General features: G+C 70.8%; 108 protein-coding genes, 1 tRNA gene and 1 pseudogene (1 of these 110 cut by a window edge). 64 read left to right on the top strand and 46 right to left on the bottom strand.

The genetic code is table 11. The features are described 5' to 3' along the window. Positions 1–292: 292 nt before the first annotated feature. Positions 293–1,390: an HPP family protein gene (locus tag ACSQ14_RS17425; RefSeq protein ID WP_436015049.1), complete on the top strand. Its 1,098-nt coding sequence runs from the start codon at positions 293–295 to the stop codon at positions 1,388–1,390. Between the two features lie 59 nt (positions 1,391–1,449). After that, on the top strand, positions 1,450–1,917 hold the full coding sequence (locus ACSQ14_RS17420) for a nuclear transport factor 2 family protein (RefSeq protein WP_436015047.1): 468 nt from the start codon (positions 1,450–1,452) through the stop codon (positions 1,915–1,917). On the opposite strand, the gene ACSQ14_RS17415 is transcribed toward ACSQ14_RS17420, so the two are convergent. From ACSQ14_RS17415 to ACSQ14_RS17405, 3 genes are all read right to left on the bottom strand, one after another. Further along, positions 1,914–2,186, bottom strand: a complete 273-nt coding sequence (locus ACSQ14_RS17415; RefSeq protein WP_436015045.1) for an Lpp/OprI family alanine-zipper lipoprotein — start codon at positions 2,184–2,186, stop codon at positions 1,914–1,916. The two genes, ACSQ14_RS17420 and ACSQ14_RS17415, sit on opposite strands and share 4 nt — an antisense overlap. 128 nt (positions 2,187–2,314) lie before the next feature. Then, positions 2,315–3,010, bottom strand: coding sequence for a response regulator (locus ACSQ14_RS17410; protein WP_436015043.1), 696 nt, complete (start codon positions 3,008–3,010; stop codon positions 2,315–2,317). Then, a complete protein-coding gene (locus ACSQ14_RS17405; protein ID WP_436015041.1) occupies positions 3,007–4,473 on the bottom strand; it encodes a sensor histidine kinase in 1,467 nt (488 codons plus the stop codon). Before ACSQ14_RS17405 ends, ACSQ14_RS17410 begins: the two co-directional genes overlap by 4 nt. Positions 4,474–4,809: 336 nt before the next feature. On the opposite strand from ACSQ14_RS17405, the gene ACSQ14_RS17400 reads away from it, so the two are divergent. The 6 genes from ACSQ14_RS17400 (at position 4,810) to ACSQ14_RS17375 (ending at position 7,685) form a co-directional block, all read left to right on the top strand. Beyond that, positions 4,810–4,932, top strand: coding sequence for a hypothetical protein (locus ACSQ14_RS17400; protein ID WP_436015039.1), 123 nt, complete (start codon positions 4,810–4,812; stop codon positions 4,930–4,932). Further along, positions 4,929–5,123, top strand: coding sequence for a helix-turn-helix domain-containing protein (locus ACSQ14_RS17395; RefSeq protein ID WP_436015037.1), 195 nt, complete (start codon positions 4,929–4,931; stop codon positions 5,121–5,123). Before ACSQ14_RS17400 ends, ACSQ14_RS17395 begins: the two co-directional genes overlap by 4 nt. A gap of 24 nt (positions 5,124–5,147) precedes the next feature. Next, the gene (locus tag ACSQ14_RS17390) at positions 5,148–6,209 is read left to right on the top strand and encodes a 2OG-Fe(II) oxygenase (RefSeq protein ID WP_436015035.1); all 1,062 of its coding nucleotides are present in this window, start codon (positions 5,148–5,150) and stop codon (positions 6,207–6,209) included. A 141-nt stretch (positions 6,210–6,350) separates the two neighbouring features. After that, entirely contained in the window at positions 6,351–6,611 is a 261-nt protein-coding gene (locus ACSQ14_RS17385; RefSeq protein WP_436015033.1) for a hypothetical protein, read from the top strand. A 126-nt stretch (positions 6,612–6,737) separates the two neighbouring features. Then, a complete protein-coding gene (locus ACSQ14_RS17380; protein ID WP_436015031.1) occupies positions 6,738–7,196 on the top strand; it encodes a UrcA family protein in 459 nt (152 codons plus the stop codon). A 150-nt stretch (positions 7,197–7,346) separates the two neighbouring features. Then, a complete protein-coding gene (locus ACSQ14_RS17375; protein ID WP_436015029.1) occupies positions 7,347–7,685 on the top strand; it encodes a UrcA family protein in 339 nt (112 codons plus the stop codon). Between the two features lie 60 nt (positions 7,686–7,745). Here the strand turns inward: ACSQ14_RS17375 and ACSQ14_RS17370 are convergent, their stop codons facing one another. Together ACSQ14_RS17370 and ACSQ14_RS17365 are read right to left on the bottom strand one after the other, a co-directional pair. Continuing rightward, entirely contained in the window at positions 7,746–8,468 is a 723-nt protein-coding gene (locus ACSQ14_RS17370; protein ID WP_436015027.1) for a BON domain-containing protein, read from the bottom strand. 158 nt (positions 8,469–8,626) lie between these two features. After that, positions 8,627–9,490, bottom strand: coding sequence for a hypothetical protein (locus ACSQ14_RS17365; protein ID WP_436015025.1), 864 nt, complete (start codon positions 9,488–9,490; stop codon positions 8,627–8,629). A 231-nt stretch (positions 9,491–9,721) separates the two neighbouring features. Here ACSQ14_RS17365 and ACSQ14_RS17360 point away from each other — a divergent pair, with 231 nt between their 5' ends. Continuing rightward, entirely contained in the window at positions 9,722–10,276 is a 555-nt protein-coding gene (locus ACSQ14_RS17360; protein ID WP_436015023.1) for an OmpA family protein, read from the top strand. Positions 10,277–10,335: 59 nt separating this feature from the next. Here ACSQ14_RS17360 and ACSQ14_RS17355 read toward each other — a convergent pair whose 3' ends face one another. Beyond that, positions 10,336–11,367 (bottom strand): aldo/keto reductase, encoded by a 1,032-nt coding sequence (locus ACSQ14_RS17355; RefSeq protein ID WP_436015021.1) that lies wholly within the window; start codon positions 11,365–11,367, stop codon positions 10,336–10,338. 38 nt (positions 11,368–11,405) lie between these two features. After that, the gene (locus ACSQ14_RS17350) at positions 11,406–12,575 is read right to left on the bottom strand and encodes an MFS transporter (protein ID WP_436015019.1); all 1,170 of its coding nucleotides are present in this window, start codon (positions 12,573–12,575) and stop codon (positions 11,406–11,408) included. A 96-nt stretch (positions 12,576–12,671) separates the two neighbouring features. Here ACSQ14_RS17350 and ACSQ14_RS17345 point away from each other — a divergent pair, with 96 nt between their 5' ends. The 3 genes from ACSQ14_RS17345 to ACSQ14_RS17335 all read left to right on the top strand — a co-directional run bounded on the left by ACSQ14_RS17345 (position 12,672) and on the right by ACSQ14_RS17335 (position 14,756). Continuing rightward, complete coding sequence (locus ACSQ14_RS17345; RefSeq protein WP_436015017.1) at positions 12,672–13,625, top strand: LysR family transcriptional regulator; 954 nt, start codon at positions 12,672–12,674, stop codon at positions 13,623–13,625. Beyond that, the gene (locus ACSQ14_RS17340) at positions 13,607–13,825 is read left to right on the top strand and encodes a hypothetical protein (RefSeq protein ID WP_436015015.1); all 219 of its coding nucleotides are present in this window, start codon (positions 13,607–13,609) and stop codon (positions 13,823–13,825) included. Before ACSQ14_RS17345 ends, ACSQ14_RS17340 begins: the two co-directional genes overlap by 19 nt. Positions 13,826–14,108: 283 nt before the next feature. Further along, the gene (locus ACSQ14_RS17335) at positions 14,109–14,756 is read left to right on the top strand and encodes a TetR/AcrR family transcriptional regulator (protein WP_436015013.1); all 648 of its coding nucleotides are present in this window, start codon (positions 14,109–14,111) and stop codon (positions 14,754–14,756) included. Between the two features lie 76 nt (positions 14,757–14,832). Here the strand turns inward: ACSQ14_RS17335 and ACSQ14_RS17330 are convergent, their stop codons facing one another. Continuing rightward, a complete protein-coding gene (locus ACSQ14_RS17330; protein WP_436015011.1) occupies positions 14,833–15,141 on the bottom strand; it encodes a CC_3452 family protein in 309 nt (102 codons plus the stop codon). Positions 15,142–15,468: 327 nt separating this feature from the next. Between ACSQ14_RS17330 and ACSQ14_RS17325 the strand changes: the two genes are divergently transcribed. The 3 genes and pseudogenes from ACSQ14_RS17325 to ACSQ14_RS17315 form a co-directional block, all read left to right on the top strand. Next, positions 15,469–15,912: a biopolymer transporter ExbD gene (locus ACSQ14_RS17325; RefSeq protein ID WP_436015009.1), complete on the top strand. Its 444-nt coding sequence runs from the start codon at positions 15,469–15,471 to the stop codon at positions 15,910–15,912. A 160-nt stretch (positions 15,913–16,072) separates the two neighbouring features. After that, complete coding sequence (locus tag ACSQ14_RS17320) at positions 16,073–16,792, top strand: SDR family oxidoreductase (RefSeq protein WP_436015460.1); 720 nt, start codon at positions 16,073–16,075, stop codon at positions 16,790–16,792. Between the two features lie 81 nt (positions 16,793–16,873). Continuing rightward, a pseudogene (locus ACSQ14_RS17315) lies at positions 16,874–16,989 on the top strand (hypothetical protein); the annotation flags it as partial. Here the strand turns inward: ACSQ14_RS17315 and ACSQ14_RS17310 are convergent. The 4 genes from ACSQ14_RS17310 to rfbB all read right to left on the bottom strand — a co-directional run bounded on the left by ACSQ14_RS17310 (position 16,986) and on the right by rfbB (position 20,730). Next, positions 16,986–17,714, bottom strand: a complete 729-nt coding sequence (locus ACSQ14_RS17310; RefSeq protein ID WP_436015007.1) for an SDR family NAD(P)-dependent oxidoreductase — start codon at positions 17,712–17,714, stop codon at positions 16,986–16,988. The pseudogene ACSQ14_RS17315 and the gene ACSQ14_RS17310 sit on opposite strands and share 4 nt — an antisense overlap. A gap of 183 nt (positions 17,715–17,897) precedes the next feature. After that, positions 17,898–18,791 carry a glucose-1-phosphate thymidylyltransferase RfbA gene (gene rfbA, locus ACSQ14_RS17305; RefSeq protein ID WP_436015005.1) on the bottom strand — a complete coding sequence of 298 codons (894 nt, stop codon included), beginning with the start codon at positions 18,789–18,791 and terminating at the stop codon, positions 17,898–17,900. Beyond that, entirely contained in the window at positions 18,788–19,684 is an 897-nt protein-coding gene (rfbD, locus tag ACSQ14_RS17300) for a dTDP-4-dehydrorhamnose reductase (protein WP_436015003.1), read from the bottom strand. The genes rfbA and rfbD overlap by 4 nt, the downstream gene beginning before the upstream one ends. Next, positions 19,681–20,730 carry a dTDP-glucose 4,6-dehydratase gene (gene rfbB / locus ACSQ14_RS17295; RefSeq protein ID WP_436015001.1) on the bottom strand — a complete coding sequence of 350 codons (1,050 nt, stop codon included), beginning with the start codon at positions 20,728–20,730 and terminating at the stop codon, positions 19,681–19,683. Before rfbB ends, rfbD begins: the two co-directional genes overlap by 4 nt. A gap of 281 nt (positions 20,731–21,011) precedes the next feature. Here rfbB and ACSQ14_RS17290 point away from each other — a divergent pair, with 281 nt between their 5' ends. Beyond that, complete coding sequence (locus tag ACSQ14_RS17290; RefSeq protein WP_436014999.1) at positions 21,012–22,511, top strand: MATE family efflux transporter; 1,500 nt, start codon at positions 21,012–21,014, stop codon at positions 22,509–22,511. Positions 22,512–22,520: 9 nt separating this feature from the next. On the opposite strand, the gene ACSQ14_RS17285 is transcribed toward ACSQ14_RS17290, so the two are convergent. Then, on the bottom strand, positions 22,521–23,747 hold the full coding sequence (locus ACSQ14_RS17285; protein WP_436014998.1) for a serine hydrolase domain-containing protein: 1,227 nt from the start codon (positions 23,745–23,747) through the stop codon (positions 22,521–22,523). A gap of 173 nt (positions 23,748–23,920) precedes the next feature. Between ACSQ14_RS17285 and ACSQ14_RS17280 the strand changes: the two genes are divergently transcribed. The 5 genes from ACSQ14_RS17280 (at position 23,921) to ACSQ14_RS17260 (ending at position 29,085) form a co-directional block, all read left to right on the top strand. Next, positions 23,921–24,508: an NADPH-dependent FMN reductase gene (locus ACSQ14_RS17280; protein ID WP_436014996.1), complete on the top strand. Its 588-nt coding sequence runs from the start codon at positions 23,921–23,923 to the stop codon at positions 24,506–24,508. Next, positions 24,505–25,662 (top strand): 3,4-dihydroxy-2-butanone-4-phosphate synthase, encoded by a 1,158-nt coding sequence (gene ribB, locus ACSQ14_RS17275; protein ID WP_436014994.1) that lies wholly within the window; start codon positions 24,505–24,507, stop codon positions 25,660–25,662. Before ACSQ14_RS17280 ends, ribB begins: the two co-directional genes overlap by 4 nt. Before the next feature lie 50 nt (positions 25,663–25,712). Beyond that, the gene (locus tag ACSQ14_RS17270) at positions 25,713–26,441 is read left to right on the top strand and encodes a DUF72 domain-containing protein (RefSeq protein ID WP_436014992.1); all 729 of its coding nucleotides are present in this window, start codon (positions 25,713–25,715) and stop codon (positions 26,439–26,441) included. Positions 26,442–26,608: 167 nt separating this feature from the next. Further along, positions 26,609–28,246, top strand: coding sequence for a M10 family metallopeptidase C-terminal domain-containing protein (locus tag ACSQ14_RS17265; RefSeq protein ID WP_436014990.1), 1,638 nt, complete (start codon positions 26,609–26,611; stop codon positions 28,244–28,246). Positions 28,247–28,392: 146 nt separating this feature from the next. Continuing rightward, positions 28,393–29,085, top strand: a complete 693-nt coding sequence (locus ACSQ14_RS17260) for a DUF1013 domain-containing protein (protein WP_436014988.1) — start codon at positions 28,393–28,395, stop codon at positions 29,083–29,085. Positions 29,086–29,220: 135 nt separating this feature from the next. Here ACSQ14_RS17260 and ACSQ14_RS17255 read toward each other — a convergent pair whose 3' ends face one another. After that, positions 29,221–29,394, bottom strand: a complete 174-nt coding sequence (locus tag ACSQ14_RS17255; RefSeq protein WP_436014986.1) for a YdcH family protein — start codon at positions 29,392–29,394, stop codon at positions 29,221–29,223. Between the two features lie 131 nt (positions 29,395–29,525). Between ACSQ14_RS17255 and ACSQ14_RS17250 the strand changes: the two genes are divergently transcribed. The 3 genes from ACSQ14_RS17250 to ACSQ14_RS17240 are packed head-to-tail and all read left to right on the top strand — an operon-like array spanning position 29,526 to position 30,790. Continuing rightward, entirely contained in the window at positions 29,526–30,125 is a 600-nt protein-coding gene (locus ACSQ14_RS17250; RefSeq protein ID WP_436014984.1) for a UbiX family flavin prenyltransferase, read from the top strand. A 3-nt stretch (positions 30,126–30,128) separates the two neighbouring features. After that, positions 30,129–30,572, top strand: coding sequence for a TIGR02444 family protein (locus ACSQ14_RS17245; protein WP_436014982.1), 444 nt, complete (start codon positions 30,129–30,131; stop codon positions 30,570–30,572). Then, positions 30,572–30,790 (top strand): YdcH family protein, encoded by a 219-nt coding sequence (locus ACSQ14_RS17240; protein ID WP_436014980.1) that lies wholly within the window; start codon positions 30,572–30,574, stop codon positions 30,788–30,790. Before ACSQ14_RS17245 ends, ACSQ14_RS17240 begins: the two co-directional genes overlap by 1 nt. Before the next feature lie 126 nt (positions 30,791–30,916). Here the strand turns inward: ACSQ14_RS17240 and ACSQ14_RS17235 are convergent, their stop codons facing one another. Beyond that, entirely contained in the window at positions 30,917–31,513 is a 597-nt protein-coding gene (locus ACSQ14_RS17235) for a GGDEF domain-containing protein (RefSeq protein WP_436014978.1), read from the bottom strand. A 160-nt stretch (positions 31,514–31,673) separates the two neighbouring features. Here ACSQ14_RS17235 and purE point away from each other — a divergent pair, with 160 nt between their 5' ends. Beyond that, on the top strand, positions 31,674–32,162 hold the full coding sequence (gene purE, locus ACSQ14_RS17230) for a 5-(carboxyamino)imidazole ribonucleotide mutase (protein ID WP_436014976.1): 489 nt from the start codon (positions 31,674–31,676) through the stop codon (positions 32,160–32,162). Then, positions 32,162–33,244: a 5-(carboxyamino)imidazole ribonucleotide synthase gene (locus ACSQ14_RS17225; protein WP_436014974.1), complete on the top strand. Its 1,083-nt coding sequence runs from the start codon at positions 32,162–32,164 to the stop codon at positions 33,242–33,244. The genes purE and ACSQ14_RS17225 overlap by 1 nt, the downstream gene beginning before the upstream one ends. Before the next feature lie 199 nt (positions 33,245–33,443). On the opposite strand, the gene ACSQ14_RS17220 is transcribed toward ACSQ14_RS17225, so the two are convergent. Beyond that, entirely contained in the window at positions 33,444–34,103 is a 660-nt protein-coding gene (locus ACSQ14_RS17220; RefSeq protein ID WP_436014972.1) for a COQ9 family protein, read from the bottom strand. Between the two features lie 200 nt (positions 34,104–34,303). Between ACSQ14_RS17220 and rpsU the strand changes: the two genes are divergently transcribed. Continuing rightward, the gene (gene rpsU, locus ACSQ14_RS17215) at positions 34,304–34,537 is read left to right on the top strand and encodes a 30S ribosomal protein S21 (protein ID WP_068874644.1); all 234 of its coding nucleotides are present in this window, start codon (positions 34,304–34,306) and stop codon (positions 34,535–34,537) included. A 202-nt stretch (positions 34,538–34,739) separates the two neighbouring features. Beyond that, positions 34,740–36,623: an ATP-dependent zinc metalloprotease FtsH gene (ftsH, locus tag ACSQ14_RS17210; RefSeq protein ID WP_436014970.1), complete on the top strand. Its 1,884-nt coding sequence runs from the start codon at positions 34,740–34,742 to the stop codon at positions 36,621–36,623. Positions 36,624–36,691: 68 nt separating this feature from the next. Here ftsH and ACSQ14_RS17205 read toward each other — a convergent pair whose 3' ends face one another. Next, a complete protein-coding gene (locus ACSQ14_RS17205) occupies positions 36,692–36,901 on the bottom strand; it encodes a hypothetical protein (RefSeq protein ID WP_436014968.1) in 210 nt (69 codons plus the stop codon). A 95-nt stretch (positions 36,902–36,996) separates the two neighbouring features. Between ACSQ14_RS17205 and folP the strand changes: the two genes are divergently transcribed. From folP to ACSQ14_RS17190, 3 genes are all read left to right on the top strand, one after another. Then, entirely contained in the window at positions 36,997–37,830 is an 834-nt protein-coding gene (folP, locus tag ACSQ14_RS17200) for a dihydropteroate synthase (protein WP_436014966.1), read from the top strand. Between the two features lie 38 nt (positions 37,831–37,868). Next, positions 37,869–38,675 carry a bifunctional hydroxymethylpyrimidine kinase/phosphomethylpyrimidine kinase gene (thiD, locus tag ACSQ14_RS17195; RefSeq protein WP_436014964.1) on the top strand — a complete coding sequence of 269 codons (807 nt, stop codon included), beginning with the start codon at positions 37,869–37,871 and terminating at the stop codon, positions 38,673–38,675. Positions 38,676–38,871: 196 nt separating this feature from the next. Further along, on the top strand, positions 38,872–39,681 hold the full coding sequence (locus ACSQ14_RS17190) for a PhzF family phenazine biosynthesis protein (RefSeq protein ID WP_436014962.1): 810 nt from the start codon (positions 38,872–38,874) through the stop codon (positions 39,679–39,681). Here ACSQ14_RS17190 and ACSQ14_RS17185 read toward each other — a convergent pair. Next, complete coding sequence (locus tag ACSQ14_RS17185) at positions 39,665–41,563, bottom strand: ATP-binding protein (protein ID WP_436014960.1); 1,899 nt, start codon at positions 41,561–41,563, stop codon at positions 39,665–39,667. The genes ACSQ14_RS17190 and ACSQ14_RS17185 overlap by 17 nt on opposite strands. A gap of 261 nt (positions 41,564–41,824) precedes the next feature. Here ACSQ14_RS17185 and ACSQ14_RS17180 point away from each other — a divergent pair, with 261 nt between their 5' ends. The 3 genes from ACSQ14_RS17180 to ACSQ14_RS17170 all read left to right on the top strand — a co-directional run bounded on the left by ACSQ14_RS17180 (position 41,825) and on the right by ACSQ14_RS17170 (position 45,920). Beyond that, the gene (locus tag ACSQ14_RS17180) at positions 41,825–42,997 is read left to right on the top strand and encodes a phosphoserine transaminase (RefSeq protein ID WP_436015458.1); all 1,173 of its coding nucleotides are present in this window, start codon (positions 41,825–41,827) and stop codon (positions 42,995–42,997) included. 88 nt (positions 42,998–43,085) lie between these two features. Further along, complete coding sequence (gene serA, locus ACSQ14_RS17175) at positions 43,086–44,660, top strand: phosphoglycerate dehydrogenase (protein ID WP_436014958.1); 1,575 nt, start codon at positions 43,086–43,088, stop codon at positions 44,658–44,660. Positions 44,661–44,867: 207 nt separating this feature from the next. Continuing rightward, entirely contained in the window at positions 44,868–45,920 is a 1,053-nt protein-coding gene (locus ACSQ14_RS17170; protein ID WP_436014956.1) for an alpha/beta hydrolase, read from the top strand. Between the two features lie 10 nt (positions 45,921–45,930). Here ACSQ14_RS17170 and ACSQ14_RS17165 read toward each other — a convergent pair whose 3' ends face one another. From ACSQ14_RS17165 to ACSQ14_RS17130, 8 genes are all read right to left on the bottom strand, one after another. Next, the gene (locus tag ACSQ14_RS17165) at positions 45,931–46,314 is read right to left on the bottom strand and encodes a TadE/TadG family type IV pilus assembly protein (protein ID WP_436014954.1); all 384 of its coding nucleotides are present in this window, start codon (positions 46,312–46,314) and stop codon (positions 45,931–45,933) included. Then, positions 46,311–46,838 (bottom strand): TadE/TadG family type IV pilus assembly protein, encoded by a 528-nt coding sequence (locus ACSQ14_RS17160; RefSeq protein WP_436014952.1) that lies wholly within the window; start codon positions 46,836–46,838, stop codon positions 46,311–46,313. Before ACSQ14_RS17160 ends, ACSQ14_RS17165 begins: the two co-directional genes overlap by 4 nt. A 2-nt stretch (positions 46,839–46,840) precedes the next feature. After that, positions 46,841–48,169 (bottom strand): pilus assembly protein TadG-related protein, encoded by a 1,329-nt coding sequence (locus tag ACSQ14_RS17155; protein WP_436014950.1) that lies wholly within the window; start codon positions 48,167–48,169, stop codon positions 46,841–46,843. 188 nt (positions 48,170–48,357) lie between these two features. Further along, complete coding sequence (locus ACSQ14_RS17150) at positions 48,358–48,621, bottom strand: MoaD/ThiS family protein (protein WP_436014948.1); 264 nt, start codon at positions 48,619–48,621, stop codon at positions 48,358–48,360. Further along, positions 48,621–49,745, bottom strand: coding sequence for a WD40/YVTN/BNR-like repeat-containing protein (locus ACSQ14_RS17145; protein WP_436014946.1), 1,125 nt, complete (start codon positions 49,743–49,745; stop codon positions 48,621–48,623). Before ACSQ14_RS17145 ends, ACSQ14_RS17150 begins: the two co-directional genes overlap by 1 nt. A gap of 45 nt (positions 49,746–49,790) precedes the next feature. Next, on the bottom strand, positions 49,791–53,129 hold the full coding sequence (locus tag ACSQ14_RS17140) for an error-prone DNA polymerase (protein ID WP_436014944.1): 3,339 nt from the start codon (positions 53,127–53,129) through the stop codon (positions 49,791–49,793). 148 nt (positions 53,130–53,277) lie between these two features. Then, complete coding sequence (locus tag ACSQ14_RS17135) at positions 53,278–54,648, bottom strand: DNA polymerase Y family protein (RefSeq protein WP_436015456.1); 1,371 nt, start codon at positions 54,646–54,648, stop codon at positions 53,278–53,280. Between the two features lie 256 nt (positions 54,649–54,904). Next, positions 54,905–55,708: an ImuA family protein gene (locus ACSQ14_RS17130; RefSeq protein WP_436014942.1), complete on the bottom strand. Its 804-nt coding sequence runs from the start codon at positions 55,706–55,708 to the stop codon at positions 54,905–54,907. A gap of 258 nt (positions 55,709–55,966) precedes the next feature. Here ACSQ14_RS17130 and ACSQ14_RS17125 point away from each other — a divergent pair, with 258 nt between their 5' ends. Continuing rightward, on the top strand, positions 55,967–56,851 hold the full coding sequence (locus ACSQ14_RS17125) for a Ku protein (protein WP_436014940.1): 885 nt from the start codon (positions 55,967–55,969) through the stop codon (positions 56,849–56,851). A 161-nt stretch (positions 56,852–57,012) separates the two neighbouring features. Here ACSQ14_RS17125 and ACSQ14_RS17120 read toward each other — a convergent pair whose 3' ends face one another. From ACSQ14_RS17120 to otsB, 5 genes are all read right to left on the bottom strand, one after another. Beyond that, the gene (locus ACSQ14_RS17120; RefSeq protein WP_436014938.1) at positions 57,013–57,408 is read right to left on the bottom strand and encodes a group II truncated hemoglobin; all 396 of its coding nucleotides are present in this window, start codon (positions 57,406–57,408) and stop codon (positions 57,013–57,015) included. 108 nt (positions 57,409–57,516) lie between these two features. Beyond that, complete coding sequence (locus ACSQ14_RS17115) at positions 57,517–58,134, bottom strand: murein L,D-transpeptidase catalytic domain family protein (protein WP_436014937.1); 618 nt, start codon at positions 58,132–58,134, stop codon at positions 57,517–57,519. Positions 58,135–58,467: 333 nt separating this feature from the next. Continuing rightward, the gene (gene ligD / locus ACSQ14_RS17110) at positions 58,468–61,128 is read right to left on the bottom strand and encodes a DNA ligase D (RefSeq protein ID WP_436014935.1); all 2,661 of its coding nucleotides are present in this window, start codon (positions 61,126–61,128) and stop codon (positions 58,468–58,470) included. Between the two features lie 7 nt (positions 61,129–61,135). Then, positions 61,136–62,536, bottom strand: a complete 1,401-nt coding sequence (locus ACSQ14_RS17105; protein ID WP_436014933.1) for an alpha,alpha-trehalose-phosphate synthase (UDP-forming) — start codon at positions 62,534–62,536, stop codon at positions 61,136–61,138. Then, positions 62,533–63,282 (bottom strand): trehalose-phosphatase, encoded by a 750-nt coding sequence (otsB, locus tag ACSQ14_RS17100; protein ID WP_436014931.1) that lies wholly within the window; start codon positions 63,280–63,282, stop codon positions 62,533–62,535. Before otsB ends, ACSQ14_RS17105 begins: the two co-directional genes overlap by 4 nt. Positions 63,283–63,494: 212 nt before the next feature. On the opposite strand from otsB, the gene zwf reads away from it, so the two are divergent. Next, on the top strand, positions 63,495–64,958 hold the full coding sequence (zwf, locus tag ACSQ14_RS17095) for a glucose-6-phosphate dehydrogenase (protein ID WP_436014929.1): 1,464 nt from the start codon (positions 63,495–63,497) through the stop codon (positions 64,956–64,958). 21 nt (positions 64,959–64,979) lie between these two features. Here zwf and ACSQ14_RS17090 read toward each other — a convergent pair whose 3' ends face one another. Next, entirely contained in the window at positions 64,980–65,765 is a 786-nt protein-coding gene (locus ACSQ14_RS17090) for a hypothetical protein (protein WP_436014927.1), read from the bottom strand. A 146-nt stretch (positions 65,766–65,911) separates the two neighbouring features. On the opposite strand from ACSQ14_RS17090, the gene ACSQ14_RS17085 reads away from it, so the two are divergent. Then, the gene (locus ACSQ14_RS17085; protein ID WP_436014925.1) at positions 65,912–66,757 is read left to right on the top strand and encodes a cupin domain-containing protein; all 846 of its coding nucleotides are present in this window, start codon (positions 65,912–65,914) and stop codon (positions 66,755–66,757) included. A gap of 119 nt (positions 66,758–66,876) precedes the next feature. Here ACSQ14_RS17085 and ACSQ14_RS17080 read toward each other — a convergent pair whose 3' ends face one another. Further along, complete coding sequence (locus tag ACSQ14_RS17080; protein WP_436014923.1) at positions 66,877–68,046, bottom strand: amidohydrolase family protein; 1,170 nt, start codon at positions 68,044–68,046, stop codon at positions 66,877–66,879. Positions 68,047–68,325: 279 nt separating this feature from the next. Between ACSQ14_RS17080 and ACSQ14_RS17075 the strand changes: the two genes are divergently transcribed. The 5 genes from ACSQ14_RS17075 (at position 68,326) to ACSQ14_RS17055 (ending at position 73,403) form a co-directional block, all read left to right on the top strand. Then, complete coding sequence (locus tag ACSQ14_RS17075) at positions 68,326–69,045, top strand: TetR/AcrR family transcriptional regulator (protein WP_436014921.1); 720 nt, start codon at positions 68,326–68,328, stop codon at positions 69,043–69,045. Between the two features lie 167 nt (positions 69,046–69,212). After that, positions 69,213–70,442: a CaiB/BaiF CoA transferase family protein gene (locus tag ACSQ14_RS17070; RefSeq protein WP_436014919.1), complete on the top strand. Its 1,230-nt coding sequence runs from the start codon at positions 69,213–69,215 to the stop codon at positions 70,440–70,442. 2 nt (positions 70,443–70,444) lie between these two features. Further along, positions 70,445–71,608: a thiolase C-terminal domain-containing protein gene (locus ACSQ14_RS17065; protein WP_436014917.1), complete on the top strand. Its 1,164-nt coding sequence runs from the start codon at positions 70,445–70,447 to the stop codon at positions 71,606–71,608. Further along, the gene (locus tag ACSQ14_RS17060) at positions 71,605–72,048 is read left to right on the top strand and encodes a Zn-ribbon domain-containing OB-fold protein (protein WP_436014915.1); all 444 of its coding nucleotides are present in this window, start codon (positions 71,605–71,607) and stop codon (positions 72,046–72,048) included. The genes ACSQ14_RS17065 and ACSQ14_RS17060 overlap by 4 nt, the downstream gene beginning before the upstream one ends. 65 nt (positions 72,049–72,113) lie before the next feature. Beyond that, the gene (locus ACSQ14_RS17055; protein WP_436014913.1) at positions 72,114–73,403 is read left to right on the top strand and encodes a cystathionine gamma-synthase family protein; all 1,290 of its coding nucleotides are present in this window, start codon (positions 72,114–72,116) and stop codon (positions 73,401–73,403) included. Positions 73,404–73,452: 49 nt separating this feature from the next. Here the strand turns inward: ACSQ14_RS17055 and ACSQ14_RS17050 are convergent, their stop codons facing one another. Together ACSQ14_RS17050 and ACSQ14_RS17045 are read right to left on the bottom strand one after the other, a co-directional pair. Continuing rightward, entirely contained in the window at positions 73,453–75,696 is a 2,244-nt protein-coding gene (locus ACSQ14_RS17050; RefSeq protein ID WP_436014911.1) for a methyl-accepting chemotaxis protein, read from the bottom strand. Between the two features lie 95 nt (positions 75,697–75,791). Beyond that, the gene (locus tag ACSQ14_RS17045; protein WP_436014909.1) at positions 75,792–76,325 is read right to left on the bottom strand and encodes a nuclear transport factor 2 family protein; all 534 of its coding nucleotides are present in this window, start codon (positions 76,323–76,325) and stop codon (positions 75,792–75,794) included. 185 nt (positions 76,326–76,510) lie between these two features. Between ACSQ14_RS17045 and ACSQ14_RS17040 the strand changes: the two genes are divergently transcribed. Both ACSQ14_RS17040 and ACSQ14_RS17035 read left to right on the top strand, forming a co-directional pair. After that, on the top strand, positions 76,511–77,497 hold the full coding sequence (locus tag ACSQ14_RS17040) for a zinc-dependent alcohol dehydrogenase family protein (RefSeq protein ID WP_436014907.1): 987 nt from the start codon (positions 76,511–76,513) through the stop codon (positions 77,495–77,497). 6 nt (positions 77,498–77,503) lie between these two features. Further along, positions 77,504–78,082, top strand: a complete 579-nt coding sequence (locus ACSQ14_RS17035; protein WP_436014905.1) for a TetR/AcrR family transcriptional regulator — start codon at positions 77,504–77,506, stop codon at positions 78,080–78,082. A 186-nt stretch (positions 78,083–78,268) separates the two neighbouring features. Here ACSQ14_RS17035 and ACSQ14_RS17030 read toward each other — a convergent pair whose 3' ends face one another. The 6 genes from ACSQ14_RS17030 to ACSQ14_RS17005 form a co-directional block, all read right to left on the bottom strand. Continuing rightward, entirely contained in the window at positions 78,269–79,552 is a 1,284-nt protein-coding gene (locus ACSQ14_RS17030; RefSeq protein ID WP_436014903.1) for an amidohydrolase family protein, read from the bottom strand. A gap of 169 nt (positions 79,553–79,721) precedes the next feature. Continuing rightward, complete coding sequence (locus ACSQ14_RS17025; RefSeq protein WP_436014901.1) at positions 79,722–80,570, bottom strand: helix-turn-helix transcriptional regulator; 849 nt, start codon at positions 80,568–80,570, stop codon at positions 79,722–79,724. A gap of 219 nt (positions 80,571–80,789) precedes the next feature. Beyond that, a complete protein-coding gene (locus ACSQ14_RS17020) occupies positions 80,790–82,124 on the bottom strand; it encodes a tyrosine-protein phosphatase (protein WP_436014899.1) in 1,335 nt (444 codons plus the stop codon). 136 nt (positions 82,125–82,260) lie between these two features. Further along, entirely contained in the window at positions 82,261–83,280 is a 1,020-nt protein-coding gene (locus ACSQ14_RS17015; RefSeq protein WP_436014897.1) for a DUF7064 domain-containing protein, read from the bottom strand. Between the two features lie 29 nt (positions 83,281–83,309). Continuing rightward, complete coding sequence (locus ACSQ14_RS17010; RefSeq protein WP_436014895.1) at positions 83,310–84,461, bottom strand: sulfotransferase family protein; 1,152 nt, start codon at positions 84,459–84,461, stop codon at positions 83,310–83,312. Positions 84,462–84,630: 169 nt separating this feature from the next. Next, positions 84,631–86,955, bottom strand: a complete 2,325-nt coding sequence (locus ACSQ14_RS17005; RefSeq protein ID WP_436014893.1) for a TonB-dependent receptor — start codon at positions 86,953–86,955, stop codon at positions 84,631–84,633. 527 nt (positions 86,956–87,482) lie between these two features. On the opposite strand from ACSQ14_RS17005, the gene ACSQ14_RS17000 reads away from it, so the two are divergent. The 3 genes from ACSQ14_RS17000 to ACSQ14_RS16990 all read left to right on the top strand — a co-directional run bounded on the left by ACSQ14_RS17000 (position 87,483) and on the right by ACSQ14_RS16990 (position 91,023). Continuing rightward, complete coding sequence (locus ACSQ14_RS17000) at positions 87,483–89,015, top strand: ABC-F family ATP-binding cassette domain-containing protein (RefSeq protein ID WP_436014891.1); 1,533 nt, start codon at positions 87,483–87,485, stop codon at positions 89,013–89,015. Between the two features lie 76 nt (positions 89,016–89,091). Continuing rightward, entirely contained in the window at positions 89,092–89,742 is a 651-nt protein-coding gene (locus ACSQ14_RS16995) for a type II toxin-antitoxin system HicB family antitoxin (protein WP_436014889.1), read from the top strand. A gap of 6 nt (positions 89,743–89,748) precedes the next feature. Next, complete coding sequence (locus ACSQ14_RS16990; RefSeq protein ID WP_436014887.1) at positions 89,749–91,023, top strand: DUF445 domain-containing protein; 1,275 nt, start codon at positions 89,749–89,751, stop codon at positions 91,021–91,023. A 109-nt stretch (positions 91,024–91,132) separates the two neighbouring features. On the opposite strand, the gene ACSQ14_RS16985 is transcribed toward ACSQ14_RS16990, so the two are convergent. The 3 genes from ACSQ14_RS16985 to ACSQ14_RS16975 form a co-directional block, all read right to left on the bottom strand. After that, positions 91,133–92,329, bottom strand: coding sequence for a cation:proton antiporter domain-containing protein (locus tag ACSQ14_RS16985; protein WP_436014885.1), 1,197 nt, complete (start codon positions 92,327–92,329; stop codon positions 91,133–91,135). 130 nt (positions 92,330–92,459) lie between these two features. Next, positions 92,460–92,720, bottom strand: coding sequence for a hypothetical protein (locus ACSQ14_RS16980; RefSeq protein ID WP_436014883.1), 261 nt, complete (start codon positions 92,718–92,720; stop codon positions 92,460–92,462). Positions 92,721–92,891: 171 nt separating this feature from the next. Beyond that, positions 92,892–94,781 carry a glycoside hydrolase family 15 protein gene (locus tag ACSQ14_RS16975; protein ID WP_436014881.1) on the bottom strand — a complete coding sequence of 630 codons (1,890 nt, stop codon included), beginning with the start codon at positions 94,779–94,781 and terminating at the stop codon, positions 92,892–92,894. Positions 94,782–94,940: 159 nt separating this feature from the next. On the opposite strand from ACSQ14_RS16975, the gene pyk reads away from it, so the two are divergent. The 8 genes from pyk to ACSQ14_RS16935 are packed head-to-tail and all read left to right on the top strand — an operon-like array spanning position 94,941 to position 102,484. Beyond that, a complete protein-coding gene (pyk, locus tag ACSQ14_RS16970) occupies positions 94,941–96,353 on the top strand; it encodes a pyruvate kinase (RefSeq protein ID WP_436014879.1) in 1,413 nt (470 codons plus the stop codon). Positions 96,354–96,362: 9 nt separating this feature from the next. Beyond that, on the top strand, positions 96,363–97,652 hold the full coding sequence (locus tag ACSQ14_RS16965; RefSeq protein ID WP_436014877.1) for an SDR family oxidoreductase: 1,290 nt from the start codon (positions 96,363–96,365) through the stop codon (positions 97,650–97,652). After that, entirely contained in the window at positions 97,649–98,119 is a 471-nt protein-coding gene (locus tag ACSQ14_RS16960) for a DUF2269 family protein (RefSeq protein WP_436014875.1), read from the top strand. Before ACSQ14_RS16965 ends, ACSQ14_RS16960 begins: the two co-directional genes overlap by 4 nt. 7 nt (positions 98,120–98,126) lie before the next feature. Further along, a complete protein-coding gene (pgl, locus tag ACSQ14_RS16955) occupies positions 98,127–98,801 on the top strand; it encodes a 6-phosphogluconolactonase (RefSeq protein WP_436014873.1) in 675 nt (224 codons plus the stop codon). Next, the gene (gene edd, locus ACSQ14_RS16950; RefSeq protein WP_436014871.1) at positions 98,802–100,613 is read left to right on the top strand and encodes a phosphogluconate dehydratase; all 1,812 of its coding nucleotides are present in this window, start codon (positions 98,802–98,804) and stop codon (positions 100,611–100,613) included. It abuts the gene before it with no gap. 1 nt (position 100,614) lies between these two features. Then, complete coding sequence (gene glk / locus ACSQ14_RS16945) at positions 100,615–101,580, top strand: glucokinase (RefSeq protein WP_436014869.1); 966 nt, start codon at positions 100,615–100,617, stop codon at positions 101,578–101,580. Next, positions 101,577–102,215: a bifunctional 4-hydroxy-2-oxoglutarate aldolase/2-dehydro-3-deoxy-phosphogluconate aldolase gene (gene eda, locus ACSQ14_RS16940; RefSeq protein WP_436014867.1), complete on the top strand. Its 639-nt coding sequence runs from the start codon at positions 101,577–101,579 to the stop codon at positions 102,213–102,215. Before glk ends, eda begins: the two co-directional genes overlap by 4 nt. 2 nt (positions 102,216–102,217) lie before the next feature. Then, positions 102,218–102,484 (top strand): hypothetical protein, encoded by a 267-nt coding sequence (locus ACSQ14_RS16935; RefSeq protein ID WP_436014865.1) that lies wholly within the window; start codon positions 102,218–102,220, stop codon positions 102,482–102,484. Between the two features lie 218 nt (positions 102,485–102,702). Here ACSQ14_RS16935 and ACSQ14_RS16930 read toward each other — a convergent pair whose 3' ends face one another. After that, the gene (locus tag ACSQ14_RS16930; RefSeq protein ID WP_436014863.1) at positions 102,703–103,476 is read right to left on the bottom strand and encodes an enoyl-CoA hydratase/isomerase family protein; all 774 of its coding nucleotides are present in this window, start codon (positions 103,474–103,476) and stop codon (positions 102,703–102,705) included. 139 nt (positions 103,477–103,615) lie between these two features. On the opposite strand from ACSQ14_RS16930, the gene ACSQ14_RS16925 reads away from it, so the two are divergent. The 9 genes from ACSQ14_RS16925 (at position 103,616) to ACSQ14_RS16885 (ending at position 109,791) form a co-directional block, all read left to right on the top strand. Further along, positions 103,616–104,038 (top strand): PaaI family thioesterase, encoded by a 423-nt coding sequence (locus ACSQ14_RS16925; RefSeq protein ID WP_436014861.1) that lies wholly within the window; start codon positions 103,616–103,618, stop codon positions 104,036–104,038. An 86-nt stretch (positions 104,039–104,124) separates the two neighbouring features. Beyond that, a tRNA-Ser gene (locus tag ACSQ14_RS16920) sits at positions 104,125–104,214 on the top strand. Between the two features lie 300 nt (positions 104,215–104,514). Continuing rightward, entirely contained in the window at positions 104,515–105,222 is a 708-nt protein-coding gene (locus tag ACSQ14_RS16915) for a metallophosphoesterase family protein (RefSeq protein ID WP_436014859.1), read from the top strand. Continuing rightward, complete coding sequence (locus tag ACSQ14_RS16910; protein WP_436014857.1) at positions 105,209–106,378, top strand: ATP-grasp domain-containing protein; 1,170 nt, start codon at positions 105,209–105,211, stop codon at positions 106,376–106,378. Before ACSQ14_RS16915 ends, ACSQ14_RS16910 begins: the two co-directional genes overlap by 14 nt. 124 nt (positions 106,379–106,502) lie before the next feature. Then, a complete protein-coding gene (locus tag ACSQ14_RS16905; RefSeq protein ID WP_436014855.1) occupies positions 106,503–106,784 on the top strand; it encodes a hypothetical protein in 282 nt (93 codons plus the stop codon). 192 nt (positions 106,785–106,976) lie between these two features. Continuing rightward, positions 106,977–107,723 carry an SDR family NAD(P)-dependent oxidoreductase gene (locus ACSQ14_RS16900; RefSeq protein ID WP_436014853.1) on the top strand — a complete coding sequence of 249 codons (747 nt, stop codon included), beginning with the start codon at positions 106,977–106,979 and terminating at the stop codon, positions 107,721–107,723. A 318-nt stretch (positions 107,724–108,041) separates the two neighbouring features. Continuing rightward, entirely contained in the window at positions 108,042–108,344 is a 303-nt protein-coding gene (locus ACSQ14_RS16895) for a hypothetical protein (RefSeq protein ID WP_436014851.1), read from the top strand. Between the two features lie 182 nt (positions 108,345–108,526). After that, the gene (locus tag ACSQ14_RS16890) at positions 108,527–109,339 is read left to right on the top strand and encodes an SDR family NAD(P)-dependent oxidoreductase (RefSeq protein WP_436014849.1); all 813 of its coding nucleotides are present in this window, start codon (positions 108,527–108,529) and stop codon (positions 109,337–109,339) included. Between the two features lie 80 nt (positions 109,340–109,419). Continuing rightward, positions 109,420–109,791, top strand: coding sequence for a VOC family protein (locus ACSQ14_RS16885; RefSeq protein WP_436014848.1), 372 nt, complete (start codon positions 109,420–109,422; stop codon positions 109,789–109,791). 159 nt (positions 109,792–109,950) lie between these two features. On the opposite strand, the gene ACSQ14_RS16880 is transcribed toward ACSQ14_RS16885, so the two are convergent. Next, positions 109,951–110,186: the end of a TetR/AcrR family transcriptional regulator gene (locus tag ACSQ14_RS16880; RefSeq protein WP_436014847.1), read on the bottom strand. 355 nt of this gene lie beyond the right edge of the window; 236 of the gene's 591 nt are visible here — the last part of the coding sequence; the start codon falls outside the window, past its right edge; it ends in the stop codon at positions 109,951–109,953.

Below are 110,186 nucleotides of genomic sequence, written 5' to 3'. Positions count from 1 at the left end.
GCCCGCGTCTGACCGGGCCGCCGTCTTGGCGTTCGCCGGGGCGGCGGGGGCGTGCGGCTTCCGGCGGGCGTCGAACTCATCGTCTACGGCGGCCGGCTCGGCCGCCGCGGCGAAGCGGCGCGCCAGGCCGCCCGTTGACAGCCTCCGCCTTGAGCGCGGCTCTGTGATCGGGCAGAGAGCTCTTCCCTGATCAGGCTGCCCGCCTGATCGGATCCGAACGGCTCTAACCCTGGGATCGAGCGCGGTTGTCCGCAGAACCCACATCTTTTGCGGCCCGCGCTCTGGGCGCCCGATGACCCGCGCCCGTTTCGCGTTTCCCCGTGCGCGCGCGCCGCTGAGCCTGCGCGATGCGACGCGCGCAGCGCTGGGCGTGGCCCTGGGGCTGGCGTTCACTGGCCTGCTCGCCCGGTTGGCGGCGACGGGACAGCTTTCGACGGTCCCCTTGCTGGTCGCGCCGGTCGGCGCATCGGCGGTGCTGGTGTTCGCCATTCCAGCGAGCCCGCTGGCCCAGCCGCGCGCGGTGATCGGCGGCAACCTGTTGTCCGGCCTGGTCGGGGTGACCGCCGGCCTGTTGATTCCGCACGCCCTGCTGGCCGTGGTCGTCGCCGCCGGCGTGGCGACGCTCGTCATGCTGCTCACCCGCACGCTGCACCCGCCGGGCGGGGCGGTCGCCCTGGGCGCGGCGCTGGCCGCGCCGGCCTCGGCGGCGGCCTATGCGACGGCGCTGGTTCCGCTGGCGCTCTGCTCGCTGCTGATCACCGTCGCCGCGGCGATCTATCTGAACCTGACCGGCCGCTCCTATCCGCACCGGGTCGCGGCGAAGACCAGTCCCCACGCCACCGGCGACCGGCCGCCCGGCGAGCGGGTCGGCTTCACCGGGGCGGACCTCGACGCGGCGCTGGCGCAGTACGGCGAACTGCTCGACGTCAGCCGCGAGGACCTCGACGCCCTGTTCCGCCAGGTGGAGCTGCAGGCCCACCGCCGGCTGCATTCGCAGATCCGCTGCGAGGACATCATGTCCCGCGACGTCGTCGCCGTGGACCTCGAGCAGACGGCGCATAGCGCGCTGGCCTTCCTGCAGCGGCACGACCTGCGGACCGCGCCGGTGGTCGACGGCGCGCGCCGGGTGGTGGGCGTGGTGCGTCGCGCCGAGCTGGTGGCCGGCGGCGATCGGCCGGTGTCGCGGGTGCTCGACCCCTTCGTGCACAAGGTCCGGCCGGGCACGCCGATCCAGGCGCTGCTGCCGCTGCTCTCCAGCGGCGCGACCCACGAGGCGATGGTGGTCGACCGCGACCGGGTGCTGGTCGGGGTGATCACCCAGACCGACCTGCTGGCCGTGCTCTATCGCGCCCACGTCGTCGAGGCGGTGGTGGCGCGCCAGGCCGCCTGACCGCACACTCTCTCCCGGACGTGGCGCGAGACCACGTCGGCATTCGGGAGGACGCGGCCATGCACGAGCCGATGACGGACCTGGAGCGGATGATCGCCATCGAGGCGATCAAGCACCTGAAGGCGCGCCGGATCCGCGCCTTGGACACCAAGGATTGGGCGACCTACGAGGCGCTGCACGCGCCGGACTACGAGGCCAACAACGAAGGCGAGCAGCCGTGGAAGGGCTCGAAGGCCAACACCGAGCGCCTGGCCGAGCTGCAGAAGGACAAGGTCTCGGTGCACCACGCCCACACGCCGGAGATCACCCTGCTGTCGCGCACCCGGGCCACCGGCGTCTGGGCGATGGAGGACCGCATCTGGTGGAAACAGGGCGACGAGGACCACTGGCTGCACGGCTGGGGCTTCTACTACGAGACCTACGAGAAGCGTGGTGGCGAATGGCTGTTCACCAGCCGCCAGCTGAAGCGCCAGAAGGTGACCAGTTCGCCCGGCGCCGTGATCGGCGATTTCCGGGCGGAGCCTTAGGGGGGCGGGCGCGAGGCCGCGGCGGCGGCGTTCTGGGCGGCCTGGTTCGCCTGGTCGGCCGTCGCTTGCGCCCGTTGCGCCGCGGCGTTGGCGGAGTCCGCCGAGGCTTGGGCGTTCTGCGCCGCAGACCCGGCGGATTGGGCGGTGGACAGGGCCTGGTCGGCCGTCGCTTGCGCCTGTTTGACGGATTTCGTCGTAGCGCAGCCGCCGAGCGCCAGGGCGACGAGCGCAATAGCGACCAAGGAACTCTTGCCTGCAAGTTCGCGCATCGAACAGCCTCCGCTCATGGGTGCCACGATAACTTGCGAACAGCGAAGCAGTTCACTTTGTATCACCTGACAATAACCTGGGTGAGTCTTTGGGGCAGTCGGGGACCTCCTGGCGTGCCCTGTCCGCCTCAGTCGTCGGCGCGCAGCCGGTAGCCGACGCCGGGCTCGGTCAGCAGCAGCCGCGGCGACGAGGGGTCGGCCTCCAGCTTCTGGCGCACCTGGCCGACCAGCACCCGCACCGACTGGGCGTCGACCTGGGCGTCCGGGCCCCAGACGGCGGTGATCACCTGGCGGTGGGTGACGACGCGGCCGGCGTGGCGGGCGAGCGCGCGGACCAGGTCGTACTCACGCGGCGTCAGGCGGATCTCCTCGTCCTCGATCAGCACCCGGCGGGTGGCGAAGTTGATCTCCAGCTCGCCGACCGCGAACCGTGGCTGGGCGGCGAAGCGCCGCTCGCGCCCGCGCAGGCTGGCGCGGATGCGGGCCAGCAGCTCGCCGACGCCGACCGGCTTGTTGACGAAGTCGTCGGCCCCCAGGTCGAGGGCGGCGATCTTCTCGGCCTCCAGGTCGCGCGCCGAGAGCACGATGATCGGCGTTTCCGACCACTCGCGCACCCGCCGGATCACCTCCTTGCCGTCCATGTCCGGCAGGCCGAGGTCGAGGATCAGCACGTCGCAGGGTTCGCCGGCCATCCGCGTCAGCGCCGCCTCGCCGGTGCCGGCGGTCTCCACGACGTAGCCGGCGGCGGTCAGCGCCGGCGTCAGCGCGCGGACGATCGGCGGCTCGTCGTCGACCAGCAGCAGGCGGCCCTGCGGCTCCATCATGTGGCCAGCGGAAGCGCGAGCGATACGGTCAAGCCGGCCTCCTTTCCCTTGCGGTTGCGGGCCTTGACCCGGCCGCCCATGCCCTCGACGAGGCCGCGGGTGATCGACAGCCCGAGCCCGGCGCCGGAAGCCTTCACCCCCTCGGCGCGGAAGAACTTGTCGAAGATGCGCGCGAGGTTGGCGGGCGCAACCCCGGGGCCATGGTCGCTGACCCGGACGACGACCCAATCGCCCTTCACCTCGCAGGCGAGCTCGACCGCCGCGCCGCGCGGGGTGTGGCGCAGCGCGTTCTCGACGACGTTGGCCAGCGCCTGCTCGAACAGCACCGGGTCGCCGAGCGCCTCGGGCAGGCCGGGCGCCGCGGTGACGGTCAGCGGGTGGGTGCCGGCCAGGGCGTGCCGGCGCACGACCCGCTCCACCACCTCGCCGAGGCTGAACGGCGCCTGCTGCACGGCCAGCGCGCCGGCCTCCAGCTTGGTCATGTTGAGCAGGTTGCCGACGTAGAGATTGAGCCGGTCGGCCGCCTCCTGAATGGTCCCGGCGAGGTCGCGGCGGGTCGGCTCGTCGAAGGTGTCGCCGAACTCGTGCAGGCTGCTGGCGCTGGCGACGATCACCGCCAGCGGGGTGCGCAGGTCGTGCGAGATCGACGAGAGCAGCGCGTCGCGCAGCTGGTCGGTGCGCACCCGCGCCTCGGCCTCGGCGTGGGCGGCGGCGAGCTGCGCGCGGGCGATCGCCGCGGCGCCGACGTCGACCAGGATCTCGAACAGCGGCTGCTGGTCCGGTTGGGCGGCCCAGGCGGACGCCGGGCGCCAGGCGGCGAGGCCGAGCGGCACGCCGTCGGCGACCAGCGGCCGCAACGACCAGCCCTCGACCCGGCGGGTCTCGATCTCGCCGGCGGCGCCGGCCTCGGCCGCGGCGTCGGCCGCGCGCGCCAGCTCCGCCGAGAGGGCCAGGTTCGCCGGCGCGGCGGTCAGCGCGCCGTCGGCGCGCACGAAGGCCGGGCCCTTGGCCGCGGCCGCCAGGTGCGCCGCCAGCCGCTGGCGGATGATCTGCTCGTCGCCGGAGGCCGAGAAGTCGCGGGTGGCGTCGAACAGGGCCGCGGTGGTCTCGGCCCGGGCGCGGGCCTTGGCGGCCTCGTCGCGCACCCGGCCGGTCAGGTTGCCGGTCAGCATCGCCACGCCGAGGAACACCACCAAGGTGAGCAGATCGTCCGCCGAGCCCAGGGTCACGCTGAAGCGCGGATCGACGAGGTAGAAGTTGTAGATGGCGAAGGCCAACAGGGCGGCGAAATAGGCCGGCCCCGAGCCCAGGGTGTAGGCCGCCAGCAGCACCCCGGAGAGGAAGACCAGCGACAGCCGCGTGCTCTCGGTCAGCCGGTAGAGGATCTCCGACAGCCCGGTGCTGACCAGCACGATGCCGAGGGCCGCGGAGTATCGCCAGAGCGGTCGCATCCGAACGGGCAAACGGCGGGCTCCAACTGCAGCTGGCGGACGACGCGCCCCGCGGAGGGAGGCTCCTTGGGGGCGCGCCGCCACGCTCCGACCCGACCCGGGGGAGGCGGGCGTCCCCCAAACGGCCCCAAGCGGCGGGACGCGTCAATTATGGGTTCCTTATGCCGGGCCGCGGTGCGGCGGAAAACTTATAAGCTTCTTATACTTGTCCCGCCCCGCCGGCGGTCGCATCCCTCGCCGCGGAGCCCAGGATCGGACATGGAGAGCCACGCGCACCCTGCGCAACAGGCAAGCCCTCCGTCGCCCCACCGCCCACCGATCCTGGTCTCCACTTTGAGGGGTCGGCCGATGCACATGCCGCTTGTCGTTCTCTATGCGCTCAGCGCCGTCCTGGCGCTCGCCTTCGTCTGGCGCTTCGTCCACTTCTTCCGCGGTCTGAAACGCGACGCGCGCGGGACCGTCGAGCAGTGACGGCGCAGGAATGCCGCCGCCGTCGCGAGGCGCACGGCCTGACGATCGCGCGTCTGGCCGCCCTGGCCGGGGTCTCCGAGCGCACGGCGCTGCGCTTCGAGACCCAGTCGGTGCAGAGCCGCTACGGCACCATGCTCGCGCTCAAGCGGGCGCTGCAGGGGCTCGACGCCGGCGTCGGGCTCGCCGCCTGAGCCGACGGTCCCGATCGCAACGCCATGTCGCTCATTCCCGGCACGCCCGCCCCGCTGTTCACCGCGCCTTCGCCGGTGAACCCGCGCTTCGCCTTCGGCAGTCTCGGCGGCCGCTACCTGCTGTTGCTGTTCCTGCCCGAGCCGTCACCGGAACGGGAGGCGGCGCTGGCCGCCGTCGCCGAGCGCCGGCGGCTGCTGAGCGACGAGCGGCTGCTGGTGTTCGGCGTGCTGCCGGATGCGGCGAGCTTCGCGGCGGCGGAGCAGGCGGAGGACGGGATCCGCTGGTTCCACGATCCCGAGGGACAGATCCGCCGGCTCTACGGCGCGGCCGACGGCGACGGCCGGCTGTCGCCGCAGGTGGTGGCGATCGATCCGTCGATGCGGATCCTCGGCGCCCTGCCGCTGGCCGACACCGCCGCGGTGCTCGAGCGCGTGGCGGCGCTCGGTGCGCCGGAAGCCCACGCCGGCACGACGCTCCATGCGCCGGTGCTGATCGTCCCTCGGGTGCTCGAGCCGAGCTTCTGCCGCCAGCTGATCGCCTGCTACGACGCGGCCGGCGGGTCGCCCTCGGGCGTGATGCAGGAGCGGGACGGCAGGACCGTCGGAGTGTTCAACTTCATGAAGCGGCGGATGGACGCCGCGATCCCCGACGGCCCGCTGCAGCAGCAGCTGCGTGCGCGCCTGGTCCAGCGGCTGCTGCCGGAGATCGAGAAGGCCTTCCAGTTCCGCGCCGGCTACATCGAGCGCTACATCGTCGCCTGCTACGACGCCGAGGGCGGCGGCTTCTTCCTGCCGCATCGCGACAACACCACGCCCGGCACCGCCCACCGGCGGTTCGCGGTGTCGATCAACCTCAACGCCGAGGAGTTCGAGGGCGGCGACCTGCGCTTTCCGGAGTTCGGCCGGCGCACCTACCGGCCGCCGACCGGCGGGGCGGTGGTGTTCTCCTGCTCGCTGCTGCACGAGGCGACGCCGGTCACCCGCGGGCGACGCTACGCCACCCTGCCGTTCCTCTACGACGAGGCCGGCGCGAAGGTCCGCGAGGCCAATCTGCACACCATGCACGAGGTCCAGGTGCTGACCTGAGCGGGGGCCGCGGGCCGGCTGAAGATCATAAGTTCGTGTGGCGCGTCGGAAGGGCGCGGTTGTGAGCCATCATCGGCGCAGCCGTCGCGCGCGAGCGCGTCCCGCCCGCGACCTCGGCGAAGCCAGACCGTGAGGACGACGATGGACGACCGTCACAATCCGCAGCAACTCCACCTGATGGCGCACGATTCCGCAGTGCATGCGGTCCTGCTGATGGACCTGCTGCGGATCGTGCAGAGCATGGACGCGGCGGCGTTCCAGGCCCAGGTCCAGCGGGCCGAGCTCGAACTGCGCGAGGCCGGCAAGGGCTCCAGCCCGCTGCACGGCCGCGTCTCGCACAGCGTGCTGGAGGATCGGCTGGCCTACCTGCGCTCGGTGCAGATCCAGGCGGCGGTCGCCTAGCGCCCGGACGCCGGAGGCCTGGAACTTCATCCGGCCTAGGCGGTTGCCGGCTTTACTGGAGGAACGCTGTCGCATGCTGCGCCGGCGGCGCGGATGGGATCGGCGTCCTGGCTGGAAGGACCCAACATGCTCAAGCCTGCCGCTTCATCCGTTCTCTGGCTCCGCGCCGCGCTGATCGCCGGCGTCACTGTGGCGGCGACGCCGGCGCTGGCGCAGCAGACGGTGGAGGAGCTGACCGTCGTCGGCCGCCACGGCGTCGGCCCGAGCGCCCGCAGCATCTCGGCGGTGGTCAGCTACCGCGACCTCGACCTGACCACCGAGTCCGGCCGCGCCATGCTGAGCCAGCGCGTGCGGCTGACCGCGCAGGACCTCTGCCGGCAACTCGGCGCAGCCAACATGGGCGCGACCGGGACGGCGCCGTCCTGCGAGCAGGACGCCATCAACAGCGTCGGCGAGCAGCGACGGGTGGCGATCGCCGACGCCTCGCCGCGGGCGCTGGCCGAGGCGCCGCCCTCGTTCGCCCCGGCGGCGGAAAGCCAGGGCGTGCCGGCCAGCGCCACCGCGCCGGCGCCCAACGGGAATTGAGCGCGGGGCCGGCGTGTAACAGCGCCGAGAACCGCGACATCTTTCTCTAAGCATCAGCCGCAATTCGTGAGTTGTCGGCCGGGCGGACGCTGTTAGCGTTCGCCCGCTGCTCGGGGCAGCGACAGTCGGCAATCAGAAGGAATTACGGCGATGACGCGCACCATCCTGTGCGCTGCGTTGTCCGCATCTGCTTTCCTGGGTGCGGCGACCGTAGCGCATGCCGAAGACGGCCAGATCCGGGTGAGGATCTCGGACCTCAACCTGGCGAACGCGGACGGGGCGCAGGACGCCCTGGAGCGGATCCACTACCGGGCCGAGGTGTTCTGCGAGGCCAACGGCGGCAAGCTGACGCTGCAACGGAGCGCGGCCGCCGACCGCTGCGTCGCGGAGCTGACCCATCGCTCGGTGGCCCAGCTCGACGCACCGATGGTCACGGCGCTGTACGACGGCTCGTCCTACGCGCCGCAGGTGCTGCTGGCGCAGCGGTAGACGCACCGAACGGGGCGAAGGGCGGCGCGTCCAGGCGCGCCGCCCGCGCTCGCGTCCGGCTCAGGTCACGGCCGGGAACTCCCGTGGCGGATGGACGCGCAGATTGTTCTGCAGGTGCTGCACGCCGCTGACTCGCTCGGCGATGTCCTCCGCCCGGCGCTTGTCCTCGCGCGTGTGCACCAGGCCGGTGAGCGTGACTTCGCAGTTGGTCACCACGACCTCGATGTCCGAGGCGTCGAGCCAGGAGTCGTCGCTCAGCCGGTCGTTGATGTCCTCGCGGATGCGCTCGTCGGACCGAGTGTAGTTCTTCGGCCCGCGGCCGCGGTGCTCGCCCATGCTCATGCTTGAGCGCCAGCCGGAGTCCGCCTCGCCGTCGGTCACCCGCCGCACCGGTTCGTTGACGCCGACCACGCCGCGACCTTCGCGGGCGTAGTCGTCGCCGTAGCGCTGGTCATGGCGTTCGGCGTAGGCGGAGTGGCCCCAGTCCTGCTGGCCGCGGCCCTCGCGGCCGTAGCGCTCGTCGTAGGGCTGAGCCCGCCAAGTTTCGCCGCGGCCGTATTCGCGGTCGTGCTCGCGCCGCGCGGCCTGAAGCTCTTCGCGCAACTCCCTGCGGCGGTCCCGGCCGGCTTCGCCGTAGCTCGGGCCGGGGTGCTCCTCGAAACTGCGTTGCTCGTCGAGACGGGGGTCCCGCCGGCGCTGTCCGCCGAACTCGCGACCCTCGCGGATTTCCCCCCGATCGCGGCCCCGTTCGGCGTCGCGACCACCCTTGTACCAGTCACTCATGTCGCATCCTTCCTGATCCTCGCCGGCGCACGCCTGGGGTGCGCGCCGGCGACGGGCCAAACCCCGACCGCCCGGGATCGTTCCGAACGGCGGCCGCCCGGCGGGTCACATTTGGCGCGGGGCGGGAAGGCTCGCCGCGAGGCGCGCGGCGACGGGGATCAGCGGGCGTGCAGCAGGTCCGACCAGCGCCAGGATCCGGCGCCCAGCACCACCCGCTGCGCGCCCGGTCCGTCGGCGAGCGACAGCACGACCAGGCCGCGCATCGCCTGGGTGCGGCAGGACTTGGGCGCGAACCCGACCTCCACGGCGATGGCCTGGCGCACGCTGGCCAGGCCCTTGCCTTCTTCGTCGCCGTGCTGGAGCCAGTCGCCGTTCCAGACCATCAGCGGCCGGCCGGCGAAGCCGGGGGCGCGCCGCGCGCGGGCCAGCGCCGCGCGCACGCTGTCGTCGTCGCGCAGCGCCTTCTGCAGCCGCCGGACCATGTCGCAGCGGCCGCCGGCGCCTGCGCCGGTGCCGCCGCCGCCGGCGCCGTCGCCCTCCGCGCCGAGGCCGCCGGACCCCGAACCTTCGCTCTCGGCGGTGGTGGCCCTGGCGAGTTCGGCGGCGCTCACCGCCACTTCGGTGACCTGCTTCGGCGGGTCCGGCGGGACCAGGCGCGGCGGCACGTCGGTGGGCGCGAGCTTCGCCACCTTGCGCTGCGGCGGCGGGGGCTTGGTCTTCGCCGGCTTCGGCGGCGCCGGGGTCTTGGGACCGGCGGCGCCGGCCTTCTTCGGCGCGGGGTCGGCCTCGGCGACCGGGGCCAGCGTCGGCGGCGGCGGGGGAGGCGGCGGCGGTTCGACCAGCAGCAGCTGGATCACGGGCGGCTCGGGCGCGAGCGGCGGGCTCGCGGGCGTCGCGAACACCACCACGGCGAGGATCAGGCCATGGATCGCCAGCGTCGTGGCGCCGGCGGCCAGCCGGGCGCGCCGCGTCCGGCGGCGCAGCCGGACCTCTTTCGCTGGTGGTGGCGCTCCCCCGGTCATAAGGCTCCTGAACGTCGGTCGGGGGTGACCCCCAGTGACGCTTGAAGACCACCGGCTGGCGTCAGCATCGTGGCGCGGAGCGCCGCGCTTCGCCCCATTTGCGGCGGCGATTCGGCGAAGCGCCACCTTCCGGACAAAGACGGGTCATCACACCGCCAAACCGGACTCTCCTTTTTCAAGCTGCGCTATCGGCCACGCCGGGGGCGGGTCGATCAGAAATTGGAGAGACTGATGAAGAATGCCGCCATGCTTCGAACCACCGCCATCGGCGCGACCCTGGTCGCGCTCGGCCTCGTCACCAGCGGCTGCGCCAGCCACCGCTTCGTGCGCGAGAACATTGCGGTGGCGGAAGAGCACACCACCCGCGTCGAAGGCACCGCCGGCGAGGCGCTGGAGCGCGCCAAGGCCGCGCACAAGCTGGCCGAAGGCAAGTTCCTCTATGAAGTGGTGCTGTCGGACGACTCGGTGAAGTTCCCGGTCGATCGCCATGCCCTGTCGCCCGAGGCCGAGCAGCGTCTGGCCGAGCTGGTGCAGCGGCTGAAGGGCGAGAACCGCAACGTCTACCTGGAGATCCAGGGCTACACTGACGCCAGCGGCCCCGAGGACTACAACGAGAAGCTCGGCGAAGCCCGCGCCGAGGCCGTCCGCCGCTACCTGAGCCAGCAGGGCGTCGCGCTGAACCGGATGGCGACCATCTCCTACGGCGAAGCCTCGCCGGTGGCGCCGAACGATTCGCAGGAAGGCCGGGCGCAGAACCGCCGGGTTTCCATCGTCATCCTGAGCTAGCGCTCGACGTCCGATGCGACACAGCGGCCAGGCGCTTGGCGCCTGGCCGCGTTGCCAGCCTATGCCTTGCCGGCGAGCTTCGCGAAGCCCTCCTGCGTCCGGTACGGGTAGTAGGGATAGGGCGGCGTCACATCGCTGGCCCGGTCGAGCCGGGCCAGTTGCTCGGCGCTCAGCGACCAGCCCACCGCGCCGAGGTTGTCGCGCAGCTGCGCTTCGTTGCGCGCGCCGATGATCACCGAGGAGACCGTCGGCCGGGTCAGCAGCCAGGCGATCGCCACCTGCGGGATCGTCCGGTCGGTCTCGGCCGCGACCGCCGCCAGGGCGTCCACCACCTCATACAGCCGCGCCTCGTCCACCGGCGGGCCGAACTGGGCGGTGTCGTGCAGCCGGCTCTGGGCCGGCAGCGGCTGGCCGCGGCGGATGCGGCCGGTCAGCCGACCCCAGCCCAGCGGGCTCCAGACCAGCGCCCCGACTCCCTCCTCCTGAGCCAGCGGCGCCAGCTCCCACTCGTAGTCGCGGCCGACCAGCGAGTAATAGACCTGGTGGGCGACGTGGCGCGGCGATCCATGGCGATCGGCGACCGCCAGCGACTTCATCAGCTGCCAGCCGGAGAAGTTCGAGGCGCCGACGTAGCGGACCTTGCCGTCGCGGACGAGCTGGTCGAGCGTCTGGACGACCTCCTCGATCGGGGTGTTCGAGTCGAAGGCGTGCAACTGCAACAGGTCGATGTAGTCGGTCCCCAGCCGCCGCAACGAATTGTCCACCGCGCGGATCAGCCGGTGGCGCGAGGAGCCCCAGTCGCCCGGCCCGTCGCCCAGCGGCAGGCTGGTCTTGGTGGAGATCAGGGCCTGGTCGCGGCGGCCGCGCAGCGCCTGGCCGAGCCGCTCTTCGGCCAGGCCGTTCGAGTAGTTGTCGGCGGTGTCGAACAGGGTGACGCCGGCCTCGAGGCAGATGTCGATCAGCCGGCGCGCCTCGCGCTCGTCGCTGTCGCCCCAGGCGGCGAACAGCGGGCCCTGGCCGCCGAAGGTGCCGGTGCCGAAGCTCAGCGCGGGGACTTTCAGGCCGGAGCGGCCCAGCGAGCGGTATTCCATCGTCGTTTCTCCGTTGAGGTCTTGGATCTGCAGGGATGTCAGGCGGCGCAGACGCGGGCCCGCCGCTCGCCGTGGGCGGCGAGCAGGGCGAGCCCGAGCCCGGCCGCGGTCAGTCCGGCGCCGACCAGCGGCAGGCTGGCCAGTCCGGGGCCGTGGGCGATGGCCTGGCCGCCGGCCCAGGCGCCCAGGGCGTTGCCGAGGTTGAAGGCGGCGATGTTCAGGCTGGAGGCCAACGTCTGGCCGGCCGGGCCGGCGGCCTCCAGCACCCGCAGCTGCAGCGGCGCGACGGTGGCGAAGCCGGCCGCGCCGAGCAGGCCGACGAGGACCACGGCGGGCAGTTGGCTGTGCACCGCGAGCGCCAGGCCGAGCAGCACGACCATCAGCAGGGCCAGGGTGGCCGGCAGCGACAGGGCGAGGTTGCGGTCGGCGAAGCGCCCGCCGGCCAGGTTGCCGATCGAAACGCCGAGGCCGAACACCAGCAGCACCGCCGAGATCGCCTGGACCGAGAAGCCGGTGATCTGCGCCAGGGTCGGCTGGATGTAGGTGAAGACCGCGAAGACGCCGGCGAAGCCGAGCACGGTCATCGCCAGCGCCAGCTGCACCTGCGGCCGCGCCAGCACCGCCAGCTCCTCGCGGATCGGGGCGGCCGCGGTCTCGCCGCCGGCCTCGCGGGGCACGAAGCGCGCCAGCACCAGGATGGCGACCAGGCCGATCGCCGCCACCGCCCAGAACACCGCGCGCCAGCCGAACGCCAGCCCGATCCAGGCGCCGAAGGGGACGCCGACCAGGGTCGCCATCGTCAGGCCGGCGAACATCGTCGCGATGGCCGAGGCGCGCCGCTCCGGCGCGACCAGGCCCGCCGCGACCACCGAGCCGACGCCGAAGAAGGCGCCGTGCGCCAGCGAGGTCAGCACCCGGGCGGCCATCAGCAGGCCGTAGCTGGGCGCCAGCGCGCAGGCGGCGTTGCCCAGGGTGAAGATGACCATCAGCCCGAGCAGCACCTGCTTGCGCGGCAGGGTGCGGGTCGCCAGCGTCAGCAGCGGCGCGCCGGCGAACACCCCCAGCGCATAGCCGGAGATCAACATCCCCGCCGTGGGCGTCGAGACGTGCATGTCGGCGGCGACCTGCAGCAGCAGGCCCATGATGATGAATTCGGTGGTCCCGATACCGAAGGCGCCCGCGGTGAGGGCGAGGACAGCGACAGGCATGACGGCTCCGCTTGTTTGACGGAGCGATAGATGACGTCCGGGGGCGAGTTGATTTAGAGGTCATCTGGTCAACTCACTTGTGAGGTGAATTCCACAATGCCGCGGCTCGTCGTCAATCGATCGGGGGAGATGGAGGTCTTCCGCCGCGTGGTCGAGCTCGGCGGCTTCTCCGCCGCCGCGGGGGAGTTCGGGCTGACGCCGTCCGGCGCCAGCAAGCTGGTGTCGCGGCTGGAAGCGCGGCTCGCGACCCGGCTGATCAACCGCTCGACGCGCAGGCTGCAGCTCACGCCGGAGGGCGAGGCCTACTACGACCGGGCGGTGCGGATCCTCTCGGACATGGCCGAGGCCGAGCGCGAGGCCTCCGCCGGCGCCGCGCCGCGCGGCCACCTGCGGGTCAACAGCAATGTGCCGTTCGGCCGGATGCATGTCGCCCCGCTGCTGTCGCGGTTCATGACCCAGCATCCGGAGGTCACGGTCGACCTGATCCTCTCCGACACCGTCGTCGACCTGATGGAGGAGCGGGCGGACGTGGCGATCCGGGTCGGGCCGCTGCGCGATTCCAGCCTCGTCGCCCGCAAGCTGGGGACCAGCCGGATGGTGGTCGTCGCCGCCCCGGCCTACCTCGCCCGGCACGGAACGCCGGCGGTCCCGGCGGACCTCGCCGATCACCTCGGCCTCGGCTGGACCTTTCGGCGCAGCGTCGGCGCCTGGCCGTTCCAGCACGGCCGACGTGAGGAGACGATCTCACCGCCGCTGGTCGCCCGGGCGAGCGACGGGGAGACCGCCCGGCAACTGGCCGTCGGCGGGGTCGGGCTCGCGCGGCTCGGCCTGTTTCACGTCTATGAGGACATCGAAGCCGGGCGGCTCGTGCCGGTGCTTGAAGACTTCAATCCGGGAGACCTGGAAGACACCCACGCCATCTACCTCGGGCAGCGCGGGCCGCTGCCGGCGCGGGTGCGGGTGTTCGTCGACTTCCTGGCGGAGCATCTCGGCCTGCCGACCCCGCGGCTGGTGCGGGAGCCGGATCAAGGATGGCGGGTTCAGCGCTGACGCGCGCCGCCGACGGGGTGGCGACCGTCCACTTCTGGAGCCGCCTGACGACCGGCGCTGCGCATCCCGCAGGCCCGCACCAGGTCGACACGCTGATCCTGGCGGTGGTCACTGAGCGCGACGGCGTCTGGCGGATCCAGGCCGCGGAGAATGTCACCCTGACCAATCCCCGGACCGGTGCGCCGGTGCTGAGGGGCTGACCCCCGACCTGGGCCGGAGGGAACAGCCGGCGAGGTCCGAGGTTCTTCCGCCAGAGACGGATGGAAGCCCCTGTGGAGGGCCGGGTGGAGGATCCCGCTGGGCTGGTCGCCGCTTTTGGGCGATCTCTAAGTCATTCTATATACAATAGAAAACGAGCGATGCGCGGGGGACGCTCAAATGGCCGAGGCACACGTCCCGGTTGGTTGGGCGGCGGCGGCGCCTTATCGTCCTTACGAATCGCGGCGCGATGTACCGCACGCGTGTGGCAGAAAGCGGACGGGGTTGCCGAGGGCCAAGGGCGTCAAGAACGCGGACTATGACTCCAAGCGGCGCGAGCTCTTGGACCGCATGTTGCCGCGCTTTGCGCGTCTCGATCAGGAACGGCCCAGCCTGCGGCAGCTGGCGGTCGCGGCGGATGTCACCGCGCCGACCCTGCAGCATTATTTCGGCGACCGCACCGGCGTCGTCGCCGCCTTGCTCGAGGAGTACCGCCGGCGCGGCGAGGCGCGTCTCGGACAGGTGTCGCAGGCCAACGGCGATTTCGCCGTCTCGATGCGCGACTTCGCCCACGCCTTGGTGGTGGGGATGCAGGCCGGCGCCGCGGTGCGGCTGGGCGACGTGATGGCCGCCAGTCTTTGCGAAGGCTTGGGCGATCCGCAGGTCAGTCCGCTGGCGCTGGCGCACATCATCGATCCGGCGGTCGACGCCCTGGTCGAACGGCTGGAGCAGCACGCCGCACGCGGCGAGATGATCCAGGCGGACCTGCGGGCCGCGGCGCTGATGCTGCTGTCGCCGCTGCTGCTGGCGGTGCTGCACCAGGATCAGATGAGGGGATGCGACAGCCGCCACATCGAGCTTCGCGGCCTGGCCGAAGAGGTCTCGGCGGCATTCGTGCGCGCCTATGCGGCGCGTCCGTCGCGGGCCGGCTGAACCGGCGATCGCGGGACTTTCGAGAACGGAACGCCCGGCCGCGGCGGAGCGCCGCGGGCCGGGCGCGCGTCGGCGCCTACTTGCGAGCCGACTCGTTGCAGCTGGCGATCTGGTCGGCCGACAGCGGCTTCGAGGACGGGCCGAAGGTGTTCACGCCGCCGACCTGACGGGCCAGCTCCTTGCAGCCGCGAATCGACGCGGTGTCGGCGCTCGGCGCACGGCTGGCGCAGACGTCGCCCAGGCACTCGAACACGGCGCCGCCGGCGACCGGCTTCACCGCACCGGCGGTGCTGGCTTGCAGCTTGGCGACCACAGGTTCGGCCGCAGCGGCCGAGGCGATGGAAAGAATGGCGGCGGCGGCCGCCAGGGTGGTTTGGAGCTTCATTCTAAGCCTCACGGAACGGTTTCTCCCATGGGCCAGAAGACCAGCCCGGCGCTTAGATAGCCCAAAGAGGTGAACAGTGTTTTATTGACGCGCGGGCATAATTAGTCCGGCGACGCGCGGGTTTTTGCCGCCCGCGTTGGTTGCGTAGACGAAAACGCGGTTCTCGGAGTCCTGCCCGAACCGCGCGCCGGACCGGCCGATTGCGCGACGCGACGACGCCGTCGCAGCCATGCAAACGCTTAGGCCTTTACAATCTGTTTGCCCCTTGCCAATGGTCGATCAGCTTAGAGCCGGGCCGGAGAGCCGCGCCCCAGGGAAGGAAATCACATGGCCGCAAAGCTGGCGGGCGGAGGAAGCAATCGCTTCGACCTCGGCCAGAACAGCGACATCAACGTGACGCCGTTCGTCGACGTGATGCTAGTTCTGCTGATCATCTTCATGGTGTCCATTCCGGCCGCCACCGTGTCCATCAAGCTGGACTTGCCGCCGGCGATCCCGCCGCCCCCGGGCGCGAAGGTCGAAGAGCCGGTGCTGGTCAACATCCAGCAAGGCGGCCAGATCTACATCGGCGATCAGGCGACCGCGCTTGACCGTCTGAGCGGCGACCTGTCGACCGTGCTCGCCCGCAAGGACCCGAGCAAGGCGCCGACCGAGCAGCGGGTCTACATCCGCGCCGATCGGACCGTCCGCTACGGCGAGTTCATGTCGGTGATGAACGACCTGCAGGGCAACGGCTTCTACCAGGTCGCCCTGATCAACGAAGAGCTCTAGGCGCTTCGTTCGAGCCACAGGTTTCGGAAAAGCCCGCCGGCGACGGCGGGCTTTTTCTTTGGCCGGGATGGCTCCGCCACGCTTGTCCTGGCCGCCGCGGCGGGTGAACCATGCGCCCGCGTCCGGACAGTCGCGGCGATGGAGCTCGAATTTGTCGAAAGTGGTGGTCATCACCGGGGCGGGGAGCGGTCTGGGCCGCGCCCTGGCGCGCCGCCTGGGCGCCGACGGCGACCTCGTGGTGCTGCTCGGCCGCACGCTTTCCAAGCTGCAGGCCGTCGCCGACGAGATCGGCGGGCGGGCGATGGCGGTCCGCTGCGACGTCGGATCGCCGGACTCGGTGCGCGCCGCCTTCGCGGTGATCGCCGCGCGCCATCCGATCATCGACGTGCTGATCAACAACGCCGCCCAGGTCGACCACGTCGAGGTCGCCGAGGCCGCCGACGCCGAGATCGTCGGCTCGGTGAGCACCAACCTGACCGGCGCGGTGTTCTGCGCCCGCGCCGCCATCCCGCTGATGCGGCGCGGCGGCCAGATCTTCAACGTCAGCAGCGGCGCGGTCGGCCAGGCCTACCCCGGGCTCGCCATCTACGCCGCCACCAAGGCCGCGCTGGAGCGGTTCTCGCTGTCGCTGCAGCAGGAACTGGAGCCGCAGGGGATCAGCGTCACCATCGTGCGCGCCGGGCAGATGGTCGAAGGCGAGGCGGCCTGGGACGATCCGGAGATCATCGCCCGCGCCGCCCGGGCGACAGCGCTCGGGCTCGATCCGCGCCAGCGGCCGAGCTCGCGCTTCAGCTCGGTGGCCGAGGTGTTCCGCGCGCTGATCGACCTGCCGGCCGACGTCTGCGCGGCCAGCGTGGTGGTGCGGCCGCGCGTCCGGTGAGGCCCTCGGCCTACTGGGCGCGCTCAAGGCGGCGCTGCTGCGCACGGCGTCGTCGGAGTAGCGGCTCCAAACCCTCTTCGTCATCCCGGCCGTAGCGTAGCGGAGCGCCGGGACCCAGGGCGGTGCGCACGCTCCTGGGTCCCGGATCGGCCTTGCAGGCCGTCCGGGATGACGAACCTTGGATGCGCTTGCCTTAGCTCACCAGCTGCAGGCCGCCGTCGATGGTCAGCACTTCGCCGGTGATGTAGCCGGACCGGCCCATGAACAGGATCGCCTCGGCGACCTCGTCGGCGCTGGCGGCGCGGCGCAGCGGCACCCGGGCCAGGGTCTCCTCGCGATTGGGATAGCGCTGCAGGCCCTCGGTGTCGGTCATGCCCGGCGAGACGGCGTTGACCCGCACGCCGTGCTCGGCCCACTCGACCGCCAGGGTCTTGGTCAGGTTGACGACGCCGGCCCGCGCCGCCGCCGAATGGGCGTAGCCCGCCGCGCCGCGCTGCCAGAGGTTGGCGACGACGTGCACCACCGCGCCCTGGCGCCGGCGCAGCGCCGGGAACAGCTGGCGCGACAGATAGAAGGCGCCGGTCAGGTTGGTGTCGACCACGGCGCGCCAGCCGTTCGGCGTGAGCTCGGCCGCCGGGGCGGCGAACTGCCCGCCGGCGCTGTTGATCAGCAGGTCAAGGCCCGCCGGCTCGACCACGGCGGCGAGCTCGGCCAGCCGCTCCCAGTCGCGCACGTCGGCCTGGAAGGCTTCGGCGTCGCCGCCGCTCGCGGCGATCTGCGTGACGGTGGCGGCGAGCTTGTCGGCGTCGCGGCCGACGACGATCACCCGCCAGCCCGCCGCGCCCAGCCGCAGCGCGCAGGCCCGGCCGATCCCGGAGCCGCCGCCGGCGACGACGGCGATCTGAGGCGATGCTTCCGACATGCTGAACTTCTCCCAGCGTCCCAGGTGCGGCGGCGCTGCAACGCCCCCTCAGTCGGCTTCGCCGACAGCTCCCCCGCTAAAGCGGTGGAGCATCTTGCACTCAGATCCTCCACCGCCCAGCGGGGGAGGTGGATCGGCGCGCCATCGCGCGCCGAGACGGAGGGGGCGTTCCGGCTCTGCCGGCTACTCCGCGCCTTCGCCGGTCGGCGGCCGTTCGGCCAGCTCGCGCAGGTAGCGGCCGTATTCGCTCTTCGCCTGGACGCGGCCGAGCTCGGCCAGCTGGGCGGCGTCGATCCAGCCCTTGCTGAAGGCGATTTCCTCGATGCAGCCGATGCGCAGGCCTTGCCGCTGCTCGAAGGTGCGGATCAGCTCGCCGGCCTGGATCAGGCTGTCGTGGGTGCCGGCGTCCTCCCAGGCGAAGCCGCGGCCGAGCAGCTCGACGTGCAGTTCGCCGGCTTCGAGGTAGAGCTGGTTGAGGGCGGTGATCTCGAGCTCGCCGCGCGCTGAGCGGGACAGGGTGCGGGCCAGCTGGCTCGCCCGGCCGTCGTAGAAGTAGAGGCCGGTGACCGCGAAGTTGGACTTCGGCGCGGCCGGCTTCTCCTCGATCGACAGCGCCCGGTTGTCGACGCTCAGCTCGACGACGCCGTAGCGTTCCGGATCGTGCACCGGATAGCCGAACACCGTCGCCCCGTGCTCGCGGGCGTGGGCGTTGCGCAGCATCTGGCCGAAGTTCTGGCCGAAGAAGATGTTGTCGCCGAGGATCATCACGCTCGGCTCGCCGGCGATGAACTCCTCGCCGAGGATGTAGGCCTCGGCCAGGCCGCCCGGGGTGGGCTGGACGACGTATTCGAACCGCACGCCGAGCTGCGAGCCGTCGCCGAGCAGACGCTTGAAGCTCGCCTGGTCCTCGGGCGTGGTGATGATCAGGATCTCGCGCACGCCGGCCAGCAGCAGCACCGACAGCGGATAGTAGATCATCGGCTTGTCGTAGACCGGCAGCAGCTGCTTCGAGGTGGCCAGCGTCAGCGGGTGCAGCCGGGTGCCGGAGCCGCCGGCCAGGATGATTCCACGTCTCATGCGACGGGCGCCTCGTTCGTGAGCTCGGCCAGGATTTCGGCCAGCGGCTCGCGCCACGGCCGTGGGCTGACGTCGAAGACCGCCTCGAGCTTGCCGGTGTCCAGGGTTCCGCGCAGCGGCCGCTCGGCCGGCGAGGGCCGCTCGGCGGTGGCGATCGGATCGACGCGCGGGGCCGCGCCGCCAAGCGCGATCTCCAGCGCGCCCTGCGCGAAGCCGCGCCAGGTCGTCTCGCCGGCGTTGGCGAAGTGGAAGACGCCGAAGGCCGGGGCGCCGGCCGGCGCGGCGGCGAGCCGGGCGGCCTGCGCCAGCACGAAGCCGGCGAGGTCGGCGGCGGCGGTCGGGCGGCCGAACTGGTCGTCGACGACCCGCAGCGGCTGACCTTCGCGGGCGAGCCGCAGCATGGTCTTCACGAAGTTCTTGCCGTGGGCCGAGACCACCCAGGAGGTGCGCAGGATGGTCGTCCGCGCGCAGGCGGCCAGCGCCATGCGCTCGCCGGACAGCTTGCTCGCGCCATAGACGCTCAAGGGTCCGGCGGCGTCGTCCTCGCGGTAGGGCGCGCCCTTGCGGCCGTCGAACACGTAGTCGGTCGAGAAGTGGACCAGCGCCGCGCCGACTTCGGCGCAGGCCTTGGCGATCGCCGCCGGGGCTTCGCCGTTGATCTCGTGGGCGAGCCCGGGTTCGGACTCCGCCTGATCGACGGCGGTGTAGGCGGCCGCCAGGATCACCAGATCCGGCTTCTCGACGCGGACGTGGCGGGCGGCGGCCTCCGGATCGGCGAGGTCGGCCTCGGCGCGCGACAGCGCCTTGAGCTGAACATCGTGGCCGGGGGCCTGACGCAGCAGCTCGCGGGCCACCTGGCCGGTGGCCCCGTACTGCAGGATCCGCACGGTCATGCCTGCACCAGGCCGAGCCGCTCGGAGTGGAAGCCGCGCTCACGGATGCGCTGCACCCAGTCGCTGTTCTCGACGTACCAGCGGACGGTGTCCTCGAGGCCCGCTTCCAGCGGCATGCGCGGCCGCCAGCCGAGCTCGCGCTCGAGCTTGGCCGCGTCGATCGAGTAGCGGAAGTCGTGGCCCGGCCGGTCGGTGACGAAGCTGATCTTCTCGGCGTGCGAGGTGTTGGCCGGGGCGTACTTGTCGAGGTGGGCGCAGAGCAGCTGCACCACCTCGAGATTGCGCTTCGAGGCGTCGCCGCCGATGCAGTAGGTCTCGCCGAGCCGGCCCTTGCCCAGCACCAGCAGCAGCGCTTCGGCGTGGTCGTCGACGTGCAGCCAGTCGCGCACCTGCCGGCCGTCGCCGTAGACCGGGATCGTCTTGCCCTCCAGCGCCCGGGTGATCACCGTCGGGATCAGCTTTTCGGGGAATTGGTAGGGCCCGTAGTTGTTTGAGCAGTTGGTCAGCACGACCGGCAGGCCGTAGGTCCGGCCCCAGGCGCGCACCAGGTGGTCGGCGCCGGCTTTCGACGCCGAGTAGGGCGAGTTCGGGTCGTAGGGCGTCTGTTCGGTGAAGTCGCCGTCCTCGCCGAGCGCGCCGAACACCTCGTCGGTTGAGACGTGGTGGAAGCGGAACGCCGCCTTGCGCGCGTCCGGCAACCCGTTCCAGTGGGCCCGGGCGGCCTCCAGCAGGATGGCGGTGCCCATCACATTGGCGCGCACGAAGTCGAGCGGCCCTTCGATGGCGCGGTCGTTGTGCGACTCCGCCGCCAGATGCATCACCGCATCGGGGCGGTGGCGGGCGAAGATCTCGGCGATGCGGGCTGCGTCGCAGACGTCAGCCTGTTCGAAGGCGTAGCGCGGGTCGCGCGCGACGCCGGCGACGTTCTCGAGATTGGCGGAATAGGTGAGCGCGTCCAGGTTCACCACGTCGTGGCCGTCGGCGATCGCACGCCGCACCACTGCCGAACCGATGAATCCGGCGCCCCCCGTGATCAGGATCTTCATGCGGCCTTTCTTCGAGTCTTTCGCGGCTGCCCATAGGCGCCAATCGACCGTCCCCCCGCCCTCTTACAACGAAACGGCGGAGGCTCAACCCTCAGGCGCTGCGGCGAAATTCGTCCGCGGCACTTGAAGCGCGCCGCGCCACGGCCCTACAAGCCTGCTGTCCCAAGGTGGAAATCAGTGTTCGGCGCGCGGCGCCTTGACGCGACCTCCTAGGTGAAGCGGAGCGGCAGGCCTTGGACGGCGCAAGCGGACAATCTTCAAAGCCTGCGGCGCGCCGCGGCATGCATGACCTGACCAAGGGGCCGATCGGGCGGACGCTGATCGCCTTCTCGCTGCCGGTCATGGGCTCCAACATCCTGCAGTCGCTGAACGGCTCGGTGAACACCGCCTGGGTCAGCCACATCCTCGGCGAGACGGCGCTGACGGCGACCGCCAACGCCGGGCAGATCTTCTTCCTGATGATCGGCGTGGTGTTCGGCATCTCGATGGCCGCGAACATCATGGTCGGCCAGGCGGCCGGGGCGCGCGACGAGGCGACGGCCAAGCGCGTCGTCGGCACCTGCACCATCTTCTTCATCGTCGTGTCGCTGGCGCTGGCGGTGCTTGGCGGCCTTTTGACGCCGCATATCCTCGACGCCATGGGCACGCCGGCCGCGGCGCGGCCGGGGGCGATCGTCTATCTGCGCATGCTCTTCGCGGCGATGCCGTCGGTCTACTTCTTCCAGTTCGTGATGATGGCGCAGCGCGGCGTCGGCGATTCGCGCACGCCCTTCTATTTCGCCCTGCTGCAGGTCGCGCTCGACATCGCCCTGAACCCGCTCTTGATCCTCGGCGTCGGACCGTTCCCCAAGCTGGGGATCGTCGGCTCGGCGACGGCGACGCTGCTGTCGCAGTCGTTCGTGCTCGCGGTGATGCTGATCTACCTCTACCGCAAGCGGTCGATCCTGGTGTTGCGGCCGCGCGAATGGCGGCTGCTGTTCCCGGACATGGCGATCCTGCGCACCCTGGTGTTCAAGGGCACGCCGATGGGCTTCCAGATGATCGTCATCAGCCTGGCGGCGGTGGCGATGATGCGCTTCGTCAACGGCTACGGCCTGGAGACCGCGGCGGCCTACGGCGCGGCGATGCAGCTGTGGACCTATGTGCAGATGCCGGCCATGGCGCTCGGCGCCGGCGTCTCCTCGATGGCGGCGCAGAACGTCGGCGCCGGGCGGATGGACCGCGTTGAGCGGGTCGCCTGGATCGGCGCCGCCTACGCCGTGCTGTTCAGCGTCGTGCCGATCCTGACGGTGCTGGTGTTGCAGCACTATGCGCTGCGCGCCTTCCTGCCGGCCGGCAGCCCGGCCCTGCCGATCGCCGAGCACATCAACGCCCTGGCGATCTGGAGCTTCGTGCCGTTCGGGGTGGCCTTCGTCTTCTCCGGCGTGGTGCGCGCGACCGGCGTGGTCTGGCCGCCGCTGCTGGCGATGGTGGTGGCGCTGTGGTTCGTCCGCATCCCCTTCGCGCTCCTGCTGGAGCCCTACCTGGGCGCCGACGCGGTCTGGCTGAGCTTCCCGCTCGGCAGCGTGGTGACCCTGGCGATCGCCATGGCCTACTACCGCTGGGGCAATTGGCGCACGGCGCGGATGCTGAGCGGCATGCCCGCGCCGCATGGCGAGGTGCCCGACGTCGGCCTGAGCCCGCCGAGCGGCTTCGAGGAGAGCGAGGCGCAGGCCGAGGCCGCCGAGGAGCTCCGGGCGCGTTCCGCCGCCGGTCTTATGAAGAGGCGCTCGAACTCCTGAGCGGAAACGCTAGGCGTTCGGCTCCGTCAGCGCGGCGTAGACCAGCGACCGCAGCTCGCGCCGAACCGCTGTCGCCGACGACGGGATCAGCTGGGTCATGAACACCGCCGTGACCTCCTCGACGGGATCGACCCAGAAGGCGGTCGAGGCCATGCCTCCCCAGTAGAACTCGCCGACGCTCGACGGCAGCAGGGTCTGCACCGGATCGAACGCCACGGCGAAGCCCAGGCCGAAGCCGACGCCGGCGTAGGTGCTCTCCGAGAACAGCGAGCGCGAATGCCGCGTCAGGTCGCCGCCGCCGGGCAGGTGGTTGGCGCACATCAGCTTCAGCGTCTTGGGGCCGAGGATCCGCGCCCCGTCCAGCACCCCGCCGTTCAGCAGCATGCGGGTGAAGCGCTGGTAGTCGGCCGCGGTTGAGACCAGCCCGCCGCCGCCGGACAACAGCCGCGGCGGCTTGAGGAACGGGCTCGTTTGCGCGTCGTCCTGCAGCTTCAGCCCGCCCTGCGGGGTCGTCTCGTAGCAGGCGGCGAAGCGCGCCCGCTGCTCCTCGCGGACCCAGAAGCCGGTGTCGATCATCTTCAGCGGGGCGAAGATCCGCTCGTGCAGCATCTGGTCGAGCGGCTTGCCGGCGATCTTCTGCACCAGGTAGCCGACCACGTCGGTCGACACCGAATAGTTCCAGGCCGTCCCCGGGGAGAACTCCAGCGGCAGCCTGCCCAGGGTTTCGACCATCCCCTGCAGGTCGAGGCCGCCGTGATAGGCCTCGAGGTCCAACTGGCGGTAGGCCGCGTCGACGTTCGAGCGGTACTGGAAGCTGTAGGTCAGGCCCGAGGTGTGGCGCAGCAGGTCGACCACCTGCATCGGCCGCGCCGGCGGCGTGCTGAGGAAGCCGCCGGGAACGCCCGCCTGGAAGACGCCGAGGTTCGCCCACTCCGGGATGTGCCGGGCGACCGGATCGTCCAGCGCGATCAGCCCCTCCTCGACCAGCGACATCAGCGCCACCGAGGTGACCGGCTTGGTCATCGAATAGATGCGGAACACCGTGTCCTCGGCCAGCGGCACGCCACGCTCCGGATCCTGCTGGCCGAGGACCGACTGGTGGACGGTCTCGCCGCGCCGGGCGACGATTAGCTGCGCGCAGGGGAGCCGGCCTGCGTCGACATAACGCGCCCGCAGGAACTCATCGATCCGCCGCAGCCGCTCGCTCGAGAAGCCGTGCGTCTCGGGCCTGCTCATGCCGTCGCTCCTCTTGCCGCGCCCGACTGTGCCCGCGCAAAACGGCTTTCGGCAAGCCGCACCCTCGCAGGGCGCAGGGGCTCAACAAGGCTGGGCATCGGCGTAGAACAGAATATAGGACGCGGGCGCGGAGCGTCGTCCGCAGCACAAAAAGTCGGAAGGGAGTTCTCGGCGTGAGCGGACTGGACGGCGGCCGGCGGCCGATCATCGTTGGGATTGGCGGCACGATCCGGGCCGGTTCGACGACCGAGACGGCGCTGATTTGCGCCCTCAAGCGCGCTGAGGAACTGGGCGCGGAAACGCGCCTGTTCGGCGGCGAGTTCCTCGCCCGACTGCCGATCTTCGATCCGCGCCCGGGCGATCCCACGCCGGAGCAGATGGAGCTGGTCGAGGCGGTGCGGAACTGCGACGGCGTGATCGTCGGCAGCCCCGGCTACCACGGCTCGATCTCGGGGGTGGTGAAGAACGCGCTCGACACCCTGGAGATCACCGCCAAGGACGCGACGCCCTATTTCCACGGCCGCCCGGTCGGCGCGGTGGTCACGGCCTACGGCTGGCAGGCGACCGGCAGCACCTTGAGCGCGCTGCGCGGCATAATACATGCCATGCGGGGCTGGCCGACGCCGTTCGGCGCGGCCCTCAATTCGACGGCGGGCCTGTTCGACGAGACCGGCGCCTGCCGTGACGCGAAGGACGCCTGGGCGCTTGGCACCGTGGCCGAGCAGGTGATGGAGTTCGCAAGGATGCGGAGCGGCGCATGAGCAAGCCCTACCTCGTCTCCCCCGGCGGCGGAGGCTCCGACCAGGACCTCTCCGCGGCGATCTCGCCGATCGAGGACATCATCGAGGACGCCCGCAACGGGCGGCCCTACATCCTGGTCGACGCCGAGGACCGCGAGAACGAGGGCGACGTCATCATCCCGGCGCAGTTCGCGACGCCGGCGCAGATCAACTTCATGGCCCGCCATGCGCGCGGCCTGATCTGCCTGTCGATCAGCACCGATCGCGCGCGCCAACTGCGCCTGCCGCCGATGGCCTGGGAGAACGCGTCCGGCCACGGCACCGCCTTCACCGTCTCGATCGAGGCGCGCGAGGGCGTGACCACCGGCATCTCCGCCCATGACCGGGCGCACACCATCGCCGTCGCGGTCGACCCGACCAAGGGCGTCGACGACGTCGTCTCGCCGGGCCACGTGTTTCCGCTGGTCGCCCGGGACGGCGGCGTGCTGGTGCGCGCCGGCCACACTGAGGCCGCGGTCGACATCTCGCGCCTGGCCGGCCTGAACCCGGCCGGCGTGATCTGCGAGATCATGAACGAAGACGGCTCGATGGCGCGTCTTCCGGATCTGGTCGCGTTCGCCCAGCTGCACGGCATGAAGATCGGCACCATCGCCGACCTGATCGCCTACCGCCGGCGCACCGAGCGCCAGGTCGAGCGGGTGCTGGAGACGCCGTTCGAAAGCGTCTACGGCGGCAGCTTCCGGATGCTGGTCTACCGCAACGTGCTCGACCTGACCGAGCACGTGGTGCTGACCAAGGGCAAGATCGACATCGACAAGCCGACCCTGGTGCGGATGCACAAGGTCGACATGGCGGCCGACATGCTGGGCCATGTGGAGGCGCGGCAGGACCTCGTCCCGCGCGCGCTGAAGGCGATCGCCGACTACGACGGCGCGGGCGTGGCGGTGTTCATCCGCAGCTCCAACCCCGACCACCTGTCGCAGAAGTACGGTCAGCCGGACCAGCCGCACGGGGACACCACCCAGCGCGACTACGGCATCGGCGCGCAGATCCTGCTGGACCTCGGCGTGCGCGACATCGTCCTGCTCAGCGCGTTCAAGGGCCGCCTGCGGCTGCCGGGTTCGGAGGGCTACGGCCTGCGGATCGTCGAGCGGCGCGACCTCGAGGCGATCTGACCCAAGGCGTGATCCGCAACGCCTGAGCCGGCCGGGGCATTCGAAGCGCCATGAGCGCGCTTCGCATCGGCTGCTCGGGCTGGAGCTACAAGGACTGGCGCGGCCCCTTCTACCCGCCGGCGGTGACGGCGCGCGAGCAGCTGGCCTGGTACGCGACGCGGTTCGACACCGCCGAGATCAACGCCAGCTTCTACCGCCTGCCCGCCGAGGCGACGGTGGACGGCTGGGCCGAGCGCGCGCCGGCCGGCTTCCTGTTCGCCTGGAAGGTCAGCCGCTTCATCACCCACAACAAGAAGCTCCGGGACTGCGCCGACCCGGTCGCCCTGGTGTTCGGCCGGATGGCCCGGCTCGGCCGCGCCGGCGGCCCCGCCCTGGTGCAACTGCCGCCGCAGCTGCGCCGTGACGACGACCGGCTGGCGGCCTTCCTCGGCCTGCTGCCCAACGGTCGCCACGCCGTCGAATTTCGGCATGACAGCTGGTACGCGCCGCAGGTCTTCCGGATCCTCGCCGACTTCGACGCGGCGCTGTGCATCTCCGACCATCATGCCGCGCCGTCGCCGTGGGAGGTCACCGCCTCCTGGGTCTATCTGCGCGGCCACGGGCCGGGCGGCCGCTACGTCGGCCGCTACCCGAAGGCTGAGCTGGCGCGCTGGGCCGAGGCCGTCGCCGGCTGGCGGGCGGCCGGACGGGACGTCTACGCCTACTTCGACAACGATGTGAAAAGCGCCGCGCCCCGCGACGCCCTGGCGCTCAAGGCCCTGATCGACCAACGCGATTAACGCCCGTTGGCGACGCCCCTTCACCGTTGTGGAAACCTGCTCGGGCAGGCTGAGACCGTTCTGCAACGTGCCCGCATTCCCCGCATGCAAGCACGGAAATGTTAGCCCGGCCGCGTTTGTCAATGTGGCTAAGTGTCTGAGGTAAATGGGGAAGCTTGAGTATTCTCATGTCGCTTGAAGCTGCATCTGCGCGCCCGCTCGACACCACCAGTTCATACCTGAACGCCGACGGTCGCGCAGGGATAGCCGGCAACGGCAAGCTGAGTTTGACGATCGAGGAGGCCGCCTCCCAGCTGCTGCGCGGCGAACCCGGCTGGTCCTCGGCGCTGGGCCAGCCGTTCAACGTGACCTACGCCTATCGCTCCACGACGCCGCTCGAGATGCCGTCCGACACGGCGGGCTTCCAGCGCTTCAGCGCCGCCCAGATCCAGGCGACCGAGCTGGCGCTGAAGGCCTGGTCGGACGTGGCCAACATCACCTTCACCCGGGTGGGCTTCGGCAGCGCCGGCTCGGCCGCCTACTCGAACAATGCGACCATCCTGCTGGGCAACTACACCGGCGGGCAGGCCGGCTCCTCGGCCTTCAGCTACTTCCCCGGCTCGATCGCCGGCAGCTCCTCGTCCGGCGACGTCTGGGTCAACTCGACGTACGGCTACAACGCCAACCCGGTGATGGGCGGCTACGGCTTCATGGTGCTGGTGCACGAGATCGGCCATGCGATCGGCCTGGAGCACCCGTCCGACTACAACGCCGCCGATGGCGTGACGCTGAGCTATGCGCAGAACGCCGGCTACTACCAGGACGACCTGCAGTACACGGTGATGAGCTACTTCGTGGAGAGCAACACCGGCGCGGATTTCGGTCCGGACTATCCCGCCGCGCCGATGCTCGACGACATCGCCGCCGCCCAGATGGCCTATGGCGCCAACATGGGCACGCGAACCGGCGATACGGTCTACGGCTTCAACTCCAACGCCGACGCGCCGTGGTTCGCCGCCAGCACCGCCATCTCCCGGCTGGTGTTCGCGGTCTGGGACGCCGGCGGCGTCGACACCTTCGACTTCTCCGGCTACGCCAACAACCAGCTGATCGATCTCCGGGAAGGCTACTTCTCGAACGTCGGCGGGTTGATCGGCAACATCGCCGTCGCCCAGGGCGTGATCATCGAGAAGGCGATCGGCGGGTCCGGCGCCGACGTGATCCAGGGCAACGCGGCCGGCAACAGCATCGACGGCGGCGCCGGCAACGACACCATCGACGGGGCCGACGGCTTCAACCGGCTGTTCGGCGGCGACGGGGCCGACTTCATCGCCGGCGGCGCCCAGTTCGACGCGGTCAACGGCAACAAGGGCGCGGACACCATCGACGGCGGCGCCGGCGGCGACGACTGGCTGCTCGGCGGCCAGGGCGAGGACGTGATCACCGCGCACGCCGGCTTCACCATTTTGAACGGCAATCTCGGCCGCGACACGGTCACCGGCGGCGGCGGCGCCGACGCGGTCCGCGGCGGCCAGGGCGACGACGTGCTGAATGCCGGCGCGGGCGCCGACCAGCTGTTCGGCGACCTGGGCAACGACACCATGACCGGCGGGGAGGGGGCCGACGTCTTCCGCGTCGCGCCGGGCGGCGGCGTCGACCTGATCCTCGACTTCCAGGTCGGCGAGGACGTGCTGCGGCTCGACGGGATCGGCGGCTACGCCCTGACCCAGTCCGGGGCCGACGCGGTGATCGGCCTGGGCGCCGATCAGGTCATCCTGGCCAATGTGCAGGTGAGCAGCGTGGCGGGCTCGATCCTGCTGGCGTGATCCGGGAGCGGGGCGTTTCTCAGCTCCGCCGGGCGGGCGGGGCGCGCAAATCCGGTTCCCTGCTGGCGTGATCCGGCCTATAGATCGAACTTACACCGCCCGGCCGAAAGGCCGGGCGCCTTCATTTCCGACGGACGGAAAGCACGATGACCGACATCCTGATGCCGAAGGCGACCGCCGTCTGGCTGGTGGACAACACCTCGCTCACCTTCGAACAGATCGCTGACTTTTGCGGCCTCCACCCGCTCGAGGTGAAGGGCATCGCCGACGGGGAAGTGGCGCGCGACATCCGCGGCGCCGATCCGATCGCCAACGGCCAGCTCAACCGTGAAGAGCTGGATAAGGCGCAGAAGAACGCCGAATACCGCATGAAGGCGCAGAAGAGCCGCCACGCCGAGCTGCTCAAGCCGGTCAAGAAGGCCCCGCGCTACACGCCGGTGTCGCGCCGCCAGGACCGGCCGGACGCCATCGCCTGGTTCCTGCGCAACCACCCGGAAGTGCCCGACAGCCAGGTCGCGCGCCTGCTCGGCACCACCAAGGCGACCATCGACCAGGTGCGCAACCGCACCCACTGGAATTCGCCGAACATCAAGCCGGTCGACCCGGTGACGCTTGGCCTCGCCACCCAGCTCGAGCTGGACGCGGTGGTCCGCAAGGCGGCCGACAAGAAGTCCAAGGAAGACGCCCGGCTGGGGATCGTCGACGGCCCGACGCTGCGGCCGGCCTCCGAGGCCGGGGCCTATGAGGATGTCGCCGAGCGCGTGGACGACGAGGAGTCCGAAGAAGAGGACTTCGACCCGTCGACCGTCTTCCAAGATGCCGATCACGACGAGGACTGAGGTCTCGGCCGAGCCGTTCGCGAGGGCGGCTCAAGGCCCCGTTCGCCAGGCTAGGGCGCGTCTCGGGGCTCGCCGGCTCATCCCGCGCACGCGTCGTGCTCGCGGGATGAGCGGCGGCCCCGGATGACCTGCGGACTAGTGAGGTCGTGCGCGCAGGCTTTCCATCTCTTCCTTGAGCTTGAGCTTCTGTCGCTTGAGCTCCTTCAGTCTGAGGTCGTCGGCAGCAGGCCTGCGCTGTTCGTCTTGAATGGCTTGTTCGAGAGTCTGGTGGCGAGATCCAAGTTCGCGGATCCGGGCTTCCACTGCCATGACGAAACATCTCCTCACTGTGGGCTCAGCCGCGGAGTGAACACCCGCTTCCCCAGACTGTCAGATCACATATCTTTGCAGGCGGCGGAGCTGTCGCGGCGCCGTCGCGGCAGGCGGGTAGGGCCCACTGAATGTCGAAAGATGATCATCCGCCGCTCGTTGTAGGGATCTCCGGCGCGTCCGGCGTGGTCTACGGCCTGCGGGTGCTGGACGCTTGCCGCGAGCTCGGGATCGAGACGCATCTGGTGGTCAGCCGCTCGGCCGCGCTGACCATCGCCCAGGAGACCGAGCTGAGCGTCGCCGAGGTGCAGGCCCGGGCCGACGTGGTGCACAAGGTGGCCGACGTCGGCGCGGCGATCGCTTCGGGCTCGTTCCGCACGCTGGGGATGATCGTGGCGCCGTGCTCGGTGCGCAGCATGAGCGAGATCGCCACCGGCGTGACCTCGACCCTGCTGACCCGCGCCGCCGACGTCACCTTGAAGGAGCGGCGGCCGCTGGTGCTGATGGTGCGCGAGACGCCTTTGCACCTCGGGCACCTGCGAACCCTGGTGCGACTCGCGGAAATGGGGGCGATCATCGCCCCGCCGCTGCCGGCCTTCTACGCCCGGCCGGCGAGCCTCGAGGAGATGGTCGATCAGTCGGTGGGCCGCGCCCTCGACCTGTTCGGCCTGGCCTGGAGGCCGGTGCGACGCTGGGGCGAGGATCTCGCGCCGCTCAAAGGAGAGGATTGAAGCATGGCGCTTTGGGACGGCGTGGTGGCGGCCTATGAGCGGCCGGGGATTCCGGAAGCCTGCCTGACCCTGCAGGACGAGTTCGGCCAGAACACCTCGCTGCTGCTGTGGGCGGCTCTGACCCAGCCTGCGGACCCGGCGGTGGTGGCGCGCGCGGCCGAGGCGGCGCGGAGCTGGGACGCGACCGCGCTGAGCCCGCTGCGGGCGGTGCGCCGGGCGCTGAAGGCGGCCTGCCCGCCGGTGGCCGACGCCGCCCGCGAGGGCCTGCGCGAGGACGTCAAGGCGGCCGAACTGCGCGCCGAGCGGCTGCTGGTCGAGACGCTGGAGGCGCTGTGGGCCGGCCCGGCCGACGGCGGCGCCCTGCAGGCGGTGACGGCGGCGTCGCGCGCCTCGGGCCGGCCGGCGCCGGACGCGGCCCTGGCGGCGCTCGTGGCGGGGGTGGCCTAGTGTCGGCGACGATGGACCATTACGACGAAGACGCGCTGCGCGAGCAGCTGGCGGAGCTGCGCCAGGATCACGCCGACCTCGACGCGGCGGTGCAGGCCATCTCGCTGTCGCCGCTGCCCGACATGCTGCTGATCGGCCGCCTGAAGCGCAAGAAGCTGTCGATGAAGGACGAGATCGGCCGCATCGAGGCCCTGCTGACCCCGGACATCATCGCCTAGATTGAACTCTCCGCTCTTCCCCGCGAAAGCGGGGACCCAGGTGTTTTTTCCATCGCGGTGCACGCCGCTCTTCGGCAACCGAAAAAGCCTGGATCCTCGCTTTCGCGGGGACGAGCGGGAGTGGGCTTACCGCCGCCGCAGCCGCTTCGCCGCGTACATCGCCGCGTCGGCCTCGGCGACGATGGCCTCGGGCTCGACGCCGGGGCGGATCTCCGCGACGCCCCAGGAGACGCTGACCCGCGCGCCGGCCGCGACGCCGTCGACCGCCGCCCCGGCGATAGCCGCGGCCAGCGCCTCGGCCTTGGCCTCGGCCTGGAAGCCGTTGGTCTGGGCGAGGATCACCGCGAACTCGTCGCCGCCCATCCGCCCGGCCAGGTCCGAGCCGCGGATGTGGGTGCGCAGCTGATCGGCCACCGCCAGCAGCGCGGCGTCGCCGGCCGCGTGGCCGAACCGGTCGTTGATCGCCTTCAGCCCGTCGAGGTCGAAATAGGCCAGGCTGGCGGTCCCGCCATAGCGCTCGGCGAAGTCGCGGGTGCGCGCCAGCTCGCGCATCATCGCGCGGCGGTTGAACAGCGGGGTCAGGGTGTCGCGGTCAGCCAGCCCCTCGACCTCGGCCAGCCGGGCGCGCAGGCGCGCGAGCTCGGCGCGCAGTTCCGCGTTCTCGCGGATCAGCGCGGCGGTCGCCTCGGCAGGCGTCGGGAAAGGATCGTCCGCGGCCGTCACGTTTCGCCAAAGAATTGAGCCGGCAAGCGGCGTTAGCTGAATTTAGCCATCTTGGTTGCGGCGGCAAAGCCGGCGCCTATACTCCGCGCCCTTCCAGCCAGAGCGTGCGCGGTGAACGTCGCCGCGGCCGAGTTCTGGGGGCAAGGGGACTGTTGGAACCATGAGCGCCACTGCGCCCGTCGCCATCATCATGGGCAGCCGATCCGACTGGCCGGTGCTGCGCCACGCCGCCGAGATGCTGGAGCAGCTCGGCGTCGCCTACGAGGCCAAGGTGGTCTCGGCGCACCGCACGCCGGATCGCATGTACAGCTTCGCCAAGGGGGCCAAGGCCGCCGGGGTGAAGGTGATCATCGCCGGGGCCGGCGGCGCGGCGCACCTGCCGGGCATGACCGCCTCGCTGACCGACCTGCCGGTGCTCGGCGTGCCGGTCGAGTCCAAGGCGCTGAAGGGCATGGATTCCCTGCTGTCGATCGTGCAGATGCCAGCCGGCATCCCGGTGGGCACCCTGGCGATCGGCGAGGCCGGGGCGAAGAACGCCGGCATCATGGCCGCCAAGATTCTCGCGCTCAGCGATCCGGTGGTGGCCGAGGCGGTCGCGGCCTTCGCCCAGCGGCAGACCGACGCCGTCGCCGAAACGGTCGAGGACTGATGACCCAGTTCCCGCTTCCCCCCGGTTCGACCATCGGCGTGCTCGGCGGCGGCCAGCTCGGCCGCATGCTGGCCGAGGCCGCCTCGCGCCTGGGCTTCGATGTCGCGGTGCTCGAGCGCGACGCCGACTCGCCGGCCGGCCGCGTGGCCGCCAAGCTGCTGGTCGCGCCCTATGACGACCCCGCGGCGCTGAAGGCGCTGGCCGAGGCCTCCGACGTCGTCACCTACGAGTTCGAGAACGTGCCCGCCGCCTCGCTCGAAACGCTGATGGCGCTCGAGGTCGAGGTCGCGCCGGGGCCGAAGGCCTTGTCCGCCGCCCAGGACCGGGTCGACGAGAAGACCTTCCTCAACAGCCAGGGCGTGGCGACCGTCGCCTTCGCCGCCGCCGCCACCGCAGCCGAGGCCGCCGAGGCCGTGGCGAAGATCGGCGTCCCCTGCCTGATGAAGACCCGCCGCGAGGGCTACGACGGCAAGGGGCAGCGCTGGGTCGAGCATGTCGCCGACGCCGCGGCGGTGTTCGAAGCGCTGGGCGCCCGGCCGGTGATCGTCGAGGCGCCGGCCGACTTCGTGCGCGAGCTGTCGGTGATCGCCGCGCGCGGGCGCGACGGGGCGGTGGTCGCCTATCCGCTGGCCGAGAACCACCACGAGGGCGGCATCCTGCGCCGCACCCTGGCGCCGGCGGCCACCACGCCGCAGCTGTCCGAACAGGCCGACCGGATCGCCGCCAAGGTGCTCACCGGGCTGGGCTACATCGGGGTGATCGGCATCGAGCTGTTCGAGCTCGCCGACGGCCGGCTGCTGGTCAACGAGATCGCGCCCCGGGTGCACAACACCGGCCACTGGACCCAGGACGGCTGCGAGGTCGACCAGTTCGAGCAGCACATCCGCGCCGTCGCCGGCTGGCCGCTGGCTCCGGCCCGCACCATCGCCCAGGTCGAGATGCTGAACCTGCTGGGCGAGGAGGTCGACGCCTGGCCGAAGTTCGCCGCCGAGCCGGAGACCCGGCTGCACCTCTACGGCAAGCGCGAAGCCAAGCCGGGCCGCAAGATGGGCCACATCAACCGGGTGAAGCCGCTGCGCTGATCTTCCTGCCTCCCTCGCGCAGCGGGGGAGGGGGACCACGCGCCGAAGAGCGCGTGGTGGAGGGGCGAGCGGCGGCCAGGGCCTCGCCGCATTCTCTTGATCGTGGCAGTTGAAGTTCAGTGGAGGTGGCTTGCCCCCTCCACCGCCCGCTCTGTGGCGGGCGGTCCCCCTCCCGCCGCTTCGCGGAAAGTCGGCGGGGTTAGGGCTGCTCCGCGCGGCCGTAGCGCAGCCGGCCGAGGCGCTCGGCGAGGTTGTGCAGCGCCGCTTCCGGCTTGAAGCCCGACTTCGCCTTCCAGGTCTCGAAGCGCATGACGTCGTCGATCCGGCGGCCGGCGAAGCGCACCGCCGCGCCGCGGCCGGCGTTCAGGCGGATGGTGATCGCGCCGGTCAGCACGCCGGCCAGGATCGCCCGCTTGGAATAGTGGTTCTCGTCGGTCGCCGTGTCGCCGGCCCAGCGCCACAGCACGTCGGCGCTCTCCCAGGCGAGCCGGCCGCCCAGCGCCAGGTTCTGCGGCAGCGCCAGCCAGCCGGCGCAGCGGCGCGCCGCGGCCTCGTCGTTGCCGGCGGCGTCGATCCGCGCCTCGACCGCACGGGCGATGCGCTCGCGGATCTTCAAGGTCGTCGGATCGACGTCCTGAAGCATCAAGAGGGCGCGTGCGTCGTGTCGCCGCGCGAGCAGGGCGGCGAGGTCGGCCGAGCCGCGCGGCAGCAAAAGCTCGGTCTCGCCGTCGGAGAAGCCGGCCGCGCGCCCGGCCAGCCGGGTCATGCGCGTGGTCCAGCCCTCCAGCGGGGCGAGGCGGATGGCCTCGTCCAGCACCTTCTGCTCGGCGGTGCGGGTCCAGTCGGCGGCATCGGTCATGGTCGGCATCCTAGCGCTTCCTGCCGGCGGCGTCGCGGCGTGGACATGCCACGCTCGATCTGGTATTGCGCCCCGCTCAGCCCGAAGGCTTTTGCTTCCGGGACCCAGAATTATTCGTCGGAACCCATTGTTCGCTCGCCGCCGCCCCTGAAAAGAGGGACGAGGGGGCCGGGCGGTTAAAGCGTGCAGGAGAGATTGCCCTGGTCCAGATTTTCGTCCGCGACAACAACGTCGACCAAGCCCTGAAGGCGCTGAAGAAGAAGATGCAGCGCGAGGGCTCGTTCCGCGAGATGAAGCGCCACGTGCATTACGAAAAGCCGTCCGAGAAGCGCGCCCGCCAAAAGGCGGAAGCCGTGCGCCGGGCGCGCAAGCTGGCTCGTAAGCGCGCCCAGCGCGAAGGCCTGATCGCCGCGCCGAAGAAGCCGACCCGGTAAGGCCGCGCTGGCCTGACGAGATCAGCGCCTATCTAGTAAGGGCCGCGCCGCGAGGCGCGGCCTTTTCTGTATCTAATTCCATGGTCAAGGCGCGATCTTCCGTCGCGATCCCGGACCTGTTTCTTGGGGAACGCCGGTCGGCGTCCTATCTTCCTCGGCAGGGCCGGAACCACGGCTCGAAATTCGGACGGTCTGAATACCGATGAACCTGCGCAATCTCGTCATCTGGGGCGTCATCGTCGTCGTCCTGATCGGCCTCTACAGCATGATGACTGGCGGCGGCCACGCGGCCGGCACCAGCGAGATCACCTATTCGCAGCTCCTTTCGAAAGTGGGCTCGGGCGAGGTCAAGCAGGCGGTCATCCGCGGCGCGGCCGTCGAGGTGAAGGACAACGCCAACCGCACCTTCACGGCGGTGACGCCGAACAACCAGGACGAACTGGTCAAGCGCCTGGAGTCCCAGGGCGCGGACATCTCGGTGAAGGCGCCGGGCGGCAACGGCCTGCTGGGCTTTATCCTGAACAGCCTGCCGATCCTGCTGCTGATCGGCGTGTGGATCTTCTTCATGCGGCAGATGCAGGGCGGCGCGCGCGGAGCCATGGGCTTCGGCAAGTCGAAGGCCCGCATGCTGACCGAGAACAAGAACCGCGTGACCTTCGACGACGTCGCCGGCGTCGACGAGGCCAAGGAAGAGCTGACCGAGATCGTCGACTTCCTGAAGGACCCGCAGAAGTTCCAGCGCCTGGGCGGCAAGATCCCCAAGGGCGCGCTGATGGTCGGCCCTCCGGGCACCGGTAAGACCCTGCTCGGCCGCGCGGTCGCGGGCGAGGCGGGCGTGCCGTTCTTCTACATCTCCGGCTCGGACTTCGTGGAAATGTTCGTCGGCGTCGGCGCCAGCCGCGTGCGCGACATGTTCGAGCAGGCCAAGAAGAACGCCCCCTGCATCATCTTCATCGACGAAATCGACGCCGTCGGTCGTCATCGCGGCGCCGGCCTCGGCGGCGGCAACGACGAGCGCGAACAGACGCTGAACCAACTGCTGGTCGAGATGGACGGCTTCGACCCGAACGAGGCGATCATCGTCGTCGCCTCGACCAACCGGCCCGACGTGCTGGACCCGGCGCTGCTGCGTCCCGGCCGCTTCGACCGCCAGGTCGTGGTGCCGAACCCGGACATCAACGGCCGCGAGCGGATCATCCGCGTGCACATGAAGAACGTGCCGCTGGCCGCCGACGTCGACGTCAAGGTCATCGCCCGCGGCACCCCCGGCTTCTCCGGCGCCGACCTGGCCAACCTGGTCAACGAAGCCGCCCTGATGGCCGCGCGGAAGAACCGCCGCATGGTCACTCAGCGCGACTTCGAAGACGCCAAGGACAAGGTCATGATGGGCGCCGAGCGCAAGTCCATGGTCATGACCGAGGACGAGAAGAAGCTCACCGCCTATCACGAGGGCGGCCACGCGCTGGTGGCTCTGAACGTCCCCGCCACCGACCCGGTGCACAAGGCGACGATCATCCCGCGCGGTCGCGCGCTGGGCATGGTCATGCAGCTGCCGGAGCGGGACAAGTTCTCGATGAGCTACGAGCAGATGACCTCGCGGCTGGCGATCCTGTTCGGCGGCCGGGTGGCCGAAGAGCTGATCTTCGGCAAGGAGAAGGTGACCTCGGGCGCCTCCTCCGACATCGGCCAGGCCACCAAGCTGGCCCGCGCCATGGTCACCAAGTGGGGCTTCTCGGACCTGCTGGGCGCGGTCGAGTACGGCGAGAACCAGGAAGAGGTGTTCCTCGGCCACTCCGTCGCGCGCAACCAGAACGTCTCGGAAGAGACCTCCAAGCTGATCGACCAGGAGGTTAAGCGCCTGGTGAAGGGCGGCGAGGAAGAGGCCCGCCGGATCCTCACCGAGAAGATGGAGGATCTGCACACCCTGGCCCGCGCGCTGCTCGAGTACGAGACCCTGACCGGCGACGAGATCGTCAACGCGCTGAAGGGCGTGCCGCCGGTGCGCGACGAGGCCGAGGTGAAGAAGCCGGGCGGCCCGGCGGTCTCGGTGCCGATCTCGCCGCGGCCAGATCCGGAGCCGGCGTAAGCCGCGCCGCGAGGCAAGACGTGAAGAGGGCGGTCGCTGTGAAGCGGCCGCCCTTTTTCATGCCGGCGTCACGCCGGCGTCGACGGGCGCTCGAGCAGCTTGATGGCTTCTTCCAGCACGTTGCGGCCCCAGCTGGTCAGGTCTGGGCGCTTCAGTTTTTCGCGTGCGGTGGCCAGCGCCGTGTCGCCGAAGCGCCGACGAAGGTATTGGCTTTCCTCCAGCGCCTCGCGCTGCAGGCGTTGGCGGCGGCGATACCAGCGGAACGGATCGATGAGCACCGACAAACCCTTGAAACACAACCTCGCCCCCTGCGGCGGCGCATGAGGCCTTTAACAACTTTAAGCATAATTTTTGCAACGGGGATGGCGATTCCATGACGGCGAATTTCGATGACCGCCCGCCGGTTGTGCAGGTCATGGGGATCGTGAACGTCACCCCCGACAGCTTTTCCGACGGCGGCCGGTTCTTCGACGCCGCCGCGGCGCTCGCCCAAGCGCGGCGGTTGATCGCCGACGGCGCCGACTGGCTCGACATCGGCGGCGAGTCGACCCGCCCAGGCGCGCAGCCGGTCTCCGCCGGCGACGAGATCGCCCGCGTGGTCCCGCTGGTCCGCGCGCTGCGCGCCGAAAGCGCGATCCCGATCTCGGTCGACACCATGAAGCCGGCGGTGGCGCGCGCTGCGGTGGAAGCCGGCGCGACCATGTGGAACGACGTCACCGCGCTGGGTCACACGCCGGAAAGCCTGGCCACGGCCGCGGAGCTCGGCTGCGACGTGGTGCTGATGCATATGCAGGGCGAGCCGCAGACCATGCAGCACGAGCCCGCCTACGACGACGTGCTGGCCGAGGTGGCCGCCTTCCTGCAGGCGCGCGCCGAGGCGGCGATCGCCGCCGGCGTGGCGCGCGAACGCATCTGGCTGGATCCGGGCATCGGCTTCGGCAAGCATTCGACCCGCCACAACCTGCCGCTGATGGCGCACCTCGAGCGGATCGTCGACCTGGGCTTTCCGGTGCTGCTCGGCGTCAGCCGCAAGCGGTTCATCGCCGCCCTCGACGGCGACGCCCCGGCCGACCAGCGGCTCGGCGGCTCGCTGGCCGCAGCGCTTTGCGGCGTCGCCGCCGGCGTCGCCGCGGTCCGGGTCCACGACGTGCGGGAGACGGTGCAGGCGGTCCGGGTCTGGGAAGCGATCGCCGCCGCGCGCGCTTAGCCGGTGCAATCGCCGTCGCCGCGCGCTATCCCCCCGCCATGCCCACTACCTCCCAAGGTCGCGTCCTGATCCTCGCCGGCTCGGATTCCGGCGGCGGGGCGGGGGTGCAGGCCGACATCAAGACGGTCACCGCGCTCGGCGGCTATGCGGCGACGGCGATCACCGCCATCACCATACAGAACACCCTGGGCGTCACCGGCGTGCATGCGATCCCGCCCGAAGTGGTCGAGGCCCAGGCGTACGCTGTGCTCGACGACATCGGCGCCGACGCGCTGAAAACCGGCATGCTCGGGGACGTCGCCATGGTCGAGGCGGTCGCCCGGGTGCTCGACCGCGCCGCCGGCGTCCCGGCGGTGGTCGACCCGGTGATCACCGCCAAGGGCGGCGCGGCTTTGCTGGCCTCCGGGGCGGTGGCGGCGGTGCGCTCGCTGCTGATCCCGCGCGCGGCCCTGCTGACCCCCAATGCGCCGGAAGCCGAGGCGCTGACCGGCCTGACCGTCGCCACCACCGACGACCTGCGCCGCGCCGGCGAGGCGCTGCTGCAGGCCGGGGCGAAGGCAGTGTTGATGAAGGGCGGCCACGTCGCCGGCGAGCGCGTCGTCGACCTGCTGATCACGCCCGACGGCGAGACCGCGTTCGAAGGCGAGCGCATCGAGACCCGCCACACCCACGGCACCGGCTGCACGCTGGCGTCCGCCTGCGCCACCGGCCTGGCCCAGGGGCTGCCGCTGGTCGCCGCGGCGGCGCGGGCCTGGGACTATGTGCACGAGGCGATGCTGCGCGCCCCGGGCTTCGGCGCCGGGCATGGGCCGCTGGACCACGCCTGGCCGGTGAGGGGGCGGTGAAATTAGATCCTCCCCCTCAGGGGGAGGTGGCCCGGAGGGCCGGAGGGGGTTTCCACTCAGAAGGCCGGTGTTCGGCTTCATCAGCTTCTGAGCGGAAACCCCCTCAGTCGCTTCGCGACAGCTCCCCCTGAGGGGGAGCATCTTGGGTTCGCGTCTTGGAGCCCCCATCTGCAAGCGCTGCAACAGGAGCCCGCGTATGCGCCAGTGGACCGTCGACGCCTTCGCCGCCCAGCCGTTCCGCGGCAATCCGGCCTGCGTGGTCGAGCCGATGGCCGCCTGGCCGGACGCCGCCTGGATGCAGACGCTGGCGGCGGAGAACAACCAGGCCGAGACCGCCTATCTGCTCCGCACCGAGGATCCGGCGCGCTTCGGCCTGCGCTGGTTCACCCCGGCGCTCGAGGTGCCGCTCTGCGGCCACGCCACGCTGGCCTCGGCCCATGTGCTGTTCGCCGAGCTCGGCCTGACGGCCGAGGCGGTGACCTTCGACACCCAGTCCGGCCCGCTAAGGGTGCGGCGGGCGGGCGACGGCTATGAGATGGATTTCCCGGCCCAGCCGCCGAAGCGTATCGCGCTGTCGCCCGGCCTGGCCGAGGCGCTCGGGGCCGAACCGCTGGAGGTATGGGCCTCGTCCTACCTGGCCGTGCTGCTGAAGGACGAAGCGACCGTGCGCGGGCTGACACCGGATATCGCCGCGCTCGGCAAGCTGGCGAGCGCACAGCGGGGCAATATCGGCGTCGCGGCGCTGGCCGACCCGGGGCGCGGCTACGACGTGGTCGACCGCTTCTTCGCGCCGGGCTCAGGCATCGACGAGGACCCGACGACCGGCTCCCTGCACTGCATCCTGACGCCGCTGTTCGCCGAGAAGCTCGGCCGGTCGAAGGTCATCTTCCACCAGGCCTACCCGGGCCGCGGCGGCGATCTGCTCTGCGAAGCGCGCGGCGAGCGGGTGACGCTGGGCGGTCAGGCGGTGACGGTGGTGGAGAGCCGGCTCAGGCTGCAGCCGTGACCGCGCTGTCGCCACCCACCGCGGCGGCGGTCAGCGCGGCGCTGATCGCCTCGTAGAGCTTGGCGATCTCGATCGGCTTGGCGACGTGGCCGTCCATGCCGGCGGCCATGTACTCTTCAATCTGGTGGGTCAGCGCGTTGGCGGTCAGCGCGATGATCGGCGTGCGCGCCCGCGCGCCGTCGCGCTCGGCGGAGCGGATCTCGCGGGCGGCGGCGATGCCGTCCATCACCGGCATCTGAATGTCCATCAGGATCAGGTCGTAGGCGCAGTTGCGCCAGGCCTCGACCGCCTGCTTGCCGTCGGCGACGATGTCGATGTCGATGCCCAGCGACTCCATGACCGCCGCCAGCACCTGCTGGTTGGTCGCGTTGTCCTCGGCGGCCAGCAGCCGCAGGCCGTCCTGCTCGGCGCGTACGGTGTCGGTCGGCTCGGCGGCGGAGGCCTCGGCGCGCGGCAGCGGCAGCTCGACGACGAAGGTCGAGCCGTGGCCTTCGCGGCTCTCGACGTTGATCGAGCCGCCCATCATCTGGGTCAGCTCACGGCAGATGGCGAGGCCGAGGCCGGTGCCGCCGAACCGGCGGGTCGCGGAGTTGTCGGCCTGGGTGAATTTCTCGAACAGCGCCGGCAGTTTCTCGGGCGCGATGCCGACGCCGGAATCGCGCACCGTCAGTCGCAGGGCGCTGTGCTCCGGATTGACGTCCACCTTTGCCGCCACAGCGCCGTGCTGGGTGAACTTGACCCCGTTCGACAGCAGGTTGCCGGTTATCTGACGCAGCCGGTCGGCGTCGCCCTCCCACCAGCCGCTGGCCTCGGGGTCGATCGTCAGCTGGAAGTCGAGGCCCTTGTTGCGGGCCATGACCGAGAAGCTTTCGACCACCGGGCCGATGGTCGCCTCCAGCTCGAACGGTTCGCTGAGCAGGGTGAGCTTGCCGGCCTCGATCTTCGACAGGTCGAGCACATCGTTGAGCACCGCCAGCAGCAGCCCGCCGGACTGGCGGATGATCTGCAGCCGGTCGCGCTGCACCGTCGCCAGCTCGCCCATCGCCATCACCTCGGCCATGGCCAGCACGCCGTTCAGTGGCGTGCGGATCTCGTGGCTCATGTTGGCGAGGAACTGGGTCTTCAGCACATTGGCGGCGTTGGCCGCGTCGCGCGCCTGCTCCAGGTCGCGCATGGCGCGCTTGAGGTCGGCTTCGCGCTCTTCGAGCTTGGCGAGCAGGTGGTTGAAGCTGGCGGTCAGGCTGCGGAACAGTTCGTCCTGCGCGGCCACCTCGACCGGCTGGAAGTCGCCGCCCTCGGCGACCGCGTTCATCGCTTGGGACAGGTTCTGCACCGGGGCGATCACCCGGTAGGCGAGGCTGCGCGACAGGAACAGCGCCACGCCGACGCCGCCGAACAGCAGCATGAAGGTCAGCGCCAGGAACTTCGGCAGCAGCGGGCCGAGGCCCGGCATCTCCGCCGTCATCTCCAGCACGCCGACCTGCTGGCCCTCGATGACGATCGGCGCGCGCACGGTCTCCAGGCGGGCGCCGTCTTCGAGCGGCTTAGCGCGCACATAGGCGCCGTGCAGCACGCCAGCGTTGTCGATTAGCCGCGAGGAGACGATTTCCGGCGCCACCGCCAGCGCCCGGCCCATCGACGAGTCCTGGAACTGCGGCCAGGTCCCGAGCGCGACGGCGCGCGCCGAGGCGTTGGCGGTGAACTCCGCGAGGGTCTGGTGGCTGCGGTGCGCCTCGGCGCGCGCCACCACCCATTGCTGGCCGAGAAACACCGCACAGGCGGCCGACAGGGCCACCACGGTCGTGATGAGGCCCACCCCCGCCACGCGCGCGTGGAAGGTGACCACTGATGCTCCGCCGTTCTGGCTTCGGGCTCTGGTCATCGTTCTTCCGGGGCCGCCCACTTCGGCGCCCTTTCACGCTCGGATTTAGCGTAATATTCCTAACGCTTCGCTTCCGGGTTGTGGATTTCCGCGCAACCTGTTGTTGCGCATGAATTAGTTCGCGCGTCGCTTGTTGCGCCCGGCGGCCCCGCGGATTGGGCGCCCCAAAAATAAATCTTGCATCGCCACGCAAACCCGGGCCTTTGCGCCCCGGGCCACGCCCCCCCAACGGGGCGCTGCTCATCTGTAAGGATGGGAGACATCGCTATGACCACCGCCAAGCCGGCCATGCGCCCGGCGCGCCCTGAATTTTCGTCCGGTCCCTGCGCCAAGCGCCCCGGATGGTCCCCTGAAAACCTAGGCAATGCGGTGCTCGGGCGGTCTCACCGTTCCAAGCTCGGCAAAGCGCGCCTCAAGGAAGCCATCGACCGCACCCGTGAGGTGCTCGAGGTGCCCGAGGACTATCTGATCGGCATCGTCCCCGGCTCGGACACCGGCGCCGTCGAAATGGCGATGTGGTCGATGCTCGGCCCGAAGCCGGTCCAGCTGCTGGCCTTCGAATCCTTCGGCAAGGACTGGGTGACGGACGTCACCAAACAGCTGAAGCTCGACGCCGAAGTGCTGAGCGCGCCGTACGGCGAGCTGCCGGACCTGACCAAGGTGCGCAAGGACGCCGACCTGGTCTTCACCTGGAACGGCACCACCTCCGGCGTGCGCGTGCCGAACGCCGACTTCATCGCCGACGACCGTGAAGGCGTGACGATCTGCGACGCGACCAGCGCCGCCTTCGCCATGCCGCTCGACTGGGCGAAGCTCGATGTCGTCACCTTCTCCTGGCAGAAGGCGCTGGGCGGCGAGGGTGGTCACGGCGTGCTGGTGCTGTCGCCGCGCGCGGTCGCCCGCCTGGAGAGCTACACCCCGGCCTGGCCGATGCCGAAGCTCTTCCGCATGACCAAGGGCGGCAAGCTGAGCGCCGACATCTTCGAAGGCGCGACGATCAACACGCCGTCGATGCTCTGCGTCGAGGACTATCTCGATGCGCTAAAGTGGGCGGCCTCGATCGGCGGCCTGGCCGAGATGAAGCGCCGCGCCGACGCCAACCTGGCGGCGCTCGAGGCGTGGGTGGATAAGACCTCGTGGGTGGCCTTCCTGGCCGAAGACCGCGCGATCCGCTCCAACACCTCGGTGTGCCTGAAGGTCGTCGACCCGCGCGTCACCGGACTGGCGGACGCGGCCCAGGCCGACTTCGCCAAGAAGCTGGCCTCGGTGCTCGAGAAGGAAGGCGCGGCGCTGGACGTGGCCGGCTACCGCGACGCCCCTCCGGGCCTGCGGATCTGGTGCGGCGCCACCGTCGACACCTCCGACCTGGAGGCGCTGACGCCCTGGCTCGACTGGGCCTTCGCCACCGTCGCTTCCGAGCTGGCCGCGGCTTAAGAGCCGCGGTCCGCCGCCCGAGCCCCAGACTTTGGACTTTGCGACGCCCCGCCAGGCCGGGGCGTCTCTCTCCTGAAGGAGACCTTGCATGCCTCGCGTGCTGATTGCTGACGAACTTTCGCCCGCCGCCGTCGCCATCTTCCGGGAGCGCGGCGTCGACGCCGACGTGCGCACCGGCCTGAAGAAGGAACAGCTGCTCGAGATCATCGACCAGTACGACGGCCTGGCCGTCCGCTCGGCCACCAAGGCCGACAAGGACGTCATCGCCGCCGCCAAGAACCTGAAGGTGGTCGGCCGCGCCGGCATCGGCGTCGACAACATCGACATCCCCTCGGCGACCGCCGCCGGGGTGGTGGTGATGAACACGCCGTTCGGCAACTCGATCACCACCGCTGAGCACGCCATCGCCATGATGTTCGCGCTCGCCCGCCAGCTGCCCGCGGCCGACGTCTCGACCCAGGCCGGCAAGTGGGAGAAGAACCGCTTCATGGGCGTCGAGCTGTACGGCAAGACGCTCGGCCTGATCGGCGCCGGCAACATCGGCTCGATCGTCGCCGACCGCGCCAATGGGCTGAAGATGCACGTGGTCGCCTTCGACCCGTTCCTGTCGCCGGAACGCGCCGTCGAGATGGGCGTCGAGAAGGTCGAGCTCGAGGACCTGCTGCGCCGCGCCGACGTCATCACCCTGCACACGCCGCTGACCGACAAGACCCGCAACATTCTGTCGGAAGAGAACCTGGCCAAGACCAAGAAGGGCGTGCTGATCGTCAATTGCGCCCGCGGCGGCCTGGTCGACGAAGCGGCGCTGCGCAAGGGCCTGGACTCGGGCCAGGTCGGCGGCGCGGCCTTTGACGTGTTCGTCACCGAGCCGGCGAAGGAAAACGTGCTGTTCGGCGCGCCGAACTTCATCGCCACGCCGCACCTCGGCGCCTCGACCAACGAGGCCCAGGAGAATGTCGCCCTGCAGGTCGCCGAACAGATGAGCGACTACCTGCTGACCGGCGCGGTGACCAATGCGCTGAACAGCCCGTCGGTCTCGGCCGAGGAAGCCCCGCGGCTGAAGCCGTTCGTCGCCCTGGCCGACAAGCTGGGCGCCTTCGCCGGGCAGATGGTCGACTTCGGCATCAAGGCGATCGACATCGCCTACGAAGGCGAAGTGGCCAAGCTGAACACCCGTCCGCTGACCGCCGCGGCGCTCGCCGGGGTGATGCGGCCGATGCTGGCGGAGATCAACATGGTCTCGGCGCCGGCGGTGGCCAAGGAACGCGGCATCACCGTTTCGGAGTCCAAGCAGGACGACTCGCCGATCTATGAGAGCCTGATCCGCATCACCGTCACCACCGAGAAGGGCAAGCGCTCGTTCGCCGGCTCGGTGCTGGCCGGCGCCCCGCGGGTCATCGAGGTGAAGGGCATGGATCTCGACGCGCCGTTCGCGCCGCGGATGCTTTACGTCAACAACCTCGACAAGCCGGGCTTTATCGGCGCGCTCGGCGCCATCCTGGCCGACGCCGGCGTCAACATCGCCACCTTCAACCTGGGCCGGGTCTCGGCCGGCGAAGACGCCATCGCCCTGGTCGGCGTCGACCAGGAGCCGCCGGCGGACATGCTGGAGAAGATCCAGAACCTGCCGCACGTGAAGGAAGCCCGGGCCCTGAACTTCTGACCCGGACCTGACCCGCGGCGGCCGCCGGCCGCTGCGGCGTCGCCTGCAGGTGACTGAACTTAAGGAAGCGCTCGCGGTCCGCCGCGGGCGCTTCTTCATTTTGGGCTCCGCCCTGGGCGGCGGGTTGTCACCGCCGATCGGCTCGACAACACTCGGCGCCAATCAAGGCCCGCCGTCAGATGCGGGCGACCCTTCAGGGAGGCGACCATGGGGCTGAACGACCCTGCCAGCGAACGTCCGATCGGCGTGGCGGCCGATGGAACCATCGCGACGCCGAGCTTCGAGCTGCCGCTGTCGGCCGCGCTCAGCGCCGAGAGCCGGGCGCGTCTCGCCGCGATGCTCACCAGTCCGCAGCGGATGAACCTGGTGGAGGCGGCGGATTTCACGAGCGAGGCCGACTTCAAGGCCGCGGTCGACGCTTTCCGGCGCGGGCTCGACGAGGGAATGGCCCGGCCGGCCTCCGCGCGGCTGCTGGAGATGTTTCCCGTCGACATCGTCGCGGAGCGGCTCGGCGGGGTCCCGGTCGAGGTGTTCACCCCGAAGGGCGGGGCGGACGACGGCCGGGTCCTGATCAACCTGCACGGCGGCGCCTTCTTCTCCGGCGCGACCTATGTGGCGCGGATGGAGTCCATTCCGGTCGCCCACAATGGCGGGTTCCGGGTCGTCTCGGTCGACTATCGCCAGGGCTACGAACACAAGTTCCCGGCGGCCAGCGAAGACGTCGCGGCGGTCTATGCCGAGCTGCTGAAGACTCATGCGCCGGAGCAGATCGGCATCTATGGCTCATCGGCCGGCGGCATGCTGACCGCCCAGGCGACCGCCTGGATCCTTGAGCACGGCCTGCCGGCGCCGGGCGCGATCGGGGTGCTGAGCGCCGGCACCGGCGGGGCGGGCGACGGGGCCTATTTCTCGGCGATCGGCAGCGGCCGGCATCCGCCGGACAACATGATGGCGCGCATTTCGGACGCGCCGGTCGGCTATTTCGCCGGCACGCGCGCGGACGACCATCTGGTCAATCCGAACATCGCGCCGCTCGCCTTCCGGGCGCGCTTCCCGCCGACGCTGCTGATCACCGCGACCCGCGCCTTCGACTTGAGCCCGGCGCTCGCCACCCATCGCGCCCTGGTGCAGGCCGGCGTGGACGCCCAGCTCCACGTGTTCGACGGCCTGGGGCACAGCTTCTTCTACGATGCGGTGACCCCGGAATCCGTCGACGCCTACGACACCATCATCCGGTTCTTCCGCAAGCACCTGGCGTAGCCGCCCGGCCTCACGGGTAGCAGGCGCTCACCTTGAGCGGCATCGCCTTGATCCCCGGCACGACGGCGAGGTCAAACTTGGCTTCGCCGACCACGCTGTGGCCGCAGTCGCTGGCCGCCGCAGTGAATGTCGGCGTCGCGCCGGGGCCGGTGTAGCGCTGCTCCGCGTAGGCCACGGTCTTGGCGGTGGTGTCGCAAAGCTGCTCGTTCACCGCCGAGCAGCGGGCGGCGCTCTGCACCGAATAGTCCAGGCTGCTCACCGTGAACACCAGCAGGCCGATCCAGATGGACCCGAGGATCATCATCGACAGCACCGGCAGGACGAGGGCGAACTCGATGGCCGTCGCGCCGCTCTGCGCGCGCGCCAGTCGCCGCAGGAAGGCCTTCGCCATCATGCCATCCTCATCCAGGAGGTGCGGACGATCGCCGGCGAGAAGGTGTTGGCGAGCGTCATGCCCGGGAACAGCGGCTCGAACTGGTGGCTCACCTCCACCTGGAGATAAAGGGTCGGCGTCGCCCCTGCGGTCGCGCTGGCGAGCGCCGAGCAGTTGATGGGCTTGGAGCTGGCGGCGGCGACCCGCTGTAGCTCGCGGTTCTTGTCGAGGCAGTAGTAGGCCTCGGTGATCGGCGTCTCTATGGTGATGTCGGCTCCCAGGCGGGTCGCCTGGATCGCCGCGGTGACCCTGTCCTCGAGGTCCGGGCATTTGAGCGTCGCCGGCGTGTGCTCCGGGTCGCAGGCGACATAGGCGGCCTGCGCGCCGGCCTGGGCGGCGGCGTTCACCTCCGCGGTCTCGAAGGCGTAGCGCCCGACGTCGATGGCGTTCAGCAGGCCGACCAGCAGCATCGAGCCGATCAGGCCCATCTCGACCGCCGCGGCGCCGCGTTCGTCCGCGCGGAAGCGGGATGTCCAGCGTCGCATGGTCACGACACCAGCTTGCCGCGGCTGTCGGCCGCCCCGGTCGGCATCTTCACCCCGGCCTCGTTGCATTCGCCGTGCGCCAGGATGCTGCCGGTGCCGTTGATCCGCAGGTTGTCGACGACCAGGGCGAAGCAGGACTTGCCGTTGCTCGACTTGTTGACCGCGCCCGAGAAGGTGACGCTGGCCCGCGGCAGATAGGCGACGCCGGTCATGTTCCAGGTCGGACTGTTGCCGGCCTCGGAGATGTCGACGCCGGTGTTGATGCGTGGATCCTGGTAGAGCGCCATGCCCTGCCAGGGGCCGCTCTTCGGCGCGGTGATGTCGATCGTTCCGCCGCCGGTCGGCGCGTGGGTGTAGCCGCCGCCGTTATCGCCGGTGAAGACGAGGGTCGCGCTGACGCCCGGGGCGGTCTGGATCTTGAAGCCGTTGGTGTCGAGCTGGCCGTTGTAGATGTAGATCGTGGTGTCTTCGGTGATCGTCACATTGCCGACGAGCTGCTGGTCGCCGCAGAGCTTGGTGGTCCCGCTCCACGACTGGTTGCCGGCGAGCTTGTTCGAAGGCGGCAGCGGCGTGCCCTTCTTGGCCGGCATCTGCGGGTAGGTGTTGTTGCAGCCGTCCTGCGCCGGGATGTTGTCGGCCATCTTCTCGTAGGGATCGGTGACCTTCGCCACCTTGGACCGGCGCACCTTTCCGCAGCCGTCGTTGGTTCCGAAGGCGTCGCCGAAGTCGGCCCCGAGATCGTGACCGGTGCACCGCGCGTCGCCGTTGGACATCACGCTGCAGCCGGTGAGATTGGCTTTCGGCGCGCCGTGGGTGAGCAGTTCAGGTTCGGTGATCTCGGTCTTCGCCAGCGCCAGCACGCAGTATTCCCGGGGCGAGGTGCCGCGCTTCGCCACCGCTTCGGCGGCGACGAGCTTGGCCGGGGCGCCCTCCACCGTGGCGTCGCCGCGGTAGCCGACGACCTGGGCGAGCATCAGCGGCATGGGCCGGCTGATGGTCACGCGATAGCATTGCGACGCCTGGGCGCCGGGGCAGGCGGCGGTGTTGTTCACCTCCACCGTGACGCCGTCCTCGCCGTGCTTGAAACCGTACTGGCTGGCGACCGCCTGGGCCTCGAAGCCGTATTCCGAGCCGGCGTTGGTCGCCGCCGCGATCGCCGCGGCGTCCGCGGCGTTCTGCATCGCCCGTTTCGAGCTCATCCAGGAGGCGCTCTCCACCCCCAGGCCCAGGGCGCCGATCACGACCGGCAGGGTCAGCACCGTCGTGATGGCGACATTGCCGCGGTCGTCCTGAACAAGGCGCCGCAGCTTTCGCGAAAGGCTGTCGATCATGAGCACGCTCGTCCGTTTTCCGAGCGCAGTCTGAGCCGAAGTTCGCTTAAGGGCGGGTCTCTCGGTCTAGTTAATCGCCCGCGATCACTGACCAGGACCAATGATCGGAAGAATTCGCGCCGCCCTAAGAGGGCGCTTGATCTACAATACAACCTAAAATTATGATTCAAGGCTCGCGACTTCGGCGGTCAGCCGCCGCTCAGCGCGCCGAAGATCATCAGCTCGTCGCCGGGGGCGAGCGCGCGGCGGACGTCGCGGGCCTCGTCCTGACCGACGAAGATGCGCATGTGCCGGCGGATGCGGTCCTGCTCGTCGATCACCCGGAACTTCAGGCCTGGATAGCGCCGGTCGAGGTCGTCGAGCGCGGCCTCGACCGTCGCGCCCTGCGCCTGCACCCGCGTCGCGCCGTCGGTGTAGGCGATCAGCTGCGAGGGGATCAGCACCGACACCATCAGAGCGGCGCCGCGACCACGGAGTAGATCTCCGGCAGGTGGGCGGCGACCTGCCGCCAGCTGCCGCCCTCGTCGCCGCTGGCCCACAGCTCGCCGCCGGTCGTGCCGAGGTAGAGGCCGGCCGGCGCGGCGGCGTCGGCGCAGAAGGCCTGGCGCTTGACGGTGAACCAGCCCTGCTCGGCCGGGAAGCCCTGGTCCTGCCGCTCCCAGCTCAGGCCGGCGTCGCGGGTGCGGTAGACCGCCGGCCGGCCGCCCGGGCTGACCCTGGGCCAGACCTCGGTGCCGTCCATCGGGAACACCCAGGCGGTTTCGGCGCAGGTCGGGTGCGGCACGATGGTGAAGCCGATGTCGCCGATCTCCCGCGGCATGGCCTCGCCGATCCGCGCCCAGCGCTCGCCCGGCCGGTCCAGCCGGTAGATCCCGCAGTGGTTCTGCTGCCAGAGCCGGTCGGGGTTGGTCGGCGCCAGCGCGATATAGTGCGCGTCCTGGCCGAACTCCGGATAGGGATCGGGCAGAAAGCTGGCCTCGACATTCTGGTTCAGCGGCCGCCAACTCTTCGCGCGGTCCGTGCTCTCGAACACCCCGCCGGTCGAGGTGGCGAGGTACATGTGGGTCGGGTCGCGCGGGTCGATCTTGACCTGGTTCAGCAGCGCGCCATCGGGCGTCCCCGCTTCGGGCGGGCACCAGGCCGGGTACATCGGATTGTCGTTGAAGCCGGCGACGCTGTCCCAGCTCTTGCCGCCGTCGCGGCTCTCGAACAGGGCCGGCGGCGAGGTCCCGGCCCACCAGACGCCGGGCTCGTCGGCGTGGCCCGGCTCCAGCCAGAAGGTGTGGTCCACGGCCCGGCCGGCGGCGGGATCCTCGGCTTTGGGAAAGGCCGGCGGCCGGGCGGCCTCGGTCCAGGTCTGCCCGCCGTCCTCGGAGCGGTAGATGGTCGGGCCGAGGTGGCCGGTGGAGGCCGCCATCAGCAGCACCCCGGGCGCGCGCGGGTCCGGCACCAGGTGGTGGATGATCGCCCCGAGGAAGATCGGGCCCTGCACCTGCCAGGTCTGGCGGGCGTCGTCGCTGCGGTAGATCCAGGCGCCCTTGCGGGTGCCGACGAGAAGCTGGACTGGCTGAGCCATCGGCTCTTCCCCTTCTGCTGGCTGATCCTAACCTGAGCCGCGCCGTCAGTGGAAATCGCGGCTGCGGATCAGCCGGCCGGACACCTTCGAGCGGACCTCAGGTGCGGTCTCCGTCTCAGGACGTTCGGCTTCGCGCATCGCCGACAGCTTCGGCGACAGGTCGGTGAATTTTTCCGCCACCAGGTGGACCACCTCGCCCTCGAGCTGCAGCTTCCCGTGCACCACCAGGAAGGCCGCGCCCATCACCAGCCGGCGGTTGGCCTCGAAGGCGTCGCGCCAGACGACGATGTTGGCGACCCCGGTCTCATCCTCCAGCGTCAGGAACACCACGCCCTTGGCGGTGCCCGGCCGCTGGCGCACCAGCACCAGCCCGCCGACCGACACCCGCCGGCCGTTGCGCAGGCGCTTCAGGCCCGCGGCGGGGACCGCGCCCATCTGATCGAGCTCGCCGCGGAAGAAGCCGACGGGGTGGGCCTTCAGCGACAGGCTGGTGGTCCGGTAGTCCTCGGCGACGTGCTGCGCCGGGCTCATGAACGGCAGCTCGACCTGCACCTCCTTGGGCCGCCCGCGGGCCAGCAGCGGGGCGTCCTGTTCGGCGTTGATCTCGCCGGCCAGCCCCTTGACCGCCCACAGCGCCTGGCGCCGGTCGAGCCCGAGCGAGCGGAAGGCGTCGGCCTCGGCCAGGAGCTCCAGGGTGCGGCGGGTGACGCCGGAACGCAGGGCGAAGTCCTCGAACGACCGGGCGCCGTCCGCCCGCGCCTCGACCAGCTTGCGCCCCTCGTCGGCCTTCAGCCCGCGGACCTGCCGCAGACCGAGGCGCAGCGGCCGGTAGTGGGCGGGGCCGACGGGGAGGGGGCGTTCTCCCAGATGCTCCCCCTCAGGGGGAGCTGTCCCGGAGGGACTGAGGGGGTTGAAGGCCGCGGTCTTGGTGGGCTGCAACCCCCTCAGGCCTTCGGCCACCTCCCCCTGAGGGGGAGGATCTGGGGGCTCCAACCCGCAATCCCAGTCGCTCCACATCACGTCCGGCGGGCGCACCGCGACCCCGTGCTCGCGGGCGTCGCGGACCAGCTGGGCCGGCTGGTAGAAGCCCATCGGCTGGCTGTTCAGCAGGGCGCAGCAGAAGACGTCCGGGCGCACCTGCTTCACCCAGGCCGAGGCGTAGACCAGCAGCGCGAAGCTGATCGCGTGGCTCTCCGGGAAGCCGTAGGAGCCGAAGCCCTCGATCTGCTGGAAGCAGCGCTGGGCGAACTCCGGATCGTAGCCGCGGGCGATCATCCCCTCGACGAACTTCACCCCGTAGACCCCGACGCTGCCGTAGTTGCGGAAGGTGGCCATCGACCGGCGCAGGCCGTCGGCCTCGTTGTCGCTGAACTTCGCCGCCTCGATGGCGATGCGCATCGCCTGCTCCTGGAACAGCGGCACGCCGAGCGTCTTCTTGAGGATCTTCTCCAGCTCGTCTTTCGGCCCGTGCTCGGGGGCCGGCGAGGGGTAGGCGACGGGATCCTTGCCCTCGCGGCGGCGCAGGTAGGGATGCACCATGTCGCCCTGGATCGGCCCCGGCCGGACGATCGCCACCTCGATCACCAGGTCGTAGAACTCGCGCGGCTTCATCCTGGGCAGCATCGACATCTGCGCCCGGCTCTCGACCTGGAAGACGCCGACCGAGTCCGCCTTGCTGAGCATGGTGTAGACCGCCGGCGCCTCCTGCGGGATGTCGGCGATGTCGGCGAGGCCCAGCAGGTCGAGGCTCTTCTTCAGCGCCGTCAGCATGCCCAGCGCCAGCACGTCGACCTTCATCAGGCCGAGCGCGTCGATGTCGTCCTTGTCCCACTCGATGAAGGTGCGGTCGGGCATGGCCGCATTGCCGATCGGCACGGTCTCGTCGAGCCGGCGCTGGGTCAGCACGAAGCCGCCGACGTGCTGCGACAGGTGGCGCGGGAAGCCCAGCAGCTGTTGGGCGAGCGCGGTGGCGCGGCGGATCTCCGGCGCGTCGGGGTCGAGGCCGGTCTGGCGCACGTGCTCGTCAGGCACGCCGTCGCCCCACGAGCCCCAGACCGTGCCGGCCAGCGCCGCGGTGATGTCCTCGGTCAGCCCCAGCGCCTTGCCGACCTGGCGGATCGCCATGCGCGGCCGGTAGTGGATGACGGTGGCGACGATCGCCGCGCGCTCGCGGCCGTAGCGGCAGAAGATGTACTGCATCACCTCCTCGCGCCGCTCGTGCTCGAAGTCGACGTCGATGTCCGGCGGCTCGCCGCGGCTCTCGGAAATGAAGCGCGAGAACAGCAGGTCCTGGCCGGGCTTGGTCGGGTCAACCGCGGTGATGCCGAGGCAGAAGCAGACCAGCGAATTGGCCGCCGAGCCGCGGCCCTGGCAGAGGATGTCTTGCTCGCGGGCCCAGCGGACCACGTCGTGGACGGTCAGGAAGTAGTTGGGGAAGTCGAGCTTCTCGATCAGCGCGAGCTCGCGGGCGATGGTCTCCTTCTCGCGCTCCGGCACGCCCCGGGGGAAGCGCCAGGCCGCGCCCGCCCAGGTCAGGTCGCGCAGGTGCTGGATGGCCGTCTTGCCGCGCGGCACCGGCTCGTCCGGATATTCGTAGCGCAGCTGGCCGAGGTCGAAGCCGATCCGCCCGGCGATCTCGACGCTGCGCTCCACCGCGCCGGGGAAGCGGGCGAACAGTCGGGCCATCTCGCCGGGGGTCTTCAGGTGCCGCTCGGCGTTGGCCTGCAGCCGCAACCCCGCCTCGTGGACGGTGCAGTTCAGGCCGATGCAGGTCAGCACGTCCTGCAGCGGCCGTCGCTCGGGCCCGTGGTAGAGCACGTCGTTGGTGGCGACCATCGGGGCGCCGAAGCGCTCGCCCAGCGCCGCAAGCCTGGACAGCCGGGCCAGGTCGCGCGCGCCGTAGCGGCGGGCGGCCGCCAGCCAGAGGTTTCCCCGCAACTCGCCGGCCAGCCGCGCCAGGTCGCGCTCGAAGGCCTCGTCCAGCCGCTCGGGCGGGACCACCAGGCAGAGCTGGCCCGCGGCGTGGTCGAGGAAGTCGGAAAGGTGCAGCTCGCAGCCGCCCTTCTCCGCCCGCCGCTGGCCGAGCGTCAGAAGCCGGGTCAGCCGGGCGTAGGCCTCGCGGTCGGTGGGGTAGACCAGCAGGCTCGGCGTGTGGTCGGCGAACTCCAGCCGGCAGCCGGTCAGCGCGCGGACCGTAGAGCCCGCCTCGCGCCGCTTGCCGGCCTCGCTCCAGGCCCGCACCACGCCGGCCAGGGTGTTGCGGTCGCAGATCCCCACCGCCGCCAGCCCCAGCGCCTCGGCCCCGAGCACCAGCTCGCCCGGATGCGAGGCCCCCTGCAGGAAGGAGAAGTTGCTGGTCGCCTGCAGCTCGGCGTAGCGGGTCATGCTTCCCTCCCCTTTATGGGGAGGGACAGCTCGCCGAAGGCGAGCAGGGTGGGGAAGGGTGGTTCAAGCTGGGAGGCGGGTGTCGGGCCCATACTTCCCCACCCCTGGCCGCTTCGCGGTCGTCCCCTCCCCATAAAGGGGAGGGAAGTCATCCGAACACCCCGTGCAGCCACCACCTCGCCGGCTGCGCCGGTTCGTACAGCCCGGCGCGGAACAGCCAGAAGCGGCCGCCGTCCTGGTCTTCGACGCGGTAGTAGTCGCGCACGTGGCCGACCTCGACCTGCTCGATCTCGGCCTTCCACCATTCGGCGGCGATCCGTTCCGGGCCCTCGGCGCGGCGCACCCGGTGGACGCGGTTGCGCCAGCGGAACTGGCTGGGCGGATCGTCCGGGGTCAGCGCGATCACCCCGTCGACCGGCTCGGGCCGACGGAACAGCCGCACCGGCCGCGGCGTCTCCGGGGCCCAGAACGGGGTCGCGGCGGCCGGCCCGAGCGGCTTGCCGCGGGTCGCCGCCTGCTCCGGCACATGGCTTTGGAACGGCGCGGCGCGCCAGACGCGGCTCTCGCCCAGCCGGTTGACCAGCCGGTCGACCAGCGGCGCGAGGGCTTCGTCCGTCGACTGATGATCGGCGTCCAGCCACGCCTGGCGCGCGCCGATCGGCTCGACCTCGTGGGCGCTGAGCGTCACCACCTCGATGCCGAAGCCGGGGTCGATGGTCTCCAGCTTGGGGGCGAACAGCTTGCCGAGCCGCACGGGATCGCGGCCGGCCCGCGACAGGCCGACCGTCACGCTCAGCGCCTTGCCGTCGAGCCGGTGGTAGGCGAGCTCGAAGCGCCGCGCGCCCTGGTCCTTGGCCTCCAGCGCCGCGCACAGCCTGGCCGAGATGTCGACGGCGACGCGGGCGAGGTCCTCCGGCGCGCTGATCGGTTCGGCGAAGGCCAGCCGGGCGAACCACGGCGTCGGCGGGCGGCGGAAGGCCAGCGCCTCGGGCGCGCGGCCCAGCGCCTGGTCCAGCCGCAGCAGGCTCTGGGCCCCGAACCGGCGGCCGAGCGGCGCGCGCGGCAGCTCCAGCAGCTGGCCGAGCCTTCGAAAGCCCAGCCGTTCGATCTGCGCGGCGGTGTCGGCGTCCAGCCGCAGCGCCGCCGGCGGCAGCGCGGCCAGTTGCGCCGCCTGGCCGTTCGGCTCCGCGATCGCGCCGTCCTGGCCGAAGTGGGCCAGCGCCCAGGCTGCGCCCGGGGTGTCGGCGATCGCCAGTCGGAACGGCAGGCCGTTGGCGGCGAGCCGGGCGCGGAAGTCGGCCAGCATCTCGGGCTCGCCGCCCCACAGGTGGGCGACGCCGGCGACGTCGAGAAACAGCCCGTCCGGCGGATCGAGCGCGACCGCCGGCGAGAAGCGCACGCACCAATGGACTAGCTCGGCCAGGGCGGCGAGGTCGGCCTCCGGCTCGGCCGCGGCGGTCGCCAGCTCGGGAACCAGGGCGAAGGCGTCGGTCGCCTTCTGGCCCGGATAGAGCTTCAGCCGCGCCGCCTCCAGGCTGACCGCCGCCAGCCGCCGGGCCCCGCGCACGGTCTCCAGCAGGGCGAAGGGCGGGGGAGGAGAAGGCGCAGCAACGCCCCCTCCGTCTCGCGCCTGCGGCGCGATCCACCTCCCCCGCTGCGCGGTGGAGGATCTCGGCCGAAGATGCTCCACCGCTTGCGGGGGAGCTGTCGGCGAAGCCGACTGAGAGGGTGTTTTCGTCCTAGCCGCCAGCTCTGCGCTCGGGCCGTTCGCCGCCTCAGGCGACGCGGCGGATGGATGGCGTCGGCGCCAGTTGGCGATCGCCCAGGTCGGCGACCAGGCGCAGAGGATGCGTCCCATTCCAGGCCTCCCCGGTGAAAGCGCTCTTCGCTTCGAAGAGCCAGGCGCCGGGACGACCGCCCCGGCAGCGTTCGAGCGTCGCGTGGAAGCGCGGCGCGCCCAGGCCGAACTCCCCGGCCGGCGGGTCGGAAGGGGCCGAGGCCGCCCGCCAGCGGGTGGCCGCCGCCGAGCCGGTCGCCTCGCGCTGGGCCCCCTTCGGCAGACTGGGGCCGCCGAACGGCCGGCGGTGGATGACGAAGCCGGTCGCCCCGCCGCGCTCGCAGGCCAGCTGCAGCCGCCGGCCGGCGGTCAGGTCGACGGCCGCGACCTCGCCGATCACCGCGGCGACGCCCGCGGTCGCCAGCGCGTCCTCCATCACCCCCAGCGCCTCGGCCTCGTCGCGGGCGCAGACCTGGATCAGCCGCTGCGGCGGGAAGCCCAGGCCCTCCAGCCCCGGCGTCCAGAGGTCGTCGCGCCGAAGCACCCAGACCGCCCAGCCCAGGCGGGCGAGCGGGGCGGCCAGCAGGGCGGTGAAGGCCGCCGGCGCAGCCGAGGTCTCCGCCTCCAGCCCGTCGCCGCCGACCTCGTGCCAGCGGCCCAGGGCTAAGCCGCCGCCGAGCGCGTCGTCGACTTCCGCCGCGCCGAAGGCCAGCCGGCCGGCCTGCGTCCGCGCGCCGGCCTCGAGGGCGGCGACCTTCGCCCGCACGGCGGCCAGGCGCCCGGCTGCGGGAGCTGAGGACATGGGCCAGGGACTCCTTTCGTTCTAGTTTTGTTCTGAAACTCGCGAGGGGGAGAGTCAAGTTCCATGCCGCCGCAGATCCTCCCCCTCAGGGGGAGGTGGCCCGAAGGGCCGGAGGGGGGTGAAGCCCCCGGCGCTTGCGGCCCTCAACCCCCCTCAGTCGCTTCGCGACAGCTCCCCCTGAGGGGGAGCATCTTCACGCCCCGAACTGAATCCCCTACGCCGGCGTTTCCGGACTCTGGACCGACCCCGGAGCGCGTCATGGCCACCCGTCCGACCTGGCAGGGCTACCTGCGGCTGAGCCTCGTGAGCTGCCCGGTGGCGCTCTACACCGCCACCGCCAGCGGCAGCGAGGTGCGCTTCAACATGCTGCACAACGCCACCCACAACCGCATCAAGATGATCCCCACCGACCCGGAGACCGGGCCGGTGGACCGCTCGGACATCGTCAAGGGCTATGAGATCGAGAAGGGCCGCTACGTCGTCGTCACCGACGAGGAGATCAAGAGCGTGCGGCTGGAGACCACCCGCACCCTCGACATTGAGCGCTTCGTCGACGAGAGCGACATCGACCGGCTCTACTGGAACGAGCCCTACTATCTGGTGCCGGACGGCGACATGGCGGTGGAGGCCTTCACCGTCATCCGCGAGGCGATGACCGCGGCCGGCCAGGTGGCGCTGGGCCGGTTGGTCATGCATCAGCGCGAACGGCTGATGGCGCTGGAGCCGCGCGACCGCGGCATCGTCGCCTTCACCCTGCGCTCGAACCGCGAGGTGAAGACCGCCGGCGAATTCTTCGACCGCATCCCCGAGCAGAAGCCCAATCCGCAGATGGTCGACATCGCCACCCGGATCATCGAGCAGCAGGAAGGCCCGTTCGACCCCAGCCAGTTCAACGACCGCTACGAGGACGCGCTGCGGACCTTGATCAAGGCCAAGGAGAAGGGCTCGACGGTCACCGCCCCGGCCGAGCCGAAGGAGGCCGAGGTCATCGACCTGATGGAGGCGCTGCGCCGCAGCCTCGGCCAGACCGGCGGCGGCGAACGCCGCAAGCCGGCCGCCAAGGCCCCGGCCCGCGCCGGCGGCGGCGGCAAATCGGCGGCCAAGGCCCCGGCCAAGAAGGCCCCGGCGAAGAAGCGGGCCTGAGGCGCCCCCTCAAGGCAGAGCCACCCCTTATGAACCGTCATCCCGGACGGCCTGTAGGCCGATCCGGGACCCAGGGGCGGTGCGCGCCGCCCTGGGTCCCGGCTCTTCGCTTCGCTCCGGCCGGGATGACGGCGCGAGTTGGGCGAGGCGAGCGGACCGCTCTAAGCGGCCGGTTCGTTCCTTAGCGCCTGGCACATGCCGGCCAGCGCCGGGTCGACCAGGGTGCGGAACGGCTGCGGGACGCCGGCGGCGTCGAAGGCCAGCCGCATGCAGGCCATCCAGTCGTCGGCCAGGCGCTGGTCGATGCGAAAGGCCGCGTGGGCCGAGACGACGCAGGGCCGGTCGGGATGGCGCTGGGCGTAGAGCCTCGGGCCGCCCATCCACTGGCTGAACCAGTCGCTCAGCCGCCCGCGCATCGGCGCAAGGTCGGCGGCGTGGACCGCCCGCAAGGCGGCGAACGCCGGCTCGCGATCCATGATGTCGTAGAAGGCGTCGACCAGCCGGCGGACGCCTTCGGTCTGGCCGATCAGGACGTAGGGGGTGGCGGGGGAGGTCATGCGGCAGGCCTAACGCCGCCAAGCCCGGCCCACCTTGAGCGGGATCAAGAGGGAATTGACCGGCGCAACCGTCTGCCTCCCGCCGCTTCGCGGGGGAGGTAGATTTTTTCAGACCTGGAACTTGCCGGCGACCAGCAGGCGACCGGGGCCGAGGCGGGCGAGCACTTCGTTGAGGTCGCCGCCAGCGACGGCGAAACAGCCCTCGCTGCGGCCGAGCACGCCGCGCTGGCGGGCGATCGCCGGGCTGACGTAGGGGGCGGCGTGGACGACGATGGCGCGCGCCTCGGCGTTGTTGTTGCTCGGGTCCAGGCCGTGCAGCTTCATCGAGCGGCCGTGCTTGCCGGCGTAGTAGGCGCCGGTGACATAGGCCCCGTCCGACGAGGCGTAGGAGCCGGGGGCGTTGGAGAAGCGCCGCACCCAGCCGCTGTGCGCCGGGTCGGAGCCGCGGCCGTGGGCGACCAGCAGGCTGTTCACCCGGCCGCTCGCCATGTCGACGAGGTGCAGGCGCGGGGCGCTGGAGGGCTGGCTGAAGTCGGCGACCGCGACCACGTCACGGCGGCTGACCGCGCCGCCGACCCGCTGCAGCTCCGCGCGGGCGAGGGCGGCGAGGTTGGGGGCGGCGAAGGCTTTCGTACTGAAGGCGGTCGTGCTGAAGGCCGCGGCGCTGGCCAGGGCGAGGGACGCGCCGAGGAACTGGCGACGCGACTTGCTTGGCTCGTCCAGCAAAGGGCGGGCTCCGTTGCTCCCACGAACGGGAGCAGGCCCGCGTCATTGGGTGTGTGATCCGAGGTTCGCCGCCAGAGGTTCTGGGCGCACCGAATGGATCGCCAGGATGGAGCAGCCTGGGCTTTTAGGGACTGGGCCAAGAGGTCGCGTGGCGAAACGGCGCGGCTGTGCGGCGTGCGCGGAGCGCCCCTCAGCCAGCTTCGCATGAGGCGATGCTCCCCCTCAGGGGGAGCTCCCGCGAAGCGGGTGAGGGGGTTGAAGGCCGCTGTCTCTGGAGGGCTTCAACCCCCTCCGGCGCTCCGGGCCACCTCCCCCTGAGGGGGAGGATCTGGCCTAGCGCTTCAGCTTCGCGATCGCGTCCTGCAGCGGCCGTCCGGCTTCGCAGTAGTCGGCCCAGGGCTTGGTCTTCTTCAGCCGGGCCGGGGCGGTGCGCAGGGTGTAGACCTTCGGGTCGAGCCGCGGGGTGACCGCCTTCCACTCCAGCGGAAACGACACCGGCGCGCCGGCCCGGGCGCGCGGCGACAGCGGGGCGACCGCCGTCGACATGCGGTCGTTGCGTAGGTAGTCGAGGAAGATCCGGCCGACCCGCTTGGCCTTGGCCATGTTGACCACGTAGCGGCCGGGGGCGTCGGCGGCGATCGCCAGGCAGACGTCCTGGGCGAAGGTCTTGGCGGTCGGCCAATCGGCCTCGCCCTTGCCGTTCTGCAGCGGCGTGACGACGTGCAGCCCCTTGCCGCCGGTGGTCTTGCAGAAGGCGACCAGGCCCAGCGCCTCCAGCCGTGCCTTCACCGCCAGCGCGCCTTCGACCACCCGGCTGAACGGCAGGTCCTCGTCGGGGTCGAGGTCGAACACCAGGCGGCCGGGAACCTCCGGCTGGAACGGCTGGCAGTTCCACGGGTGCAGCTCGACGGCGGCGACCTGGGCCAGCGCGATCAGCGCCTCGACGCTGTCGGCCTGCAGGTAGGGCTTGTGATCGCCGAACACCTCGACCTCGGTGAGCAGCGGCGAGGAGCCCTTGCCGGCGTGGCGCTGGAAGAACCGCTCCTCGGCGAAGACGCCGTCGGGGGTGCGGACGATCGAGCAGGGCCGGCCCTTCAGGTGTTGCAGCATCCAGGGGCCGACGGTCTCGTAGTAGTGCGCAAGGTCGAGCTTGGTCACCGGCCGGTCGTCGCGCGCGTCGGTCCACAGCGGCTTGTCGGGATTGGACAGGGTGACGCCGAGCACGACGTTGTCGGTCCGCTTGGGCCGCGGCGGCACCTTGGCGGTGGTGCGGGGATCGGGCGCTGCGGTGGCCGCCGCCGGCCGCCGGAGCTCGACCTGGTCGACCGGGGCGGGGGTTTCGGCGACCACCTCGCTGGCCGGCTTGTCGTCGCGCAGGCCCTTGAAGGCGCTCTGGCGGACCTTGCCGTCGCCGGTGAAGCCGGCGAACTCGATCTCGGCGACCAGCTCCGGCCGCGCCCAGTTGAGGGTCGGCTCCCTGCGCGGGGCGCCGGCGCCGGAGAACGGGCTCTTGTCGGTCTTCAGCCGCTCCAGCTTCGGCAGCACGCGGGCGACCACGTCGCGGCCGAAGCCGGTGCCGACCCGGCCGACATAGACCAGCTGGCCGTCCTTGTGCACGCCGGCCAGCAGCGAGCGCAGCTGGCCCGGCTCGCCCATCCAGCCGCCGATCACCACCTCGTGGCCGGCGCGGCACTTGGCCTTCAGCCAGGCGTCGCTGCGATCCGAGCGGTACGGGGAGTCGAGCCGTTTCGACACGATGCCCTCCAGTCCCATGCGACAGGCCGATTCCAGCACCGCCTGGCCGCCGGTCTCGAAATGATCGACGTAGCGGATCCGCGGGCCAAGCTTCTTGCCGGCGCCGGCGAGCAGATCCTTGAGCCGTTCCTTGCGCGCGTGCAGCGGCAGGCCGCGCAAGTCCTCGCCGTCGGCGAACAGCAGGTCGAAGGCGAAGAACACCAGGTTCTGGGTCTGGCCGGCGGCGAGCGCCGCCTGCAGCGCCGGGAAGTCCGGCGCGCCGTCGTGGTCCAGGGCGCAGGCCTCGCCGTCGACCAGGGCGTCGGGGAGGTGCGCGCCGGCGCGGGCGATCTCCTGGAACTTCGGCGTCCAGTCGAGGCCGGTGCGGGTCTTCAGCGTGGCCTCGCCGTGCTCGATGCGCAGCTGCAGGCGATAACCGTCGAACTTGATCTCGTGGGCCCAGCCCTGGCCGGGCGGCGGCCGGTCCACCGACTTGGCGAGCTGCGGGGCGATGAAGCCCGGCAGGGCCGCGGCCTTCTTCAGCTTCGGGGCCGGCGCGGTCTTCAACGGGGCCGGCGGCGCAGGCTCCGCCGGGCGGTTCGAGTTCCACACCGCCTTGGCCGAGGCGCGGCCGCGCGCCCGGCTCATGAACGGCTTGGGCCCCTTGCCCTTGCCGTCGGTGATCTCCTCCATCGTCCGGTCCGAGGCGACCGAGGTGACGGCCTCGTCGACCAGCCGCTCGCCGTCGCCGTCGACCGCGTAGCCGTCGTGGTGCTTGATCAGCAGCCAGCTGTCGGTCTTCTCCCGCTCGCGGCGCTTCATCCTGACCAGCACGAAGCCGCCCTTCAGCCGCTCGCCTTGCAGCACGAACTTGAAGTCGCCCCGCTTCAGGCCGTCGTGCGGGTCGGTCCCGGGCTCCGGCTCCCAGTAGCCGCGGTCCCACAGCATGACCGTGCCGCCGCCGTATTCGCCCTTGGGGATGGTGCCTTCGAAGTCCCCATAGTCGAGCGGATGGTCCTCGACCTCGACCGCCAGTCGGCGGTCGTGCGGGTCGAGCGACGGGCCCTTGGTCACGGCCCAGGACCTGAACACCCCGTCCAGCTCGAGGCGGAAGTCGAAATGCAGCCGGCTCGCCGCATGCTTCTGGATGACGAACCGCAGCCGATTGGACGGCTTGGTGCGGGCCGCGCCCTCGGGCTCGGCGGTCTTGGTGAAGTCGCGCTTGGCGCGGTAGCGGGCGAGCTTCGGTTCGGCGGCCATCCAGTCCTCAACTCGCCATCTTCGCCGGCCGCGCCGCCACCTGCTCGAGGTCGGCGACGAAGGCGTCGCGCCAGGCGGTCACGTCTTCGCGCTGGACGTTCTCGTTCAGCGCCTCCCAGCGGCGGATCCGCTCCGGCTTCTCCATCGCCAGCGCCTGCTTGAGGGCCTCGGCCACGTCCTCAGGGCTGTTGGGATTGACCAACAGCGCCTGGTTCAGCTGGCGCGCGGCGCCGGCGAACCGCGACAGGATCAGCACGCCGGGATTCTCCGGGTCCTGGGCGGCGACGTACTCCTTGGCCACCAGGTTCATGCCGTCGCGCAACGGGGTGACCAGGCCGACGCGGGCGGCCCGGTAGATCCCGGCCAGCTCGTCGCGGCGGTAGTTCTTATTGACGTACCGGAACGGGGCCCAGTCGATGTCGGAGAACTCGCCGTTGATCCGGCCGGACAGGGAGTCGAGCCGCGCGCGGATCTCCTGGTAGGCCTCGACGCCTTCGCGGCTGACCGGCGCGATCTGCAGCATCAGCACCTCGCGCCGCAGTTCGGGGTTGTCGATCAGGAAGCGCTCGAAGCCGAGGAAGCGCTCCTCCATGCCCTTTGAATAGTCGAGCCGGTCGACTCCGACGATCAGGTGCCGGAAGACCGTCGAGGCCATCATGATGTCGCGCATCCGCACCGCGCGCGGCGAGCGGACCAGCTTCTGGAAGTCGGCCGCGTCGATGCCGATGGGATAGGAGCCGACCTGCACGGTGCGGCCGAACGCCTTCCACACGCCGGGGCCGAGCTGCTCGCCGGCGGTCTCGTTCAGCACGTACTCCTCGAACGCCTGGCGGTATTCGGCGGTGTGGAAGCCGACCAGGTCGTAGTCGAACATCGCCTGCACCAGCTGCTTGTGGCCCGGCAGGGTGGTGATCAGCTGGTGCGCCGGCCAGGGCACGTGCAGGAAGAAGCCCATCCGGTTGGTCACGCCGAGCTTGCGCAGCTCCCGGCCCAGCGGGATCAGGTGGTAGTCGTGGATCCAGACCAAGTCGCCCGGCTCGATCAGCGGCCGCAGGGTTTCGGCGAAGCGGCGGTTCACCCGCTCGTAGCCCTCGCCATAGGCCCGGTCGTACGCGGTCAGGTCCTGCCGGTAGTGGAACAGCGGCCACAGCGTCTTGTTGGCGTAGCCGTTGTAGTACTCGTCGATGTCGGCGTCCTCGAGGTCGACGGTGGCGACGGTCACCCCGTCGATCCGCAGCATCGACAGCTGGCCGGTGAACTCCGGCGTGGTCTTGCCGCTCCAGCCGAACCACAGGCCGGAGTACTCGCGCAGCGCGGCGGCCAGCGCCATGGCCAGGCCGCCGACGCTCTCGTCGCCCTTGCCCGAGGGCGGATTGACGCGATTGGAAACAACGATCAGTCGACTCATAGCGCAGCTTCGAGCCAGGCCAGCGCCTCCTCGACTCCCAGAAGACGGCGACGCGCCGCCGTGGGCCGGCCAGGCCCGATCAGAATGCCCACGCCGCCGTGGGCCTGCACCGCCTCGAAGCCGTGCTCATCGGTGGCGTCGTCGCCGAGGAACACCGGACGGGCGCCGGCGAACGGCGGCAGCTCCAGGAACTCGGCCACGCTGTCGCCCTTGTTCGGGCCGGGCGTGCGCAGCTCCTCGACCATGTCGCCATGCTGCAGGACCAGGCCGGTGGTGGCCGCCATCTCTTCGGCCCAGCGGCGCGCGGCGTGGCCGTGCGCGGGCGCCAGTCGGTAGTGCAGGGTGACGCTCAGGCCCTTGTCCTCGACGATCAGGCCGGGGTCGCGGCGGGCGAACTCGCGGCACTGCTCCCGGACCGTCTCGAGCGCCGGGTGGCACGGGGTCTGGCTGAGCGACCCGTCGGCCTCGCGGCGGACCAGGCCGTGGACCGCGGCCACCGCGGTCACCCGGCCTTCGAGAATCCGGTCGACATCGGCCAGCGTGCGGCCGCTGACGACCGCCAGACGGCCGTCCAGCGCCGGCTCCAGACGCTCCAGCAGACGCGTGCGCCGTGGGTCCGGACGGACGTCCTGCGGCCGCGCGGCGAACGGCGCCAGGGTGCCGTCAAGGTCGAGAAAGAGCGCGGTCGCCTCCAGGCGCAATGGCTTGGGCGCAGGAAGGCCGACCGTGAGTTCCTCAGAAATCATGCAAACACTTCGCCCCTCGAAAAAGTCGCTTGGAAACGCACGAGCGCCCCGGGTCGATCCCCGGTTCACGGCTAAGTTCCTCAGGATTGAGGCGCCGCTTGGACGCCTCTGCCTTATTGACGGCAACTTGGCCGAGGCCTTGACGGAGGCGCTGCAATCCGCGCATCCCGACGCTTCTCTTGGTATTTACGTCTGCGTGAGAAGGCTGCGGCATGATCGAGACTTGGCAGGCTGACGCGATCGTCCTTTTCGGCGCCACCGGCGACCTTTCGCACCGGATGCTGATCCCGTCGCTCTATCACCTGGACGCCGACGGCTTCCTGCCGCCGAACTTCAAGGTGCTGGCGACCGCCCGGGCGCAACTGACCCACGACGAGTTCGTCGCCCAGGTCCGCGACCTGCTCGCCGCCCGACCGGAGGGCCTCGACGAGACGGTCTGGAAGCGCTTCGAGGCGCGGCTCGACTTCACCTCCGCCGACGCCACCACCGAAGCCGGCGCGGAGCAGCTGAAGCCGATGCTGGAGGGGCTGAAAGCCCCGGTCTTCTATCTGGCGCTGTCGCCCAGCCTCTATGGCCGGGTCTGCGTGGCGCTGGCCGCGGCGGGCCTTGCCCACGACCACACCCGCATCGTGCTGGAGAAGCCGGTCGGCCGCGACCTGGAGACGTCGCGCGAGATCAACGTCGCCGTCGGCGCGGTGTTCGACGAGGAGCGGATCTTCCGCATCGACCACTACCTCGGCAAGGAGACGGTGCAGAACCTGATCGCGCTGCGCTTCGCCAACACCCTGTTCGAGCCGCTGTGGAACAACCTGACCATCGACCACGTGCAGATCACCGTGGCCGAGACGGAAGGGGTGGGCGACCGCTGGCCCTACTATGACGAGTACGGCGCGCTGCGCGACATGCTGCAGAACCACATGCTGCAGCTGCTCTGCCTGGTGGCGATGGAGCCGCCCAGCGACATGGAGCCGGACTCCGTGCGCAATGAGAAGGTCAAGGTGCTGCGCTCCCTGCGCCGCTTCAGCCGGGTCGACGCCCAGACCTGGAGCATCCGCGGCCAGTACACCCCCGGCGTCGTCGGCGGAAAGCAGGTCAAGGGCTATCAGGAAGAGCGCGGCCAGGAGAGCGGGACGGAGACCTTCGTCGCGCTGCGCGCCGACATCGACAACTGGCGCTGGGCCGGCGTGCCGTTCTTCCTGCGCACGGGCAAGCGGCTGCCCGAGCGGCGCACCCAGATCGCCATCCAGTTCAAGCCGGTGCCGCACTCGATCTTCGACGGCCAGGCCAAGGACGACCTGGTCGCCAACCGGCTGATCATCGACCTGCAGCCGGACGAGGACATCGAGCTCACCTTGATGAACAAGGCGCCCGGGCTGACCGCCGGCGGCATGCGGCTGCAGGCGCTGCCGCTGTCGCTGAGCTTGCTCCGCGCCTACGAGGGGCCGGGCGCGCGGCGCCGGATCGCCTACGAGCGGCTGCTGCTCGACGCGATCAAGGGCAACTCCACCCTGTTCGTCCGCCGCGACGAGGTCGAGGAGGCCTGGCGCTGGGTCGACGGCGTCGCCGCGGCCTGGCGCGAGGCCGGCCTGACGCCCAAGCCCTACGCCGCCGGCAGCTGGGGTCCGGCCGGGGCCTTCGCCCTGATCGAGCGGGCCGGCCGCGCCTGGTACGACTGAGCGCCTGATGCGATTGGGGCGTCAGGCCCCCATCGCCTGCACCGCGTCGGCCATCGGCGCCTGCGGCACCCGGATCATGCCGGTGCGCGGGTGGTCGAGGTCGAAGATCAGCACGATCGAGAAGGTCAGCAGCGCGAAGAGCACGAACGAGGCGACGCGGTGGCTGCCCCCGGCGGCGGCCAGGGCATAGCCGAGAATGCCGGCCGACAAGACGGCGTACAGGCTGAGCCCGCCCAGCACGCTGAGCGGCAGTCGCGTCTCCAGGGCGGCCTTGCGGGCGGCCGCCGTGTCGAACGCCTGGTTCAGCGGCTCGAGCACCAGAGGGGGGACCTGCGAGGTGCTCAGCGGGCGCACCTGCTTCATGGCCTCCGCCCAGATCTGCAGCTGCAGCGCGTCGGCGCGCTGCAGCACCCGGCTTTCGGCGCGTCCCCACCGCTCGCCGTAGACCAGCCGCTCGCGGGCGTATTCCTTCAGCAGGCCCTGCAGCGGGGCGGGGTCGTCGAGCAGCCGGGTCCGCAGATAGGTGACGCTCAGGGCGTTGGCCTCGGTCACCACCAGTTCGCGCCGGTTTTCGTAGCGCTCCAGCGCCAGGGCGAAGGTGAAGGCGATCAGCAAGGCCAGCAGGCCCAGCACGCCGGTCAGGATATGGCCCTCGGCGGTGCCGTCGCCGCGCGCGCCGCGCGGCGGCTGCGTCAGCCGGTGATGCGCCGCGGCCCCCGCCTCCCGCATGATCATCATCGCCGCGAGCAGGATCAGCCCGACCAGCCACGGGGGCGCATCATGCACAAACGCCTCAATCCCGGACATGCTCAAGTCTCTCGTTCGGAGCGCTGCTGCGCGGGGGCCGAGGCTAGCGTTCGGCCAGCCGCGGCCCAACAACACCGAGTCCGCCGACGCGTAGCCAGACGCAGGCTCCAGGCGTAGCCTCAAGGTCCGGCTCGGGAGGCGACGGCATGCAGCGCACCTTGGTGAACAGCGATCGTCCGTCCGAGTCGATCGCCCCTGGGGTGACGCTCGAACGGTTGGGCGCCGGCGGCAAGGCCGGGCCGCAGGGCGAGACGCTGGCCGACCTGCCAGGCGGCCAGATCTGGTCGGACATCTTCCTGCTGGGCGATCCGACCGACGCCTTCCAGGTGACGGTGCCGGACCTGCGCATGCCGCCCAACCAGTACTGGCCGCTGCACTGGCACGACTGCTGGATCGCCATCGTCGTGCTGGAGGGCCGCTGCCTGGTCGGCGACTGGTGGATGGGGCCGGGCGACGTGCTGATCACCGAGGCCGGCCTGGAGTACGGGCCGCTGCTGATCGGGCCGCAGGGCTGCCGGCTGTTCGAGATCTTCGCCAAGCACCACCTGCAGGCCGGCGGCTACGCGCCGGAGTACCGCGACCACCCGACGCTGCAGGGGACGCATTCGGTGTTCGCTGAGCGGACCGGGGTCAACACGCGCAACGCCGGCCGCCAGACCCTGCCGCTGGAGGGCGTCGCCGGGGTGGCGAAGGGCCGGCTTGAGCCCGGCGCGCGGTTCGACCTCGGGGCGCCCGACGCGCGCGACCGGGCGGTGCTGCTCGACACCCGGCTGGCGCCGGCGGAGCGTATTCCCGTCCACGCCTATGACGACTGGCGGGCGATCATCGTGTTCGAGGGCGAGGTGAGCGTCGCCGGCCACCGGCTCGAGAAGGACGCCTTCCTGCTGATCCGCCCAGACAGCCGGACGCCGGAGATCCAGGCCGGCCCCTTCGGCGCGCAGCTGTTCGAGGTCGCCCGCACCCCGGCCGCGGTCGAGCGGCGGGCCTGCTGATCCAAAATCCCGTCATCCCGGCCGGAGCGCAGCGCAGAGCCCGGACCCAGGGGCGGTGCGCACGGCCCCTGGGTCCCGGATCGGCCTTTCAGGCCGCCCGGGATGACGGGGAATAGAGCTCAGATCTCGAAGCCGAACACCCGCGCGGCGTTCTCGCTCAGCACCTGGCGGGCGTCCTCCGGCTTCATGCCGCTGGTCATCTTGATCGCCACGTCGCGCGAGTGCGGCCAGATCGTCGCCGAGTGCGGATAGTCCGACGAGAACATCGTCATCCGCGCCAGGTAGGGGAACAGCCCGGTCTTCACCAGGTCGTAGCCGACGTAGTCGTCGACGTTGGTGGTGAAGATGTTGCGGCCGATGAACTCGACCGGATCAGTCTGCAGCTTCACCGGGAACCAGTTCTTCTGGATGTCCCAGTGGTGCGACAGGGTCTGGGCCCAGAACGGCACCCAGCCGCAGTCGACCTCGGCGCCGACCATCTTCAGGTTCGGGTAGCGCTCGAAGATGCCGTTGAAGATCAGGTAGCTGAACGGCCGGATGCAGGAGAAGTAGCGGGTGACGATCCCGCCGATGCTGACCCGGTCCTCGGAGTGGAAGTCCCACTCGGTCTTGTCGGGCGGGCCGCCGTGGTTGCGGTGCATGCACAGCGTCACGTCGTTGGCCGCGGCCGCCGCCCAGAAGGCTTCGTAGTGCGTCGAGTTGTTGTAGGGCACGCTCGGGCTGCCGGGGATGTACATCGCCCGCGCGCCTTTCTTGACCACCCGCTCGAGCTCGGCGACCGCATGGTCGATGCCGAGCTCCGTCGGGGCCATGGTCAAGCCGCACAGCCGCTTCGGATCGGCGACCTGGAATTCGTCGAGGATCCAGTCGTTGTAGGCGCGGAAGCCGGCGGCGGCGACCTCCGGGTCCGGGTGGACGTAGAAGGACGGCGCGAAGCCCGGGTAGCAGACCGAGGCGTAGACGCCGTCCGTCTCCATGTCCTTCAGGTGCTCGGCGCCGATGTAGTTGCCGGGGCGCAGCTGGTCGAAACGCAACCCGCTGACCCGGTAGTCCTTCTTGTCGAAGCCGGCCATCGCCTCCAGGCCGTAGGTCCGCTTGGGGATCTCGCCGGTCAGGCTCCAGCCCTCGCCGCCGTCCTTGCCCTCGATCACTCGCGGAGCCTTGTCCCGCAGGTGGGCCGGGAAGCGCGAGGTGAACAGGTCGCGCGGTTCGTTGATGTGGTTGTCGGCGGAAATGAGCTTGATGCCCAACTGGGCGATCGGATCGCGCTCCAGAACTTCGCTCGCCATGGCGCTCCTCCTGCTGGATGGCCGACTAACGCGCCGGGGCGTCGCCGGTCTCTGGTCGCCCGCAGCTTCGCGCCGGAGAGTGCGGCGAGTCAAGAGTTGAACAAGCGCTTGGTTAGTTGTTGCGACAGCTGCGGGCTCAAGGCCGTCTCCCGGGGGAAGATCAAGCGCTTGGTCGAGGGTCTGGCGCGGGGGCCTCGACGGTCAATGCGCTCGCCTCGCCATCCGGTTGCGGGCCTGCTAAGGCGGGACGGTGCGCAGCGTTCCAGAGCGGCGGAGGACATGAGGAAAGCCACCCAGGCCAGCCGGGCCCGCAAGCCCGAGGCGGTTGCGGCCGGCGCCGTCGCCACCGACCGGCGCGGCGAGATCCTGCAGATCGCCGCGCGCCGGTTCGCCGAGTACGGCTACGAGTCGACGACGATCCGCGAGCTCGCCGACGACGCCAAGATCCTCTCCGGCAGCATCTACCACCACTTCGCCACCAAGGATGAGATCCTCCACGAGATCGTCCGCGACGCGGTCCTGGCGCTGCGCGACGAGACGATCCGCGTCTCCCGCGCCGCCGCCGACGCCGAGCACCGGATGGTCGCGGTGATCCTGCTGCACCTGGGCGTGCTGATCCGCGACCAGGACGTCCACGCGATCCTCTACAACGAGCGCAAGTTCTTCCGGCGCAATCCGGCCTTCGAGTACGTCGCCCTGGCGCGCGGCGACATGTACCTCGGCTGGCGGGCGATCTTCGAGGACGGCGTCCGGGCCGGCCAGTTCCGCGCCGACCTCGACCCCTTCCTGGCGGTCTCGACGATCATCCGGATGGTCAACACCTGCGCCGACTGGTTCAAGCAGGACGGCGTCTACGCGCTGGAGAGCGGCCGCGACTACCGGCTGGACCAGGTGATCGACTTCAACCTGAACTTCGTCCTCAGCGCGATCCGCACGCCCGAGCGCGTCGCCGCGCCGGTCCCGCGGGCCGAGTGCGAGGCGCTCGCCCGCCGCCCGTAGGCGGCGACCTCCTCCGGACAAAGCCCGTCATCCGGGACTCTGCGCTGCGCTCCGGCCGGGATGACGGAGGCGTGTGGCCCTGGTCTGTGCATCATCGCTTGACCTACCGCTTGCTTGGTAGCGACAATCGCCAGCAAAGGCCGAGTGCCAAACAGGGAGGCCGCCGCGTGCTCGAGACGCTCGACAAGTCCACCTTCGCCGGGGTTCGGGTGATCGAACTGGCGCAGTTCGTGTTCGTGCCCGGTGGCGGGGCGATCCTCGCCGACCTCGGGGCCGAGGTGATCAAGATCGAGGAGCCGAAGGGCGGCGACCCCTACCGGTCGCTGAAGATCAACGACGGCCGCCAGACCGGCTCGGCCAATTTGGCGATGGAGCAGAACAACCGCGGCAAGAAGAGCCTCGCCATCGACCTCAAGTCGCCGGAGGGCCGCGAGGTCTTCCTCAAGCTGATCGAGACGGCGGACGTCTTCCTGACCAGCATCCGCCCGGCCGCGATCGAGCGGCTCGGGCTCGGCATTGAGGCGCTGCGCGAGCGCAATCCGCAGCTGATCTACGTGCGCGGCAACGGCACGGGCTTCCGCGGCGCGGAGGCCAACCGGGCCGGCTACGACGCCTCCTGCTTCTGGGCGCGCGGCGGCTTCGCCGAGGTGCTGCGGCCGAAGACCTACGACCAGCCGATCAGCCCGCGTCCGGCGCTCGGCGACCACGCCGGCTCGGCCAACATCGCCTTGGGCATCGCCGCGGCCCTGTTCCGCCGCGAGCGGACGGGGGTGGCCTCGGTGATCGACGTGTCGCTGCTGTCGACCGCCACCTGGATCCTCTCGGCCGACCTCGTGCTGTCGCGGATCCCCGGCTACAACGAGATGGTCGCCAACCAGAACGTCAGCCGCCAGCCGCTGACCCGCGCCTACCGCTGCGCCGACGACCGCTGGATCCAGCTGATGTTCCTCGATCCCGACCGCTATTGGCCGGGGCTGTGCGAGCGGCTCGGCCGGCCCGAGCTCGCCGGCGATCCGCGCTACGCCACGGTGGATCAGCGCGCCGCGCATGGGCTCGAACTCTACGACGTGCTGTCTCAGGCCTTCGCGACCCGGCCGGCGCGGGCCTGGGGCGAGGCCTTCGCCGGCTGGGACGCGCCGTGGGAGTTCATCCAGACGATCCCCGAGGTGGCGGAGGACCCGCAGGTGCGGGCCAACGGCCACTTCTTCGACGTCGAGGTCAGCGATGGCACCAAGGTCGAGCTGGTCACCGGGCCGGTGTTCGTCGACGGCTCGGCCGCGCCGGCCAACCCGCGCCGCGCGCCGCTGAAGGGCGAGCACACCGAGGAGCTGCTGAGCGGGGCCGGGCTCGACGCGGCGACGCTCGACCGGCTGCGGACCGCGGGCGTGATCGTCTAGCTATGAGCGCGCGGGCGGCGATCGCGGGCGTCGGAGCGACCCCTTACTACAAGCGCGGCCAGTCGGCGCCGCAGACCCTCTACGAGCTGATCGGCAAGGCGGTGATCGCCGCGGTGGCCGACGCGAGCCTGGCGGTCGAGGACATCGACGGCTTCGCCTTCTACGCCAGCGGCTTTACGCCGGGCGCGCTGATGGAGACGCTGGGCATCCCGGAGATCCGCTACAGCGCGGTGGTGAGCTCGGGCGGCGGCGGCTCGGCCGGGGCGCTCGACCTCGCCGCCTCGGCGATCGAGACCGGACGGGCGAAGACGGTGGTCTGCATCGGCGCCTGCCAGCAGTCCGACCGCCGCTACGGCGCGGTGCTGGAGAACATTCCGCTCAATGCCGACGACGCCTTCCTCGTCGCAGCAGGCCTGGCCGGACCGGGCCACACCATGGCGCTGCTGGCCCAGCGCTACATGCACAAGTACGGCGTCAGCCGCGAGGCCTTCGCCGAGGTGGCGATCTCGACCCGGCTGAACGCCCTGCCGCGCGAGACCGCGATCATGCGCAAGCCGCTGACCCGCGATGACTATTTCAACGCGCGGATGATCGCCGACCCGCTCTGCCTGTTCGACTTCTGCCTGGAGACCGACGGCGCCCTGGCCTTCGTCGTCACCAGCGCGGAGCGGGCCCGTGATCTCGCCCAGCCGCCGGTGCTGATCGCCGCCAGCGCGCACGGCGGCTCGCGCGACTGGGGCCGCGCCTTCCACTGGATGAACATGCCCGACGACGTCTTCGCCTCGGCCGGCGGCGAGCCGGTCGCCCGGCGGCTGTACGAGCAGGCCGGGATCACCCCGGACGACATTGACGTCGCCCTGATCTACGACCACTTCTCGCCGCTGGTGATCATGCAACTCGAGGACTACGGCTTCTGCGGCCGCGGCGAGGGCGGGGCCTTCGTCGAGAGCGGGGCTATCCGCTTCGACGGCGGATCGATCCCGGTGAACACCCACGGCGGCCACCTGTCGGAGGCCTATGTCATCGGCATGACCCACATCCGCGAGGCGGTCGAGCAGCTGCGCGGCGTCGCCGTCAACCAGGTGGCCGGCGCCACCCACGCCCTGGTCACCGGCGGCCCGGCTCCGGTGCCGCTCAGCGGCGCGGTCCTGAGGGCCGACCGATGAGCGAGCCCGCAATCGCCCGCTGGCCGGCGCTCGACGAGACGCGGATCGCCGTCGACGCCTGGACCCGGCCGTTCTGGGACGCCTGCGCGCAGCATCGGCTGACGGTGCAGCGCTGCGTCGGCTGCGGCCGGCTGCGGCTGCCGCCGACGCCGTTCTGTCCCGGTTGCCGCTCGCAGGCCTGCGACTGGCCGGAGCTGTCGGGCCGCGGAACGGTCTATTCCTTCACGGTGGTGGCGACCGCCGTCACCCCGCGGCAGGCCGAGCACGTGCCCTATGTGCCGGCCCTGATCGAGTTTCCCGACGCGCCCGGCGTGCGGCTGGTCTCCAACGTGGTCGACGCGCCGATCGCCGACATCCGGATCGGGGCGGAGGTCGAGGTGGTCTGGCGGGACGGCGAGAGCCTCAGCGTTCCGGGCTTCCGGCTGTGCGGGAACGACTGACGCCTTAGCCAGGGCACAGGCTGCACGGTTCGCACGTTGCTCTTTGGAGTGGAGCGGCGAGGACCATGGCGACGCGCAAGACCGGGACGGCTGGGGCGGGCGGCGAAGGCCTCGCGCCGGAAACCCTGATGCTGAGTTACGGCTTCGACCCGACCCTCTCCGAGGGCGCGGTGAAGACGCCGATCTTCCTGACGTCGACCTTCGCCTACAGGACCTGCGAGGAGGGCAAGCAGCTCTTCGACTACCTGAGCGGCCGGGCGCCCCTGCCGCCCGGAATGCAGCCCGGCCTGATCTACACCCGCTTCAACAATCCCAATCTGCAGATCGTCGAGGAGCGGCTGGCGATCCTGGAGCAGGCCGACGCCTGCACCGTCTTTTCCAGCGGCATGGCGGCGATCACGACGGTGCTGCTGGCGGCGGTCGCGCCAGGGCAGGTCGTGCTGCGCAGCCGGCCGCTCTACGGCGGCACCGAGACCTTGTTCGACAGCCTGCTGGCCGGCCTGGGGTTGAAGAGCGTCAGCTTCCGCGACGGGGTGGACCCGGCCGCCGTGCGCGAGGCGGCGGACGCGGCGCTGGCGCTGGGGCCGGTGGCGGCGATCTTCGTCGAGACCCCGGCCAACCCGACCAATGCGGTGGTCGATCTGCAGCTGATGGCCCAGGTGGCGGCGGAGATCGCCGAACGCCAGCCGCAGCGGCCCTGGCTGATCGTCGACAACACCCTGCTGGGGCCGTTGCATCAGGCCCCGCTTGCGCACGGCGCCGACGCGGTCGTCTACTCGCTGACCAAATACGTCGGCGGCCACAGCGACCTGATCGCCGGCGCGGCGCTCGGACCGGCGGAGCTGATGCGCAAGGTCCGGGCGACCCGCAACCTGATCGGCAATCAGCTGGACGTGCACACCGCCTGGATGCTGACCCGCTCGCTGGAGACGCTGCGGTTGCGGATGGACCAGGCGTTCGCCAACGCCGCGGCGGTCGCGGCGTGGCTGGCGTCGCACCCGCGCGTCGAAAGCCTGGCCTATCTCGGCGCGCTCGCGCCCGGCTCTGCGGCCGCCGAGGTGGTCGCCCGGCAATGCACCGCCTACGGCGCCACCTTCTCTTTCGTCGTGACCGGTGGGGAGGCCGCCGCCTTCCAGGTGCTCGACCGGCTGAAGGTGTTCAAGCTGGCCGTCAGTCTCGGCGGCACGGAATCGCTGGCCTGCCATCCCGGCAGCACGACCCATTCGGGCATCCCCGTCGCCGAGCGGCAGGCGCTGGGCATCGCCGAGGGGATGATCCGGCTGTCGATCGGCCTGGAGGCGCCCAAGGACCTGATCGCCGACCTCGAGGCGGCGCTGGCCAGCCTGAAGCCTTAGCCGCGGCGAGACCGGCCGAGGCGCGAACGCGCCCCGGCCGGGGCGGTCATCAGCCGAACGCCCGCTTCAGCCGCGCCTGCTGGGCGCGGGCCGGCGAGGCCGCGGCGTCGCCGGCGCCGGTCTGGAACTGGCCGACCAGCGACTTGAGGTCGCCGGCGTCGGTGGCCAGCGAGCGGCTCGCCGCGGTGCTTTCCTCGACCATGGCGGCGTTCTGCTGGGTCATCTGGTCCATGTGGTTCACCGCCGTGTTGACCTGAACCAGGCCCGTGGCCTGCTCCTGGGCGGACGAGGCGATGTCGGTGACCACGCCGTTGATGTCGCCGACCTGGGCGACGATCCGCGCCAGCGCCTCGCCGGTCTGGGCGACCAGGCCGACGCCGGAGGCGACCTGCTGCGAGGAGGTCGAGATCAGGTCCTTGATCTCCTTCGCCGCGTCGGCCGAACGCTGGGCTAGCGCGCGGACTTCCGAGGCGACGACCGCGAAGCCCTTGCCGGCTTCGCCGGCGCGGGCGGCCTCGACCCCGGCGTTCAGCGCCAGCAAATTGGTCTGGAAGGCGATCTCGTCGATCACCCCGATGATCTGGCCGATCTGGCGGGCGCTCTCCTCGATCTGCCCCATCGCCTCGACGGCGGCGCGCATCACCTCGCCCGAGCCCTCGGCCGCCGACTTGGCGTTGGCGACCACGCCGCGGGCGTGGCCGGCGCCTTCGGCGGTGCGGCGCACGGTGGCGGTGATCTGGTCGAGCGCCGCGGCGGTCTCCTCCAGGCTCGCGGCCTGCTGTTCGGTGCGCTTCGACAGGTTGTCCGCGGCGCTGCTGATCTCGCCGGCGGCGGCGGTGATTGCGGCGGTCTTCTGCACCACCTCGCCCATCGCCTCTTCCAGCTTGATCGCCGCGGCGTTGAAGTCGCTCTTCAGCTGCGCGTACTCCGGCGCGAACTCGGCCTCGACGCGGACCCGCAGGTCGCCGCCCGACAGGCCGGACAGCGCGGTCTGCAGCGCCTCGACGACCACCGCCTGTTCCCGGGCGGAGCGCGCCTGGGCCGCTTCGTTGCGTTGCCGCTCGGCCTCGCTGGAAGTGCGCAGCTGCTCCTGTTCGGCGCGCGCCTGCACCCCTGAGCCGAGGTCATGGCGGAAGTCTTCCAGCGCGCGGGCGATCTGGGCGACCTCGTCGTGGCCCTGGCCGCCGGCCACCGCCTGGTCGTAGCGGCCGCTCTTCAGCACCGCGACCGAGCCGACCAGCCGCGACAGCGGCCGGGCGACCAGCCGCTGGGCGGTCAGCATCAGGCTGCCGAGCACCGCGGCGAGGATCACCAGGCCGCCGACCAGCAGGCCGACGGCGAGGTTGCGGGCCGGCGCGCCGACGGTTGCGGCCGGGGCGTCGACGACGACCGCCCAGCTGGCGTTGGAGGCGGCCAGCGGAACCGGAACCAGCCGGCGCTGCAGCGCCACGCCGGAGTCCTTGACGCCCTTGACGTCGGCCGGCTTGGCGGCGGCGAGCGCGGCCTTCACCGTCTCGGCCCCGGCGTCGTTATAGTCCTGCATCCGCAGCTTCGGATTGGGGTGCGAAACCCACTTGCCGCCGCCGGACAGCAGCAGCACCCGGCCGTCGCCGAACGGCTTCAGGCTGTCGAGGTTGGCCGCCACGTCGCTCAGCGCCAGGTCGAGGCCGGCGACGCCGATCAGCCTGCCGTTCGAGAACACCGGCGCGGTGACCGAGGTCATCAGCACCGTCTTGCCGGAGACCTCGTAGGAATAGGGCTCGGTGATCGCCGGTTTCCCGCTGTTTGCGGCCAGGGTGTAGAAGGCCTCGCCGAACACCGCGGCGTCCTCCGGCGGCTCCAGCGTGATGGCGTCGCCGACGCGGGCCCAGTAGGTCTCGAAGCGGCCGGCGCTGTTGGAGCCCAGCTCGCGACGGCCGGCGAAGGCGGCGTCCTGGCCGTCGAAGGCGTCGGGCGCGGCGAAGAACCAGCTGCCCATCACCAGCGGCGAGACGTTCAGGTTCGGCTTGAGCATCGCCACGACGGTCGCGCGGTCGCGCAGGCCGTTTTCGTGGGCCGCGCCGATCGCGCCGGCCATGCTGATCGCGGTCTGCTGCACGCCGGTGAGGTCGCCGCTGACCTTCTCCGCCGCGGCTTCGCCGAGCGCCGCGCCGTACTTGTCCGACAGTCCGCCGACGACGCTACGCGACTGCAGGGCGATCGCGGCCGAGGCGGCGATCAGGAGAGAACCGATGACGGCGCCAGCCGCCGTGACGAGCTTTGCGGAAATCGAAGCCCGATTGAACACACGCATGAGTTTGATACGCCCCCGTATTCACACTTGGGTGCATCAAAGCCGCTTAGGGTTAATGGCCCGCGACAGTGTCGGGCGTGCGACATTCCGCCGCGTCAGGCCGCGGCAGGGCCGCCGCCTTGGATCGCCGCCAGCCAGGCGATCCGGCCGGCTTCGGCCTCCGCCTTCAGCGACAGCAACTGCGGCTCGACGGGCACGTCGGGCGTGGTCTGCAGGACCCGCGGCTCGCCGCTCCACCAGACCATCCGGCAGCTGCGCTGGCGGATCCGCCAGCCGGCGGCGGTGCGCACCAGCCGGTCGTCGTACCAGCCGCCGGATTCGAACATGTTCCCGCCGTCGGGGATCTGGCGGATGAAGCGGCCGTGGACGTAGCTGAGGCAGCAGGCGCCGTCGCCGTCGACCACGACCTGGTGGTTGGTGGTGACGTGCTGGGTGGCGTCGAACGGGGCGTGGATCGCGGCGAAGTCGCGCTTCAGCGACGCCAGGTCCGGCCAGGGCGCCGGGCCGCCGAAATCGGTCTGGGCGTCCGGGGTGAAGACCTGATCGAACAGCGCCCACTGCTGGGTGTCGAGGGCGGCGGCGTAGAGGTTGACGACGTTGATCACGGCCGGGATGTCTTCGCTGCTCATCCGTTCACCTCCCTGTTGTTGCGATCAATCAGGCATGCGGGTCATGGCGCGTCAATTACTTGCCGGCGCAGTCACGAATACAACGTCTGTTGTAAAATCCGCTCGGTTGACGCTGGCCGCGGGCGCATGCCCACTGGGCGGCGTCGCGGCGCGTCAGCGCCCGCCTGGGAGGAGCAGCGGCAGCCATGGCGAAGGTCGTGCGGTTTCACGAACCTGGTGGTCCGGAGGTGCTGCGCATCGACGAGGTCGCCCGCGGCGCGCCGAAGGCCGGCGACGTCCGCATCCGGGTGGGCGCGATCGGGCTGAACCGGGTGGAGGCGCTGTTCCGCAGCGGCGCGATGGGCGTGCCCGCGCTGCCGTCGACCCTCGGCTACGAGGCAGCCGGCGTGATCGAGGCGGTCGGCGCGGGCGTCACCGCGTTCCAGGTCGGCGACCGGGCAGCGACCCTGCCGGGCCTCTCGATGGAGGACTACGGGACCTACGCCGACGTCATCTTCTACCCGGCCGACATGCTGGTCGCGCTGCCCGACGCGCTCTCGCTGGAGACCGCCGCCGCGGCCTGGATGCAGTACCTGACCGCCTACGCCCTGGTGTCGGTGGCCGCCGTGCGGCCGGGCGATGCGGTGGTGATCACCGCGGCCTCCTCCTCGGTCGGGGTGGCGGCGATCCAGATCGCCAACCTGCTGGGCGCCGTCCCGATCGCCGTGACCCGCGGGCGGGGAAAGGCCGCGGCGCTCGCCGGGCTCGGCGCGCGCCATGTCGTGGTGACCGAGGAGCAGGACCTCGCCGCGACGGTCTCGCAGCTGACCGGCGGCGCCGGCGCGCGGGTGGTGTTCGACGCGGTGGCCGGCGAGACCCTGCCGCAGCTGGTCGAGCTGGCGGCCTTCGAAGGGGTGATCATCCTCTACGGCATGCTGGCCGGCGTGATCGCGCCCTTGCCGGCGCCCCAGGCGATGCAGAAGGCGCTGACGATCCGCGGCTTCTCCATGAACCATCTGCTGCTGGACCCGGCGCAGCGTAGCGCGGCGCTCGACTTCGTGCGCCGCGGGCTGGCGAGCGGCCAGCTGGCGCCGGTCATCGACAGCACCTTCACGCTGGAGGAGATCGTCGCGGCGCATCGCCGGCTGGAGAGCAACGCCCAGCTCGGCAAGATCATCGTGCGGACCGCGTAGCCGTCGATGCCGACCGTCGACCATGACGAACGCCGGCGCAGGATCGCCGAGGTCTGCGTCGCGGTGATCGCCGGCGAGGGGCTGGAGGCGGCGACCATCCGGCGCATCGCCGCCGAGGTCGGCTACAGCACCACCATCGTCACCCACTACTTCGCCGATAAGCAGGAGCTGTTGCTGTGGGCCTACCGGGTGCTGGCCGAGGAGGCCGGCGCGCGCTTCGAGGAGGTGGTGGCGCGCGACCCGGCCGACCTGGTCGGCGCGCTGCTGTCGATGGCCGCGGCCGACGAGCTGGGGCTGCGCCGCTGGCGGGCCTACGTCGCCTTCTGGGACCGGGCGGCGCGCGATGCGGTGTTCGCCGCCGAGCAGCGGCTGCGGATCGACGCGGCGCTGGCGCGGATCGCCGAAGTGGTCTTGGTCCGCAACGGCGCGCGCGCCGACTTGGAGCGGGTCAGCCGGCTGCTGAACGCGGTGGTGCAGGGCATCTCGGTCCAGGCGCTGGTCGACCCGGAGAGCTGGTCGCGCGACCAGATCGAAAGCGCGCTCGCCCACCAGGTCGCCACCGTGCTGGGGCCGGCTACATCCTGAAGCCGCCGCTGGCCTCGATGGTCAAGCCGGTGACCCAGCGGCCGGCGGGGCCGGGCGCCGAACGCCCCTCAGTCAGCTTCGCTGACAGCTCCCCCGCACGCGGGGGAGCAGCGACCCGCACCTCCACCGCGAAGCGGAGGTGGATCGCGCCGCAGGCGCGAGACGGAGGGGGCGTTCCCGCGCCGCCTACGCCGCCGCCTTCTGCCGGGCCTGCGGCGGCAGCCGGTCGATGACGATCGCGCCGTCGCGGATCACCGCCTTCAGCGCCGTCTCCGGCTTGGCCAGCAGCGACAGGTCGGCGACCGGGTCGCCGTCGACGACGATCAGGTCGGCCAGCGCGCCGGGCTCGATCACGCCGAGCTTGTCGCCGTGCGCGCCCCACAGTTCGCCCGGGTTCTTGGTGCCCCAGCTGAGCACCTCGGCCGCCGTCACGCCCTCGACGTGCTCGCCGTAGAACGGGAACTCGCGGCCGTAGCAGCCGACCTGGTGGTCGAGCGGATCGTCCGGCAGGATGTCGCGCAGCAGGCCGGAGTAATCGTCGCCGATCAGGATCCGGACACCGGCCTTGTGCGCCTTGAGCATCAGCGGCCGCAGCTTGGCCCAGGAGTCGGCGTATTCGCCGGTGGCGTCGGCGCCCATGTCGATCAGCACCTTGGTGAAGGTCAGGCTGGGCACCCAGTAGGCGCCCATCTTCACCGCCGCTTCGATGCACTCCTCGTCGAACTCGTCGCCGTGGTCGATGATGTCGACGCCCAGCTGGATGCACTCGAGGATCTTGGCCTTGGTGCAGACGTGGGCGCGGACCTTGGCCCCGCGCTGGTGGGCGGCGTCGACCACTGCGGCGATCTCGTCGCGGGCCATGTTGTCCGGGCCGCGGTGGCCGGGGATCAGGTGGCCGGGGCTGGCGAAGATCTTGATGATCTCGACGCCGCGGCGGATCTCCTCGCGCACCAGTTTGCGCATGCCGTCAGGACCGTCGGCGAAGGTGTCGATGCCGCCGGCCGTGAAGGTCTGCCACCACTTCAGCGCGGCGTTGGCGTCGCCGGTGGTGCCGACGTGGTGGCCGCAGGCCATGATCCGCGGGCCGGGGATGATGCCTTCGCGGATGGCGATCTTCAGCGAGGCGTCGATGTCGTGGGCGCAGCCGGCGCCGGCGTAGGCGGTGAAGCCGCTCTCCAGCAGGATGCCGCACTGGCGCACGCCCATCGCCATGCCGACGCCGGGCGGCAGCTCCTTGCCGAGCTGGTCGCCGCGCATGGCGGTGGCCATGTCGAACTTGAAGAAGTCGGGATGGAAGTGGCTGGTGATCAGCCCCGGCATCAGGGTCATGCCGTTCAGGTCGATGACATCGTCGCCGACGGCGGGCGTGTCGCTGACCGCGGCGATGCGGTCGCCGTCCAGGGTGACGCTCCACTGACCGGGCCGCAGCGTCTGCCCATCGAACAGCTTGGCGTTCGTGAATGTAACCACGGGGCTTTTCCTCCTAAGTCGGGCGGCTCTTGCCGGCCGCGTGGAAATCCGTCGGGCCCCGGCTCTCGAACGCGCAGCGCGGGACGAAGGGGCCGTCAAAACCCCGATCCTCCGGCAGCCGCCGGGCGCGCGCAATGTCCCTCAAGGCAAGGACTTTTGCCGGCAGGCACTACTTGCCGAGCGCGCGCGCCTGCAGGCGGAACTGCCGCGGGGTCTGGCCGGTGGCCTTGCGGAAGGCGGAGGTGAAGCTGGAGTGCGAGGCGAAGCCGAGCGCGTGGGCGACGGCCTTGATGCCCTCGTCGGCGGCGAGCAGCCGCTTGGCGGCCTCCGCCCGGCGGGCGGCGATGTAGTCGCCGATCGGGCTGCCGCGGCTGGTGCGGAAGCCGCGGGTCAGCTGCCGCACCGACAGGCTGCAGAGCTGGGCCAGTTCGTCCAGCGTCGGCGGCGCGCCGACCTCGGCCAGCCGTTCGTCGATCCGCTTCAGCCGCCAGGCGGCGAGCCCGCCGCTGGCGGGGCCCTCCTTCAGGCCGGCGCAGTGCCGCGCCAGCTCGATCGTCACCTGGCCGAGCAGCAGTTCGGCCATGGCGGCGCTGGCCAGCCCGGGATGGCGCAGCTCGTCGGCCAGCTTCAGCAGGGGCGTGCGCAGCGCGGTGTTGGCGAGGTCGAGATTGGTTTCGAGCAGCCGGTCGGTCCAGGCCAGCTCGTCCTCGCACCAGCGGCGCATCAGCTCCGGGCGGATCTGGCAGACGATCGAGGCCATGCTGCCGCCGTCGGTGCGGAACCGGAAGGCGTGCCCGGCGGGCACCAGCAGCATTGTGCCCACCGGCTCGTAGCGGTGCGGCCCCCAGCCGTCGACGTAGCAGGCGCGGGTGTTGCGCGGCCGCGGCGTGAAGCTCAGGTCCACCCAATGGGCGTCGTGCCGCATCACGAAGTCGCTGGGACCCTGATGGTGGAACTGCGCCAGCCGCGCCGTCGCGTCGGCGACGTGCAGCTCCGCATCGACAGTCATCAGTTCCATGGCTCAGCTCGGGTCGGCCGATCGGCGTCCAAAAGTCCCGCCGCGCGAAGTTCTTAGCATACTTGTCTCGTCCAGCGACAAACGCCCCCTCAGTCCGCTTCGCGGAAAGCTCCCCCCGCTAAAGCGGTGGAGCATCTTGGCGCTCAGCTCCTCCACCGCGCAGCGGGGGAGATGGATCGCGCCGCAGGCGCGAGACGGAGGGGGCGTTCTCGCGCTCGCCTAGTCCGCCGCGCCCACCAGATAGCGGGCGCGCAGCGCCTCCAGTTCGGCGTCGGTGAGGCCGAGCCCTTCGTGCAGATAGGCGTCGAACGAGCCGTACTCCTTCTCGACCTGGTCGAAGCCGGCCTGCAGGTAGGCGCGGCGCACCGTCAGCAGCGACTCGAGCTGTTCGGGCCGGGCCCGCTCAAAGCCCGGCGTGCGCTGCATCATCGACAGGGCGACCCGGTTCTTCTCCGCCAGGTTGTCGGCGCTGAGCATGTAGTCGGCCATCACCGTCTCGCGCGGCACGCCCAGCGCGGTGAGCAGCACCGCCGCGGCCCAGCCGGTGCGGTCCTTGCCGGCGGTGCAGTGGAAGACCGTCGGGTTCTCGCCGGTGGCGAACTGGCCCATCAGCTTGCGGAACGCGGCGCTGGCCCCGGGATCGCTGACGAACCGGCGGTTGGCTTCGGGCAGCACCCGGTCGTAGCGGCCGCCGGAGGCGACCTTCTCGAACGAATCCTGGGTGACGCCGATCGGCGCATCCTCGCTCGGGTCGTAGACCGCGTGGACCGCTTTCGGCGGCAGCTTGTCGGGCTGTCGTGAGCGTTCCGAAACCGTACGCAGGTCGGCGACGGTTTTCACCCCGACCCCGGTCAGCACCTTCAGGTCTTTGTCGGTCAGGTGGCTGAGCTCGTCGGCGCGATACAGCATGCCCATCCGCACCCAGCGGCCGTCGTCGGTGCGGTAGCCGCCGACGTCGCGGAAGTTCGGCGCGCCGTCCAGATGCAGGTTGCGCTCGGCGACGGTGAGCGAGCGGCCGCAGGCGGGCTTCAGGGTGAAGTACCAGCGCGCGGCGGCCGTCTTCGGCTGGAAGTAGAGCGCGCCGGTCCTGGTCGCCGGGCCGGCGCGGACGCCGCCGGTCCCATCCGGCCGAGGCGCGGCGGAGACCTGCACCGGGCCGGCGCTCGCCGGCGCCAGCCAGGTGATCGAGAAGCCGTCGCCGCCGAGGCTGCTGACGCTGGCCGCGGTGAACGGCACGACCTTGCGGGCGTCGACGGGGCAGGGCGTGGTCGAGGCCGCGGTCGCCGCCTTGGCGACGGGCTTGGCCGCGGGCTTGCGGGTCGACTTGGCGACCGGTTTGGCCGCGGACTTCGGGGCGGCCTTGGCGACCGGCTTGGCGGCGGGCTTAGCGACTGGCTTGGGGGCGGCCTTCGCCGCCGGCTTCGCGGCCGCTGCGGGCCTTGCCTGGGTCGGCGCCGGCGCCTCGCCGGGGCTCGCCGCCGCGGGCTGAGCCTGGGGCGCCGCCAGAGCGACGGCGGCGAGGGCGAACAACGCGCGGCGGGCCAGGCTGGTCATGGATGTCTCCCTGACGTGCATTCTTGGATCTGCCGCCGCGCGCAGGCGCGCGATCGAGATCTAGCTAAGCACATTAGGAAGCGACGACTGGCGCGCCCTTATCAATTCCGAAGTTTAGGCCCGCGGAATTGTGATCTCAGCCGATGGTCGTCAGGTTCTGCAGCGACGAGCGTTCGATCATCCCGTAGGCCGTCTGGCCGTCCCAGGTGTAGCGCACGCCGCTCTGCTGCAGATTGAGGCCGGGCAGGTCGGGGTTGGCGATCCGGAAGGTCGCCAGCGTGGTCACGCCCTCGATGCGGGTGCGGCCGAGCTCGCTTTCCAGCTCGCAGGAGACGTCGTCGCCAGCGCCGACGATGCGGCGCAGCCAGGGGGCCTGCACCACCTGGGCGGGATACATCTTGCCGTCCTGGAAGACGTAGCCCTCGTTGTACTGCGAGCCGTCCTCCTTCGGCGGATAGGTGATGAAGCCGAAGGCGCGGCCGTCGGGGAACAGCGCCGACTGCCAGCAGTGGCCGTAGAAGCCTTCCAGCCGGCGGATGCTCTGGCGCTTGATGCGCAGGCCCGTGCCCTTGAAGGGGCGCGCCTCGCCGTCGACGGTGAACACGCCCTCGCAGCGGTAGAGGTGCTCGAAGCGGAAACCGAGACCCATGTATTCGGCCTCGGCGCTGCCGTCGCCCTCGCCGGTTTCCTGGATCCAGGCCGGGGTCTCCATGACCATCTCGGCCTCGAGCTTCACCTGGGTGCGGCGGGTGGCGTCGACGGTGTTGGCGATCTGGTTGTCGACGTGGCTGTCCAGCGCCGGGCCGTCGAAGCTCATCTTCCAGCGGCGGAACGGCTCGAGGCACTCGAAGCGGATGGCGCCGGCGCCGAGGACCGTCGGCCGACCGTCCGGGCCGATCGGCGAGGGGACTGGACCGCGCCCGGCGCCGTTCAGGATCCGGCCGTCGGCGAAGGCGAAGTTGGCCTGGAACAGCCGGTCCTCCCACGACGAGGCCTCGGCCTCGATGCCCATGCGCGGGAAGCCGAACCGGCCCTCCTCGTCGAACATCCAGATCGAGGTGCTCTCGCGCATCTCCGGGTTTTCGGGCTTCGTCGCGAAGACGAGGTCCTTCTCCAGCGAAAGCCCGTTACGCAACTGATCCAGCGAGAGGGTCATCGAGCGTCTCCGTGTGTTCGGTCAGGGCGTCAGGCGGCGACGGCGACGCCGAAGCGGTCCGAGTAGAAGCGGAACCGTTCGCGCAGGGCGGCGAGGTCGATGCCGTAGGCGGCCGGGTCGTAGGTGTGAGAGCCGTGCTTCTCGCGCGGCATGCTTTCGCGCCAGGCCTGCATCCGGGTCCGGGTCTCCGACGTCAGCTCCTCGCCGAGGAAGGCGTAAAGCTGCTCGAGCGCCGGGAACGGGTCCTTCTGGAACGGCGCGAAGTGGATGTCGAAGAAGCGGTGGTCGGCGCCGGCGTCGCGGAAGGCCATCACCCGCTGCAGGCCGAGCTCGGTCCAGGCGATGTTCTGCTGCGCCAGGTACGGCTTGTCGACCTCGTCGGAATAGGCCTTCGACAGCTCGTTGTAGACGTCGCACACCGAGGGGATGACGCTGCCGATGTCGCGGTGGGTCATCCAGTAGCGGGCGTCCGGGAACACCTCGTCCAGAGCGGTGATGAACATCGAGTGCGAGGGGTTCTTCAGCCGCCAGCGGGTCGGCGGCCGCCGCCACTGCAGCAGCTTCAGGATGCGCTTCACGTAGCGGTAGGTCGGGACCAGATCGGCCTGGTGGTTCAGCCAGTCGACGTAGGTCGGGATGTGGGCGAAGGCCTGGAACAGCTGCGACTTGAAGTCGTAGCCCATGAAGGTCTGGCACTCGGTCGGGCCGGTGGCGGTCGACGGCAGCATGATCCGCATCCGCGGGAACAGCTGGTCGCGCCGGGCCATGGCCGCCTCGGCCATGGCGATCCGCGGATCGGTCGCCTCGGTCGCCAGCTCCGGCGGCGGGCAGGGGGCCATGGCCTCCCAGTTGCGGATGAAGCGCACGTTCGGGTCTTCCGCCAGCAGGCAGCCGAGCGCCGTCGAACCGGTGCGCGGCAGGCCCAGCCCGATCAGCGGGGCGACAATCTCCTGCTCGTCGATCTCCGGGTGGCGGGCGTACCAGTCCTCGACCTGCAGCCGGAAGGACAGGAAGCTGACGATCTGGGCGTCGAAGGACGCCCGGCCGACCTCGTTGAACCGCGCCTCGCCGTCGGCCGAGGCGACCAGGATCTCCAGGCCTTCGCGGAAGGTGTCTTCGCCGAAGTCGTTCAGTTCGGTCGCGGACCGCGCACGGTCCATGAGCTCCGAAGCTCGGGTCACCAGATCTTCCTCCCACGCACTTACTTGCCGTCAGTTCGACAGAGAGCGGCGGGCGCGGCAACCGTGCTGATTTCGGCCAACCGGCCGGATTTGCGCAATGTGGACAAAAGAAAAGCGGCGGGAGGGGGATCGCCCCTCCCGCCGCCGATAGGCGGACGGCTTGCGCCGCTTAGAACTTGTAGCCGACCTTGACGCCGTAGACCTGCGGCTCGGCCGGCGTGCTGTAGTCGCCGGCGCTGACGCTGCCGCTGTAGACCATGCGGTAGGTCTTATCGAACAGGTTGTTGCAGAAGGCGGTGACCCAGTAGTGCTCGGTCGGGTCGGTCCAGGTGGCCTGGATGCTGACCAGCGAGTAAGCCCCCTGGCGGAAGCGCTGAGCGCCGGCCACGCCGGGGTTGGCCGGCAGGAACAGCGGTCCGTACAGCGACGCGTTGTTCACCACGTAGCTGTCCGTGTAGTTGTAGTTGCCGGCCAGATCCAGCGAGCCGCCGAACACGTCTTCGATCGTGTAGTCCACGCCGATGTTGCCGGAGAAGTTCGGCGCGCGGGCCATCTGCTTGTCCGACCAGTCCTGGATCTGCGGGCTGACGTTCAGGTTGGTGGCCGGGTTCACGCCGGTGCCGCTGGCGCCCGGGAAGTTGCCGTAGCGGGCGTGCAGATACGCCGCGCCGATCCGGACGTTCAGGTTCTCGATCGGCGTGAAGACCGCCTGCCCGTCGAGGCCGTAGATCTCGGCCTTCGGCGCATTGGCGAACAGGGTGGTGATGCTGCACTGGCTCGGATTGGTGCAGAACGGGTTCGGCACGGTCAGCGAGACGTTCAGGTTCTTGTAGTCGTAGTAGAAGGCCGCCATGTCGAAGCGCACCTTCGAGCGGGCCATCTTGAAGCCAACTTCGTAGGCGGTGATCGTCTCCGGCTCCGTCGGCGTGATCAGCCGCGGATCGGTCGCGCCGGAGGCGTTGAAGGCGCCGCTGCGGAAGCCCTTCGAATAGGAAGCGTAGACGTTGGTCCGCTCGTCGATCGAGTAGCGCAGGACCGCGCGCGGCGTGAACTTGCGCGAGATGTCCTGGAAGCGGGTGTCGACGGTGAAGGGCGGGATCGGCCCGACCTGCGGGTTCGGCGGCGCCACGATGATATTGCCGGCCAGGTTGATCGGCAGGAAGACGAACTTCTTGTCGTCGTAGCTGTAGCGTCCGCCGAGGGTCAGGCTCCACTTTTCGTTGAAGTTGTAGGTGCCGTCGACGTAGAAGGCCAAGGCCTCGGTGTGCTGCGAGAAGAAGTTGTTGGTGCTCGCGGCCGGCGCCGGCGGGATCAGGACGGTAACGCCGGGGTTAGACTTGATGTTGTCGTGGAAGTACATTCCGCCAACGACCAGATCGAGGTTCTCGATCCCGGTGTAGTTGAAGTCGATCGCCTGCTGGAAGGTGTCCTGCGGCAGCGAGATCCAGCTGATCACGTTGTTCGCGAAGGTGCCGTCGGGGTCGAAGGCGCTCTTGTTCTTGCGGTGCGCGAAGCCGGTGTAGGAGGTCAGCGTCCCGATATCGCTGTTCCAGCGAACCGTCAGGGTGCCTTCCTGGGTGATGACCAGGTTGCGGTTGACGCCGTTGAAGGCGGCGGTGCCGAAGCCCGGCGCCCGCACGGCGAGCGGAATGGTCGGCGGCACGTGTTCGAAGCCCGAGAACAGGATGCCCCGGGTGTCGTTCATCGTGTTGTAGTTCAGGCCGAGCGTCGCCTGCAGGTCGTCGGTGATGTCGCCTTGCAGCTTGAAGCGCACCGAGCGCTGGTCGATCGGCGCGGCGTCGCCCTTGGTCTGGCCCGGGTTCGCCGGATCGGCCTTCTTGATGTAGCCGTCGCTGTCGCGGGTGTAGCCGGCCAGCGAGAACCGCATCTGCTCGCTGATCGGGCCGGAGACGTAGCCGCTCAGCCGCCGGTCGTTAAACCGAGCGTAGGTGCCTTCGATCTTGCCGGTCCAGACCGACGACGGCTCAAGCGTGGTGATCAGGATCGCGCCGCCGGTGGCGTTCCGGCCGTACAGCGTGCCTTGCGGGCCCTTCAGCACCTGGACCCCGGAGAGGTTCGCCAGGTCCATGTTGATGTCGTTGGAGTTCGGATTGTAGAAGCCGTCGATATAGATCGCGACGTTGTTCTCGACGTTGGTGCCGTTGGTCAGCGTCGTGACCCCGCGGATCGACGGCTGAGTGAAGGCGCCTGCGAGGTTGATCTGCGCACCCGGCGTGACGCGGCTCAGCTCGTGGATGCTGGTGACGCCGGACTTGGCGATGTCCTGCGGCGTGATCGCGGTGATCGACATCGGCACGTCTTCCAGGCGCTCGTTGCGGCGCTGGGCGGTGACGACGACTTCCTGAATGACGTTCTGGCCGGGCGCAGGGGCCGGCCGGGCGGCTTGCTGCGCCTGGGCGCCAAAGGCGGTCGCAGTGGCGGCCAGCACCGTGCCGCACAGCAGTGCGGACTTCACGCTCTTGCGTGAATTCATTTCCGTTTACTCCCCGTATCGCCGAGCCACCGCAATTCTACGTTGCGAGAATCTCGACCCCTGTTCTCTGAGCGACCGATGTAACCTGATATTTCGAAGACCGGCAACGCTTGTATTGCGTTTGTTTCAACGGTGTGCTCCGGCGGAAACAACTATTGCCAATAGAGGCAAGCGCGGTCTGAGGCGGCGACTGATCTTCTTGTCCACCGCGGCAGTCCTGGCCCCTGACGCCATGGCGCGCCGCCCGCCCTTGCTGCGGACCGCGGGTCACGACGTCTGGCCGAGCGCGAGCCGTTGCTGCGTTACGGCGTCAATCCTGGCGAGTGTTCGAGATCGCCGCCGCTTAGGCGCCCTTGCGGCCGACGGCCCGGCTGCCTAGTTAAGGCGCGCAACAGCCAGGACCGTCAGACCCATGTGATCCCGCCCCGACCGCAAAGCCGTCTCGCTCTGCCATCGGGGAAGTTGTGTCCATGCCTGCCGCCATCACTGTTACGAATCTTGCCTGGTCCACGCCGGACGGAAGGCCCTTGTTCTCCAATCTCGACCTGAGCTTCGGGCCTGAGCGCGCCGGGCTGGTCGGCCGCAACGGGGTCGGCAAGACCACCCTGCTCAAGCTCGTCGCCGGAACGCTGCAGCCGCAGGCTGGCGGCGTCGCGGTCCAGGGCCGGCTGGCGGTGCTGCGCCAGACGGTGCAGGTCGATCCCGACCAGACCGTCGCCGACCTGTTCGGCGTCGTCGAGCCGCTGGCCGTGCTGGCCCGCGCCGAGGCCGGCCAGGCGACCGAGGACGACCTCGCCGCCGCCGACTGGACGCTGGAGGCGCGCATGGCCGAGGCGCTGGCGCGGCTGGGCCTCGACGCCGAGCCGGCCACGCGGCTCGCCGCCCTGTCCGGCGGCCAGCGCACCCGCGCGGGCCTCGCCGCCCTGGTGTTCGCCGAGCCCGACTTCCTGATCCTCGACGAGCCGACCAACAACCTCGACGCCGACGGCCGCGCGGCGGTGACCGAGCTGCTCGCCGATTGGCGCGCCGGGGCCCTGGTGGTCAGCCACGACCGCGCGTTGCTGGAGACGATGGACGCCATCTTCGAGCTGACGTCGCGCGGCGCCGCCCGTTACGGCGGCGGGTGGAGCGGCTATCGCGAGCGCAAGGCGATCGAGCTGGCCGCGGTCCAGGGCGACCTAGCCCACGCCGAAAGGCGGCTCGACGAACTGGCCCGGACCGCCCAGGCGCAGGCCGAACGCAAAGCGCGCCGGGACGGCGCGGGCCGGCGCAAGGCGGCCAAGGGCGACGCGCCGAAAATTGTGCTGGGGATGATGAAGGAGCGCGCCGAGAACTCCGGCGCCGAGCAGAGCCGGCTCGCCGATCGCCGGCGCGAGCAGGCGCTGGCCAGCGCGTCCGCCGCCCGGGAGCGGATCGAGGTGCTGCAGCCGATGACCGTCGCCCTGGCGCCGACCGGGCTGGCGGCCGGCAAGGAGGTGCTGAAGCTGGAGCGGGTGACCGCCGGCTATGCGCCGGGCCGGCCGATCCTCGAAGACCTGTCGTTCAGCCTGGTCGGCCCCGAACGGGTGGCGGTGGTCGGGCCGAACGGGGCGGGCAAGACCACCTTGCTGGCCCTGGTCGCCGGAACGCTGCAGCCGTGGTCCGGTCAGGTGCGGCCGCTGACCGCCTTCGCCCTGCTCGATCAGCGGGTCAGCCTGCTCGATCCGGCCGGCTCGATCCGCGACAATTTCCTCAGGCTCGATCCCGGGGCCGGGGAGAACGCCTGCCGCGCGGCGCTGGCGCGCTTCATGTTCCGCGCCGACGCGGCCTTGCAACAGGTCGCCAGCCTCAGCGGCGGCCAGCTGCTGCGCGCCGGGCTGGCCTGCGTGCTGGGGGCGGCCGCGCCGCCGCCGCTGCTGATCCTCGACGAGCCGACCAACCACCTCGACCTCGACTCCATCGAGGCGGTCGAAGCGGGCCTGCGGGCCTACGACGGGGCGCTGCTGGTGGTCAGCCACGACGAGGCCTTCCTGGAGGCGATCGGCGTGACCCGGCGGCTGGCGCTGCCGGGGGGCGTCTGAGGAGATCGCTCAAGGCAGCGCTTGTTTTTGCGCAAAACTACACACTTATGAGGCTGGAATTACGAAAGGGCGCCTCATGCACTCCATCGTCTACGTCGCGCTGGTCCGCGGCGACAAAGTTGCCGGCTACCACGCGCGTTTCCCCGACCTGCCCAAGTGCGCGGTGTCGGCGGCCGACCCGGCCGAACTGCTCGCCAATGCTCGCGCGGCGCTGCGCGCTGAGCTGCAGGCCGCCGCCGACGCCGGCGACGAATGGCCCGCGGCCACGCCGATCGAACTGGCCCAGGCGCAGCCGCCGGAGTTCCCGATGCTCGTCGACGTCGAGGTCGAGGACACGCCGGTCCGGGTGAACATCTCGCTCGGCGAACAGCTGCTCAGGCGGCTGGACGCCGCCGCCACCGCCAGCGGGGCGACCCGATCGGGCTACATCGCCCAGGCGGTGCGGGCGCAGCTGGGCGAGCGCAGCGGCGGCGCGGCCGATTTCGAAGGCGTCGCGCGCCGGCTGCAGGACGAGCTCAGCTCTGTCGGTCGGAAGCTCACCGAGAACCTTGGGCCGGATTCCGCGTTCAGCCGCAGCTTGGCCGAATGGGATGATCGTGTGAGCGAGACCATCCGCAAGGCGGCGGATAATGTCTCGGCGGCGATGGCCCGGCGTCGTGAGGCGGAAGCGCGCGACGTGACGCCGGCGGCCAAGGAGCCGGCCAAGGAGCCGACTGCGGAGGTCTGACGACGCATGAGCGGATCCGCCGGCCTGTCGGCCGACGCGCTGCGCGCCCGGGATCTGGCCCGGATGCGGATGATCGCCACGGGGCTTCTCGCCCTGATGGCGGTCGTCTTCGTCCTCGCCAGCCTGGCGCGCGCCCACTGGCCGCAGCACGCCCTGGCGCTCGGCTATGTGCGCGCGTTCGCCGAGGCCGGCATGGTCGGCGCCTGCGCCGACTGGTTCGCGGTGACCGCGCTGTTCCGCCATCCGTTCGGGTTGCCGATCCCGCACACCGGCATCATCCCGCGCAACAAGGACCGGATCGGCCAGGCGCTTGGCGGCTTCATCGCCGACAACTTCCTCACCGAGGCGGTGCTGGAGGACAAGCTCAAGCAGCTCGAGCTCGCCGGCTGGGGCGGCGACTGGCTCAGCAATCCGCGCAACGCGCGGCGGCTGGCCACCCGCGTCGCCCATCTGGCGCCGGAGATCCTGCGCTCGGCGCCGCCGGGCGCGGTCGGCGAACTGGCCGGCTCCGCGGCCATGGCGGCGGCCCGCGCCACGCCCGCCGCCCCGCTCGCCGCCGGGATCCTCAGCGGCCTGTGGAGCGAGGGCCGGGCGCAGGTGCTGTTCGACCGGGCCGTGGAGTTGCTCGGCGGTTACATGGCGAGCCACCCGGATGCGATCCGCGACCGGGTCGTCGAACAGGCGCCGAAGTGGCTGCCGAAATGGGTCGACCGGATGCTCGCCGACCGGATCAGCGAGGGGCTGGTCAAGACCGTCGAGGAGATGCGCGACCCGGCGCATCCCTGGCGGGAGGAGCTGCGCGACGCGGTCATGCGGCTGATCGTGCGGCTGCGGGAGGATCCGGAGCTGCAGGCGCAGGTGGAGGCGTTCAAGCTGCGGCTGCTCGCCGATCCGCGGCTGCAGTCCCAGGCCGGCGAGCTGTGGGCCGGGATGGAGGCGCGCCTCGGCGCTGAACTCGCCGCCGATCGGCATGGCCTGGCCGAGCAACTGCAGCGCGCGATCCTTGGCGTCGGCGCCTGGCTGTCCAACGACGCGGCCGCCCAGACGCGGCTCAACACCCTGGGGCGCAGCCTGGCCACCGGGGTGATCGCGCCACGCCGTCAGGAGATCGGCCGCTTCGTCGCGCAGGTCGTGGCCGGCTGGGACGCCAAGAACGTCGTCGACAAACTGGAGCTGCAGGTCGGCAAGGACCTGCAGTACATCCGCATCAACGGCACCCTGGTCGGCGGCCTGGTCGGCCTGATCATCTTCGCGACGTCGCGCGCGCTGGGCCTCGACTGATCCCACTCGCCGCTCGTGCCGGCGAAGGCCGGCATCCAGATTCAGCCTGAGCGCTTGGTGGGTTTCACCTGGGCCCCGGCCTTCGCCGGGGTGAGCGGTTGGTGGGTGACTAGGCGGGGGTCGGCGTCGGGGTCGGCGGCGCCAGCTTCTCCGCCAGCTTGAAGACGAAGGGGTTGAGCACGATCGACAGCAGGGCGGCGGCCAGGATCAGGTCGTGGGTCGCCCGGCTCATCACCTCCAGCTTCACCCCGACGCCGGCCAGGATGAAGGAAAACTCGCCGATCTGCGCCAGGCTGGCGGCGATCAGCAGGCTGGAGCGCTTCTGCAGCCGGAACACTGTGGTGATGGCCAGCGCCGCCAACGCCTTGCCGAGGATGATGATCGCCAGCACCGCGGCCACCGCCAGCGGCGCGTCGACCAGCACCCGCGGGTCGAACAGCATGCCGACCGAGACGAAGAACAGGACGGCGAAGGCGTCGCGCAACGGCAGCGAGCGTTCGGCGGCGTTGTGCCCGAGCGGCGTGCCATTGAGCACCACCCCGGCGATGAAGGCGCCCAGGGCGAACGAGGCGCCGAACACCGCATAGGCCAGGTAGGCGATGCCCAGGGCGATCGCCAGCACGCCCAGGGTGAACAGCTCGCGCGAGCGGGTGTGGGCGATGCGCACCAGGAGCCACGGCAGGGCGCGGGCGCCGACCACCAGCATGATGGTGATGAACAGCGTCACCGACAGCAGGGTGCCGCCGATCTTGATCGCCGCCTGCAGCGGCTCGAGCTTGGCCCCGGCGCCGGCCAGGAGCGGGATCAGCACCAGGGCGACGACCATCACCAGGTCTTCGACCACCAGCCAGCCGACGGCGATGCGGCCGGTCTCGGTCTTCACCGCCTTGCGCTCCTCGAGCGCGCGCAGCAGCACCACGGTCGAGGCCACCGACAGCGAGAAGCCCATCAGCGCGGCTTCCGCATGGCTCTGGCCCATCAGCAGGCCGACGCCCCAGCCCAGCAGGGTCGCCGCGGTGATCTGCACCAGGGCGCCGGGGACGGCGATCTTGCGCACCTTCAGCAGGTCGCTGACCGAGAAGTGCAGCCCCACCCCGAACATCAACAGGATGACCCCGACCTCGGCGAGCTGGCTGGCGAGGCTGGCGTCGGCGACGTAGCCGGGGGTGAACGGCCCCACCACCACGCCGGCCAACAGGTAGCCGACCAGCGGCGACAGCTTGAAGCGCAGCGCCAGCATGCCGAAGATGAAGGCCAGGACGAAGCCGGCCGCCAGAGTCACGATCAGGGTGTCTTCGTGCGGCATCCGGTCTCCTACGCTGACGCTTGATCAACGGTGGCGGTCCAGCCGCTGCGGTTCAAGGCGCACGGCCGGGAAAAACGCGCCGCGCGGCGCGTTTTCCGCCATCGGCGTCAGGCCGCGCGCGCTCGGGCGCTCAGCCGGTGCTGTCGCCGGCGGCGACCGGGGTCGGGTCGCCGAAGCGATGCGGGTCGTCGCCCAGGGCCAGGCGCACCTTGGTCACCTCCGGTGCGGTCTCCAGCGCCTCGACCAGCTGATAGAAGGCCTCCTTCTCGTCGAGGTCGTCCTTCTTCGACAGGTGGTCGGCGATTAGCTCTTCCAGCCGGTTGATCAGCGCGTCGGCCGCCGCCAGCGCCGCGCGCAGCGCCTCGGGCGAATCGTGGGGATGCTCGGTCATGCGCAAGGGGACGCGGCGACCGGCGAGAGGGTTCCCGCGCATATCCCCATCGTCATCCCGGAGGCCCGCGAGGGCCGATCCGGGACCCAGGGGCCGCCTTCACTGCAGGACCCCCTGGGTCCCGGCTCTCCGCTTCGCTGCGGCCGGGATGACGAAGAAGGGACGAAGGATTCACCGCACGCTCGACCATGGCTTCGACAGCAGGGTGGCGCAGTTGATCAGCCCGACCAGGGAGTAGGTCTGCGGATAGTTGCCCCACAGCTCGTCGCCGGTGAACGAAATGTCCTCCGACAGCAGGCCGGCGGCGGTGCGCCGTTCGAGCATCTCCTCGAACAGGGCGCGCGCCTCCTCGGTCCGGCCGGAGAGGTGCAGCGCCTCGATCAGCCAGAAGGTGCAGAAGTTGAAGGCGGTCTCCGGCATGCCGAAGTCGTCCGGGATCGCATAGCGCAGCATGAAGGTGCCGCGCCGCAGCCCCTCCTCGACGGCGCGCATGGTGGCCAGCATGCGCGGGTTGTCCGGCTCGCAGAACCGCACGTCGACCAGTTGCAGCAGCGAGGCGTCCAGCTCGTCGCCTTCGAACGTCGCCGCATAGCGGCCGAGCTTCTCGTTCCAGGCGCGCGACTCGATCGTCGCGCGCACCTTGGCCGCGCGATCGGACCAGTAGGCGGCACGCTCCGTCAGGCCGAGCTTGACCGCGGCGTTGGCCAGCCGGTCGCAGGCCGCCCAGCACATCACCGAAGAATAGGTGTGCACCGCCTCGCGGCCGCGGAACTCCCACAGGCTGGCGTCGGGCTTGTCGTGCATTTCGTAGGCCCGCTCGCCGATCGGCTCCAGCGCCCGGAAGTCGTCGGTGGTCGCCGGGCGCAGCAGCCGCTGGTCGAAGAAGGCTTGCACCGTCGACAGCACGATCTGGCCGTAGACGTCGTGCTGGTGGTGCTCGTGCGCCTGGTTGCCGACTCGCACCGGCCCCATGCCGCGATAGCCGGGCAGGTGCGGCGCGATCCATTCGGTCAGCACCGGCTCCAGGCCGACGCCGTAGACCGGCTGCACGTGGCCGGCGGTCAAGGGTATGGACGGCGCCGAGGGCGGCGAGGTCTCGATCGTACCGGCCGGCTGTTCCGGCTGCGGCTGGGTGCAGCCGTGGCAGGCCTGGTCCACCAGGTTGCGCAGGTAGACCAGGTAGTTCTCCAGCATGTCCGCCGCGCCCAGGCGGTTCAGCGCCTGGACCACGTAGTAGGCGTCGCGGAGCCAGCAGTAGCGGTAGTCCCAGTTGCGCGCCTGGCCATCCGCGGCCGGGTGCTCGGGGATCGAGGTGGTCAGCGCCGCGACGATCGCCCCGGTCTCCTCGTAGGCGCACAGCTTCAGGGTGATGGCCGCGCGGATCACCGCCTCCTGCCATTCCAGCGGCACCGACAGCGTGCGCACCCAGGTGCGCCAGGTCTCTAGCGTCTGCGACAGGAACCGCTCGCAGGTGTGGGCGACGTCGCCGTCGAAGCTCTCGTCGGGGCCGAGGAACATCCAGATCGGCTTTTCCAGCCGGAAGGTGCGCTCGGCGTGGATGTGGCTGACCGGTGCGTTGGTGGTCAGCCGCAGCGTCGTCTCGCGGGTGACGTAGCGGATGTGGTTGGACCCGACCGTCCGGCCGCAGGGGTGTGCGCCGTAGTCGTCGGTCGGCCGCAGGCGGATGGTGACGCGCGGCGTGCCGGCCAGCGCCCGCACCTGACGGATGAAGGCCAGCGGCCGGTAGAGGCGGCCGTGGTGGCGGAACCGCGGGGAGAAATCGATGATCTCCACCGACGCGCCGCTGCGGGTGGTGACCACGGTGCGCAGCACCGGGGTGTTGCGCATGTAGGTCTGGTCGGTGCGCACGGCGTCCTCGACGACGACGTCCCACAGGCCCTGGGCGTCGGCGTTGGCCGGGTCGCCGCCGGCGAGCAGGGCGGAGAAGAAGGGATCGCCGTCGAGCCGCGGCACGCAGGCCCAGACGAACCGGCCTTGCCGGTCGATCAGGGCGCTGGCGGTGCAGTTGCCGATGGGGAAGAGGTCGAGCGTCTGCTGCACGGATGACCTTTCGCCGGTTTGAAACATGATGCAGCGTCCCCCACGTTTCCGCTGACGCGCCGTTAAACGTTCATTGGCTATGCTTGGCTCCGAGGCTGTGCGATCGCTTGCGCTCGCCAGCACCATCGCCGCCAACTCTAGAAACGGACGAACGCCCGGATGATCCGCGCCCGCCGCGCCCGCATTGTGGCAACCATCGGTCCCGCCAGCCGGGCGCCAGAGCAGGTTCGCGAACTGGCCGCCGCCGGGGCCGACGTATTCCGCGTGAATTTCAGCCACGGCGCGCATGAGGATCACGCCCACAGCATCAAGGCGGTGCGCGAGGCCGAGGCCGCGCTGGGTCGGCCGCTCGCCGTGCTCGCCGACCTGCAGGGACCGAAGCTCCGCCTCGGGAAGTTCAAGGACGGCGTCGCCGAGCTGCACGCCGGCCAGGCGTTCCGCATCGACCTCGGCCGCGAGCCCGGCGACGCGACCCGCGTCGGCGTGCCCCACCCGGAGGTGTTCGCCGCCCTGCGCGACGGCTCGCTGATCCTGCTCGACGACGGCAAGGTCCGCCTGCGGGTCACCGGGCACGGTCCGGACTTCGCCGACACCGTGGTCGAGGCCGGCGAGAAGCTCTCCAACCACAAGGGGCTGAACCTTCCCGGCAACGCCATCCCGATCCCGGCGCTGACCGACAAGGACCGCAAGGACCTGGCCTTTGCGCTGAACCAGGGCGTCGACTGGGTGGCGCTGTCGTTCGTCCAGCGCGCCGCCGACATGGCCGAGCTGCGCCAGCTGGTGCAAGGTCGCGCCGGGGTGCTGGCCAAGATCGAGAAGCCCGCGGCGCTCGAGGTGCTCGACGAGATCCTCGACCTCTCCGAGGCGGTGATGGTGGCCCGCGGCGACCTCGGCGTGGAGCTCGCGCCGGAAGAGGTGCCGGTGGTGCAGAAGGAGCTGATCCGCGCGGCGCGCAACCGCGGGATCCCGATCATCGTCGCCACCCAGATGCTGGAATCGATGATCACCTCGCCGGCGCCGACCCGCGCCGAGGCCTCCGACGTCGCCGGCGCGGTCTATGAAGGCGCCGACGCCCTGATGCTCTCGGCCGAGACCGCGGCCGGCCAGTATCCGTTCGAGGCGGTGTCGATCATGGACCGCATCATCTCCCGGGTGGAGCGGGACCCGCGCTGGCCCGAACTGATGGCCGCCGAGCACGGGGTCGAGGACGCCGACGCCCTGGTCGCCGCCGCCACCCAGGCCGCCGACATCGCCCACACCGCCTGCGTCGCCGCCTTCACCGCCACCGGCCAGACGGCGCTGCGGTTGTCGCGCGAGCGGCCGCTGACGCCGACCCTGGCGCTGACCCCGAACCTGGCCACCGCGCGCCGCCTGGCGCTCGCCTGGGGCGTCGAGCCGCGCGTCGTGCCGGACATCCGCGATCCCGAGGACATGCCCAAGCTGGCCGGCGAAATGGCTCTGAAGATCGGCCTGGCGCAGCCCGGCGACCGGGTGATGGTGCTGGCCGGGGTGCCGATGGGCTCGCCCGGCGCCGCCAACCTCCTACGCCTGACCCACGCCCCGCGGCGGTAGCCTCGCGCGATGCGCGTCCTGATCGTCGGCGCCTATGGCCTTGTCGGTGGCTACGTCACCGCTCGGCTGAGCGGCGAGGGGCACGAGGTGATCGCGGTCGGGCGCGACGTCTCGGCGGCGAAGCGTCGGTTTCCACTGGCGCAGTGGGCGAGGGTCGACCTCGGTCGGACTTCGGCGGCGGAATGGCGGCAGCTGCTCGACGGCGTCTCCGCCGTTGTGAACTGCGCCGGCGCCTTGCAGGACAGTCCCAGGGACAATCTTCAGGCGGTCCACGTCGACGGGCTTGCGACGCTTGTGGCGGCTTGCTCGGCCGCCGGCGTGCGGCGGTTCGTGCAGATCTCTGCGGCCGGCGTCGAGCGCGGCCAAGGCCGTTTCGGCCAGACCAAGACGCAGGCGGACGAGGCGCTGCGCGCCAGCGACCTCGAATGGGTCATCCTGCGGCCTGGGCTGGTGCTTGCGCCCGCGGCCTATGGCGGCAGCGCCCTGCTGCGCGGCCTGGCGGCTTTCCCGGGCGCGATCCCGGCCCTGCATGCCGACGCGCGCGTGCAGACGGTCGCCGTTGATGACGTGGCGGAAGCCGTCTCGCGTGCGCTGCAAATTCCTGCCGAGGGGCGCGCCATCGTCGATCTCGTGGCGGCTGAAGAGACGACCCTGGCCGACGTGCTGCACGGCCTGCGCGGCTGGCTGGGGTTGCCTGCGCGGCCGGTCGTGCGACTGCCCGGCTGGCTCGGCATTACTGCCGCCAAGGCGGCGGACGTCCTGGCGCTCTTCGGCTGGCGCAGCCCGCTCCGTTCGGCCGCGCTTGGGCAACTGGCCGCCGGCGTGATTGGTCGCGCCGACGACGCGGAGCGCATCCTGCAGTTTCGACCGCGCTCGTTGGCGCAGACTCTGGCCGCAGCGCCCTCCGGCGTGCAGGAGCGCTGGTTCGCGCGGCTCTATTTCCTGAAACCCCTGGCGCTCGCCGGCCTGGCGGCGTTCTGGGCGATCTCGGGGCTGGTCGGGCTTGCGGAGCAGCCTCAGGCGGCGGCGCTCCTGACATCCGCCGGCTTCTCCCCCTGGGTGGCGCAGATCTTCGTTCTCGCGGGCAGTCTCGTCGACCTTAGCCTCGCCGCCCTGATCCTGTTTCGCCGCACCGCGCCCCTGGCGCTACGCGCCATGATCGCCGTCACCTTGGCCTATTTGGGCGCGGCGACGATCTGGCTGCCGGGCCTCTGGGCCGATCCGCTGGGGCCGCTGGTGAAGAGCGTTCCCGCCGCCATCCTCGCGCTCGCCGCGCTCGCCATGATGGACGAACGATGAGCCTGTTCCTGGCGCTGAAGGCGCTGCACATCGTCGGCGCCGCCGTGCTGCTGGGCACGGGAGCGGGCATCGCCTTCTTCATGCTGATGGCGCACCGCACGCAAGATCCGCGGGTGATCGCCCACACCTCCGGGGTGGTGGTGATCGCCGACACCCTGTTCACGGCGACGGCGGTCGCGGTCCAGCCGGTCACCGGCGGCGCGCTCGCCCACATGGCGGGCTATCCGCTCTTCAGCGGCTGGGTCGCGGCCGCGCTCGCGCTCTATGTGATGGTTGGGGCGTTCTGGCTGCCGGTGGTGTGGATGCAGCTCAGGTTCCGCGATCTCGCCCGGGAAGCGGCGACGACGGGCGCGCCGTTGGGCGCGGCCTATCATCGATTATTCCGACTTTGGTTCGCCTTCGGCTTTCCTGCGTTCGGAGGCGTGATCGCGATCATCTGGCTGATGGTCGCCAAGCCGGCGTTTTGAGGCCCAGATGATCGAGACCTTTTCTCCGACCGCGGCCGCCGCGGACGCCGCCGCCTTCGGGATCGGCCGGCAGCTGGCCGAGGCGCTCAAGACCCACGGCCGCGCCGGATTGGTGGCCACCGGCGGACGCTCGCCGGGCCCGGTGTTCGACCGGCTGCGCCAGCAGCCGGGGATCGACTGGAGCCGGGTGGTGGTGACCCTCTCCGACGAGCGCTGCGTGGGCCCCGACGATGCGGCCTCGAACGCCCGGGCGGTGCGCGAGCGGCTGCTGGTCGGCGAAGCGGCCAAGGCGCACTTCCTGCCGTTGTGGCCGCCGCCGGATCCGGCCGCGCTGCGGGCGATCATGCCGTTCGACGCGGTCATGCTGGGCATGGGCGAGGACGGCCACATCGCCTCGCTGATTCCCGGCGATCCTGGCCTCGCCGCGGCGATGGACCCGGCGAGCGCGCAACTGACCGTTTCCGTGCCGGAAGGGCTCGGCAGCCCGCCGCTGGCGCGCATCAGCCTGACCTTCGCGGCGCTGTTGCAGGCGCGCGCCATCTTCCTGTTGATCGCCGGCGACACGAAGCGTGAGGTGGTCGCGCGCGCCGAGGCCGGCGCCGACCTGCCGGTGCGGGCGTTAATCACGCAATCGCGCGCACACGTCAGGGTTCTGTGGTCTCCGGCTCACGAGGGTAACTGAATGCATCCGGTCACGGCCGAAGTCACCGAGCGTATCGTCGAGCGCAGCCGCGCGACGCGCAGCGAGTATCTGGCGCGCATGCAGGCCGCCCGGCACTCCGGGCCCGGACGGGCGAAGCTGTCCTGCGCCAACTGGGCCCACGCCTTCGCCGCCGAGGACGATGCGGCCAAGATGCGGATGCGCGACCCGACCGCGCCCAACGTCGCCATCGTCTCGGCCTATAACGACATGCTCTCGGCCCACCAGCCGCTGGAGCGGTTCCCGCCTATCATCCGCCGCGCCGCGCGCGAAGCCGGCGCCACCGCCCAGTACGCCGGCGGCGTGCCGGCGATGTGCGACGGCGTCACCCAGGGCCGCCCCGGCATGGAGCTGTCGCTGTTCAGCCGCGACGTGATCGCGATGTCGACCGCGGTGGCGCTGACCCACGACGCCTTCGACGCGGCCCTGATGCTCGGCATCTGCGACAAGATCGTGCCCGGGCTGTTCATCGGCGCGGCCGCCTTCGGCCACCTGCCGACGATCTTCGTGCCCGGCGGGCCGATGAGCTCGGGCATCTCCAACGCCGAGAAGGCCCGCACCCGCGCCCTCTACGCCGAGGGCAAGGCGACCCGCGAGCAGCTGCTGGACTCGGAGATGAAGTCCTACCACGGGCCGGGCACCTGCACCTTCTACGGCACCGCCAACTCCAACCAGATGATGATGGAGATGGTCGGCCTTCATCTCCCCGGCTCCGCATTTGTGTCGCCGAACACGCCGCTGCGCGACGCCCTGGTGGCGCAGGCCCCGAAGCGGGCGATCGCCATCCGCGACGGCGGCAACGACTACATCCCGTTCTCGGCGGTGGTGGACGCCAAGAGCATCGTCAACGCCCTGGCCGGCCTGCTGGCCACCGGCGGCTCGACCAACCACACCCTGCACCTGATCGCCATGGCCCGGGCCGCCGGCGTGCTGCTGACCTGGGAGGACTTCGACGACCTCAGCCGGATCACGCCGCTGATCGCGCGGGTCTATCCGAACGGCTCGGAGGACGTGAACGCCTTCCATGCGGCCGGCGGCATGGCCTACGTCGTGCGCCAGCTGCTCGACGCCGGCCTCGCCCACAACGACGTCGTCACCGTCGCCGGCCGCGGCCTGCGCCGCTTTCAGCAGGAGCCGTTCCTCGACGGCGGCGAGCTGGTCTGGCGCGACGGCGCGGCCGCCTCGCTCGACCGCGACATCCTGCGGCCGGTCGACGACCCGTTCCAGGCCGAGGGCGGCATCCGCCTGCTCACCGGCGCGCTCGGCCGGGCGGTGATCAAGACCTCGGCGGTCAAGCCGCAGCACCTGACCGTCGAGGCCCCGGCGCTGGTGTTCGACGACCAGGACGAGCTGCTGGCGGCGCACGCCCGCGGCGAGCTCAACCGCGACTTCATCGCCGTGGTCCGCTTCCAGGGGCCGCAGGCCAACGGCATGCCCGAGCTGCACTCGCTGACCCCGACGCTCGGCGTGCTGCTCGACAAGGGCTTCAAGGTGGCGCTGGTCACCGACGGGCGGATGAGCGGCGCCAGCGGCAAGGTGCCGGCGGCGATCCACGTGACGCCGGAGGCCGCCTGCGGCGGGCCGCTGGCCTACGTCCGCAACGGCGACATCATCCGGCTCGACGCCGAGGCCGGTCGGCTGGAGATCCAGGTCGATCCGCGCGAACTCGCCCAGCGCGCGCCGGCGGTGGCCAAGCCGTCCGGTTTCGGCTACGGCCGCGAGCTCTTCGGCTGGATGCGTCGGGTGGCGAGCCCGGCGGACGCCGGCGCCTGCACACTTTTCGAGGCCGCCTGATTTGAAACCGCACTTCGAAGGTCTGGTCGGCGACGTCGGCGGCACCAACGCCCGCTTCGCCCTGGTCGACAGCCAAGGCCACATCCGCCACCCGCGCAGCTTCCCGGCGCGCGACTACGCCAGCCTGGCGGACGTGATGGGGGAATACCTCGAGCAGACCGCCGGCAAGCGGCGGCCGGCGCGGGCGGTGATCGCCGTCGCCGGGCCGGTGGTCGACGGCGAGATCGAGTTCACCAACCTCGAGTGGCAGATCTCCGAGGGCGACCTGCTGGCGCACTTCGAGTTCGAGGCGGTGAAGCTGATCAACGACTTCGCCGCCCAGGCGCTGGCCTGTTCGCAGCTGGAGCCCGACGACCTGCGGCCGCTGGGGCCCGAGCTGCGCGGCGCCCACGGGCCGATGGTGGTGCTGGGCGCCGGCACCGGCTTCGGCGTCGCCGGCCTGGCCCGCGGCGAGCGCGGCGACATCGCGATCCCGACCGAGGGCGGCCACGCCGGCTTCGCTCCCTCGGACGAGGTGGAGACCGAGGTCTGGCGCCGGCTCAAGGCGCTTTACGGCCGGGTGTCGATCGAGCGGCTGCTCTCCGGGCCGGGCCTGTTCGACCTCTACCGGGCGCTGGCCGACATCGACGGCGTCAACGCCGATATCCCCGACGACAAGGCGGTCATCGAGGCCTGCCACGCCGGCGAGCCGCGCGCCGTCGCCACGGTCGACCGGTTCTGCGCCATCCTCGGCTCGGTGGCCGGCGACCTGGCGCTGAGTTTCGGCGCCCGTGGCGGGATCTTTGTCTCCGGCGGCCTGGCCCCGCGCTTCGCCGACCGGCTGGCGGCCAGCCAGTTCCGCGCCCGGTTCGAGGACAAGGGCCGCCTCAGCGACTACGTCGCCCAGATCCCCACCTCGCTCGTGCTGCACCCCTATCCGGCGATCGTCGGCGCGTCGCGCGAGCTCGCGCTAATGGAGCGGCTATGAACCTCGACGCCATCCTGACCCGTAGTCCGGTCGTCCCGGTCCTCGTCATCGACGAGGTCGCCCACGCCGTGCCGCTCGGCCGGGCGCTGGTGGCCGGCGGCCTGTCGGTGCTCGAGATCACCATGCGCACCCCGGTGGCGCTGGAGTGCATCCAGCGCATGGCCGCAGAGATCGAGGGCGCGGTGGTCGGCGTCGGCACGGTGCTGAACCGGGCGATGATCGACCAGGCCGCCAAGGCCGGCGCGGCCTTCGCCGTCAGCCCGGGCCTGATCCCCGACCAGCCAGCCGGCGGGCCGTGTCCGCTGCTGCCGGGGATCGCCACCGCCACCGAGCTGATGGCCGGGCTGGCGCTCGGCTACGAGCGCTTCAAGCTGTTCCCGGCGAACATCGCCGGCGGGGTCGAGGCGCTGAAGGCCTTCGCCAGTCCGTTCGCCCAGGCCAAGTTCTGTCCGACCGGCGGGGTCAACGCCAAGAACGCCGCCGACTATCTGGCGCTGCCGAACGTGGTCTGCGTCGGCGGCAGCTGGGTCGCGCCGGCCGACGCCGTGCGCGCCGGCGACTGGGAGCGGATCACCCGGCTGGCCCGCGACGCTGCGGCGCTGGCCCAGCCGGCGGCCGGGCCCACGGAGGGCTGAGGATGGAGCCTTCGCAGCCGGCCAATGAGCAGCTGCGCTGGACGGTCACCGCCCAGGCGACCCCGGCCGCGCCAGGCACCGCCACGGTCAGCATCATCGCCCGCAACCCGATGACCCCGGAGCTGGCCTTCGACATGATCGTCGACTGGCACGCCGGGGCCGAGGCCCCCGACGTCGAGGGCCGCGCGCTGGTGATCCTGTCGCTGCTGGTGCGCGAACTGGCCGCCGAGTGCGAACGCGTCGCCGGCGAGCGCTTCGACGAGGGCTGAGCCCGATCTCCGGTCATCCCCGCGCAGGCGGGGACCCAGGTTTTTTTCGAACCACGAAAGACACGAAAACACGAAAGCGCCGGGCCGGCGAAGCCGAGCCCCTTTGATCGACCGGCCCACGGCCGGTCTGTCTGTTCCGGCGGCTCCGGTTGAATGGCCGCTCTCAGCGCCGGCTTCGTGTCTTTCGTGCCTTTCGTGGTTTCCAAAGCTTCCGCGCCTCAGCGGCCGGTGAACTTGCCCGGGCGGCGCTCGGCGACGCTGCGCACGCCTTCGGCGAAGTCCTCGGTCTCGCGCAGGATCGCCTGCTGGGCGTGCTCGTGGCGCATGGCGGCCTGGATCGCCTCGACCAGGCCGGCGCGCAGCGTCTTGCGGGTGGCCGCCACGGCCAGCGGCCCTGCCTCGGCGATCTCCCCGGCCAGTTTCAGCGCCGCGCTCCGCAGCTTGTGGTCGGGGACGATCTCGTCGGCCAGGCCCCAGGCCAGCGCCTCGTCCGGCTTGATGCGCCGGCCGGTCAGCATCATCAGGCCGGCGCGCTGCGGCCCGATCAGCCGGGGCAGGGTGTGGGTCAGGCCGAAGCCCGGGTGGAAGCCGATCTTGACGAAGTTGGCGGAGAACCGCGCTTCCGGCGCGACCACCCGGAAGTCGGCGGTCAGCGCCAGGCCGAGGCCGGCGCCCACCGCCGCGCCCTGGATCGCCGCGATGATCGGCGTCTCGACCGCGAAGATGCGGATCGCCTGGCTGTAGAGGCTGAGGATCGAATCCATGCCGGAGACGCCCTCCGGATTGTCGAGCTCGGCGCCGGCGCAGAACACCTTGCCCTCGGCCTGCAGCACCACGGCGCGGCAATCGCCTTCGCCGTCCAGCCGCTCCAGGGCGTCGGCGATGTCGCGCACCAGGTCGACCGAGATGAAGTTCAGCGGCGGCCGGGCGAAGGTCAGCACCGCCACATGGCCGTGCTTCTCGACGGTCAGCTGTTCGACGGCTTTGCTCATCGGCGGGTCCTTGAAGGGTGAGCCTCACTTAAAGCGCCGCCCCGGCCGCGCGGCAAGCCGCCGCAGCGGCGGCTTGCCGGCGCCGGCCCGCCGCGCCACATCAGCCGGCGACGGCGAGGCCTTCGCCCAGGAGACACGCATGAGCCCCGAGGACCGCGCCCGCCAGTTCACCGCGCTGCAAGGCCCCACCCTGCCGGGCGAGCTCAGTCTCGTCTGGGAGGCGGTCGAGGCCGGCCGTGCCGAGGGCCGGCTGGTGGTCGAGCCGCGGCATATGGCCCCCAACCGCTTCCTGCACGCCGCCTCGGTGATCGCCCTGGTCGACACCGCCTGCGGCTACGGCTGCATGGCCAGCCTGCCGGACGGCGCGCGCGGCTTCACCACCATCGAGCTGAAGTCCAACTTCCTGGCCAGCGCCCAGGCCGGCGAGACGGTCGGCTGCGTCGCGCGGCTGGTCCACGGCGGCCGCCAGACCCAGGTCTGGGACGCCGAAGCGGTCAACCGCGACAGCGGGAAAACCCTCGCACTGTACCGCTGCACGCAGATGATCCTTTATCCGCGCTGAGACCGCTTGCGCAGGCCGAGCCGTATGAGTAGGTTCCGCGCCTCGCTCAGCGGGCCCCTGGCGACAGGCGGCCCCGCACCCGGCTCGGAGAGGTGGCTGAGTGGTCGAAAGCACCGCACTCGAAATGCGGCGTACTCGCAAGGGTACCGTGGGTTCGAATCCCACCCTCTCCGCCATACACTGACCGACTTCCCCAGGATCTGACGGCGCCGGCCCCGCCGGGCCCAGCGCCCGCCTGATCGGAGGCGGATCCAGGCGTTCCCGGGCGCCCCAGCCTGTGGCGCACGGCTCCGCGGAAAGCTGCACCATTTCACGGGACCGTGTTCTGGCCAACATAGCGGCCGGGACGGGCCAAGGCGGCGGTTGCCCGCGCCAAATGTTGTGGGGCTTCGACGCCTTCAGCGGCATCATTGCTGCGTTGCACATCCTCGCTGCGACAGAAGCTCGATCGGCACGGGCGGGGGGAGGCTCCGACCATGATCATTGGCCTTCTGTCCGACGCGCACGGCAACCTCGAGGCGTTCGAGAAGGCCCGCCGGGTCCTCGACGATTTTGGCGCCGCGGAGGTCTATTTCCTGGGCGACGCGGTGGGGTATCTGCCGGGGGCCGACGTCGCGACCTTGATCGTCGACCTGGGGCTGCCGTCGGTCCTCGGCAACCACGAGGCGATGCTGCTCGACCCCGCCTGCGGCCGCAGCGACCGCGACCCGGTGTATCGCCTGGCCGAGACCGCCGCCGCCATGCCCGCGCGCGTGCGACGCGCGCTGCAGGGCTGGCCGGATCGACGCGACCTGCGGCGCGGCTGCGGTCGCGTGGTGTTGGTGCACGGCAGCCCGGCCGAGCGCGTGTGGGGCTACGTCTATCCCGACACCGACCTCACCGGCTTCGCCGGCGACCCGTCGCTGGACGGCGCCTTCGTCTTCATGGGCAACACTCACCGGCCGTTCGTGAAGACGGTCGGCGCCACCACCTTCGTCAATGTCGGCAGCTGCGGCTTGCCGCGCGACGTCGGCCATCTGGGGGCGTGCTGCCTGCTCGACGACCAGACGGGCGAGGTGCGAATCATCCGGTTCGACATCCGCGCCGAGACGGCGGCCGCCCTCGAGCGGTGCGGGCCGGTGCACGCTCGCGTCCTCGAATCGCTGGGCCGCCGGGAGAAGGGGGTGATCGGTGAACTGGTCTAATACGGCCCTGACGGCCGCCAATCACGAGCCGGTTTCGGTGCTGGTCACCGCGATCGGCGGCGCCGGCTATGGGGAGCAGATCCTCAAGGCGCTGCGGCTGGCGGGCGGCTACCGCATCGTCGGTGCGGACTCCAGCCGCGACTGCGCGAACTTCGCCCGGGTGGACCACGCGGTGACTTTGCCCAAGGCGTCCGATCCCAACTACGTCGACGCGCTGCTCGACGTTGCGTACGCCTTCGGCGTGGACGCCGTGTTCAGCGGTTGCGAGCCCGAGCTTAAGGTCGTCAGCGACCAGCGCGAACGGCTGGAGCGCGCCGGCTTCCTGGCGCCGCTGAATCCGAAGTCGGTGATCGACACCTGCATGGACAAGCGGGCCACGGCGCAGTTCCTCGACGCCGCCGGCTTCCCGCATCCGCGATCGGTCGAGCTGAGCTCGCTCGACGACCTCGACCGCGTCGACTGGTTCCCGGTGGTGGTGAAGCCCGCCGTCGGCGGCGGCGGATCGGTCGACTGCCACATCGCTCAGACGCCGCGCGAGCTGCGCTACCTGGCGGAGCTGCTGGATCTCGGCAACCGCTCGATGCTGGTGCAGGAGTACGTCGGGCGGCCGGAAGACGAGTACACCGTCGGCGTGCTGCACGATCTCGACGGGGACTTTCTCAATTCGATCGCCGTGCGCCGCGAGTTGGGCGGCGCGCTGAACGCGAAGCTGCGCGTCCCCAACCGGACCGGACGGGCCGACCTGGGGGAGGATCTGGTCATCAGTTCCGGCTTCAGCCACGGCTACATCGGGCCCTACCCCGAGGTGACTGGGCCGTGCGAGCGGCTGGCGGCGGCGCTCGGCGTCAAGGGCGCGGTCAACATCCAGTGCCGGCTGGTCGACGGCGTGGTGCAGGTGTTCGAGATCAACCCGCGCCTGTCGGGCACCACCTCGCTGCGGGCGATGGTCGGCTACAACGAGCCGGACGTGCTGCTCCGCCGCCATGTGCTCGGCGAGACCGTGTCGCCGCGGTTCGCCTACCGCTCTGCGCGCATCCACCGCTCGCTCGTCGAGAACTTCGTGCCGGAAGAGCCGGCGCTGAACTGGACCTGGGCCGAGCTCAAGTCGATGTTCGTGTTCCTCGCCTCCATGACCCCGGCTCAGTGCGTGCTGTGAGGCGACGGCCGAGGCTTGGACGAGCCGCGAGACCACCTGCGGCGGAACCAGGGCGTCGCCTCGCGCCTTGCCAAACCCAGGGCTTCGGCCGAAAGGGTTGGTCGAAGAGTACGAGGGATTTGTCGTGAGCAACGATCAGGCGTCGAGGGTCCAGGCGGCCGCGGACCGCGAGTTGGAGCTGGCGGAAGAAGTCGAAACCTCCGGCCACGCCCATGTCGACGGCGAGGCGCTGGAGAAGGCGCGTGCGGCGCTGCACGCCTGGGTCGACGGGGTGAAGGGCGTGGTGATCAATGCCGCGCTCGGCCGGGTGACCGTGATCCACGAAAACGGCCGCGCCTCGACCATCTCCTCGCCCGACCTGCCGTTCGCCATGAGCTCGCCGGTCAAGCCGCGCTCGGACGCCTAGGCTTTCACCCTTCGCGCCAAACCGCACCGCCCGGGCGTTGTTTGCGTCCGCCTTCGGCGATGCGCCTTTATGCGGCCCCGCATGCGGTACATTGGTCCACATGCGGAACGGCGCGCCTGCACTTGAACTTCTCGCGCGCCCGGCTAACCGGGAGGCGCAAGCGACAACAAGGACCTGGAAGGGAAGACCGGAATGACGAAAACGGCACTGGTGACCGGCGCGGCGGCCGGGATCGGCGCGGCCTGCGCGAAGCGGCTGGCGAGCGAGGGCGTCGCGGTCGGCGTGCTCGATCTCGACCTGGCGAGCGTCCAGAAGACGGTCGACGAGATCACCGCGGCGGGCGGCAAGGCGATCGCGCTGCAGGCCAACATCGCCGACCGCGCCCAGGTCGTCGCCGCGGTCGGCAAGCTGCGTGACGCCTTCGGTCCGGTGACCATCGTCGTCAACAACGCCGGCATCACCGGCTTCGTCCCGTTCAAGGAACTCACCGACGAGCAGTGGGACCGGATGCTGGAGATCAACCTGAAGGGGACCTTCATCGTCACCCAGGTGTGCCTAGCGGACATGGAGGCGGCCAAGTGGGGCCGCATCGTCAACATCTCCTCGTCCTCGGCCCAGACCGGCGCGATCACCATGGCGCACTATTCGGCCTCGAAGGGCGCGATGATCTCGATGACCCGCTCGCTGGCCCAGGAGCTCGGCCCGCTCGGCATCACCGTCAACAACATCCCGCCGGGCTCGGTGATGGGCACCATCATGTCCGAGGCCAACAAGCAGAAGTTCCAGATCCCGGAAGAAGTGCTGCTGCAGACCATCCCCGTGCGGCGCATGGGCGTGGCCGACGACATCGCCAACGCCTGCGCCTGGCTGTGCCGTGAAGAGACCGGCTACGTCACCGGCCAGACCATCGGCGTCAACGGCGGCCGAGTGGTCTCCTAAGCCACGCGGACCCGGGCGCCGCTGCGGCGCCCAGCCTGACGACATTCGGCGCGGGCGGCTCAGCCGTCCGCGCCGTTTTCGTTTCTGCTCAGCCGCGGACGGTCCTGCGGCGCGCTCAAGCCTGGCCGCAAATGCCGAAAGCCGCGCAATTGCGGGCCAAGCTGCGCCGGATGCCGCAGGCGTGAATCTTCCGGGTCGCCGGCCCATCGAACGATAGGGACGGGCGCGGGGAAGGCCCCGCATTTTGTTTTTCCCGCCAACGTCAAAACCCTGCGGAGCTTGATCGCGCCAGGCTCCATGCCAGCAGGAGATTGCATGATGCCCTTCGACGAACCGGATCGGACGGCCCGCAGTCGCCGCCAGGGCGTGCTGTATGAGGTCTATCGGATCCCGATGGGCGCCGAGCTCTATATCCCCGAGCCGTTGAGCTGGGCGCTGCGCGCGCTGCCCGGCCACGCCATGGTCAGCGGTCCCGCCACCATCTGCTCGCTGGCGAACGCCCGCGCGCGGCGGACCAAGCTGGCGGCGGTTCGCGCCCGGCGCGATGCGCTGGCCGAGGCGCGTCGCGTCAGCGCCGAGGTGCGCCGGCGGACCCGGCAGCCGCGCGCGCCAGAATCCTGACTCAGGATCCTGACCCAAGGACCTGAGCGGAAACCCTGATCAATCTGGCCTGATCGGCGCATTCTGGCCGCCGCAGCGCGCTCGGCGCGGCTTGCGTCCGGCGCGTCCGGCGCGGCACTCTTTTCTACAGGACTGTCGAGCGAACGCGCCGGCGGCCGCCAAAACACGGCAGGGAGAGCGCCATGGATTTCGGACTGGCCGGCAAGGTGGTGATCGTCACCGGCGCCACCGCCAACATCGGGCGCGCGATCGCCCTCGACTTCGCCGGCGAGGGCGCAAAGGTGGTCGCGGTCGGTCGCGACGAGGCGGCCGGGGCGCGGGTGGTCGAGCAGGCCCTGGCGCGCGGCGCGCAGGCGGCGGTGTTCGTCCGCGCCGACCTGCTGGACCGCGCGGCGCCGGCGCAGATCCTCGCCGCCGCCGAGGCGCTGGGACCGGTCGAAGTGCTGGTCAACAACGTCGGCGGCAACGTCGGCTCGGGCCTGTTCGTCGATTCCGACCCGGAGACCTGGGAAGGCGACATCGACATCAACTTCAAGACCACGCTGCGCATGACGCACGCGGTGCTGAAGGGCATGGTCGCGCGGGGCGGCGGCCGGATCATCAACATCGGCTCCACCGCGGGCCTGGTCGGCGACTACATGCTGCCGGTCTATTCGGCGGCGAAGAGCGCGGTGCACGGCTTCACCAAGGTGCTGGCCAAGGAGGTCGGCCGGCACAACATCACCGTCAACTGCGTCGCCCCCTACGGCACCGTCTCGGACGATCCGGCGGCGTTCAGCGCCGGCAGCCGGTTCAACCGCGAGACCGGCTTCATGATGACCACCTTCCGCAACGTCGATCCGGCCGAGGCGGCCAAGCGCGCCCGCACCGGCGTGCTGCCGCGGCCGATCGCCCGGCCGGAGGAAGTCTCCGCCCAGGTCGTCTACCTGGCCTCGGACCGCGCCGGCTTCGTCACCGGCCAGGTCTTCACGGTCGACGGCGGAACCCTGCTCTGAAATCATCCGGGCGGCGCGTTCCGCAAAAGTGGACGCCGGTTTTGCGATAGAATGCGCTCCAGCATGGGAAGGCCGGCGCCATGATCCGCCTGATCGACCACGTCAACATCGCCACCGACAAGCTCGAGGAGACCCGCGACTTCTTCGTTGAGGTGCTGGGTCTGGAGGAGGGGCCGCGACCGGATTTCGGCTTCGAGGGCCATTGGCTCTACGCCGCCGGCCGGCCGATCGTGCATCTGCAGAAGGCCCGCGGACCGGTGGTCCCCTCGCGCGAGAGCGTGCTCAACCACGCCGCCTTCGAGGTCGGCGACCTCGACGCGCTGGCCGCGCAGCTGGATGCGCACGGGGTGGCCTACCGGATGATCGAGATGCCCGGCGCGCCGGTCCGGCAGATCTTCCTGGAAGACCCCAACGGCGTGATGGTCGAACTGAACTCGCCGCGGCCGCTGTAGCTTTTCCCTGTCATCCCGGTTTCGCGCAGCGAAGACCGGGACCCAAGAACACGGCGCAGGAAATTAAGGTGCGGCCGCGCCGCGAATGAACATCCCTTTGGTGTTCTTGGATCCCGGACAGCCGCTGCGCGGCTTCTGGGATGACAGCGTTGGTGTCGCCTACGACTCCAACAACCCCTCGGACTTCAGAATCCGCTGCCACTCATTGCGGAAGCGCGCGATCACCGTCTCAGACGGCTCGTCCGGCCGCACGCGGTTGCGGAACACCCGCGGGCCGATGAAGGCGCTGATCAGCAGAATGACGCAGAACACCTCGGCGTCGGCCTCCCCGGGCGCGGCCGCGTCGAAGTTCGCCTGGGTGCCCCGGACCAGCGCGTCCCACTGCGGATAGCTGT

Source organism: Phenylobacterium sp. LjRoot219 (assembly GCF_964252995.1).
In the GTDB taxonomy this organism is placed as follows: Bacteria; Pseudomonadota; Alphaproteobacteria; order Caulobacterales; family Caulobacteraceae; genus Phenylobacterium.
The sequence above is the reverse complement of the archived record's forward strand: the minus strand, read 5'-3'. Positions and strand labels throughout refer to the sequence as shown.

Excerpts from the sequence above, each read along its gene's own strand:
- ACSQ14_RS17310 (WP_436015007.1), bottom strand. The coding sequence starts at position 17,714 with ATGTCGGAAGCATCGCCTCAGATCGCCGTCGTCGCCGGCGGCGGCTCC.
- ACSQ14_RS17160 (WP_436014952.1), bottom strand. The coding sequence starts at position 46,838 with ATGCGACGCTGGACATCCCGCTTCCGCGCGGACGAACGCGGCGCCGCG.
- ACSQ14_RS17250 (WP_436014984.1), top strand. The coding sequence starts at position 29,526 with ATGTCGAAAGATGATCATCCGCCGCTCGTTGTAGGGATCTCCGGCGCG.
- rfbA (WP_436015005.1), bottom strand. The coding sequence starts at position 18,791 with ATGAGACGTGGAATCATCCTGGCCGGCGGCTCCGGCACCCGGCTGCAC.
- ACSQ14_RS17270 (WP_436014992.1), top strand. The coding sequence starts at position 25,713 with ATGAGCGCGCTTCGCATCGGCTGCTCGGGCTGGAGCTACAAGGACTGG.
- ACSQ14_RS16990 (WP_436014887.1), top strand. The coding sequence starts at position 89,749 with ATGAGCGGATCCGCCGGCCTGTCGGCCGACGCGCTGCGCGCCCGGGAT.
- ACSQ14_RS16925 (WP_436014861.1), top strand. The coding sequence starts at position 103,616 with ATGAGCCCCGAGGACCGCGCCCGCCAGTTCACCGCGCTGCAAGGCCCC.
- ACSQ14_RS17065 (WP_436014917.1), top strand. The coding sequence starts at position 70,445 with ATGAGCGCGCGGGCGGCGATCGCGGGCGTCGGAGCGACCCCTTACTAC.
- ACSQ14_RS17365 (WP_436015025.1), bottom strand. The coding sequence starts at position 9,490 with ATGACCGGGGGAGCGCCACCACCAGCGAAAGAGGTCCGGCTGCGCCGC.
- ACSQ14_RS17055 (WP_436014913.1), top strand. The coding sequence starts at position 72,114 with ATGGCGACGCGCAAGACCGGGACGGCTGGGGCGGGCGGCGAAGGCCTC.
- folP (WP_436014966.1), top strand. The coding sequence starts at position 36,997 with ATGACGGCGAATTTCGATGACCGCCCGCCGGTTGTGCAGGTCATGGGG.
- rfbD (WP_436015003.1), bottom strand. The coding sequence starts at position 19,684 with ATGACCGTGCGGATCCTGCAGTACGGGGCCACCGGCCAGGTGGCCCGC.
- ACSQ14_RS17220 (WP_436014972.1), bottom strand. The coding sequence starts at position 34,103 with ATGACCGATGCCGCCGACTGGACCCGCACCGCCGAGCAGAAGGTGCTG.
- ACSQ14_RS17360 (WP_436015023.1), top strand. The coding sequence starts at position 9,722 with ATGAAGAATGCCGCCATGCTTCGAACCACCGCCATCGGCGCGACCCTG.
- ACSQ14_RS17125 (WP_436014940.1), top strand. The coding sequence starts at position 55,967 with ATGGCCACCCGTCCGACCTGGCAGGGCTACCTGCGGCTGAGCCTCGTG.
- pgl (WP_436014873.1), top strand. The coding sequence starts at position 98,127 with ATGATCGAGACCTTTTCTCCGACCGCGGCCGCCGCGGACGCCGCCGCC.
- purE (WP_436014976.1), top strand. The coding sequence starts at position 31,674 with ATGAGCGCCACTGCGCCCGTCGCCATCATCATGGGCAGCCGATCCGAC.
- ACSQ14_RS17385 (WP_436015033.1), top strand. The coding sequence starts at position 6,351 with ATGGACGACCGTCACAATCCGCAGCAACTCCACCTGATGGCGCACGAT.
- ACSQ14_RS17060 (WP_436014915.1), top strand. The coding sequence starts at position 71,605 with ATGAGCGAGCCCGCAATCGCCCGCTGGCCGGCGCTCGACGAGACGCGG.
- ACSQ14_RS17165 (WP_436014954.1), bottom strand. The coding sequence starts at position 46,314 with ATGATGGCGAAGGCCTTCCTGCGGCGACTGGCGCGCGCGCAGAGCGGC.
- ACSQ14_RS17190 (WP_436014962.1), top strand. The coding sequence starts at position 38,872 with ATGCGCCAGTGGACCGTCGACGCCTTCGCCGCCCAGCCGTTCCGCGGC.
- ACSQ14_RS17050 (WP_436014911.1), bottom strand. The coding sequence starts at position 75,696 with ATGCGTGTGTTCAATCGGGCTTCGATTTCCGCAAAGCTCGTCACGGCG.
- ACSQ14_RS17420 (WP_436015047.1), top strand. The coding sequence starts at position 1,450 with ATGCACGAGCCGATGACGGACCTGGAGCGGATGATCGCCATCGAGGCG.
- ACSQ14_RS17375 (WP_436015029.1), top strand. The coding sequence starts at position 7,347 with ATGACGCGCACCATCCTGTGCGCTGCGTTGTCCGCATCTGCTTTCCTG.
- ACSQ14_RS17145 (WP_436014946.1), bottom strand. The coding sequence starts at position 49,745 with ATGGCTCAGCCAGTCCAGCTTCTCGTCGGCACCCGCAAGGGCGCCTGG.
- ACSQ14_RS17015 (WP_436014897.1), bottom strand. The coding sequence starts at position 83,280 with ATGACCCTCTCGCTGGATCAGTTGCGTAACGGGCTTTCGCTGGAGAAG.
- eda (WP_436014867.1), top strand. The coding sequence starts at position 101,577 with ATGAACCTCGACGCCATCCTGACCCGTAGTCCGGTCGTCCCGGTCCTC.
- ACSQ14_RS17040 (WP_436014907.1), top strand. The coding sequence starts at position 76,511 with ATGGCGAAGGTCGTGCGGTTTCACGAACCTGGTGGTCCGGAGGTGCTG.
- ACSQ14_RS17340 (WP_436015015.1), top strand. The coding sequence starts at position 13,607 with ATGGCGGGTTCAGCGCTGACGCGCGCCGCCGACGGGGTGGCGACCGTC.
- ACSQ14_RS17415 (WP_436015045.1), bottom strand. The coding sequence starts at position 2,186 with ATGCGCGAACTTGCAGGCAAGAGTTCCTTGGTCGCTATTGCGCTCGTC.
- ACSQ14_RS16960 (WP_436014875.1), top strand. The coding sequence starts at position 97,649 with ATGAGCCTGTTCCTGGCGCTGAAGGCGCTGCACATCGTCGGCGCCGCC.
- ACSQ14_RS17075 (WP_436014921.1), top strand. The coding sequence starts at position 68,326 with ATGAGGAAAGCCACCCAGGCCAGCCGGGCCCGCAAGCCCGAGGCGGTT.
- rfbB (WP_436015001.1), bottom strand. The coding sequence starts at position 20,730 with ATGAAGATCCTGATCACGGGGGGCGCCGGATTCATCGGTTCGGCAGTG.
- ACSQ14_RS17345 (WP_436015017.1), top strand. The coding sequence starts at position 12,672 with ATGCCGCGGCTCGTCGTCAATCGATCGGGGGAGATGGAGGTCTTCCGC.
- ACSQ14_RS17155 (WP_436014950.1), bottom strand. The coding sequence starts at position 48,169 with ATGATCGACAGCCTTTCGCGAAAGCTGCGGCGCCTTGTTCAGGACGAC.
- ACSQ14_RS17380 (WP_436015031.1), top strand. The coding sequence starts at position 6,738 with ATGCTCAAGCCTGCCGCTTCATCCGTTCTCTGGCTCCGCGCCGCGCTG.
- ACSQ14_RS17245 (WP_436014982.1), top strand. The coding sequence starts at position 30,129 with ATGGCGCTTTGGGACGGCGTGGTGGCGGCCTATGAGCGGCCGGGGATT.
- ACSQ14_RS17085 (WP_436014925.1), top strand. The coding sequence starts at position 65,912 with ATGCAGCGCACCTTGGTGAACAGCGATCGTCCGTCCGAGTCGATCGCC.
- ACSQ14_RS16900 (WP_436014853.1), top strand. The coding sequence starts at position 106,977 with ATGACGAAAACGGCACTGGTGACCGGCGCGGCGGCCGGGATCGGCGCG.
- ACSQ14_RS17080 (WP_436014923.1), bottom strand. The coding sequence starts at position 68,046 with ATGGCGAGCGAAGTTCTGGAGCGCGATCCGATCGCCCAGTTGGGCATC.
- ACSQ14_RS17170 (WP_436014956.1), top strand. The coding sequence starts at position 44,868 with ATGGGGCTGAACGACCCTGCCAGCGAACGTCCGATCGGCGTGGCGGCC.
- ACSQ14_RS17120 (WP_436014938.1), bottom strand. The coding sequence starts at position 57,408 with ATGACCTCCCCCGCCACCCCCTACGTCCTGATCGGCCAGACCGAAGGC.
- ACSQ14_RS16980 (WP_436014883.1), bottom strand. The coding sequence starts at position 92,720 with ATGACCGAGCATCCCCACGATTCGCCCGAGGCGCTGCGCGCGGCGCTG.
- ACSQ14_RS17185 (WP_436014960.1), bottom strand. The coding sequence starts at position 41,563 with ATGACCAGAGCCCGAAGCCAGAACGGCGGAGCATCAGTGGTCACCTTC.
- ACSQ14_RS16915 (WP_436014859.1), top strand. The coding sequence starts at position 104,515 with ATGATCATTGGCCTTCTGTCCGACGCGCACGGCAACCTCGAGGCGTTC.
- ACSQ14_RS17130 (WP_436014942.1), bottom strand. The coding sequence starts at position 55,708 with ATGTCCTCAGCTCCCGCAGCCGGGCGCCTGGCCGCCGTGCGGGCGAAG.
- ACSQ14_RS16995 (WP_436014889.1), top strand. The coding sequence starts at position 89,092 with ATGCACTCCATCGTCTACGTCGCGCTGGTCCGCGGCGACAAAGTTGCC.
- ACSQ14_RS17425 (WP_436015049.1), top strand. The coding sequence starts at position 293 with ATGACCCGCGCCCGTTTCGCGTTTCCCCGTGCGCGCGCGCCGCTGAGC.
- ACSQ14_RS16930 (WP_436014863.1), bottom strand. The coding sequence starts at position 103,476 with ATGAGCAAAGCCGTCGAACAGCTGACCGTCGAGAAGCACGGCCATGTG.
- ACSQ14_RS16895 (WP_436014851.1), top strand. The coding sequence starts at position 108,042 with ATGCCCTTCGACGAACCGGATCGGACGGCCCGCAGTCGCCGCCAGGGC.
- ACSQ14_RS17225 (WP_436014974.1), top strand. The coding sequence starts at position 32,162 with ATGACCCAGTTCCCGCTTCCCCCCGGTTCGACCATCGGCGTGCTCGGC.
- ACSQ14_RS16890 (WP_436014849.1), top strand. The coding sequence starts at position 108,527 with ATGGATTTCGGACTGGCCGGCAAGGTGGTGATCGTCACCGGCGCCACC.
- ACSQ14_RS17325 (WP_436015009.1), top strand. The coding sequence starts at position 15,469 with ATGGCCGCAAAGCTGGCGGGCGGAGGAAGCAATCGCTTCGACCTCGGC.
- ACSQ14_RS17290 (WP_436014999.1), top strand. The coding sequence starts at position 21,012 with ATGCATGACCTGACCAAGGGGCCGATCGGGCGGACGCTGATCGCCTTC.
- thiD (WP_436014964.1), top strand. The coding sequence starts at position 37,869 with ATGCCCACTACCTCCCAAGGTCGCGTCCTGATCCTCGCCGGCTCGGAT.
- ACSQ14_RS17390 (WP_436015035.1), top strand. The coding sequence starts at position 5,148 with ATGTCGCTCATTCCCGGCACGCCCGCCCCGCTGTTCACCGCGCCTTCG.
- ACSQ14_RS17150 (WP_436014948.1), bottom strand. The coding sequence starts at position 48,621 with ATGGTGTCGGTGCTGATCCCCTCGCAGCTGATCGCCTACACCGACGGC.
- serA (WP_436014958.1), top strand. The coding sequence starts at position 43,086 with ATGCCTCGCGTGCTGATTGCTGACGAACTTTCGCCCGCCGCCGTCGCC.
- ACSQ14_RS17260 (WP_436014988.1), top strand. The coding sequence starts at position 28,393 with ATGACCGACATCCTGATGCCGAAGGCGACCGCCGTCTGGCTGGTGGAC.
- ACSQ14_RS16985 (WP_436014885.1), bottom strand. The coding sequence starts at position 92,329 with ATGCCGCACGAAGACACCCTGATCGTGACTCTGGCGGCCGGCTTCGTC.
- ACSQ14_RS17005 (WP_436014893.1), bottom strand. The coding sequence starts at position 86,955 with ATGAATTCACGCAAGAGCGTGAAGTCCGCACTGCTGTGCGGCACGGTG.
- ACSQ14_RS17035 (WP_436014905.1), top strand. The coding sequence starts at position 77,504 with ATGCCGACCGTCGACCATGACGAACGCCGGCGCAGGATCGCCGAGGTC.
- ACSQ14_RS17285 (WP_436014998.1), bottom strand. The coding sequence starts at position 23,747 with ATGAGCAGGCCCGAGACGCACGGCTTCTCGAGCGAGCGGCTGCGGCGG.
- ACSQ14_RS17020 (WP_436014899.1), bottom strand. The coding sequence starts at position 82,124 with ATGACCAGCCTGGCCCGCCGCGCGTTGTTCGCCCTCGCCGCCGTCGCT.
- ACSQ14_RS17400 (WP_436015039.1), top strand. The coding sequence starts at position 4,810 with ATGCACATGCCGCTTGTCGTTCTCTATGCGCTCAGCGCCGTCCTGGCG.
- ligD (WP_436014935.1), bottom strand. The coding sequence starts at position 61,128 with ATGGCCGCCGAACCGAAGCTCGCCCGCTACCGCGCCAAGCGCGACTTC.
- ACSQ14_RS17045 (WP_436014909.1), bottom strand. The coding sequence starts at position 76,325 with ATGAGCAGCGAAGACATCCCGGCCGTGATCAACGTCGTCAACCTCTAC.
- ACSQ14_RS16935 (WP_436014865.1), top strand. The coding sequence starts at position 102,218 with ATGGAGCCTTCGCAGCCGGCCAATGAGCAGCTGCGCTGGACGGTCACC.
- ACSQ14_RS17265 (WP_436014990.1), top strand. The coding sequence starts at position 26,609 with ATGTCGCTTGAAGCTGCATCTGCGCGCCCGCTCGACACCACCAGTTCA.
- ACSQ14_RS17410 (WP_436015043.1), bottom strand. The coding sequence starts at position 3,010 with ATGATGGAGCCGCAGGGCCGCCTGCTGCTGGTCGACGACGAGCCGCCG.
- edd (WP_436014871.1), top strand. The coding sequence starts at position 98,802 with ATGCATCCGGTCACGGCCGAAGTCACCGAGCGTATCGTCGAGCGCAGC.
- ACSQ14_RS16885 (WP_436014848.1), top strand. The coding sequence starts at position 109,420 with ATGATCCGCCTGATCGACCACGTCAACATCGCCACCGACAAGCTCGAG.
- ACSQ14_RS17090 (WP_436014927.1), bottom strand. The coding sequence starts at position 65,765 with ATGTCCGGGATTGAGGCGTTTGTGCATGATGCGCCCCCGTGGCTGGTC.
- otsB (WP_436014931.1), bottom strand. The coding sequence starts at position 63,282 with ATGATTTCTGAGGAACTCACGGTCGGCCTTCCTGCGCCCAAGCCATTG.
- ACSQ14_RS17330 (WP_436015011.1), bottom strand. The coding sequence starts at position 15,141 with ATGAAGCTCCAAACCACCCTGGCGGCCGCCGCCGCCATTCTTTCCATC.
- ftsH (WP_436014970.1), top strand. The coding sequence starts at position 34,740 with ATGAACCTGCGCAATCTCGTCATCTGGGGCGTCATCGTCGTCGTCCTG.
- ACSQ14_RS17025 (WP_436014901.1), bottom strand. The coding sequence starts at position 80,570 with ATGGAACTGATGACTGTCGATGCGGAGCTGCACGTCGCCGACGCGACG.
- ACSQ14_RS16965 (WP_436014877.1), top strand. The coding sequence starts at position 96,363 with ATGCGCGTCCTGATCGTCGGCGCCTATGGCCTTGTCGGTGGCTACGTC.
- ACSQ14_RS17255 (WP_436014986.1), bottom strand. The coding sequence starts at position 29,394 with ATGGCAGTGGAAGCCCGGATCCGCGAACTTGGATCTCGCCACCAGACT.
- pyk (WP_436014879.1), top strand. The coding sequence starts at position 94,941 with ATGATCCGCGCCCGCCGCGCCCGCATTGTGGCAACCATCGGTCCCGCC.
- ACSQ14_RS17355 (WP_436015021.1), bottom strand. The coding sequence starts at position 11,367 with ATGGAATACCGCTCGCTGGGCCGCTCCGGCCTGAAAGTCCCCGCGCTG.
- ACSQ14_RS17370 (WP_436015027.1), bottom strand. The coding sequence starts at position 8,468 with ATGAGTGACTGGTACAAGGGTGGTCGCGACGCCGAACGGGGCCGCGAT.
- ACSQ14_RS17105 (WP_436014933.1), bottom strand. The coding sequence starts at position 62,536 with ATGAGTCGACTGATCGTTGTTTCCAATCGCGTCAATCCGCCCTCGGGC.
- ribB (WP_436014994.1), top strand. The coding sequence starts at position 24,505 with ATGAGCAAGCCCTACCTCGTCTCCCCCGGCGGCGGAGGCTCCGACCAG.
- zwf (WP_436014929.1), top strand. The coding sequence starts at position 63,495 with ATGATCGAGACTTGGCAGGCTGACGCGATCGTCCTTTTCGGCGCCACC.
- ACSQ14_RS17140 (WP_436014944.1), bottom strand. The coding sequence starts at position 53,129 with ATGACCCGCTACGCCGAGCTGCAGGCGACCAGCAACTTCTCCTTCCTG.
- ACSQ14_RS17350 (WP_436015019.1), bottom strand. The coding sequence starts at position 12,575 with ATGCCTGTCGCTGTCCTCGCCCTCACCGCGGGCGCCTTCGGTATCGGG.